This is a genomic window from Streptomyces sp. NPDC058985 (assembly GCF_042740985.1).
Taxonomy (GTDB): Bacteria; Actinomycetota; Actinomycetes; order Streptomycetales; family Streptomycetaceae; genus Streptomyces.
Genome location: NZ_JBHYJX010000005.1, coordinates 57672 through 171855 on the forward strand (window position 1 = coordinate 57672; position 114184 = coordinate 171855).

At 72.0% G+C, this 114184-nt stretch carries 99 protein-coding genes, 4 pseudogenes and 3 riboswitches (1 of these 106 running past the window's edge); of the genes and pseudogenes, 57 read left to right on the forward strand and 46 right to left on the reverse strand.

Annotated features, from left to right (window positions below; translation table 11 throughout):
* Positions 1–102: 102 nt before the first annotated feature.
* The gene (locus tag ACFW01_RS05910) at positions 103–669 is read left to right on the forward strand and encodes a DUF4383 domain-containing protein (RefSeq protein ID WP_234958811.1); all 567 of its coding nucleotides are present in this window, start codon (positions 103–105) and stop codon (positions 667–669) included.
* Positions 670–720: 51 nt separating this feature from the next.
* On the opposite strand, the gene ACFW01_RS05915 is transcribed toward ACFW01_RS05910, so the two are convergent.
* Both ACFW01_RS05915 and ACFW01_RS05920 read right to left on the reverse strand, forming a co-directional pair.
* Positions 721–1956: a hypothetical protein gene (locus ACFW01_RS05915; RefSeq protein WP_234958814.1), complete on the reverse strand. Its 1236-nt coding sequence runs from the start codon at positions 1954–1956 to the stop codon at positions 721–723.
* A complete protein-coding gene (locus tag ACFW01_RS05920) occupies positions 1938–3176 on the reverse strand; it encodes a glycoside hydrolase family 26 protein (RefSeq protein ID WP_234958817.1) in 1239 nt (412 codons plus the stop codon). The genes ACFW01_RS05915 and ACFW01_RS05920 overlap by 19 nt, the downstream gene beginning before the upstream one ends.
* A 259-nt stretch (positions 3177–3435) precedes the next feature.
* Here ACFW01_RS05920 and ACFW01_RS05925 point away from each other — a divergent pair, with 259 nt between their 5' ends.
* The 5 genes from ACFW01_RS05925 (at position 3436) to ACFW01_RS05945 (ending at position 9586) form a co-directional block, all read left to right on the forward strand.
* Entirely contained in the window at positions 3436–4716 is a 1281-nt protein-coding gene (locus tag ACFW01_RS05925; protein WP_234958820.1) for an extracellular solute-binding protein, read from the forward strand.
* An 82-nt stretch (positions 4717–4798) separates the two neighbouring features.
* Positions 4799–5749 carry a carbohydrate ABC transporter permease gene (locus ACFW01_RS05930; RefSeq protein WP_234958827.1) on the forward strand — a complete coding sequence of 317 codons (951 nt, stop codon included), beginning with the start codon at positions 4799–4801 and terminating at the stop codon, positions 5747–5749.
* Between the two features lie 27 nt (positions 5750–5776).
* Positions 5777–6694 carry a carbohydrate ABC transporter permease gene (locus ACFW01_RS05935; protein WP_234958829.1) on the forward strand — a complete coding sequence of 306 codons (918 nt, stop codon included), beginning with the start codon at positions 5777–5779 and terminating at the stop codon, positions 6692–6694.
* Positions 6695–6720: 26 nt separating this feature from the next.
* Positions 6721–8448, forward strand: coding sequence for a glycoside hydrolase family 43 protein (locus tag ACFW01_RS05940; protein WP_234958835.1), 1728 nt, complete (start codon positions 6721–6723; stop codon positions 8446–8448).
* Between the two features lie 97 nt (positions 8449–8545).
* Positions 8546–9586 (forward strand): substrate-binding domain-containing protein, encoded by a 1041-nt coding sequence (locus ACFW01_RS05945; RefSeq protein WP_234959106.1) that lies wholly within the window; start codon positions 8546–8548, stop codon positions 9584–9586.
* 10 nt (positions 9587–9596) lie between these two features.
* Here ACFW01_RS05945 and ACFW01_RS05950 read toward each other — a convergent pair whose 3' ends face one another.
* Positions 9597–11276, reverse strand: coding sequence for an RICIN domain-containing protein (locus ACFW01_RS05950; protein ID WP_234958839.1), 1680 nt, complete (start codon positions 11274–11276; stop codon positions 9597–9599).
* A gap of 210 nt (positions 11277–11486) precedes the next feature.
* Here ACFW01_RS05950 and ACFW01_RS05955 point away from each other — a divergent pair.
* The 7 genes and pseudogenes from ACFW01_RS05955 to sbnA form a co-directional block, all read left to right on the forward strand.
* A pseudogene (locus ACFW01_RS05955) lies at positions 11487–13817 on the forward strand (AbfB domain-containing protein); the annotation flags it as partial.
* 60 nt (positions 13818–13877) lie between these two features.
* A pseudogene (locus ACFW01_RS05960) lies at positions 13878–14315 on the forward strand (AbfB domain-containing protein); the annotation flags it as partial.
* A 141-nt stretch (positions 14316–14456) separates the two neighbouring features.
* The gene (locus ACFW01_RS05965; protein WP_234958843.1) at positions 14457–16982 is read left to right on the forward strand and encodes a Pls/PosA family non-ribosomal peptide synthetase; all 2526 of its coding nucleotides are present in this window, start codon (positions 14457–14459) and stop codon (positions 16980–16982) included.
* On the forward strand, positions 16982–19459 hold the full coding sequence (locus tag ACFW01_RS05970) for a non-ribosomal peptide synthetase (RefSeq protein ID WP_234958848.1): 2478 nt from the start codon (positions 16982–16984) through the stop codon (positions 19457–19459). The genes ACFW01_RS05965 and ACFW01_RS05970 overlap by 1 nt, the downstream gene beginning before the upstream one ends.
* Positions 19460–19484: 25 nt before the next feature.
* Complete coding sequence (locus ACFW01_RS05975; RefSeq protein ID WP_234958850.1) at positions 19485–20516, forward strand: TauD/TfdA family dioxygenase; 1032 nt, start codon at positions 19485–19487, stop codon at positions 20514–20516.
* The gene (gene sbnB / locus ACFW01_RS05980; RefSeq protein ID WP_234958853.1) at positions 20513–21583 is read left to right on the forward strand and encodes a 2,3-diaminopropionate biosynthesis protein SbnB; all 1071 of its coding nucleotides are present in this window, start codon (positions 20513–20515) and stop codon (positions 21581–21583) included. Before ACFW01_RS05975 ends, sbnB begins: the two co-directional genes overlap by 4 nt.
* Positions 21584–21624: 41 nt before the next feature.
* Positions 21625–22635, forward strand: a complete 1011-nt coding sequence (gene sbnA, locus ACFW01_RS05985; RefSeq protein ID WP_234958857.1) for a 2,3-diaminopropionate biosynthesis protein SbnA — start codon at positions 21625–21627, stop codon at positions 22633–22635.
* On the opposite strand, the gene ACFW01_RS05990 is transcribed toward sbnA, so the two are convergent.
* Complete coding sequence (locus tag ACFW01_RS05990) at positions 22616–23392, reverse strand: anti-sigma factor (protein ID WP_234958860.1); 777 nt, start codon at positions 23390–23392, stop codon at positions 22616–22618. The two genes, sbnA and ACFW01_RS05990, sit on opposite strands and share 20 nt — an antisense overlap.
* Positions 23389–23976 carry an ECF RNA polymerase sigma factor SigK gene (gene sigK / locus ACFW01_RS05995; RefSeq protein ID WP_234958868.1) on the reverse strand — a complete coding sequence of 196 codons (588 nt, stop codon included), beginning with the start codon at positions 23974–23976 and terminating at the stop codon, positions 23389–23391. Before sigK ends, ACFW01_RS05990 begins: the two co-directional genes overlap by 4 nt.
* A 314-nt stretch (positions 23977–24290) precedes the next feature.
* On the opposite strand from sigK, the gene ACFW01_RS06000 reads away from it, so the two are divergent.
* Complete coding sequence (locus tag ACFW01_RS06000; RefSeq protein ID WP_234958869.1) at positions 24291–24704, forward strand: DUF4190 domain-containing protein; 414 nt, start codon at positions 24291–24293, stop codon at positions 24702–24704.
* Positions 24705–24734: 30 nt separating this feature from the next.
* Here ACFW01_RS06000 and ACFW01_RS06005 read toward each other — a convergent pair whose 3' ends face one another.
* The 3 genes from ACFW01_RS06005 to ACFW01_RS06015 are packed head-to-tail and all read right to left on the reverse strand — an operon-like array spanning position 24735 to position 27675.
* Positions 24735–25547, reverse strand: coding sequence for an ABC transporter ATP-binding protein (locus ACFW01_RS06005; RefSeq protein ID WP_234958872.1), 813 nt, complete (start codon positions 25545–25547; stop codon positions 24735–24737).
* Positions 25544–26653 (reverse strand): FecCD family ABC transporter permease, encoded by a 1110-nt coding sequence (locus tag ACFW01_RS06010; RefSeq protein WP_384502483.1) that lies wholly within the window; start codon positions 26651–26653, stop codon positions 25544–25546. The genes ACFW01_RS06005 and ACFW01_RS06010 overlap by 4 nt, the downstream gene beginning before the upstream one ends.
* Complete coding sequence (locus ACFW01_RS06015) at positions 26650–27675, reverse strand: ABC transporter substrate-binding protein (protein WP_384502574.1); 1026 nt, start codon at positions 27673–27675, stop codon at positions 26650–26652. The genes ACFW01_RS06010 and ACFW01_RS06015 overlap by 4 nt, the downstream gene beginning before the upstream one ends.
* Positions 27676–27712: 37 nt before the next feature.
* Positions 27713–27893, reverse strand: a riboswitch (cobalamin riboswitch).
* Between the two features lie 124 nt (positions 27894–28017).
* A riboswitch (cobalamin riboswitch) is annotated at positions 28018–28141 on the forward strand.
* 62 nt (positions 28142–28203) lie between these two features.
* Between ACFW01_RS06015 and ACFW01_RS06020 the strand changes: the two genes are divergently transcribed.
* Positions 28204–28599 (forward strand): (2Fe-2S) ferredoxin domain-containing protein, encoded by a 396-nt coding sequence (locus ACFW01_RS06020; protein ID WP_234958879.1) that lies wholly within the window; start codon positions 28204–28206, stop codon positions 28597–28599.
* A 24-nt stretch (positions 28600–28623) separates the two neighbouring features.
* Positions 28624–29313 carry a (2Fe-2S)-binding protein gene (locus tag ACFW01_RS06025; RefSeq protein ID WP_234958882.1) on the forward strand — a complete coding sequence of 230 codons (690 nt, stop codon included), beginning with the start codon at positions 28624–28626 and terminating at the stop codon, positions 29311–29313.
* Between the two features lie 9 nt (positions 29314–29322).
* On the opposite strand, the gene ACFW01_RS06030 is transcribed toward ACFW01_RS06025, so the two are convergent.
* Positions 29323–31971: a SpoIIE family protein phosphatase gene (locus ACFW01_RS06030; RefSeq protein WP_234958887.1), complete on the reverse strand. Its 2649-nt coding sequence runs from the start codon at positions 31969–31971 to the stop codon at positions 29323–29325.
* Between the two features lie 72 nt (positions 31972–32043).
* The gene (locus tag ACFW01_RS06035) at positions 32044–32616 is read right to left on the reverse strand and encodes a GNAT family N-acetyltransferase (protein WP_234958888.1); all 573 of its coding nucleotides are present in this window, start codon (positions 32614–32616) and stop codon (positions 32044–32046) included.
* Between the two features lie 279 nt (positions 32617–32895).
* Here ACFW01_RS06035 and cbiE point away from each other — a divergent pair, with 279 nt between their 5' ends.
* From cbiE to ACFW01_RS06050, 3 genes are read left to right on the forward strand one after another with little or no spacing between them, the layout of a single operon-like run.
* On the forward strand, positions 32896–34155 hold the full coding sequence (gene cbiE, locus ACFW01_RS06040) for a precorrin-6y C5,15-methyltransferase (decarboxylating) subunit CbiE (RefSeq protein WP_234958892.1): 1260 nt from the start codon (positions 32896–32898) through the stop codon (positions 34153–34155).
* Positions 34152–34901: a precorrin-4 C(11)-methyltransferase gene (gene cobM, locus ACFW01_RS06045; protein ID WP_234958898.1), complete on the forward strand. Its 750-nt coding sequence runs from the start codon at positions 34152–34154 to the stop codon at positions 34899–34901. Before cbiE ends, cobM begins: the two co-directional genes overlap by 4 nt.
* Positions 34891–35265 (forward strand): glyoxalase superfamily protein, encoded by a 375-nt coding sequence (locus tag ACFW01_RS06050; RefSeq protein WP_234958899.1) that lies wholly within the window; start codon positions 34891–34893, stop codon positions 35263–35265. Before cobM ends, ACFW01_RS06050 begins: the two co-directional genes overlap by 11 nt.
* Before the next feature lie 24 nt (positions 35266–35289).
* Here the strand turns inward: ACFW01_RS06050 and ACFW01_RS06055 are convergent, their stop codons facing one another.
* Entirely contained in the window at positions 35290–36408 is a 1119-nt protein-coding gene (locus tag ACFW01_RS06055; protein ID WP_384502484.1) for a cobalt-precorrin-5B (C(1))-methyltransferase, read from the reverse strand.
* 59 nt (positions 36409–36467) lie between these two features.
* Here ACFW01_RS06055 and ACFW01_RS06060 point away from each other — a divergent pair, with 59 nt between their 5' ends.
* The gene (locus ACFW01_RS06060) at positions 36468–37250 is read left to right on the forward strand and encodes a cobalt-precorrin-6A reductase (RefSeq protein WP_234958911.1); all 783 of its coding nucleotides are present in this window, start codon (positions 36468–36470) and stop codon (positions 37248–37250) included.
* Here the strand turns inward: ACFW01_RS06060 and ACFW01_RS06065 are convergent.
* The 3 genes from ACFW01_RS06065 to cobG are packed head-to-tail and all read right to left on the reverse strand — an operon-like array spanning position 37235 to position 40703.
* The gene (locus ACFW01_RS06065) at positions 37235–38731 is read right to left on the reverse strand and encodes a precorrin-2 C(20)-methyltransferase (RefSeq protein WP_234958913.1); all 1497 of its coding nucleotides are present in this window, start codon (positions 38729–38731) and stop codon (positions 37235–37237) included. The two genes, ACFW01_RS06060 and ACFW01_RS06065, sit on opposite strands and share 16 nt — an antisense overlap.
* The gene (locus ACFW01_RS06070) at positions 38728–39399 is read right to left on the reverse strand and encodes a precorrin-8X methylmutase (RefSeq protein ID WP_122617922.1); all 672 of its coding nucleotides are present in this window, start codon (positions 39397–39399) and stop codon (positions 38728–38730) included. The genes ACFW01_RS06065 and ACFW01_RS06070 overlap by 4 nt, the downstream gene beginning before the upstream one ends.
* Positions 39396–40703, reverse strand: coding sequence for a precorrin-3B synthase (gene cobG / locus ACFW01_RS06075; protein ID WP_384502485.1), 1308 nt, complete (start codon positions 40701–40703; stop codon positions 39396–39398). The genes ACFW01_RS06070 and cobG overlap by 4 nt, the downstream gene beginning before the upstream one ends.
* Positions 40704–40758: 55 nt before the next feature.
* Positions 40759–40907, forward strand: a riboswitch (cobalamin riboswitch).
* A gap of 29 nt (positions 40908–40936) precedes the next feature.
* On the opposite strand from cobG, the gene cobN reads away from it, so the two are divergent.
* Positions 40937–44572, forward strand: coding sequence for a cobaltochelatase subunit CobN (cobN, locus tag ACFW01_RS06080; protein ID WP_384502486.1), 3636 nt, complete (start codon positions 40937–40939; stop codon positions 44570–44572).
* 121 nt (positions 44573–44693) lie between these two features.
* Positions 44694–45335, forward strand: coding sequence for a superoxide dismutase (locus ACFW01_RS06085; RefSeq protein ID WP_384502487.1), 642 nt, complete (start codon positions 44694–44696; stop codon positions 45333–45335).
* Positions 45336–45367: 32 nt separating this feature from the next.
* On the opposite strand, the gene ACFW01_RS06090 is transcribed toward ACFW01_RS06085, so the two are convergent.
* The gene (locus ACFW01_RS06090) at positions 45368–45988 is read right to left on the reverse strand and encodes a dihydrofolate reductase family protein (protein WP_234959108.1); all 621 of its coding nucleotides are present in this window, start codon (positions 45986–45988) and stop codon (positions 45368–45370) included.
* A 168-nt stretch (positions 45989–46156) separates the two neighbouring features.
* Here ACFW01_RS06090 and ACFW01_RS06095 point away from each other — a divergent pair, with 168 nt between their 5' ends.
* Entirely contained in the window at positions 46157–46768 is a 612-nt protein-coding gene (locus ACFW01_RS06095) for a DUF998 domain-containing protein (RefSeq protein WP_234958931.1), read from the forward strand.
* 18 nt (positions 46769–46786) lie between these two features.
* On the opposite strand, the gene ACFW01_RS06100 is transcribed toward ACFW01_RS06095, so the two are convergent.
* Positions 46787–48250 carry an amidase gene (locus tag ACFW01_RS06100; RefSeq protein ID WP_384502488.1) on the reverse strand — a complete coding sequence of 488 codons (1464 nt, stop codon included), beginning with the start codon at positions 48248–48250 and terminating at the stop codon, positions 46787–46789.
* Between the two features lie 126 nt (positions 48251–48376).
* Here ACFW01_RS06100 and ACFW01_RS06105 point away from each other — a divergent pair, with 126 nt between their 5' ends.
* Entirely contained in the window at positions 48377–48979 is a 603-nt protein-coding gene (locus ACFW01_RS06105) for a TetR/AcrR family transcriptional regulator (protein ID WP_234958944.1), read from the forward strand.
* A gap of 63 nt (positions 48980–49042) precedes the next feature.
* A complete protein-coding gene (locus ACFW01_RS06110; RefSeq protein WP_234958947.1) occupies positions 49043–49576 on the forward strand; it encodes a GNAT family N-acetyltransferase in 534 nt (177 codons plus the stop codon).
* A 21-nt stretch (positions 49577–49597) separates the two neighbouring features.
* Here ACFW01_RS06110 and ACFW01_RS06115 read toward each other — a convergent pair whose 3' ends face one another.
* The gene (locus ACFW01_RS06115; RefSeq protein WP_384502489.1) at positions 49598–50575 is read right to left on the reverse strand and encodes a helix-turn-helix transcriptional regulator; all 978 of its coding nucleotides are present in this window, start codon (positions 50573–50575) and stop codon (positions 49598–49600) included.
* Positions 50576–50709: 134 nt separating this feature from the next.
* Here ACFW01_RS06115 and ACFW01_RS06120 point away from each other — a divergent pair, with 134 nt between their 5' ends.
* Complete coding sequence (locus ACFW01_RS06120; protein ID WP_234959109.1) at positions 50710–51105, forward strand: RidA family protein; 396 nt, start codon at positions 50710–50712, stop codon at positions 51103–51105.
* A 45-nt stretch (positions 51106–51150) separates the two neighbouring features.
* Here the strand turns inward: ACFW01_RS06120 and ACFW01_RS06125 are convergent, their stop codons facing one another.
* Positions 51151–51804, reverse strand: a complete 654-nt coding sequence (locus ACFW01_RS06125) for a TetR/AcrR family transcriptional regulator (RefSeq protein ID WP_384502490.1) — start codon at positions 51802–51804, stop codon at positions 51151–51153.
* Positions 51805–52038: 234 nt separating this feature from the next.
* On the opposite strand from ACFW01_RS06125, the gene ACFW01_RS06130 reads away from it, so the two are divergent.
* Positions 52039–53943, forward strand: coding sequence for an RICIN domain-containing protein (locus tag ACFW01_RS06130; RefSeq protein ID WP_384502491.1), 1905 nt, complete (start codon positions 52039–52041; stop codon positions 53941–53943).
* A gap of 145 nt (positions 53944–54088) precedes the next feature.
* Positions 54089–55453, forward strand: coding sequence for an APC family permease (locus tag ACFW01_RS06135; RefSeq protein WP_384502492.1), 1365 nt, complete (start codon positions 54089–54091; stop codon positions 55451–55453).
* 33 nt (positions 55454–55486) lie between these two features.
* Here ACFW01_RS06135 and ACFW01_RS06140 read toward each other — a convergent pair whose 3' ends face one another.
* From ACFW01_RS06140 to ACFW01_RS06155, 4 genes are all read right to left on the reverse strand, one after another.
* The gene (locus tag ACFW01_RS06140) at positions 55487–57490 is read right to left on the reverse strand and encodes a CocE/NonD family hydrolase (protein WP_384502493.1); all 2004 of its coding nucleotides are present in this window, start codon (positions 57488–57490) and stop codon (positions 55487–55489) included.
* Between the two features lie 28 nt (positions 57491–57518).
* Positions 57519–59024, reverse strand: coding sequence for a peptide MFS transporter (locus ACFW01_RS06145; RefSeq protein WP_234958979.1), 1506 nt, complete (start codon positions 59022–59024; stop codon positions 57519–57521).
* A 147-nt stretch (positions 59025–59171) separates the two neighbouring features.
* Positions 59172–60542, reverse strand: a complete 1371-nt coding sequence (locus tag ACFW01_RS06150; RefSeq protein ID WP_384502494.1) for an MFS transporter — start codon at positions 60540–60542, stop codon at positions 59172–59174.
* On the reverse strand, positions 60508–61365 hold the full coding sequence (locus tag ACFW01_RS06155; RefSeq protein WP_234958981.1) for a MurR/RpiR family transcriptional regulator: 858 nt from the start codon (positions 61363–61365) through the stop codon (positions 60508–60510). The genes ACFW01_RS06150 and ACFW01_RS06155 overlap by 35 nt, the downstream gene beginning before the upstream one ends.
* 52 nt (positions 61366–61417) lie before the next feature.
* Here ACFW01_RS06155 and ACFW01_RS06160 point away from each other — a divergent pair, with 52 nt between their 5' ends.
* Positions 61418–62869, forward strand: a complete 1452-nt coding sequence (locus ACFW01_RS06160; protein ID WP_234958982.1) for an aromatic amino acid ammonia-lyase — start codon at positions 61418–61420, stop codon at positions 62867–62869.
* A gap of 95 nt (positions 62870–62964) precedes the next feature.
* Here the strand turns inward: ACFW01_RS06160 and ACFW01_RS06165 are convergent, their stop codons facing one another.
* From ACFW01_RS06165 to ACFW01_RS06175, 3 genes are all read right to left on the reverse strand, one after another.
* On the reverse strand, positions 62965–63879 hold the full coding sequence (locus tag ACFW01_RS06165; RefSeq protein WP_234958985.1) for a hypothetical protein: 915 nt from the start codon (positions 63877–63879) through the stop codon (positions 62965–62967).
* Between the two features lie 4 nt (positions 63880–63883).
* On the reverse strand, positions 63884–64972 hold the full coding sequence (locus tag ACFW01_RS06170; protein ID WP_234958989.1) for a C40 family peptidase: 1089 nt from the start codon (positions 64970–64972) through the stop codon (positions 63884–63886).
* Between the two features lie 214 nt (positions 64973–65186).
* A complete protein-coding gene (locus ACFW01_RS06175) occupies positions 65187–66104 on the reverse strand; it encodes a phosphotransferase (RefSeq protein ID WP_384502495.1) in 918 nt (305 codons plus the stop codon).
* A gap of 128 nt (positions 66105–66232) precedes the next feature.
* On the opposite strand from ACFW01_RS06175, the gene ACFW01_RS06180 reads away from it, so the two are divergent.
* Positions 66233–67564, forward strand: a complete 1332-nt coding sequence (locus tag ACFW01_RS06180; protein WP_384502496.1) for a diacylglycerol/lipid kinase family protein — start codon at positions 66233–66235, stop codon at positions 67562–67564.
* 25 nt (positions 67565–67589) lie between these two features.
* Here ACFW01_RS06180 and ACFW01_RS06185 read toward each other — a convergent pair whose 3' ends face one another.
* Entirely contained in the window at positions 67590–68177 is a 588-nt protein-coding gene (locus ACFW01_RS06185; RefSeq protein ID WP_234958994.1) for a TetR/AcrR family transcriptional regulator, read from the reverse strand.
* Positions 68178–68299: 122 nt separating this feature from the next.
* Between ACFW01_RS06185 and ACFW01_RS06190 the strand changes: the two genes are divergently transcribed.
* Positions 68300–68863: a hypothetical protein gene (locus ACFW01_RS06190; RefSeq protein WP_384502497.1), complete on the forward strand. Its 564-nt coding sequence runs from the start codon at positions 68300–68302 to the stop codon at positions 68861–68863.
* 3 nt (positions 68864–68866) lie between these two features.
* Here the strand turns inward: ACFW01_RS06190 and ACFW01_RS06195 are convergent, their stop codons facing one another.
* The gene (locus ACFW01_RS06195) at positions 68867–69436 is read right to left on the reverse strand and encodes a TetR/AcrR family transcriptional regulator (RefSeq protein WP_384502498.1); all 570 of its coding nucleotides are present in this window, start codon (positions 69434–69436) and stop codon (positions 68867–68869) included.
* Positions 69437–69506: 70 nt separating this feature from the next.
* Between ACFW01_RS06195 and ACFW01_RS06200 the strand changes: the two genes are divergently transcribed.
* Positions 69507–70400 (forward strand): NADP-dependent oxidoreductase, encoded by an 894-nt coding sequence (locus ACFW01_RS06200; RefSeq protein ID WP_234959001.1) that lies wholly within the window; start codon positions 69507–69509, stop codon positions 70398–70400.
* A gap of 10 nt (positions 70401–70410) precedes the next feature.
* Here the strand turns inward: ACFW01_RS06200 and ACFW01_RS06205 are convergent, their stop codons facing one another.
* The 4 genes from ACFW01_RS06205 to ACFW01_RS06220 all read right to left on the reverse strand — a co-directional run bounded on the left by ACFW01_RS06205 (position 70411) and on the right by ACFW01_RS06220 (position 76053).
* Positions 70411–71286, reverse strand: coding sequence for a geranyl diphosphate 2-C-methyltransferase (locus ACFW01_RS06205; RefSeq protein WP_234959007.1), 876 nt, complete (start codon positions 71284–71286; stop codon positions 70411–70413).
* Between the two features lie 65 nt (positions 71287–71351).
* Entirely contained in the window at positions 71352–72428 is a 1077-nt protein-coding gene (locus ACFW01_RS06210; protein ID WP_384502499.1) for a family 2 encapsulin nanocompartment cargo protein terpene cyclase, read from the reverse strand.
* A gap of 4 nt (positions 72429–72432) precedes the next feature.
* Positions 72433–73875 (reverse strand): family 2B encapsulin nanocompartment shell protein, encoded by a 1443-nt coding sequence (locus tag ACFW01_RS06215; RefSeq protein WP_384502500.1) that lies wholly within the window; start codon positions 73873–73875, stop codon positions 72433–72435.
* A 243-nt stretch (positions 73876–74118) separates the two neighbouring features.
* Positions 74119–76053: an SMI1/KNR4 family protein gene (locus ACFW01_RS06220; protein ID WP_384502501.1), complete on the reverse strand. Its 1935-nt coding sequence runs from the start codon at positions 76051–76053 to the stop codon at positions 74119–74121.
* 128 nt (positions 76054–76181) lie between these two features.
* Between ACFW01_RS06220 and ACFW01_RS06225 the strand changes: the two genes are divergently transcribed.
* The 9 genes and pseudogenes from ACFW01_RS06225 to ACFW01_RS06265 all read left to right on the forward strand — a co-directional run bounded on the left by ACFW01_RS06225 (position 76182) and on the right by ACFW01_RS06265 (position 85866).
* On the forward strand, positions 76182–76784 hold the full coding sequence (locus ACFW01_RS06225) for a GPP34 family phosphoprotein (RefSeq protein WP_234959015.1): 603 nt from the start codon (positions 76182–76184) through the stop codon (positions 76782–76784).
* A gap of 144 nt (positions 76785–76928) precedes the next feature.
* Positions 76929–78023 carry an NAD(+)/NADH kinase gene (locus tag ACFW01_RS06230; RefSeq protein WP_234959016.1) on the forward strand — a complete coding sequence of 365 codons (1095 nt, stop codon included), beginning with the start codon at positions 76929–76931 and terminating at the stop codon, positions 78021–78023.
* A 58-nt stretch (positions 78024–78081) separates the two neighbouring features.
* Positions 78082–78948: an endonuclease/exonuclease/phosphatase family protein gene (locus ACFW01_RS06235; protein WP_384502502.1), complete on the forward strand. Its 867-nt coding sequence runs from the start codon at positions 78082–78084 to the stop codon at positions 78946–78948.
* 96 nt (positions 78949–79044) lie between these two features.
* Positions 79045–79839 carry an SAM-dependent methyltransferase gene (locus ACFW01_RS06240; protein ID WP_384502503.1) on the forward strand — a complete coding sequence of 265 codons (795 nt, stop codon included), beginning with the start codon at positions 79045–79047 and terminating at the stop codon, positions 79837–79839.
* Positions 79840–80020: 181 nt separating this feature from the next.
* A pseudogene (locus ACFW01_RS06245) lies at positions 80021–80639 on the forward strand (PucR family transcriptional regulator); the annotation flags it as partial.
* A 238-nt stretch (positions 80640–80877) separates the two neighbouring features.
* Entirely contained in the window at positions 80878–82635 is a 1758-nt protein-coding gene (locus ACFW01_RS06250) for a lysyl oxidase family protein (protein ID WP_234959019.1), read from the forward strand.
* A gap of 190 nt (positions 82636–82825) precedes the next feature.
* Positions 82826–83521: a HEAT repeat domain-containing protein gene (locus tag ACFW01_RS06255; RefSeq protein ID WP_234959020.1), complete on the forward strand. Its 696-nt coding sequence runs from the start codon at positions 82826–82828 to the stop codon at positions 83519–83521.
* Between the two features lie 6 nt (positions 83522–83527).
* Positions 83528–84526 carry a MerR family transcriptional regulator gene (locus ACFW01_RS06260; protein WP_234959021.1) on the forward strand — a complete coding sequence of 333 codons (999 nt, stop codon included), beginning with the start codon at positions 83528–83530 and terminating at the stop codon, positions 84524–84526.
* A gap of 65 nt (positions 84527–84591) precedes the next feature.
* Complete coding sequence (locus ACFW01_RS06265) at positions 84592–85866, forward strand: SpoIIE family protein phosphatase (protein ID WP_234959022.1); 1275 nt, start codon at positions 84592–84594, stop codon at positions 85864–85866.
* 55 nt (positions 85867–85921) lie between these two features.
* Here ACFW01_RS06265 and ACFW01_RS06270 read toward each other — a convergent pair whose 3' ends face one another.
* The 6 genes from ACFW01_RS06270 to ACFW01_RS06295 all read right to left on the reverse strand — a co-directional run bounded on the left by ACFW01_RS06270 (position 85922) and on the right by ACFW01_RS06295 (position 91196).
* Positions 85922–86497 (reverse strand): hypothetical protein, encoded by a 576-nt coding sequence (locus ACFW01_RS06270; protein WP_384502504.1) that lies wholly within the window; start codon positions 86495–86497, stop codon positions 85922–85924.
* Positions 86494–87834: a DUF58 domain-containing protein gene (locus ACFW01_RS06275; RefSeq protein ID WP_384502505.1), complete on the reverse strand. Its 1341-nt coding sequence runs from the start codon at positions 87832–87834 to the stop codon at positions 86494–86496. Before ACFW01_RS06275 ends, ACFW01_RS06270 begins: the two co-directional genes overlap by 4 nt.
* Positions 87831–88829 (reverse strand): AAA family ATPase, encoded by a 999-nt coding sequence (locus ACFW01_RS06280; protein WP_384502506.1) that lies wholly within the window; start codon positions 88827–88829, stop codon positions 87831–87833. The genes ACFW01_RS06275 and ACFW01_RS06280 overlap by 4 nt, the downstream gene beginning before the upstream one ends.
* On the reverse strand, positions 88826–89401 hold the full coding sequence (locus tag ACFW01_RS06285; protein WP_384502507.1) for a hypothetical protein: 576 nt from the start codon (positions 89399–89401) through the stop codon (positions 88826–88828). Before ACFW01_RS06285 ends, ACFW01_RS06280 begins: the two co-directional genes overlap by 4 nt.
* A complete protein-coding gene (locus ACFW01_RS06290) occupies positions 89398–90327 on the reverse strand; it encodes a DUF4129 domain-containing protein (protein ID WP_384502508.1) in 930 nt (309 codons plus the stop codon). Before ACFW01_RS06290 ends, ACFW01_RS06285 begins: the two co-directional genes overlap by 4 nt.
* Positions 90328–90476: 149 nt before the next feature.
* The gene (locus tag ACFW01_RS06295) at positions 90477–91196 is read right to left on the reverse strand and encodes a DNA alkylation repair protein (protein ID WP_234959028.1); all 720 of its coding nucleotides are present in this window, start codon (positions 91194–91196) and stop codon (positions 90477–90479) included.
* Between the two features lie 389 nt (positions 91197–91585).
* Here ACFW01_RS06295 and ACFW01_RS06300 point away from each other — a divergent pair, with 389 nt between their 5' ends.
* A complete protein-coding gene (locus tag ACFW01_RS06300; protein WP_384502509.1) occupies positions 91586–92278 on the forward strand; it encodes a DUF4232 domain-containing protein in 693 nt (230 codons plus the stop codon).
* A gap of 137 nt (positions 92279–92415) precedes the next feature.
* Positions 92416–93261 carry a phosphotransferase enzyme family protein gene (locus ACFW01_RS06305; RefSeq protein WP_384502510.1) on the forward strand — a complete coding sequence of 282 codons (846 nt, stop codon included), beginning with the start codon at positions 92416–92418 and terminating at the stop codon, positions 93259–93261.
* Between the two features lie 89 nt (positions 93262–93350).
* On the opposite strand, the gene ACFW01_RS06310 is transcribed toward ACFW01_RS06305, so the two are convergent.
* The gene (locus ACFW01_RS06310; RefSeq protein WP_384502511.1) at positions 93351–93947 is read right to left on the reverse strand and encodes a TetR/AcrR family transcriptional regulator; all 597 of its coding nucleotides are present in this window, start codon (positions 93945–93947) and stop codon (positions 93351–93353) included.
* A 338-nt stretch (positions 93948–94285) separates the two neighbouring features.
* Between ACFW01_RS06310 and ACFW01_RS06315 the strand changes: the two genes are divergently transcribed.
* Positions 94286–95224, forward strand: a complete 939-nt coding sequence (locus ACFW01_RS06315) for an alpha/beta fold hydrolase (RefSeq protein WP_384502512.1) — start codon at positions 94286–94288, stop codon at positions 95222–95224.
* A gap of 72 nt (positions 95225–95296) precedes the next feature.
* Here the strand turns inward: ACFW01_RS06315 and ACFW01_RS06320 are convergent.
* The 3 genes and pseudogenes from ACFW01_RS06320 to ACFW01_RS06330 all read right to left on the reverse strand — a co-directional run.
* Positions 95297–95575 (reverse strand): annotated as a pseudogene (locus tag ACFW01_RS06320) (hypothetical protein); the annotation flags it as partial.
* Positions 95557–96063, reverse strand: coding sequence for a DinB family protein (locus tag ACFW01_RS06325; RefSeq protein ID WP_234959033.1), 507 nt, complete (start codon positions 96061–96063; stop codon positions 95557–95559). The gene ACFW01_RS06325 and the pseudogene ACFW01_RS06320, both read right to left, overlap by 19 nt.
* Positions 96060–96461 (reverse strand): VOC family protein, encoded by a 402-nt coding sequence (locus tag ACFW01_RS06330; protein WP_384502513.1) that lies wholly within the window; start codon positions 96459–96461, stop codon positions 96060–96062. Before ACFW01_RS06330 ends, ACFW01_RS06325 begins: the two co-directional genes overlap by 4 nt.
* 207 nt (positions 96462–96668) lie before the next feature.
* Between ACFW01_RS06330 and ACFW01_RS06335 the strand changes: the two genes are divergently transcribed.
* Together ACFW01_RS06335 and ACFW01_RS06340 are read left to right on the forward strand one after the other, a co-directional pair.
* Positions 96669–97442, forward strand: a complete 774-nt coding sequence (locus tag ACFW01_RS06335; RefSeq protein WP_234959035.1) for an MBL fold metallo-hydrolase — start codon at positions 96669–96671, stop codon at positions 97440–97442.
* Positions 97443–97510: 68 nt separating this feature from the next.
* A complete protein-coding gene (locus tag ACFW01_RS06340) occupies positions 97511–98131 on the forward strand; it encodes a hypothetical protein (protein WP_234959036.1) in 621 nt (206 codons plus the stop codon).
* Between the two features lie 321 nt (positions 98132–98452).
* On the opposite strand, the gene ACFW01_RS06345 is transcribed toward ACFW01_RS06340, so the two are convergent.
* From ACFW01_RS06345 to ACFW01_RS06355, 3 genes are all read right to left on the reverse strand, one after another.
* Complete coding sequence (locus ACFW01_RS06345) at positions 98453–99088, reverse strand: DUF3558 family protein (RefSeq protein WP_234959037.1); 636 nt, start codon at positions 99086–99088, stop codon at positions 98453–98455.
* 57 nt (positions 99089–99145) lie between these two features.
* A complete protein-coding gene (locus tag ACFW01_RS06350; RefSeq protein ID WP_384502514.1) occupies positions 99146–99493 on the reverse strand; it encodes a hypothetical protein in 348 nt (115 codons plus the stop codon).
* A gap of 365 nt (positions 99494–99858) precedes the next feature.
* Positions 99859–101406 (reverse strand): MFS transporter, encoded by a 1548-nt coding sequence (locus ACFW01_RS06355; RefSeq protein WP_234959039.1) that lies wholly within the window; start codon positions 101404–101406, stop codon positions 99859–99861.
* Positions 101407–101744: 338 nt separating this feature from the next.
* Here ACFW01_RS06355 and ACFW01_RS06360 point away from each other — a divergent pair, with 338 nt between their 5' ends.
* From ACFW01_RS06360 to ACFW01_RS06380, 5 genes are all read left to right on the forward strand, one after another.
* Positions 101745–102470, forward strand: a complete 726-nt coding sequence (locus ACFW01_RS06360) for a GntR family transcriptional regulator (protein WP_234959040.1) — start codon at positions 101745–101747, stop codon at positions 102468–102470.
* On the forward strand, positions 102467–103300 hold the full coding sequence (locus ACFW01_RS06365) for a sterol desaturase family protein (RefSeq protein WP_384502515.1): 834 nt from the start codon (positions 102467–102469) through the stop codon (positions 103298–103300). Before ACFW01_RS06360 ends, ACFW01_RS06365 begins: the two co-directional genes overlap by 4 nt.
* Before the next feature lie 87 nt (positions 103301–103387).
* A complete protein-coding gene (locus tag ACFW01_RS06370; RefSeq protein WP_384502516.1) occupies positions 103388–104377 on the forward strand; it encodes a GlxA family transcriptional regulator in 990 nt (329 codons plus the stop codon).
* Between the two features lie 125 nt (positions 104378–104502).
* Positions 104503–105141 carry an HD domain-containing protein gene (locus ACFW01_RS06375; RefSeq protein WP_234959042.1) on the forward strand — a complete coding sequence of 213 codons (639 nt, stop codon included), beginning with the start codon at positions 104503–104505 and terminating at the stop codon, positions 105139–105141.
* A 240-nt stretch (positions 105142–105381) separates the two neighbouring features.
* Complete coding sequence (locus ACFW01_RS06380; protein WP_234959043.1) at positions 105382–105669, forward strand: DUF6355 family natural product biosynthesis protein; 288 nt, start codon at positions 105382–105384, stop codon at positions 105667–105669.
* A gap of 100 nt (positions 105670–105769) precedes the next feature.
* Here ACFW01_RS06380 and ACFW01_RS06385 read toward each other — a convergent pair whose 3' ends face one another.
* Positions 105770–106741, reverse strand: coding sequence for a helix-turn-helix domain-containing protein (locus ACFW01_RS06385; protein ID WP_384502517.1), 972 nt, complete (start codon positions 106739–106741; stop codon positions 105770–105772).
* Between the two features lie 499 nt (positions 106742–107240).
* Between ACFW01_RS06385 and ACFW01_RS06390 the strand changes: the two genes are divergently transcribed.
* Positions 107241–107468: a hypothetical protein gene (locus ACFW01_RS06390; RefSeq protein WP_384502518.1), complete on the forward strand. Its 228-nt coding sequence runs from the start codon at positions 107241–107243 to the stop codon at positions 107466–107468.
* 84 nt (positions 107469–107552) lie between these two features.
* On the opposite strand, the gene ACFW01_RS06395 is transcribed toward ACFW01_RS06390, so the two are convergent.
* Positions 107553–107765 (reverse strand): hypothetical protein, encoded by a 213-nt coding sequence (locus tag ACFW01_RS06395; protein ID WP_234959046.1) that lies wholly within the window; start codon positions 107763–107765, stop codon positions 107553–107555.
* A gap of 441 nt (positions 107766–108206) precedes the next feature.
* Here ACFW01_RS06395 and ACFW01_RS06400 point away from each other — a divergent pair, with 441 nt between their 5' ends.
* From ACFW01_RS06400 to ACFW01_RS06420, 5 genes are all read left to right on the forward strand, one after another.
* On the forward strand, positions 108207–109277 hold the full coding sequence (locus ACFW01_RS06400; protein ID WP_384502519.1) for a glycoside hydrolase family 43 protein: 1071 nt from the start codon (positions 108207–108209) through the stop codon (positions 109275–109277).
* Between the two features lie 200 nt (positions 109278–109477).
* Complete coding sequence (locus ACFW01_RS06405) at positions 109478–110497, forward strand: LacI family DNA-binding transcriptional regulator (protein ID WP_234959048.1); 1020 nt, start codon at positions 109478–109480, stop codon at positions 110495–110497.
* A gap of 349 nt (positions 110498–110846) precedes the next feature.
* Positions 110847–111944 carry an ABC transporter substrate-binding protein gene (locus ACFW01_RS06410; RefSeq protein WP_234959049.1) on the forward strand — a complete coding sequence of 366 codons (1098 nt, stop codon included), beginning with the start codon at positions 110847–110849 and terminating at the stop codon, positions 111942–111944.
* 66 nt (positions 111945–112010) lie between these two features.
* Positions 112011–113570, forward strand: a complete 1560-nt coding sequence (locus ACFW01_RS06415) for a sugar ABC transporter ATP-binding protein (protein WP_384502520.1) — start codon at positions 112011–112013, stop codon at positions 113568–113570.
* On the forward strand, positions 113563–114184 hold the 5' portion of the coding sequence (locus ACFW01_RS06420; RefSeq protein ID WP_384502521.1) for an ABC transporter permease. It continues 341 nt past the right edge of the window; only the first 622 of its 963 coding nucleotides appear in the window; it begins with the start codon at positions 113563–113565; its stop codon lies beyond the right edge, outside the window. Before ACFW01_RS06415 ends, ACFW01_RS06420 begins: the two co-directional genes overlap by 8 nt.

Here is a 114184-nt window from a genome sequence, read left to right on the forward strand (position 1 = left end):
ACCGCGCCCGTCGCGAAGGGCGCACGCGGCGAGCCCTCTGCTCCACACGGGTGAACGGCTCACCGGCGCATCCGATCCGGGCGCGGCCGGCGAAACAGGTGCATGAAGCTACGAGACGAACTGCCCGTCGATCACCACCTCGCGAGCGTCTACCGCTACGGTGCCGGATTCTGCGGTCTCGTCCTGCTGGCCTTCGCCGCCCTCGGCTTCGCCGACGCCCTCAGCCCGTTCCGCACGGGGGGCGGCCTGGTCGCCGGAATGACCACGAACGTCGCCCTCAGCGTCATCTCCACCGTGGTGGGACTGGCGCTGCTCGGCGGGGCGGTGATCGGCGGCAATGTCGCCTCCACCCTCAACATCGTGGTGGGTGCGCTCTTCTTCCTGAGCGGCTTCGCGCACATCTTCGTGCTGGACCGCCCCGCCAACATCCTGGGCTTCGGCATGAGCAACGTGATCTTCAGTTTCGTCATGGGACTGTTCATCGCCACGTTCGGCATGTACGGCCGGGTCTCCAGCAAGCTCTCGCACGACAACCCCTACTGGGCGGCGAGACACCCCGAGCAGGCGGCGAGGGAGGAAGCGGCCGCCCGGAGCGCCCTGCCGAGTACGGCGGGCAGCGCCCCGGCGCTGCCCGAGACGGCGAAGGCTCCCCGTCGCGGGAGGCGGTGACCCGGGCGAAGGCGGGCGGACCGCGGCCCGCCCGCCCGCCCGGTCACCCCTTCACCGGCAGCGAGCCGTGAATCCGTTCGCCTCCAGCCCCTGGCAGAACGAGGCCTTGGCCGCGCCGTACCGGGAGAGCCTCCCGTCGACGAACCAGGTGGTGTCCGGCGGGAAGTCGAAGCTCCCGTCGTCGATGCCGTCCCAGCCGTAGCGGAAGTCCAGGTTGATGTAGGCGATCGAGCGGATCACCCCGGTCAGGTCGTGCGTCCCGGGCAGGTTGGGAATCGGGCCCCGGTAGTTCATCAGGGAGAACAGGCGCTTCACCCACAGGTCACCGGTCTGCTGCTCCAGGCCGTCGGTGGACGTGCCGTCGGCCGTGAAGTTCATCAGGCCCGCCTCGGAGACCACGACCGGCCTGCCGTGGTCCTTGGCGAACTTCAGCAGCTTCAGCACGTTGGCGTCGTGGTCGAAGTTCCGCCACACGGCGGCCGGATTGCCGTGCGCGTCGGTGCCGATGTAGGCGTTGCGGCACTGCTGGGCAGCCACGTCGTAGTTCTGCGGCGGAGTGCCGTTGTACAGGGGACCCCGGTCGTAGATGGGCAGGCACAGTTCGTGGGCGAAGACCGAGACGCCCAGCCAGTCGACCGCGGCGTCACCCGGGTACATCGTCTCGAACTCGCCGCGCACCGGGTGGAAGACGTACTCCAGGTTGTGCGCGGTGGACCGGCTGTCGAGGTAGCCCGCGAGGCGGTTGAAGGCGTTCTTGTACGAGGAGCAGCTCGCGTCGGTGCAGTGGTAGAAGCTGCTCACCTCGTAGTCCAGCCGCAGCTTGAAGCGGGCCCGGGGGTGGGCCTCGGTGAAGGCCAGCAGACGGTCGAGGGAGGCCGTGTGGCCGCCGGCGGCCAGCTCGGCGGTGACCGCCCGGGACCGTGCCGCCTTGGCGTTCTCGTCGCCGCCCTCGAAGCCGGGCGGGTTGTCCTTCCAGCTGATGCCGACCTGGACGGTCTTCCCCTGCTCGGCGAGGAGGGTGGCGTACGCGCGGTGGGCGGGGTTCACCCAGTCGCCGCCGCGCAGCTCGTAGTAGACGGAGCCGCCGTCGGCGTTCTGCCCGAAGGTGTGGAAGTCGTCCCAGGCACCCCTGGTGGACTGGCCGAGGAGCAGCTCGGGCGGCGCGGCCGCGGTGGTCGTGGCCTCCGCCGCCTGGGCGGACCCGGTGCCCACGGGCAGGAACAGAAGTCCCGCGAGCGCGGCGGCGGTCAGGGACCGCAGGACGGTTCTCACTCGTTGTGCGTCCATGTCGGCTTCCTGATCTCGTCGAGGAATCGGGCGAGCACGGTGGGGTCGGCCTGCACGCGGGAGTCGCCCCAGTTGCCGTTGGCACAGCCGGGACCGCCGGCCTGCGCGCCGTTCGCGCACTGCCACTGGGTCTGCGCGTCCCAGTCGGTGTTGATGTAGGCCGCGGCGCGGATGACGTCCCTGTTGCGCTCCACCCAGTCGAAGTACCCGGCGTGCCAGCCGTCCCAGATCGCCTGGCCACTGGACGGCGCCGGATTGTTGCGGAAGATGCAGCTCGTGGTCCCGGCGCCGGTGCGGGCGCCCTGCGGCGCGGCCTCCGACACCATCGCGGGCTTGCCGTGCGCGCGGGCGAAGTCGAGGAGCCGGTCCTGGAGGCCGACCGGATCGGTGTCGTACGTCCCGCAGCCCCACTGGGTGCGCACCGAACGGGAGTTGTAGAACGAGGACAGCCCGACCCAGTCGACGTACTGGTCACCGGGATACCAGTCGTCCAGGTGGCCGGGGTCGGTCACGACGTAGTTCCACTCGGGATGGTCCGGGTGGGTGTTCACCGGCCATGCGGCGCTCTGCCACACGGTGGCGACCCGGGTGGCGCCGAGGGCGTCGACGCGTCCCTTGATGTAGCGGAAGGCGTCTTTGTAGAACTCGGAGTTGTAGCAGTTCCAGGGGCCGTCGAACTCGTAGCCGATGCGCAGCAGGATGTCCCGGTCGTAGCTCTTGAACCGGTTGATCATCTCGTCGACCTTGGCGCGGTACCGCGTGACGAGGTTCGGGTTCCCGGCGGTGACGTCCGCGTCGTCACGGCCGATGATGGCGCGCAGCGGCTGATTGGTGCAGCCGGAGGTGGCGTCGGAGAGGTACAGGCCGACGGCGACGGTCGCGTTCGGGTACTCGCGCATCGTCCGGGCGAAGTCGACCGTACCGGCGCCCCAGTCGGCCGGTCCGGTCATCCCGGCCAGGGCTTCGGGGGAGCCGCCCAGGACCAGGTTGGTGTACAGCGTCACGCCACCGGGATCCGGTGCCCCGAGCGCAGGGTCGTCCAGCACGTCCGCGCGGTAGTCGCTGAGCGTGTCGCTGTCCTGGCCCATCACCAGCATGACCTTGCCGTCGGCGGGGGCCGACGGGGCCGGATCCGCCGCGGCGGCCGAGGGCAGCCCGGTCAGGGCGAGCAGGACGGCGGCGGCGACTCCCGCGCCGAACGCCCGTCTCGTGTGTGTCATGTGTGTCTCCGCTTCGTAGGGTCACGGCGCTCGCATGGTGCGGTGGGCGGAGGGCCGGGTCAACCAGCTGCGAAATTTTCGTAGAACCGGGCAGCTCGCGAGCCTGACGCTACGAAACTTTGCAGAACACCGCGCCCGTTGGGGTGAATACGCAGGTAGACCACCCCGCTACTAAAATTTTCGCGAAACTCTTGACTTTGTTTTCGGGGGCGGCGACCTTGTTGCCACTCATCCACGCCCCCTGCTCCGGAGGACCACCATGGGCCGTACGCGTGCCCGCAGAACCGCCGCCGCGCTCTGTGCCGCCACCGCTCTCCTCTCCCTGTCCGCCTGCGGCTCGGGCTCCGACACGGCCGACGGCAGACTCACCCTGACCGTCGCCACGTTCAGCGACTTCGGCTACAAGCCCCTCATCGAGGAGTACGAGCGCACCCACCCCGACGTCGACGTCAAGGAACGCATCTCCCAGTTCGACCAGCACCACAACCAGCTCTCGACCCAGATCTCCTCCGGCAGCGGTGCCGCCGACGTGGTCGCGATCGAGGAGGGCTACCTGCCCAAGTTCCGTTCGGTGAAGGACAAGTTCACCAACCTCGCCGACTTCGGTGCCCTGGACCGCGAGGACGAGTACCTGGACTGGAAGTGGGAGCAGGGCACGCTCGGCACGCCCGGCTTCGTCATGGGATACGGCACGGACGTCGGCAGCCTCGCCATCTGCTACCGCAAGGACCTGTTCGAGAAGGCCGGACTGCCCACGGACCGCACGGAGGTCGGGAAGCTCTGGCCCACCTGGGACGCCTACTTCGCCACCGGGGAGAAGTTCCAGGACCGCGTGAAGGACAAGGCCTGGTTCGACAGTTCGGGCAACATCTTCACGGCGATGATGAACCAGACCGAGTTCGGTTTCTTCGACGCCCGGGACCAGTACGTGGGGGAGACGAACCCCAAGGTCCGTGAGTTCTTCATGGCGAGCGCCGAGGCGACGGCGGACGAGCAGTCGGCCAACCTGCAGCCCTTCAGCCAGCAGTGGAACGCCGGCATCAAGCAGGGCCGGATGGCCACCATGACCTGCCCCGCCTGGATGACCGGACAGATCGCGACCGCCGCCGGCGAGGCGGGCGCCGGAAAGTGGGACATCGCCGCGGTGCCGGGCGGCGGCGGCAACTGGGGAGGCTCCTTCCTGACCGTGCCCAAGCAGAGCAAGCACGCCGAGGAGGCCGCCGAACTGGCCGGCTTCCTCACCTCGGCCGCCGCACAGAAGAAGATCTTCACCGGCCCGGTCGGCGCGCTGCCCTCACTCGTCCCCGTCCTGGAGGACCCCGAGGTGCGGGGCACGAAGTCCGAGTACTTCAACGACGCCCCGACGGGGGAACTCTTCGCCTCCTCCGCCAAGAGCCTCAAGCCCAACTACCGCGGCACCAAGGACCAGCAGGCCCGCATCCCCTTCGGCAACGCACTGCAGCTCGTCGAACAGGGCAAGGCGGACCCGGAGGAGGCGTGGGACAAGGCGCTCGACGAAGCCGCCAAGAACCTGCGCTGACGTCGGACGGGCGGCGCCGCCCCCGGCGCGCCGCCACCCCCCCTCCCCAGCCCTCCAGCCCCTCCCCGTTTCGGAGACCAGCATGGCGCTCCAGGCCGCCGCCACCACAGACCCGCCCGCCAGGGCGAAGCCCTCTCGTCGCTTCCGCGGGGAGCGCCATCTGCTCCCCTACCTGTTCATCGCCCCCTTCTTCGTCGTCTTCGGTGTCTTCGGGCTCTATCCGCTGCTCCAGACGTTCTGGGTGTCCCTGCACGACTGGGACCGCCTCGCCGGTGCGGGGGAGTGGGTCGGTCTCGCGAACTTCAGCAGGCTGCTGGAGGACTCGGACTTCTACACCGCCACCTTCAACACCCTCAGCATCTTCGTGCTCTCCACGGCGCCGCAGCTGCTCGCGGCGCTGGGCGTCGCCTGGCTCCTCGACCGCCACCTGCGCGCACAGAGTGTGTGGCGGGCCCTGGTCCTGGTGCCCCAGTACGTCTCCGTGGTAGCCGTCGCCCTGGTGTTCTCGCAGCTCTTCGGGCGGGACTTCGGCATCGTCAACTGGGTCCTCGAGGGCACGGGACTGATCAGCGACCCGATCGACTGGACCGCGGACACGTGGAGTTCGCACCTCGCCATCAGCTTCATGGTCATGTGGCGCTGGACGGGCTACAACGCGCTGATCTACCTCGCGGCCATGCAGGCCGTACCGCGCGACCTGTACGAGTCCGCGCAGATCGACGGCGCCGGCCGCCTGCTCACCTTCCGGAAGGTCACCCTGCCGGCCATCCGGCCGACCATCGTCTTCACCGTCGTCATCTCCACCATCGGCGGTCTGCAGCTCTTCGCCGAGCCCTTCCTGTTCGACCAGCAGGGCAATGCGGAGGGCGGCGCCGAGCACCAGTTCCAGACGCTCACGCTGATGCTGTACAAGTACGGCTTCATCAACAACGACGCCGGGTACGCCTCGGCCGTCTCCTGGGTGCTCTTCCTCGTCATCGCGGTCGTCGCCGCCGTGAACTTCCTGCTGGCACGCCGCTCCGAGCGCGGCTGACCGCCGCCCCGGCAACCTGGAGACCCCATGGCCGTCACCACACCACCCCGCGTCCCGGCACCCGGTTCCGGTGCCACCGCCCGCCGCCGCGCCCCAAGGACCGTCCCGAAGCGCGGACCGGGCAGGCTCGACAAGGCCGGACCCCTCGCCTACGCCCTCCTGGCGGCCCTCACCGCCGCCTCCGTCTTCCCCCTCTACTGGAGCGTCGTCGTCGCCTCGCACGACGACAACTCCGTCCTCGCCGGCTCCACACCGCCGCTGGTGCCCGGCGGTCACCTGATCGAGAACATCCAGCGCGTCTTCGAGCTGTCCGCCTTCTGGCAGGCCCTCGGCAACTCCTTCGTCGTCGCCGGCACAACCGCCGTCAGTAACGTCCTGCTCTCCTCCCTGGCCGGCTTCGCCTTCGCCAAGCTCCGCTTCCGGGGCCGCAACCCGTTGCTGGTGTGCGTGGTGATCACCGTCATGGTCCCGACCCAGCTCGGCATCATCCCGCTGTACATGCTCGTCACCGACATGGGCCTGTACGGCAAGCTGTCCGCGCTGATCGTGCCCGCGCTGGTCTCCGCCGTGGGCGTCTTCTGGATGCGCCAGGCGGTCGAGGAGAACATCCCCGACGAACTGATCGAGGCCGCCCGCATGGACGGTGCCGGACTCCTGCGCACCTACTGGCACGTGGTGGTGCCCGGGGTGCGGACGACGGCGACGGTCCTCGCCATGTTCACCTTCATGTTCGCCTGGAACGACTACTTCTGGCCGCTGATCGCGCTGCCGCCGGAGAACGGCACCGTGCAGATCGCCCTCAACCAGCTGGCCGCCGGCTACTACACCGACTACACCCTGATGCTCGCCGGCGTCGTCGTCTCCGTCCTGCCCGTCCTCGCGGCCTTCACCCTGCTCGCCCGGCGCATCGTCTCCGGTGTGATGGCCGGCGCCATCAAGGGCTGACGTACCCCTCACCCCCGGAGAGACACATGACTGCCGTGCCCACCGCACCCGGCCAGGACCGGTCCGAGAGCCGAAAGCCCGACGGGCGGCGAGGCCCCGACATCGTCAACCCCGTCCTGCCCGGATTCCACCCCGACCCGTCGATCCTGCGCGTCGGCGACGACTACTACATCGCCACCTCCACCTTCGAATGGCTCCCCGGCGTCGCCGTCCACCACTCCCGCGACCTCGTCAACTGGCGCTCGCTCGGCGGCATCCTGCGCGAGGAACGCCTCATCGACCTGACCGGCCGGCCCGACTCCGGCGGCGTCTGGGCACCCTGCCTGTCCCACAGCGACGGACTCTTCCATCTCGTCTACAGCGACGTCACCAACCTCTCCGGCGCCTTCAAGGACGTACGCAACCACGTCATCACCGCCCCCGCCCTCGACGGACCCTGGTCCGACCCGGCCCCCTTCCCCTCGCACGGCTTCGACCCGTCCCTCTTCCACGACGACGGCCCGGACGGCGACGGACGCAGCTGGGCGCTGTGGATGGAATGGGACCACCGCCCCGGCCGCCACCCCTTCGCGGGCATCCTCCTCCAGGAGTGGGACCGCGGGGAGCGCCGGGTCACCGGCCCGCTGCACCGGATCTTCGGCGGCACCCGGCTCGCCCACACCGAGGGTCCGCACGTCTACCGACGGGACGGCTGGTACTACCTGATGACCGCGGAGGGCGGCACCTCCTGGTCCCACGCCGTGACCGTCGCCCGTGCCAGGAACCTGACCGGCCCCTACGAGGCCGACCCGGCCGGTCCCCTCCTCACCTCCGCCGGACACGACCGGCTGCCGCTCCAGAAGGCCGGACACGGCAGCCTCGTCACGACCCCGGACGGCGAGTGGTACCTCGCCCACCTGCTGGCCAGGCCGCTCGGCCCGCTCGGCCCGTGCGTGCTCGGCCGGGAGACGGCCATCCAGCGTGTCGTGTGGACGGCCGACGGCTGGCCGCGCCTGGACGGCGAACCGCCCGCCGGCGACCGGGGCGGCCCGCTGCCGCGCACCGTCGTGCCCGGACCCGCCCTGCCCCCGGCCCCCGTTCCCCGCCCGCCCGTCCGTGACGACTTCGACCGGCCGCGTCTCGCCGTCCCCTGGGCGACCCTGCGCCGCCATCCGGACCCCTCCTGGCTGAACCTGACCGAACGCCCGGGCCACCTGCGGCTGCGCGGCGGCCAGTCACTCGGCTCCACCCACGGCCAGAGCCTGGTGGCGCGGCGGCAGCAGGCCAAGGAGTTCGACTTCTCGGCCCGCCTCGACGCCGCACCGCGCTCACCGCTCCAGATGGCGGGCATCGTCCACTACTACAACTCGACCCTCTGGCACTATCTGCACCTGACCTGGGACGAGAACCTCGGCCGGGTGCTGCGGGTCGGACTGTGCGCCCACGGCCGGTACTTCGAGCCCGCGCCCCCGGTGGCGGTACCACCGGGCGCCGTGGACCTGCGGCTGACGGTCCGCGGGGCGCAGGGCGCCTTCGCCTGGCGCGGCAGCCGGGCGACGGGCTGGCGGCGGATCGGTCCCGACCTCGACGTCACCCGGCTCTCCGACGAGAGCGCGACCCTCGGCGACCCGTCGACCGGACACTTCACGGCATGGGGGTTCACCGGCGCCTTCGCCGGGCTGTGCGCCCAGGACCTCACCGGTGCCCGGACGACCGCCGACTTCGCCTGGGCGGAGTACCGGCACACGCCGCCCGGCGCCGACGAGGCGAGGTGAGCCCGGCGGACGGACCATGGCAGACTCCTGCGTGGCGGCACCCGGAGCGGCGGAGTACGCACCACCCAGCGGAACGGACACCTCGAATGACACGCGCATGACGGCGGAGAAGCCCGACGCCCGGGCCCGGGTCACCCTGAGCATGATCGCGTCCGAGGCGGGGGTGTCCGTGTCCACCGTCTCCAAGGTCCTGCACGGGCGCTCCGACATCTCCACGGACACCAAGGACCGCGTCGAGGCGGTCATGGAGCACCTCGGATACCAGCGCCGTCCCACCCGCCGCCGGGGTGCCGTCATCGACCTCGTCCTCAACGAACTCGACAGCCTCTGGTCGGTGGAGATCATCCGCGGGGTCGACGAGGTGCTCCACGAGGCCGGGGCGAGCATGGTCCTGTCCGCGGTGCACGGACGCAGCTCCGACACCCGGGAGTGGATCGACCAGCTCGCCGCCCGCCGCAGCAACGGGGCGATCCTCGTCGTCTCCGACCTCACCCCGCAGCAGCGCAAACGGCTGGCCGCGCTGGAGGTTCCCTTCGTCCTGCTCGACCCCGTCGGCAGCGTGGACGCGCTGGTCCCCACCGTCGGCGCCACCAACTGGGCGGGCGCGGTGAGCGCCACCCGGCACCTCATCGAACTCGGCCACACCCGGATCGCCCACCTGGCCGGCCCCCGGCACGTGCTGTGCAGCAGAGCCCGGGCCGACGGCTTCCGCGCGACCATGGAGTCGGCCGAACTCCCCGTACCGGCGGGCTGGGTGCCGCACGGGGAGTTCAACGACACCTCGGGCCGGGCCGAGACGGCCCGCCTGCTGGACGCGGCCGAGGCCGCCGGGGAGCCGCCGCCCACCGCCCTCTTCGCCGCCAGCGACCTCCAGGCCCTCGGCGCCTTCGAGGCGCTGCGCGAACGCGGTCACGCCATCCCGGACGACGTCAGTCTGGTCGGCTTCGACGACCTTCCCGTCGCCCGCTGGACCCATCCGCCGCTGACCACGGTCCGCCAGCCCTTGCAGGACATGGCCTCGATGGCGGCCAACACGCTGCTGCGCATCATCGACGGCGAGCCCGCCGACCAGCTCCGGCTCGAACTCCCCACGCACTTGGTGGTGCGGGGCAGCACCGCCCGGCGGGACGCGCCGTGATCGGTGCCGGTCAGACCCGCTGCAGCCGCCAGAGCTGCGGCTGCAGGCCGTTGCAGGTCCACTGCCGGACGTTGCCGCCCGGTGCCCGGGAGCCCTCGGCCACGTCCAGGCACTGGCCACTGGAGCGGGCGACCAGCCGGTAGTAGCCCCGGCCCGCGTTGTCCAGCCGCCAGTCCTGGGCGGACGCCCCGTTGCAGGTCCACTGCCGGACGTTCGCGCCCGGCGTGGCGGAGCCGTTCTCCACGTCCAGGCAGTGGCCGCTGTTGCGGCCGGTCAGCGTGTAGTGGCCGCCGCCGCGGGCGCGCACGGTCCAGTCCTGCGGACCGAGCCCGTTGCACGTCCACTGCTGGACGTCGCCCCCGGGCTCCCGCGAGTCGGCCGCGACGTCGAGGCAGTGCCCGCTGTTCGCGTTGACCAGCCGGTGGAGCGCGCCGTCCACGACGCCCGCCGCGTCACCGGTGCCGGTGAGGCTCCCGGTGGCGAAGTACGGCTTGCACACCGAGCCGTCCCAGTCGGTGGCGATCTCCAGCACCCGCCGGCCGTCCGCCGACGGCAGCAGCGGCGAGCTGTAGTTCTGGCAGTAGTTGACCTCCGGCGCCTCCACCGCGACCGGCGCCTCGATCTCGTACCAGGGCCCGCTGCCGTTCTCCGTGTTGGCGAGGATGGTGCGGCCGCTGTCCGCCGCGGGCGTGCCGTCCTTGTTGAGCAGCCGCTGTCCGATCAGCAGCAGCCGTCCGTTCGGAGCGCCGTCCGGGGAGGGTGCCCAGGCGACGGTGGGCGCGGCGCGGAGGTACTTGCCGTCCACCGTCTCCGGCCGGTACCCGAGGAAGGCGGGGTCGCCCCAGTTCCAGCCGTCCGCCGAGGTCCGGAAGTGGACCACGCACTGGTACTGGCCGCCGGGGTTGCAGATCTCGAAGCTCATGAAGTAGCTGCCGTCGGGCAGTTGCCGCACCATCGGCATGCCCGGCCGGTCCTCGGACCAGGTGCTCGCCACGGTGTCATGGTGGCCCTGCCAGTGGACGCCGTCGTAGCTGCGCGCGGCGACCAGCTTCTGACTGTGCCCGGGGTCCGTCTCGTCCGAGTAGTGGCAGACCAGCGCGCCGTCCGCGGCCACCGAGAACTCCGGTTCCCACAGGCCGCCGGTGCCACCGGCGACGGCACAGGAGGAGAGGTAGGACCAGGTGCGTCCCACGTCGTCGCTCCGCCAGATCCTGAGCGCCATCCGGCGGTTCTGCTCGTCCTGGCCGGCCGACGAGGCCCACAGCAGCGTGCCGGCCCGCAACCCGCCCACCTGCCGGGGCAGTTCGAACAGCGTGGCACAGCACAGGCCCTGGCCCGCCGCGGAGTCCGGGTCGGCGACCCGGCCGACCTCGCGGAAGCTCGCACCCTGGTCGGTGCTCTCGTGGATGGCGCCGACGCCGTTGTTGCCGTCGAACGTGACGACGCTCGCGAGGACGCGCCCGTTGGCCGCGCCGTTGTGCGCGAGCCGGACGGCGCGCGGGTAGAGGCCGGAGCCGTCACGCAACGGAGTTCCCGTGGCGGTGGGGGAGACGGCCGGGGACCGGCCGGACACCTGCGGTGGGACGGCGGTGGCGGGAACGGCCAAGGACAGGCCGAGGACGCCGGTCAGCAGACAGAGCGCGGCCCGGGCACGGGCGCGCCGAAGGAGGTGGTACAGGCGGAGGATCACGACGGTCTTCCTTCCTGCGAGGACGAAATCCGCGCCAGGGTAGATCCGCGTGTACATCGATGTAAACAGAAGAGACGCGCTGGCTCTCGCTGAAGGAAAATGTTTGTTTCTAGCTCTTACTGAGGGACTTCGTTGAAGTCTGTTTCCGTGCTACGTTCCCCGCGTCTCAGTCGCTCACCCACGTGTGCCCCTGCGCTCAGGAGGAGTTCGATGCGACGCTTCATCGCCTGTCTGGCGGCTCTGCTGATGTTGACCGGAGGTGCCGTACTCCTCGGCGGCACCGCTTCCGCTGTTGTCATGCCCAGGACACCTCCGCTCTCGACCCCGTGGACCGGCCAGGTGTCCACCACCAACCCCCTGCCCGAGTACCCGAGACCCCAGATGACGCGGCCCGAATGGCAGTCGCTCAACGGGGAGTGGGAGTTCCTCAACCCGCCGGCCGACGGCTCGGGCAACGTCGACCGCAACGCCGCACCGCCGACCGGCCAGACCCTGCCGGAACGCATCCTGGTCCCGTACCCGGTGGAGTCGGCCCTGTCCGGCATCATGCGCAACGACAACCGGGACCTGATGTTCTACAAGCGGTCCTTCACCGTCCCGCAGAGCTGGAACGGGAGACGGGTGCAACTCCACTTCGGCGCCGTCGACCACGAGGCCACGGTCTGGGTGAACGGCACCCGCGTCACCTCCCACAAGGGCGGCTACGACCGCTTCGAGGTCGACATCACCCCCCAGCTCAGGAGCGGCGCCAACGAACTGATCGTGCGCGTCTACGACCCGACCGACGGGCGCGGCGAGAAGCAGACCGTCGGCAAGCAGGTGAACAACCCCGGCGGCATCTTCTACACGCCCACCTCCGGGATCTGGCAGACCGTCTGGATGGAGCCCACACCCGTGTCGTCGGTCTACTCCGTCGACATCCGGCCCAGCCTGTCGGACAACACCGCCCGGGTCCGCGTCTTCACCCGGGGCAACGTCGACGGCCACACCGTGCTGGCCGAGGCGATGAACGGCACGGCCGTCGTGGGCCGCGCCACCGGCGGCTTCACCGAGTTCTCCGTCCCCGTCCCCGACGCCCGCCGCTGGTCACCCGACGACCCCTTCCTGTACGACCTGCGGGTCACCCTGCGCAACGCCTCGGGCGCCGCCGTGGACACCGTCACCAGCTACTTCGGCATGCGTGAGATCGGCACCAAGAAGATCGACGGGGTCCTGCGCCCCACGCTCAACGGTGAGTTCGTCTTCCAGATCGGCACCCTCGACCAGGGCTACTGGCCCGACGGCCTCTACACCGCGCCCACCGACGACGCCCTAGCCTTCGACCTGCGCAAGCACAAGGAACTCGGCTTCAACATGGTGCGCAAGCACATCAAGGTCGAGCCGGCCCGCTGGTACTACCACGCCGACCGGCTCGGGCTGCTGGTGTGGCAGGACATCCCGTCCACACCCGCGTTCGACCACGCCCGGACCCCGGCGCAGACCGCGCAGTTCGAGACCGAGGCCCGCGAGATCATCGACGAACACCGCTTCTCACCGGCCGTCGTCACCTACGTGCCGTTCAACGAGGGCTGGGGCGAGTGGGACCTCACCGCCACCCGGCGCGTCACCACCGCGCTGGAGAACCAGGACCCGTCCCGGCTGATGAACCCGCACAGCGGCTACAACTGCTGCGACTCCAGGGGCGACCCGGGCACCGGCGACATCATCGACTGGCACGTCTATACCGGCCCCGACGCACCGCGCCCCTCCGACACCCGCGTCTCCGTGCTCGGCGAGTTCGGCGGCGTCGGACTCCGCACGCCCGGCCACGAGTACAGCCCCAACGGCCAGTTCTTCGCCTACGAGCAGGTCACCAGCCGCGAGCAGCTGAACGACCGCTACACCGGCATGGTGCGCGACGTCCGGCAGCTCATGACCACCAAGGGGCTCTCCGCCTACGTCTACACCGAGATCACCGACGTGGAGGGCGAGTACAACGGCCTGCTCACCTACGACCGGCGCGTGCAGAAGGTCGACACCGAACAGGTACGCCAGGCCCACACGGCGCTCCTCGACGCCTCCCGCAACCTCAACGCCCCGGCCGGTCTCACCCTCGGACACGTCCGCTCGTTCAGGGTGACCACACCCGGCCACACCGACCGCTACCTGCGGCACGCCGACTCGGTGGCCCGCACCGACGTACTGAGCACCGGCTCCGCGGACGGCGCGCGCCAGGACGCCTCCTTCCGCACCGTCGCCGGACTGGCCGACCCGCGCTGCTTCTCCTTCGAGTCGGTCAACCAGCCGGGCCGCTATCTGCGGCACGCCGACAGCAGGGTCCGCATCGACTCCGACACCGGCGGCCCGTTCGCCGCCGACGCCACCTGGTGCTCCCGGCCGGGCCTGGCCGCGGGCGGCGTCTCCTTCGAGGCGTCCAACCAGCCGGGCAGCTACCTGCGCCACTACGCGGACCAGGTGTACCTGGCCCGCGGCGGCGGCCCGAACCCGTGGGACACCAGCACGTCCTTCGCCGCGGACGCCACCTGGAACGCCGGTGAACCGGCACTGTGGCGCAGCTCCGTCCTGCTGCCCACCGACCGGCGCCAGTCCCTGCGGGTGACCACGTGGGGCCACACCAACCGGTACCTCCGGCACGCCGACAGCCTCGCCCACACGGAGATCGTCGACGCGAACAGCGCCGGCCTGCTCAAGCAGGACGCCACCTGGACCCTGCGGCGCGGGCTCGCGGACTCGTCGTGCTACTCCTTCGAGTCGGTGAACTACCCGGGCCGGTTCCTGCGCCACGCCGACAGCCGGGTCCGCACGGCGACCGACGACGGCTCGGCCCTCTTCCGGCAGGACGCCACCTTCTGCGCCCGCCCCGGAATCGGCGGTCCGGGCGTCACCTTCGAATCGATCAACATCCCGGGCTCCTATCTACGGCACTTCGAGTCCGCGGTGTACATCGCCTCCGGAAACGGCACCCAAGGCACCTACAACCGCCCGCAGACCCTCACGGCCGACGCGACGTGGAGCATCGCGGTGCCCTGGGCACCCTGACCGGACGCGCACCGAGCGACCGCGGACTCTCCGGGCAAGAAAACCCGCGCTCCCCTCATACCTCTCCCTCCCGGCGACGAATACCTGGCAGACGGCAAGACGTCCGACAGGCAGGACGCGACAGCGGCCCAGGGAGCCCTCATGACGGGACAGCGGCTAGAGGTGCGGGGGACAGCCCCCGACCACCTTCCCGGAGAGTCCGCGGATTCCTCGGCCGACCACACGCAGGAGACGTTCGCCAGGCTGCTCGCCGACGTGGTCCACGTGGAGCAGGTGCACCCCGACAGTCACTTCTTCAACGACCTCGGCGCCGACTCCCTGGTGATGGCACACTTCTGCGCCCGGGTCAGGAAGCGGCCGGACCTGCCGTCCGTGTCGATGCGCGACATCTACCGGCATCCGAGCGTCGGCGCCCTGGCCGCGGCGCTCGCGCACCCGCCGACGCCGGCTCCCGAGCCGGCGGGGACCGTGTGCGAGGCGCCGGTGGCACAGCAGCCGCCACCGGCCGGCCGGCCCCACCGCGTGCTCTGCGGCGTACTCCAAGTCCTGAGCTACTTCGGCTACGCGGGGCTCCTCGCGGTCGTCACCGCCCTGGGCTACGACTGGATCTCCGCCGGAAGCGGCCTGCTCGACACCTACCTGAGGTCCGTCGCGTTCGGCGCCGTGCTCCTCGTCGTCCTGTCCGCCCTCCCGGTGCTCGCGAAGTGGCTGCTCGTCGGCCGGTGGACGCCTACCCGGTTCCGGGTCTGGAGCCTCGTCTACGTCCGCTTCTGGCTGGTCAAGACGCTGATCAGGGCGAGCCCTCTCGCCCTGTTCGCCGGCACCCCGCTGTACCCCCTGTACCTGAGGGCGCTGGGCGCGCGTGTCGGCCGGGGAGTGACGTTCCTGTCGCGCGGCCTGCCCGTGTGCACCGATCTGCTGACGATCGGCGCCGGCACGGTCGTCCGCAAGGACTCGCTGCTCAGCTGCTACCGCGCCACCGACGGAGTGATCGAGACGGGTCCCGTCGCCCTCGGCCCCGACGCGGTCGTCGGTGAGGCGACCGTGCTGGACATCGGCACCTCACTCGGGCGCGGCTCCCAGCTGGGCCACGCCTCCTCGCTCCACACCGGCCAGGCCGTCCCGGACGGCGAGCGCTGGTACGGGTCGCCCGCGCAGCCCGGCGGACCGGACTTCCGCCGGGTGGAGCCCGCCCGCTGCGGCACGGCACGGCGGGCCGGCTACGGAACCGTCCTCCTCCTGACGGCGCTGCTGGTCTACCTGCCGGTCGCGGTGGGGCTGGTCGACGTACTGGGCTCCCGCGTCCTGGAGGGTGCCTCGGTGCCGGGCCAGGGACCGGTGACACCGGTCAACTGGGTGTTCTACGCCGACCTGCTGGTGGTCACGTCCGCGGCCTTCTTCGGTGCCGTGCTCCTCGCGATCCTGGTCGTGGGGACCGTCCCGCGTCTGGTGAGCCGATGGGTCGTCCCCGGCCGGACGTACCCGCTCTACGGCCTGCACCACGGCCTGCACCGGGCGACGGCCCTGATCAGCAACCGGAAGTCACTCACCCGGCTCTTCGGCGACAGCACGAGCATCGTGCACTACCTGCGCTGGACCGGGTACGACCTGTGCCGGATCGAGCAGACCGGCTCGAACTTCGGCACCCAGGTCAAGCACGAGAGCCCCTTCGTCAGCGTGGTCGGCACCGGCACCATGGTCGCCGACGGCCTCTCGCTGATGAACGCCGAGTACTCCGGGTCCTCGTTCCGGCTGAGGCGGACCGCCGTCGGCGCGCACAACTTCCTCGGCAACCGGATCGCCTACCCGCCGGACGGCAGGACCGGTGACAACTGCCTCCTGGCGACCAAGGTGAACATCCCCCTCGACGGGCCGCTGCGGCACGACGTCGGCCTGCTCGGCTCCCCCTCCTTCGAGATCCCGCGTTCGGTGCCGCGGGACGCCACCTTCGACGAGCTGAAGGAGGGCGACGGGCTGCGGCGCCGTCTGGCGGCCAAGAACCGCCACAACGCGGCGACGATGGCCTGTCACCTGTTCACGGGCTGGCTGTTCTTCTTCTGCGTCAGCCTGCTCTACGCCTCGGCGGCGAGCCTGTACCCGCAGTGGGGCACGGTGGTCATCGCGCTGGCCAACGCCGTCCTGCTGCCCTTCGCCCTCCTGTACTTCGTCCTGGTGGAACGGGCCGTCATCGCCCTGCACCCCCCTGGACCGCTGTTCTGCTCGATCTACGACCCCCGGTTCTGGCTGCGGGAACGCTACTGGAAGATCCCCTCGGAGACGTACTTCCGGATCCTCAACGGCACACCGTTCAAGAGCGTCCTGTGGCGGATGCTCGGCGTCCGGGTCGGCGCCCGGGTCTTCGACGACGGCTGCAGCCTGACCGAGCGCCAGATGGTCACCATCGGCGACGACTGCACCCTCAACGCCGGCAGCGTCGTGCAGTGCCACTCGCAGGAGGACGGCACCTTCAAGTCGGACCGCAGCGCGATCGGCTCCGGCTGCACCCTCGGCGTCGGCGCCTTCGTGCACTACGGCGTGACGGTCGGCGACGGGGCGGAACTGGCGGCGGACGTGTTCCTGATGAAGGGCGAGACCGTGCCCGCCCGCGCCCACTGGACGGGCAATCCGGCCCGCCCCGTGTCCCACGGCGACGGAGGCGCATCGTGATGACGACCGCGACGACCGCGACGACCGAACGGCACACCCCCTTCCCCGAGGCACCGGCCGACACCGGTGGAACGGCCCTGCCGCGCTGGACGCGCACGCCCGTGCCCGGCACGGCCGAGCACACCGTCCCCCTCCCCGGCGCCCTGACGGCGGCCCTGCACCGGCGGGCCGGTGAACTCGGCGTACCGCTCACCGCGATCGTGCTGGCCGCGCATGCCAAGGTGCTGTCGCTGCTCTCCGGCGACCGCACCGTCCGTGGCGGACACCGGACGTCCGGCTCCGGACCGCTGCCCTGGGCACTGACGATCCGCCCCGGCACCTGGGGCGACCTCGTCCACGCGGCCCGGCGGGCGACGCCGACGCCCACCACCCGCCCGACGCCCTCGCCCGGCTTCGAGGCCGTTCTCGACCCGGCCGGCGACGCGTCCACGGACCTCCCCGACGGCACCGTCCTCACCGTCACGGCGGGGGAGCGGGACGGCGGGCGCGTGCTGCGCCTGCGGTACCGCACCGACGCGCTGGACGCGGAGTGCGCCGCCCGGATCGGCGGCTACCATCTGGCCGCCCTCGAACAGATCGCCGCCGACCCCGGCACCCCGCACGACCGGCGGACCCTGCTCTCCCCGGACGAGATCCGCCGCCAGCTCGACGGACTCGCCGGACCGCGCAGGGAGCTGCCCGACCGCCGCGTCCACGAACTGTTCGAGGAGCGCGTCCGGATCCACCCCGAGGCCGTCGCCGTCGTACACCGGGACCGGCACTGGACGTACCGGGAGCTGGACACCCGCGCCAACCGGCTGGCACGCGCCCTGCTCGCGGAGGGGGTGCGCCCCGAGGACGTGGTCGCGGTGGCGACCGAGCGCGACCTGAACTGGGCCGCCGCCGTCCTCGCCGTCCTCAAGGCCGGCGCCGCCTACCTGCCCGTCGACCCCCACTACCCGCCCGACCGCGTCACCACCCTGCTCGGCCGCGCCGGCTGCCACCTCGTCCTCACCGAACCGGACAGCACGGCCAACCTGGACCGGGCCCTCACCGCCCTGCCCCGAACCCGCGCCCTGCTCGTCCCGGACGTCATCGAACGGCCCGCCGACGGGACCGCCCCCGGCCTGCGCGTGCCGGCCGACGGGCTCGCCTACGTCTTCTTCACGTCGGGCTCCACCGGGGAACCCAAGGGCGCGATGTGCGAGCACGCGGGCCTGCTCAACCATCTCCAGGCCAAGATCCACGACCTCGGCATCGGCGAGGGCACGGTGGTGGCGCAGACGGCGTCGCAGTGCTTCGACATCTCCCTGTGGCAACTGCTGGCCGGTCTGCTGACCGGCGGACGCACCCTGCTGATCGGCCAGGACGCGATCCTGGACGCCGACCGCTTCCTCGACACGGTCACCGAGGGCCGGGTCGGCGTCCTCCAGCTCGTCCCCTCCTACCTCGACGTCGTCCTGAGCGCGCTGGAACACCACCCCCGCGACCTGCCCGACCTTCGGTGCGTGTCGGTCACCGGCGAGGAGCTGAAGGGCGGACTCGTCCGGCGGTGGTTCGACTCCGGGCCCGGTGTCCGCCTGGTCAACGCCTACGGACTGACCGAGACGTCGGACGACACCAACCACGAGGTGATGGACGAGCCGCCCGCCACCGGCCGGACCCCGCTGGGCCGCCCCGTCCAGAACGTGCGCGTCTACGTCGTCGACGACCACCTCGACCCCGTCCCGCTCGGAGCCCCGGGCACCATCGCCTTCTCCGGCGTGTGCGTCGGCCGCGGCTACGTCAACGACCCGGAGCGCACCCGCGCCGCCTACCTGCCCGATCCGCACCGGCGGGGTGAACGCCTCTACCTGGGCGGCGACATCGGCCGCTGGCGGCCCGACGGCAAGCTGGAGTTCCTCGGCCGTACGGACGCGCAGGTGAAGATCCGCGGATTCCGCGTCGAACCCGGCGAGGTGGAGAACGCGCTGCTGGGGGTCGCCGGGGTCCGGGACTGCGCCGTCGTCGTGACCGGCGCCGAGGGGCACGGCCGGCAACTGGCCGCCTTCTGCACGGGCGACCGGCGCGTGTCCGTGGGCGAACTGCGCGAGCGGCTCGCGAGCCTGCTGCCCGCGTACCTGGTCCCGGCCTCCTTCCACCTGATGGAGAGCCTGCCGCTCACCCCCAACGGCAAGACCGACCGCAAGGCGCTGGCCGCACTCGCCGGGGAACCCGGCGCCCCCGGCCACGACGACCGGACCCCGCGCACACCCACCGAGGAACGGCTGGCGTCGGCCTGGGCGAACGTGCTCGGCCTGCCACCCGACCGGATCGGCCGGGGCGACGACTTCTTCGCGCTCGGCGGCACCTCCCTGTCCGCGGTGCGGCTCGCCGTCGCCCTCGACCGGGCGATCTCCCTGCGCGACCTCACCAGCCACCCGGCACTCGCCGATCTGGCCCGCCTGCTCGACACCCGGACCGGCGCGGGATCCGCCGCGCCGGCGGCCGGGACCTGAAGAGACACCTCCGAAGGAGGAACCCATGCTGTCCGCACTGTTCCGCAAGCACCCGGCCGCCCCGGCGCAGGCCCCGCCCACCGGGATCACCCCGGTGCCGGACAGCGACGCACCGCCGGTCCTGGAGGCCCCGGGCTCCGCCGACCCCGCGGCCTGGGTGGCCGAGCACCGGGACACCCTGCGCGGCCTCGTCGCCGAGCACGGCGCGCTCACCGTCCGCGGTCTCGGCCTGCGCGACCCGGCCGGTGCCGGGGCGGTCCTCGACGGGCTGGCAGCCCGTCCGATGACCGAACGGGAGGGCTTCGCCGCCCGCGACCGCCACGCGGAGGGCGTCTACTCGTCGTCCGCATGGCCGCAGAACCAGCCGATGTGCATGCACCACGAGATGAGCTACGCGATCCGCTGCCCCGGACTCCTGCTGTTCGCCTGCCTCCGGCCGCCCACCGCGGGCGGCGCCACCGCCGTGGCCGACTCGGCCGCCGTACTGCGGTCGCTGCCCGCCGAGGTGGCCGACCGGTTCGAGCGCGAGGGCTGGATACTCACCCGGGCCTACCACGACGAGATCGGCACCTCGCCCGAGCAGTCCTTCGGCACCGACGACCGCGCCGGGGTCGAGGCGTACTGCCGCGCCCACGCCATCGACTGGTCCTGGCAGCCGGACGGTTCGCTGCGCACCCGGCAGCACCGCGGCGCCGTGGTCCGCCACCCGGTCTCCGGTCTGCGCTGCTGGTTCAACCAGATCGCGTTCCTCAACGAGTGGACCATGGCCCCCGAGGTCCGGGAGTTCCTCGTGGAGGAGTACGGGTCCGGCGGACTCCCCTTCAACACCCTGTACGGCAACGGCGACCCGGTGTCCCCGGACGTCGTGGAGCAGATCAACAAGACCTACGAGGCGCACACGGTACGCCGGCCCTGGCAGGCCGGGGACCTGATGATCGTGGACAACATCCGCACCGCGCACAGCCGGGAGGCGTACGAGGGACCGCGCGAGGTGCTGGTCGCGATGGGCGACCCCGTACCGCCGCACGCTCAAGGATCCGAAGGGACAGCGACATGACCACCGTACGACCCGGCACAGCCGCGACCGCGCTCGCGGACACACCGTCCGTGCCGCCCTTCGCCGTCATCCCCGGAAGCCAGGTCCAGGAGGCCCTGCGGGGACAGGAGAAGGCCGTGGTGGACGTCGTGGAGGAGACCTACCGCCTGCACGGCGCCGGCCGCACCGTCAACCCGCCGTCCTCCTTCCTCCGTTTCACCGACCGGCCCACCGCACGGATCATCGCACTGCCCGCCTCCCTGGGCGGCGACCACGGCGTCGACGGCATCAAGTGGATTTCGAGCTTCCCCACCAACGTCCCCTCCGGTTTCCCCCGGGCGTCGGCCGTCCTCGTGCTCAACGACCACGACACCGGTTACCCCTTGGCCTGCCTGGAGAGCTCCATCATCAGCGCCTCCCGGACCGCCGCGTCCGCCGCGTCCGCCGCCGACCGGCTGAGCCGGGGGCGAGTCCGCCCCGCCCGGGTGGGCTATGTCGGAGCGGGCCTGATCGCCCGGTACATCCACACGTACCTCGCGGCCACCGGCTGGTCGTTCGACGCCGTCGGCGTGCACGACGTGTCGGCCGAGAGCGCCGCCGGCTTCCGGACCTACCTGGAGCAGTCCGGCGCCGCCGGCCGGGTCACGGTCCACCGCGGCGCCGAGGAACTGGTCCGCAACAGCGACCTGATCGTCTTCGCCACCGTCGCCGACCGGCCGCACATCGACGAGCCGTCCTGGTTCCGCCACAACCCGGTGGTGCTCCACGTGTCCCTGCGCGACCTGGCCCCCCAGGTGCTCCTGTCCGCCACCAACGTCGTCGACGACATCGACCACTGCCTCCGGGCCTCGACCTCGCCCCACCTGACCGAACGTCTCACCGGCAGCCGCGCCTTCCTGCACGGCACGCTCGACGACGTGCTGGCCGGCCGGGTCACCGTGCCGGCCGACCGGCCGGTGGTCTTCTCGCCGTTCGGCCTCGGCGTGCTCGACCTGGCCGTAGGCAAGTTCGTCTACGACGAGGTGGCGCGGGCCGGGCGGCTGCGGATCATCGACGACTTCTTCCACGAACTGAGGCGGCACGGCTGAGGCCGTCCCGCCGACCACCGGACACATCCGAGGAGAGCATCGTGCCAGTCATCACCACCCCCCAGTCCTTCAACGAGGAAGACCTCTACGTCGACCTCGCCCCGATGCTCGGGCACCGGCTCTTCCTCAAGTGCGAAGGCTTCAATTTCGCCGGCTCCATCAAGCTGAAGGCGGCCAGCGAGATGGTGGAGTCCGCCGAACGCAGCGGAACACTCTCCCCGGACTCCGTCCTGGTGGAGTCCTCCTCCGGCAATCTCGGCGTGGCGCTGAGCATGATCGCGGCGAGCAAGGGATACCGGTTCGTCTGCGTGACGGACTCCCGATGCAACCTGACCACCCGGCTGATGATGGAAGCCCTGGGCAGCCAGGTGCACGTCGTCTCCGACGAGCACGCCACCGGGGGCCTGCTGGGCGCCCGGCTGGCCCATGTGCGCGCCCTGTGCGCCTCGGACGCACACTATGTCTGGCTGAGTCAGTACACCAACGCCGACAACTGGCGGGCCCACTACTTCCGGACCGCCCCCGCCATCGCCCGCCGGTTCCCGCGTCTGGACGTGCTCTTCATCGGCGTCGGGACCACCGGCACCCTCATGGGATGCGCCCGCTGGTTCCGCTCCTGGCACCGGCCGGTGCGGATCGTCGCCGTGGACAGCGTCGGCTCCGCCATCTTCGGGGACCCGCCGGGCCGCCGGATGATCCCGGGCCTGGGCATGAGCACCCGGCCGCCGCTCCTCGACGAGGCGTACGTGGACGAGGCGGTGCGCGTCGACGAGGTCGACACCATACGCACCTGCCGGAGTCTGGCGCGGCGCGGTTTCCTCTTCGGCGGTTCCACCGGCACCGTGGTCAGCGGCGCGGCGAGCTGGCTCGCCCGGCACGGGACGCCCGGCATGACCCCCGTGGCCATCGCACCGGACCTCGGTGAGCGCTATCTCGACACCGTCTACCAGAGCAACTGGGTACAGGCCCTCTACGGCGGCGACGCCCTCGACCCGGAACAGACGTCCTCGCGCGTCACGCAGGTCACGCGGGTCACGCGGGGAGGGCGATGACGCCGAGAGGCTTGGTGGTGGGCTGCGGTGAGCCGCCGGCGGGTTCCACCGTGATACCGACCGCGGTCGCCTTGCTGAGCGGCCCCTCCATCACGTGCGCCACGTCCCCGCCCGTGCCGGGCAGCAGACCGGCGGGCCAGTGCTCGTCCCCCCGTCCGTACCAGAGTTCGTAGACCTGGTCGCCGCTGAGCGGCGGGAGACCGGCCGCGATGAACGCGGCCTCGCCCTCGCTGCGCGAGGTCACCACGCTCGCTGTCGCGCCGTCCGACAGTGTCGTGGTGCTGATCGTGGCGTCGGAAGCGGCCAGCACACCGGCGAGCGCCTCGGCGCCGGCCTCGGCCTCGCGGATCTGCTCCCGGGCCGTGTCCGCTTCCGAATGCTGCCACCAGGCGATCCCGCCGAGGGCCGCGGCCGCCGCGACGGACGCCGCGAGGGCGAACGCCAGCGCACGTTGCCCCCTGCGTCGGCGGCGCGCCGCCAGAGCCGCGGCCTGTTCCAGGTCACGGTCGGGGGCGACGTCGCGCTCCTGAGGTACGGTCCCGATCTGCGCGAGCACCCGCCGCCGCACCTCCGGGGAGGGCGCGCGGAGCTGCCCCGCGGCCAGCAGTGCCGCCGTCGCCGCCAGGGCGTCGGCCTCCTCCCGGCAGGCCGCACAGCTCGCCAGGTGGTGCTCGAAGGCGGCCTCCTCGTCGGGAGGCAGGGCGTGCAGCGTGTAGGCACCGACGTCGAGATGCGGGTCGCCGCTGCCCACGGTCATGATCCCGTCTCCACACACTCGCGCAGGCGCCGCAGCCCCTCACGCATCCGTGACTTGATGGTGCCCGCGGGGGCGGCGAGGGAATCGGCCACCTCCGCGTAGGTCAGCCCCTCGTAGTAGGCCAGCACCAGGGGCAGCCGCAGCTTCCGGGACAGCTCCGCCAGACAGCGGAAGACCGTGCGGTGCTCCTCCCGCTCCTCGACCTCCTCGGCGACGGCGTCGAAGGGCCGGTCGAGTTCCGCGGAGCCGGTGCGCAGCTCGCGGGCCCGGCCCGCGACCACGGACCGCACCCGGTCCACGGCCCGCCGGTGCGCGAGGGTCAGCACCCAGTTCCGGGCGGCCCCCCGTTCCGGGCGGAACCGGCCGGCGGTACGCCACACCTCCACCATCACGTCCTGGGTCACCTCCTCCGCCTGCGCCTCGTCTCTCAGCACCCGGAAGACCAGTCCCATCACCGACGGCGCCAGGGCGTCATAGACCCCGGCGAACGCCTGTTCGTCGCCGGTGGCGGCACGGGTGAGCAACTCGTCCACCCGGTTCTCACCGGATGACCTTCCCGCGCCCGTTTCGGCTCCGTCGTCCATTCCCGCTCCTCCGTGCTCTGCTCGACACTGGGGCATCCCAGCGGGGAGCGCACGCGGTCGGGAGCCGTCCGCCTGACGCGTTCACCTCCTTGCGGGACGACGGGAGACGTGAAGGGCGCACAACCCTCACTCATGGTTCGTAGCCGCCGCCCCCTTGGATGCCGATCGACCAAGGCGGCCGGAGCCCGGCCGCCGCTCCGTGCATCCGGGGCGCCGGCGCCGGATCCGGCCGCCCGAGGCATCCGACGTCGACATCGGGGCATCCGGCACGTACGGCAACTCAACCGGTCGGAAACAGAGATGAGAGTGACGACGTGTCGTTTCCCGAACACCCCGCATCCTCCGGCGACGCCCACCAGACGCACCACGACGCCGGCATGAGACGCTCCAACGGCATGGCGGTCGCCGCCCTCGTCCTCGGCATCCTGGCCGTCCTGCTCTTCTGGACCGTCATCGGCGGTGCCCTGCTCGGCCTGCTGGCCCTGATCTTCGGCATCATCGGCGCGCGCCGGGCACGCGGCGGACGGGCGCCGCGCCGTGGGATGTCCATCGTCGGCGCCGTACTCGGCGCGCTCGGTCTGATCGCCTCCGTGGTGATCATCGCGATCGGCGCGTCCATCCTCAACTCGGACGAGTTCAAGGACTTCGACGACTGCGTCCAGCACGCCGATTCACAGAGCGAACGGGACGCCTGCGCCGACGACTTCGAGCGCGACGTGAACAACTGACGCGGCCCGCTCGCGACGAGGCCGGCCGCGTCAGCGCGGCCGCGGTGCCAGGAGGTCGCCCGGACGCTCGCCGGGCACGAACGTCACCTGGGGGGCGCCCGTACGCGGATGCACGCTCACCTCTCCCACGACCCCGTACACGTCGGCCAGCAGCGACGGCGTGAGCACCTCGGCCGGCGGGCCCGAGGCCACGACCTCCCCCTCGCGCAGGACGTGGAGGCGGTCGCAGTAGTACGCGGCCAGGTTGAGGTCGTGCAGGGCGACCAGCACGGTCGCCGGCAGCCGCCGCAGCACGCCGAGGACGTCCAGCTGATGGCGGATGTCGAGGTGGTTGGTCGGCTCGTCGAGGACCAGCAGGGCGGGCCGCTGGGCGAGAGCGCGGGCGATGAGGACCCGCTGGCGTTCGCCGCCGGAGAGCCGGTCGAAGGGGCGGTCGGCCAGCCGGCCGGCGTCCACCGCGGCGAGGGCGTCGTCGATGATGGCGGCGTCCTCCGCCGTGTCGCCGGCCAGCATCCGCTTGTGCGGCGTGCGGCCCATGGCCACGACCTCGCGGACGGCGAGGTCGAAGTCCGCGGCCGAGTCCTGCACCACGGCCGCCACCGTGCGCGCGAGTCGCCGCGCGGGCATCGACCAGGTGTCGGCGCCGTCGACGCGGACCGTGCCGGTGTCCGGGCGCAGGACGCGGTAGACGGCCCTCAGCAGGCTGGACTTGCCGCTGCCGTTGGGACCGACCAGGCCGATCACCTCGCCGGCCGAAGCGGTCAGCGAGACGTCGCGCACCAGGTGGTGTGCTCCGGCGGTGAGGGTGACGCCCTCGACGGACAGGTCGGTCGCGGCGCTCATGCTCCTCCTCGGTCGGTGCCGCGCCGGGCGTCCCGGCGCATCAGCCACAGGAAGAACGGCCCGCCGCACAGCGCGGTGAGCACGCCGACCGGAATCTCCATGGGCGCGGCGACGGTGCGTGCGGCGATGTCGGCCCAGATCAGGAAGACCGCTCCGGCGAGCGCGGCCGTGGGCAGCACCCTGCGGTGGTCGCCGCCGACGAACAGCCGTACCACGTGCGGGAGGATCAGGCCGACGAAGCCGATCGGGCCGGACGCCGCGACGAGTACGCCGGTGACCAGGGACAGCAGCACGAACATGCGGGCCCGGAAGCGGGCGACGTCCAGGCCCATCGTGGTCGCCGCCTCCTCGCCGGCCAGCAGCAGGTTGAGGTTGCGGGCCTGCACCAGGAGCACGCCGATGCCCAGCAGCACGGCCAGTCCCGGCAGCCACAGGGTCTCCCAGTTGACGCCGCCGAGACCGCCCAGGGTCCAGGCGAGCACCGCCCGGGCCTCGTTGCCGCGGTCGGTGGTGAGCAGCAGCAGGTCGAGGACAGCCGTGAGCACCGCCGCGATCGCCACCCCCGACAGGACCAGGCGCGTCGAGGTGATGCGCCCGCCGGTGCGGGCGGTGGCGTACACGATCGCCAGGGCGCCGAGGGCACCGGCGAACGCGGCGGCGGACAGCGACAGGGGACCGAGGAAGCCGACGCCGAAGACGATGACCGAGACCGCGCCGAGGGAGGCGCCGGAGGAGACGCCGAGCAGGTACGGCTCGGCGAGCGGGTTGCGGACCAGCGCCTGAAGGGCGGTGCCCACCACCGCGAGACCCGCACCGGTCACCGCTCCCAGCAGGACGCGCGGCGCCCGTACGTCGAGGACGATGGTCTCCCGCGCGCGGGACCAGTCCGGTTGGGTGAAGTCGGCGCCCAGGGCGTGCGTCACGATGCCCCAGACCTGGCCGGGCGGCACCTGGACCGAGCCGATGGCCAGGCCCGCCGTCGCGGAGGCCACCAGCAGGGCCGCCAGCGCGAGTGACGTCCCCGCCATCGTCGCACGCCCCGCCCGGCGCGACCGGGCGGCCGACGGGTCCGGTTCGGCTACCGCCTTGGTGGCGGTGCCGGTCACCGGAAGCTCTCGGGGTGCAGTCCGCGGGCGAGGTCACCGACCGCGTACGCCGACCGGATGCCGACCAGGGTCGCGGTCAGCGGCAGGACGACGAACCGCTTGTTCTTGACGGCGGGGACGTCGGCGAGGGCCGGCTGGGAGAGCAGGAACTTCTTCTTCTGCTCGACGCTGCCGGCTCCGGCGTAGTCGTAGATCGCGATGACCTCGGGCCTGCGCTCGACGACCTGTTCCCAGGAGACGTCGCCGAACACCTCGTCGAGGTCGCCGAAGACGTTCTCGCCGCCGGCCAGCCGGATCAGGTCGGTGCCCAGGCCCTTGCCGCCCGCGGTGAAGGCGCTCTTGTCGCCGCTGTCGTAGACGAAGACCGGCACCTCCGGTTCGCCCTTCACGGCGGCGGACGCCTTGGTGACACGGCTCTGCAGGTCGGCGATCAGCTTGTCGGCCCGGTCGGGGACACCGAAGATGCTCGCCACCGTACGGATCTCGGCGTAGGTGTCCTTCATCGTCACCTGCTTCTCGCCGCAGTACTCGCGGTTGAGGTAGGTGTCGATGCCGGCGTCGGCGAACGCCTTGCGGGAGCGGCCCTCGTTCTCGTCGAAGGCGCTGCCGTAGCCGCCGTAGACGAGGTCGGGCTCGGTGTCGAGGATCTTCTCGAACGACGGTTCCCGCTCGGCGAGTTCCGGTATCGCCTCGTAGTCCTCCTTCAGCTCCGGCAGGACGGCCGAGTCGGGGAAGGCGGTGCCGACCATGCGGTCCTTCAGACCGAGGGCGAGCATCAGCTCCGCGGGGTGCTGATGGATGGTGACCACCCGGGACGGCGGCTCGTCGTACGTCGTCTTCACGCCGCAGTTGTCGATGGTGACGGGGAAGCCCGCGGGGGACGACGCCGATGCCGAACCGTCCTGGCCGGCGTCGTCGGCGCCGCCGGACGAGCCGCACCCGGCGGTCACCAGGGCCGCCGACAGGGCGAGCGCCGCGGCCGTGCCGCGCAGGCTCCGGCGGCGTCGGGCAGGGGAGAACAGGGCTGACACGTAAGCCTCCTGGGGAGTCCGCGCTCCTCGGATCGGGCCCGCGACAGGCCAGTGTCCTGACTCCCGGGGCCGATCGCCCCCGGCTGCCCGCCCGGTGGGCGCGGGGCAGGCCGAGGGCGTGACGCCCGGTCACAGTGGCGGGACCGTGCCGGATTCGCACCGGCTTCCTGTCTCCCGTCGCGGCTATGACCTGGCGATATTACGTTCCTTTGGGCCGGGCGCAAAGCGCGGGTGGTCAGCGGGCACGCGGTGCCCGTACACGGAGCGAGGCCCCGCTGACAGCTGCCGGGACGGGATGCGAGGATGCCCGGAGCAATTGGGCGACGGCGGCCCGAGGAAGCCGGTGCGAATCCGGCGCGGTCCCGCCACTGTGATCGGCGAGCGAGCCCCCACACGACCACTGCCCGACCGGGTGGGAAGGGGTGGGGCGAGCGACGACCCGAGAGCCAGGAGACTCACGCGGTCGCCTCCTCGACGGACCACCGGGGCGGATCTCCCCGGGGAGAGGGACGATGCCGTATGCCCGCCCACACCGGCCCGGCCGAAACGACGCCCGGCGCACCCGCGGACCCGACGCCCGCACGCGTCGTCGTCTGCAGGGACTGCTGCTGCGGCACCCCGAAGATCATCGGCGTCGACCACGCGGCGCAGACGGCGCGGCTGCGGGCCCGGGTGCCCGTGCGGGTGTCGGACTGCCTCGACGTGTGCGAACAGGCCAACGTGATCGTCGTCCAGCCCTCCGCGGCGGGCCGCGCCGCCGGCGCCCGTCCCGTCTGGCTGGGACTGGTCAACGACCCCGACGCCACCGAGGACATCGCCGACTGGGTCAGCGCCGGCGGCCCCGGCGTCGCACCGCGGCCCGACATCCTCGACCTGTACGCCATCACGCCCCCGCGACGGGGCCCGGCCTCCTGACTCAGCGCTCACGAGGAGCAACCGGTGTGCACAAACGATCAGGCGCCGCCCGCCGACGTCACCGCGGCCCTGCACGACGCGGCCGCCCTCGGGGGCTTCTTCGTCCTGCGCGTCGGGGGTGGAGACACGGGCTGGCATCCGGTCGGCCACTCCTACGCGCGGGGTTTCACCGACCTCGCCGAGGCCGTCGCGCACCGCCACCGCGCGCCCGAAGCGCGGATCGGCGTGTCCATCGCCCACCTGGGTCACGCGGCACGACTCTGGTCGCCCGCCCTGGCCTGCGTACTCCTGCACGGCATCGTCCTCGACCTGAGCCGGCTGGAGCGGGCCGACGACGGCCCGGCCCTGCGCCTGCCCTGCCCCGCCGGTCTGCGCGGCGGCGGGGCACGTCCGTCTGCCGCCCTCGCGCTGTACGAGCAGGTGACGGCCCACCTGGAAGCGCTGGCCCAGGGGCTCCGGGTCAAGGTCGCCCCACGGCTGCTGGACGGCAACGCCGCCTCGGCGCTCGTCGAGGCGGCCCGCGCCCTGCTGGCCGCGCACCCCGCACTGCGCGAGCCGCTCACCGCCCTCACCGCCGAACTGCTGAACACCGGACGACTCGCGGGCACCGGAGAGATCACCGGACCGGACCTCACGTTCCGGCGCCGCAGTTGCTGCCTCTACTACCGTGCGCCGAACGGCTCGAAGTGCGGCGACTGCTGTCTGGCGGGGTAGCCGGGGCGCTCACGGCCCGTCGGGGTCCAGCGCGTTCAGGGGCTGTTCCGTCCAGATGACCTTGCCCTGCGCGTGGTACCGGGTGCCCCAGCGCCGGGCGCACTGGGCGACGAGGAACAGGCCGCGGCCTCCCTCGTCGGTGGTGGCGGCCATGCGCAGGTGGGGTGCCGTGCTGCTGCCGTCGGAGACCTCGCAGATCAGGCTGCGGTCGAGCAGCAGCCGGACACGCACCGGTTCGGCCGCGTGCCGGATGGCGTTGGTGACCAGCTCGCTGAGGATCAGCTCGGTGGTGAACGCCGTCTCCTCCAGGCCCCACTCCGTGAGCCGGCGCGTCGCGTCGGCCCGGACGCCGGCGACGGCCGAGGGGTCACGCGGCACGTTCCATTCGGCGACCCGGTCGGCCGGGAAGGCCCGGGTCCGGGCCACCAGGAGGACGATGTCGTCGTCGGGCCGGTCGGGGAGCAGCGCGTCCAGCAGCACGGCACAGGTCTCGTCCGGCGTCCGGTCCGCGCCGGTGAGCCGCCTGCGGAGCAGGTCGAGGCCCGCCTCGATGTCCCGGCCCCGGTCCGTCACCAGTCCGTTGGTGAACAGGACGAGCCGACTGCCCTCGGGAAGCCGGAACTCGGCCGGGGTGAAGGGCAGGCCACCGAGGCCCAGCGGAGGGCCGGGCGGCAGCTCGGGGAAGTCCACGCTGCCGTCCGGGCGGACGACGGCCGGCGGCGGGTGCCCGGCGCGGGCCATGGCGCAGTCACCGGAGACCGGGTCGTACACGGCGTAGAGACAGGTGGCACCGACGATGTCCGAACCGCTGCTCGTCTCGGTGCGGTCCCGGTCGAGGCCGGTCACCAGTTCGTCGAGGTGGCCGAGGAGTTCGTCGGGAGCCATGTCGAGCCCGGCGAAGTTCTGCACGGCGGTCCGCAGCCGGCCCATGGTGGCCGCGGCGTGCAGACCGTGACCTGCCACGTCGCCCACCACGAGGGCGACCCGCGCGCCGGACAGCGGAATCACGTCGAACCAGTCGCCGCCCACGCCCGCCTGCGCCGGCAGGTAGCGGTAGGCGACGTCGAGGGCGTTCTGCACCGGCAGTCCGTGCGGCAGCAGGCTGCGCTGCAGAGCCACCGCGACGGTGTGCTCGCGGTGGTAGCGCCTCGCGTTGTCGATGGCGACCGCGGCCCGCGACGCCAGTTCCTCGGTGATGGACAGGTCCTCCCGGGTGAACGGCTCCGAGCCCGCACCGCGCCAGAAGTTGGCCACGCCGAGCGCGACGCCCCGGGCGCGCAGGGGAACGGAGACCAGCGAGTGGATGCCGTAGGCGAGGACCCGGGGCGCGCGGTCGGGATCCTGCAGCTGCCAGCCGGCCTCCGCGCCCAGGTCCGCGACCAGAACGGCGTGTCCGGAGGCGAGGCCCGTCGTCGCGGGAGTACCGGGCCGAATGGTCATCGCCTCGCCGACCGGGATCAGCGGTGCGTCGTCGCGGACACCGTGCAGGACCACGCGGTGCATGACCAGGTCGCCCGGGGCGGCCTCCTCGCCGCGCATCACCGCCTCCAGCAGTTCGACGGTGACGAAGTCGGCACACTGGGGCGTCGACGCCTCCGCCAGTTCCTCGGCGGTGCGCACCACGTCGAGTGTGGTGCCGATCCGGGCACTGGCGTCGTAGAGGAGTTCCAGCCGCTTGCCGGCGCGCTCCGCCCTGCTCCGCTCCCGGTGCACCTCGGTGGTGTCCCGCAGGGTGGCCACCGCGCCCCTGGTCGTGTCGTCCCGGTCCAGCCGGCGCAGACTGACCGCCAGGAGCCGGTCCCCGGCGGTGTGCATCTCGTCCGTGCGGGTGTCGCCCGAGGAGAGCAGCTCGACGATGCCCGGGTCCAGCCCGAGGCGGTCGACGGGGAGCCCGTCGCACCGCTCGGGCAGGGCGAGGAGGCGCCGCGCCTCGTCGTTGGCGAGCACCAGGCGATCGCCGTCGACGATCAGCACACCTTCCCGGATGGTGTGCAGCACCGCGTCGTGGTGCTCGTACATGCGGGTGATCTCGACCGGCCCGAGACCGTGCGTCTGCCGCCGCAGCCGCCGGCTCACCAGGGCGGCGGCGCCCAGGGCCAGCGCGAGCGAGGCGGCGCCCGCGACCAGTAGGGCGGGCAGTTGGCGCTGGGCCGACTCGTTGACGTTGGTGATCGTGATGCCGACGGCCACACCGCCGACCACGCGGCCGTCGGCGGCCCGCACGGGGGCGTCGGCGTTCACCGTCGGGCCCACGCTCGTGTCGAACGTCCGGGTGACCGACCGGCCGCCGAGAACCTCCTCCAGCAGTCCGTTCGGGCTGATGACGCGTTTCCCGATCAGTGCCGGGTCGGGGTGTGTCAAGCGGATCCCCGCGTCGTCGAACACCACGACGTAGTCGACGTCGGAGGCCCTGCCGACGGCTTCGGCCCGGGGCTGGAGCACCGCGGTCGGGTCGGCTCCCGTGACCGCCGCAGCCGTGCCCGGAGCCATGGCGAAGGACTCCGCGACACCCAGGGCCGTGCGGCGGGCGTCGCCGGTGCTGTCGCGCTGCGCCTGGAACAGCAGGAGCACCACCGCGGTGACGATGAGCAGCACCGCTGTGCCGACCTGCAGCAGAAAGACCTGGCCGGCGATGCTCCGCCGTGGCAAGCGGTCCATAGCGTCAGTTTTCATCACTCACGCGGGTGCGACCAGTCAGGCCGCGCCGGGACCGACGCGTGACCAGGTCGCTCAGAGGGGAAGCGGCGCCGAGGAACGGGCCGGATGGTGCGGGCCGAGGAGCACGACGATGCCCCGGCCGTCGGGGGAGGGGTGGGTCACCTGGGTCCAGCCCCGGCGACGGTAGAAGGCCAGGGCCCCTCCGCCGCGGACCGACGTCAGCAGCCAGGCGCGTCCCCCGGGCGCGTCCTCGGTCACGGCGTCGAGCAGGCCGCCCGCGAGACCGGAGCCGCGGTCCGCTCGGCGGACGGCCAGTTCGTCGATCTCCCGGGCGCCGCACAGCCAGTCGGCGGTGCGGCCGGCGCCCAGGGCCGCGGCGGCCTGCGGGTGGCAGCGGTCGGTGGGGAAGGGGGCCGGGGTCGTCCACGCGGTGGCGAAGCCGGCGACCTCCCCGTCCCGCACGGCGGTCGCCGCGGTGAACCCGGGCCGGCGCACGTCCACCCGCAGCCGCGCCGCGAACTCCCTCGCCCTCTCCTCGTCCTCGTTCCAGGGCGGCGCGCAGAACGCGTCCGCGTACACCGAACGGAGCGCCTCGGTGTGCGCGAGCAGCCCGGTTCCGCGGTGGACGCGGATGCCGGAGGTCATCGTGCGGTCACCGGCGGTGGAGGGGAGAGGAGGGCGGCGCGAGGATCCCCCGCTCGCGCCGCCCGGTCGATGGCCGGCACCCGGCCGGCACGCATGGGCACCAGCACAGCACCCACCCCTTCCTGCACTGAACAAGCTGTTGCGAACAGTGTGCAATAAGAACACACCGATGTGCACGGGTGATGTGCACCCGAGCGGCTCCGCGCAGGTGGGCGCCCCGTAGAGTGCGTCTTCGGCAGAGCGCGTCTGCCGCCTTCCCGGACCCCGAGGTACCCAGCAGTGACCACCGCCCAGACCCCCGCACCGGCCGTCGTCGGGATCGGCGCCGACGGCTGGGAAGGGCTCGCGGACGCCGCGCGAGGGACCCTGCTCGACGCGGACGTCGTGATCGGCGGCGCACGCCAGCTCGATCTGCTGCCCCCGGAGTGCACCGGGGAACGGGTCGCCTGGCCCTCCCCGCTGCGGCCCGCGGTCCCCGGCCTCCTCGCCGCGCACGCCGGCCGCCGCATCGCCGTCCTGGCCAGCGGCGACCCCATGTTCTACGGCATCGGCCGCGCCCTCACCGAAGAACTCGGGCCCGGCGCCGTGCGCGTCCTGCCGCACCCCTCGTCCGTCTCCCACGCCTGCGCCCGCCTCGGCTGGCCCCTGGAGGACGTCGAGGTCGTCACGCTCGTGGGACGGCCCGCGGCCCGCCTCGCCGCCGCCCTGCACGAGGGCCGGCGTCTCCTCGTGCTCAGCGCGGACGCCACCACCCCCGACGAGGTCGCCGCCCTGCTCAGGGACCGCGGCTTCGGCCCGAGCCGGATGCGGGTGCTGGAACAGCTCGGCGGCGTGCGGGAGCGCACGACGACGCCGGCCACCGCCGAGGACTGGCCGCCGCCGCACCCGCCTGGCGACCCCCTCAACATCGTCGCCGTCGAGTGCCACCGTGCCCCGGACGCCCTGCGCCTGGGAGCGGTGCCGGGCCTGCCGGACGCGGCCTACGAGCACGACGGGCAGCTCACCAAGCGGCACATCCGGGCCGCCACGCTCGGCGCGCTGGCCCCCGCCCCCGGCGAACTCCTGTGGGACGTCGGCGGCGGCTCCGGCTCGATCGCCGTCGAGTGGATGCGTACGCACCCCGCCTGCCGGGCGATCACCGTCGAACGCGACCCGGCCCGCGCCGAACGCATCACCCGCAACGCCGAACGGCTCGGCGTCCCGGGCCTGCGGGTGGTGACCGGCGCCGCCCCCGAGGCGCTGGCCGGGCTGCCCCGGCCGGACGCGGTGTTCGTCGGCGGCGGCCTCACCGCGCCCGGACTGCTGGCCGCCTGCTGGGACGCCCTGCCGGACGGCGGCCGCATGGTGGCCAACACCGTGACGCTGGAATCCGAGGCGCTGCTGGCCGACGCCCACCGCCGCCACGGCGGCGAACTGGTCCGCCTGGCCGTGGCGCACGCCGTCCCCGTGGGCGGCTTCACCGGGTGGCGGCAGGCGATGCCGGTCACCCAGTGGGCCGTGGAGAAGACCGTCGAACCATCCGCAGGAGCAGACACATGACCGTGTACTTCATCGGTGCCGGCCCCGGCGCCGCCGACCTGATCACGGTGCGCGGCGCCCGGACGCTCGCCGCCTGCCGGGTCTGCCTGTACGCGGGCAGCCTGGTGCCGCGCGAACTGCTCGCGGAGTGCCCCACGGACGCGAGGCTGGTGGACACCGCGCGGCTCACCCTGGACGAGATCACGGCCGAACTGGTCCGCGCGCACGAGGAGGGCCACGACGTCGCCCGGCTGCACTCCGGGGACCCCTCGGTTTTCAGCGCGGTCGCGGAGCAGATGCGGCGGCTTGACGCGGCCGGGGTGCCGTACGAGGTGGTCCCGGGCGTTCCCGCCTTCGCCGCGGCGGCGGCCGCCCTGAAGCGGGAGCTGACCGTGCCGACGGTCGGGCAGACGGTCATTCTGACCCGCGTCGCCCAGCAGGCCACCCCCATGCCCGAGGGCGAGGACCTCGCCACCCTGGGCCGCAGCGGCGCGCTGATCGTGCTGCACCTCGCCGCCCGGTACGTGGACCGCGTGGTGGACGAGCTGCTGCCGCACTACGGCGCCGACTGCCCCGCCGCCGTCGTCGCCTACGCCTCCCGCCCCGACGAGCTGGTCCTGCGCGGCACGCTCGACGAGATCGCCGGGAAGGTGAAGGACGCTGGGGTGCTGCGCACGGCCGTCATCATGGTCGGGCGGACGCTCGGCGCGGAGCAGTTCCGCGACAGCCACCTGTACTCGGCGGAGAGGGACCGGCATGTCTGCTGAGTCCGCGGCACCGGCCGAGGAGGTCATCCCGGTCCTGCGGGTGCGCGACGCCGCGGCGGCGGTGCGCTGGTACGCCCGGCTGGGCTTCGCCCAGCAGTGGGAGCACCGCTTCGAGGCGGGATTCCCCGTGTACACGGAGGTCGCCCGCGGGCGGGTTCGGCTCCATCTGTCGGAGCACGAGGGCGACGCGCGCCCGGACACCCTGGTGTATCTGCGGGTCGCCGACCTCGACGCGGTCGCCGCCGAGTTCGGCGTCGTGCCCGAGGAGCAGCCCTGGGGACGGGAGCTCGCCCTCCGGGACCCGGACGGCAACCGCCTGCGGGTGGGCCCGGTGCGGGACGAGACCGGCCACGCGGACGGGTAGTCCCCTGTCCCGCGTGTCCCGCGCTCAGGCCACCCCGCTGCGGCCCACCACCGTCCCCGCGCGGTCGACGCAGATCACGTCGACCGCGACCGGCGCCCCGCGCAGCACGGCCAGCGCCTGGTCGCGGGCCGCCCCCGCCACCAGGTCGCCCAGCGGAACGCCGGCCGCCCGGCACAGCTGCAGGGCGGCGAGCCCGGTGTTGGCCCCCGCCACCTCGGCGGCCAGGGCCTCGTCGGCGCCGCCGCGCCGGGCGAGCCCGGCGAGGAAGCCCTTGTCGACCTGGGAGCGCCCGGAGTGCAGATCGAGGTGGCCGGCGGCGAGCTTGGAGAGCTTCGCGAAACCGCCGCACACCGTCAGGCGGTCCACGGGATGACGGCGGACGTACTTCAGTACCGCGCCCGCGAAGTCGCCCATGTCCAGCAGCGCGTCCTCGGGCAGCCCGTACTCCTCGACAACCGTCCGCTCCGAGGTGGAGCCGGTGCACCCCGCGACATGCGTACGCCCCGCCGCGCGGGCCACGTCCACCCCGCGCCGGATCGAGTCGATCCACGCCGAGCACGAGTACGGCACGACGATCCCGGTGGTGCCCAGGACGGAGAGGCCGCCGAGGATGCCGAGCCGGGGGTTCCACGTGGACCGGGCGATCTCCTCGCCGTCGTCGACGGAGACGGTGACCTCGACGTCGCCGCTGCCGCCGTACCGCTCGGCGACGCGTGCGACGTGGTCGCGCATCAACTGCCGGGGCACGGGGTTGACGGCCGGTTCGCCGACCGGCAGCGGCAGGCCGGGCCGGGTGACCGTGCCCACGCCCGGTCCGGCGCGGAAGACGACCCCGGACCCGGCGGGCAGCCGCCGCACCGTCGCCCGCACCAGCGCCCCGTGCGTGACGTCCGGATCGTCGCCCGCGTCCTTCACCACCCCCGCCATCGCGTGGCCGTCCGTCAGCTCCTCGGCCGCGAGCACGAAGGACGGCGTCTGGCCCCTGGGCAGGGTGATCGTCACCGGGTCGGGGAACTCACCCGCCAGCAGCGCCGTGTACGCGGCGGTCGTCGCCGCCGTCGCGCAGGCACCCGTGGTCCAGCCGGGACGCAGACCGGTGTGCTTGAGTTGGGCGCCGCGACCGCCCCTGGCCTCGCCGCTCACGTCCCGCCCACTCGTGTCCCACCAGAGGGACGAGACCGCAGAAAGGGAATGACCCAGCCGTGCACGTACTGATCCTCGGCGGCACCACGGAGGCCCGCCGGCTCGCCGAACTCCTGGCGGCCGAACACCTGCCGGGGCTCCGCGTGACGAACTCCCTGGCCGGACGGGTGGCCTCGCCCCGGACGCCGCCCGGCGAGGTGCGGATCGGAGGCTTCGGCGGAGCCGAAGGGCTCGCCGTGTGGCTCGGCGAGCACACCGTCGACCTGCTCGTCGACGCCACCCACCCGTTCGCCGGCACCATCAGTTTCAACGCCGCGCGGGCCGCCGCCACCGCCGGGGTTCCCCTGCTCGCCCTGCGCCGCCCCGGCTGGGCGCCGGTGGCCGGTGACGACTGGCACGAGGCCGGTTCCCTCGCGGAGGCCGCCGCGCTGCTCCCCGCGCTCGGCGGGCGGGTCTTCCTCACCACCGGCCGCATGGGTCTTGCCGCCTTCGCCGGTCTGCACGACCTGTGGTTCCTCGTGCGGTCGGTCGACGCGCCCGACGGACCGCGTCCGCCCCGCACGGAGGTACTGCTCGACCGCGGCCCGTTCACCCTCGACGGGGAACGCGAGCTGCTGCGCCGGCACTGGATCGACGTCCTGGTCACCAAGGACAGCGGGGGAGAGGCCACCGCGCCGAAGCTGGCGGCCGCCCGTGAGGCCGGGGTGCCGGTGGTCGTGGTGCGCAGGCCGCCGGTGCCCGAGGGCGTGCCGGTCGTGAGCGGCCCCGGAGAGGCGGCGCGACGGGTCCGGGAGGCACACGCGAGGCGCCGGCCGCCGGGCGCCCCTCACGTCTCCGGGTAGCGGCGGGGCGTCCACACGACCTCTTCGCCGTCGCCGCGCCGCACCACCCGCGTCTGGGACGAGCCGACCAGCAGGATCGTGCGCATGTCGACCTCGGCCGGATCCAGGTCCGCCAGCCGCACGATGCGCACCCGCTCGCCGGAGCCGCCCACGTCCCGGGCGACCACGACGGGTGTGTCCGGCGCCCGGTGTTCGAGGAGCAGCTCGCGGGCCTTGCCGACCTGCCAGGTCCGGCTGCCGGACCCCGGGTTGTACAGCGCCAGCACCAGATCGGCGCCGGCCGCGGCCCGCAGCCGCTCGGCGATGACCTCCCACGGCTTGAGCCGGTCGGACAGCGAGAGAGCGGCGTAGTCGTGCCCGAGCGGCGCCCCCGCACGGGCGGCGGCGGCGTTGGCGGCGGTCACCCCCGGCAGCACCCGCACCGGAACGTCCGCGTGCTCCTCGGCCGAGGCGGCCTCCAGCACGGCCGTGGCCATGGCGAAGACCCCGGGGTCACCGCCGGACACGACGGCGACCCGGCGCCCCCGCCGGGCCAGCCCCAGCGCGAACTCCGCGCGCTCGGCCTCCACCTTGTTGTCCGATCCGTGGCGCCGCTGACCTGCCCGGACCGGGACACGGTCCAGGTAGGTGGTGTAGCCGACCAGATCGTCGGCGGCGGCGAGCGCGCCCCGCGTCTCGGGCGTCAGCCACAACGGCCCGGCCGGCCCGGTCCCCACGACGACGACCTCTCCCACGGCATCCGGCTCCGGCACCGGCGGCTCGGCGTCCACCTGGCTCGGCAGCACCGCCACCGAGAAGTAGGGCACCGACTCGGCCTCCACGTCGGCCAGCTCCGCCAGGCGCTCGCCCGCCATCGTGGCCCGCTCGACATACCGCGCCTGGTCGAGCCGACCCGACCCCTCCAGCGCGCGGCGCACCTTGGCGAAGGTACGGCCGAGCTTCATCACCACGGCCGAATCCGTCGAGGCGAGCCGGGCCGTCAGCTCCTCCTCGGGCAACGTGCCCGGCAGGATGGTCAGCACCTCCTCACCCTCGACGAGCGGCGTGCCCAGCCGGGCCGCGGCGGCGGACACGGACGTCACACCGGGGATCACCTCGGTGTCGTACCGGTCGGCGAGCCGCTTGTGCATGTGCATGTAGGAGCCGTAGAAGAGCGGGTCGCCCTCCGCGAGGACGGCGACCGTGCGGCCCGCGTCGAGGTGGGCGGCGAGCCGCGCCGAGGCCTCGGCGTAGAAGTCGTCCATGGCGCCCTGGTAGCCGCCCGGGTGGTCGGTGGTCTCGACGGTGAGCGGGTAGACCAGCCGTTCCTCGACGTGGTCGGCGCGCAGGTGCCGCTCCGCGATGGAGCGGGCGATGGACCGTCCGTGCCGGGCGCTGTGATACGCGATCACGTCCGCCTCGGCGATGGCCTCGACCGCGCGCACGGTCATCAGGGACGGGTCGCCGGGACCGAGCCCGACCCCGTACAGCTTGCCGCTCATTCTTCCTCGCTCGCGATCGCGTTGAGTGCGGCGGCGGCGATGGCGCTGCCTCCGCGACGGCCCCGGACGACCAGGTGCTCCAGGCCCGAGGGGTGGGCGGCCAGGGCGTCCTTGGACTCGGCGGCGCCGATGAAGCCGACGGGCACGCCGATGACGGCCGCGGGCCTCGGCGCCCCCTCCTCGATCATCTCCAAGAGCCGGAAGAGGGCGGTGGGCGCGTTGCCTACGGCGACCACGGAGCCCTCCAGGCGGTCGCGCCACAGCTCCAGCGCGGCGGCGCTGCGCGTGGTGCCCAGCTCCGCCGCCAGCCCCGGGACGGCCGGGTCGGAGAGGGTGCACAGCACCTCGTTGTCCGCGGGCAGCCGCTTGCGGGTCACACCGCTGGCCACCATCTGCACGTCGCAGAGGATCGGCGCACCGGCGAGCAGGGCCTCGCGGGCGCGGGCCACCACCGTGGGCGTGTGGCCGATGTCGCGCACGAGGTCGACCATGCCGCAGGCGTGGATCATCCGGACGGCGACCCGGCTGACGTCGGCGGGCAGGCCCGTGAGGTCCGCCTCCGCCCGGATCGTGGCGAAGGACTGGCGGTAGATGGCCGCTCCGTCCTTCTCGTATGCGTGCGTCGTCACGGTGCTCTTTCCGCTGCTCTCGGTCGTCGTACGGCTCATGGGGTGATCGCCGCCAGTGCGGTGGCGAGATCGGAGGGGTCCGTCAGGACCGTGGTGCGGGCCGGTCCGCCGGGCGCGCCGACGCTGAGGCGGTAGCCGCCCTCGGGGACGGCGACCAGGTCGATCCGCTCGCCCCGCGGGTGTCCGCAACGGCGTTCGCAGCCGGACCAGTACAGGGGGAGCGGGGACCGGCCGGCGGCGGACAGACTGCCGGCCGCGTCTGCCCGCACGTCGGCGTGGGACTTCCCACACCCCGGGCGGCCGATGCAGGCACCGACGCGCGGCCAGGGGGAGGCGGCGTCGGTGACGAGGCCGGCGGCGGAGAGACGGTCGAGGGCGTCGGCGGTCTCCGTCGTGTCCAGCCCCCCGACGGGTACGACGACGCCGCGCCACGGCGTCAACCGCAGTTCGGCGTCCCGCGTCAGGGCGGCGACGTGCGTCAACTCCCTCCACTGCGGGCCGGTGAGACGGCCCAGCGGGACGTGTACGCACAGGGCGTCCCCGACGAGCCCGGGAGGCGGCCCGTCCGCACGGGGCGTGTCCGTCCGCTCCTTCACGTGGGCGACTCCCGCCTCGGACAGACGGCGGTCCACCGCCCGCGTCAGGACACGGGCGGGTACGGCGAGTTCGTCCACCCGCCACGCCCGCTCCCCGGACTCGCGCCCGACGCCGAGGAAGGCCTCGGCCGCCAGCAGCGCCGCCCGGGCCGCCTCGCCCGCGGCCACCCGCCAGGCGTCGTCCGTCGAGCCCAGCGCGACCAGCGCGTCGTCGTCGCCGGCCGCCCGTACGGTGACGTCGGCGCCGAGCCCGGTCACGTCCCCACGCCCGTCGTCGAGCGCGAACAGGAACCGGCCCGACAGCTCCCGCGTCCCGTCGCTCGCGCACAGCGCGGCGTCCAGGGCCGACAGCCAGGGCCGTACGTCCCGCAGACCGCGCCCGTCGAGGCCGGACAGCGGTGAGGCGACGATGTTGCGCACCCGTTCGTGCGCCGGCGAGGGCAGCAGCCCGGCCGCGTCCAGCAGCCCGGCGAGCTCCGCGCCGCAGCCGTCGCGCAGACCCCGCAGCTGCACGTTGCCCCGGGACGTCAGATGGAGGTCCCCGTCGCCCAGCCGCCGGGCCGCATCCGCCAGCGCCTCGGCCTGGACGACGCCCAGGACCCCGCCGGGTATCCGTACCCGGGCGAGGGCACCGTCGTCCGCGGCGTGCAGCCTCAGCGTCCCCGGGCAGGCGTCACCACGGTCCCGTGAGACCGCTGTGGCCTGGGAGGATGCGGAGGAGAGCGCCGAGGACATGGCGGCGAGCATACCGACCATCACACCGGTGGCACCGCCCGCCCTTCACGGTGGGACCCTTACTATGCTCCTGGGTGGATCATCCGGTCCGCCCACCGCCAGACGGCGACAGGGGAGGAAGCCGGTGCGAATCCGGCGCGGTCCCGCCACTGTGAGTCCGGCCACCCCGAGGGGCCGGACGAGTCAGGAACTCCCGCCGTCTCTCACCGCCCGGGGCGCGGACCCCGAGGAAGGGCAGACGCCGCATGCCGCATTCGTCCGGGGAGCGCGCCTCGCACCCCAGCATCCTGCTCCTGTCGACGTCCGACACCGACCTGCTGAGCGCCCGCGCCGCCACCGGTCCGGTCACCTACCGGTTCGCCAACCCCGCCCGCCTCCCGCTCGACGACCTGCCCGCCCTGCTGGACGGCGTCGGACTGGTCGTCGTACGCCTGCTCGGCGGACTGCGTGCCTGGCGCGAGGGTCTCGACCTGCTCCTCGCCGACGGCCGGCCCGTCGTGGTGCTCAGCGGCGAACAGGCCCCGGACGCCCAGCTGATGGAGGCCTCCACCGTCCCCGTCGGCCTCGCCGCGGAGGCGCACGCCTACCTCGCCCACGGCGGCCCTGCCAACCTGGAGCAGCTCGCCCGGTTCCTGTCCGACACCGTGCTCCTCACCGGCCACGGCTTCGACCCGCCGACGCCCGCCCCCACCTGGGGCCCGCTGGAGCGCACGCCTCGCCCCGACGCCGACGGGCCCACCGTGGCCGTGCTCTACTACCGCGCCCACCACATGAGCGGCAACACGGACTTCGTGCACGCCCTGTGCGACGCCGTCGAGAACGCCGGCGGACGGCCGCTGCCCCGCTACGTGGCCTCCCTGCGCGCCCCCGAGCCCGAACTGATCGAGGACCTGCGGGCGGCCGACGTGATCGTCACCACCGTCCTCGCGGCCGGCGGCACCAAGCCCGCCGAGGCGTCCGCCGGCGGTGACGACGAGTCCTGGGACGCCGGTGCGCTCACCACCCTCGACGTCCCCATCCTCCAGGCCCTGTGCCTGACCGGCTCCCGCGCCGACTGGGAGAGCAACGACGAGGGCGTCTCCCCGCTGGACGCCGCCAGCCAGATAGCCGTCCCCGAGTTCGACGGCCGCCTGATCACCGTGCCGTTCTCCTTCAAGGAGATCGACGAGGACGGCCTCCCCGCCTACGTCGCCGACCCCGAGCGCGCCGCCCGCGTCGCCGGCACCGCCGTGCGCCACGCCCGCCTGCGGCACATCCCGGCCGCCGGCAAGCGCCTGGCCCTGGTCCTGTCCGCCTACCCGACCAAGCACTCCCGCATCGGCAACGCCGTCGGCCTGGACACCCCCGCCAGCGCCGTCGCCCTGCTGCGCCGACTGCGCGAGGAGGGCTACGACTTCGGCGCCGACACCGACGCCGAGGTCCCGGGCCTGGCCTCGGGCGACGGCGACGAACTGATCCGCGCGCTCATCGAGGCGGGCGGCCACGACCAGGACTGGCTCACCGAGGAACAGCTCGCCCGCAACCCGGTCCGCATCCCGGCCGCCGACTACAAGCGCTGGTACGCGACCCTGCCCGCGGAACTGCGCACGGCCGTCGAGGAGCACTGGGGCCCGGCCCCGGGCGAGATGTTCGTCGACCGCAGCCGCAACCCGGAGGGCGACATCGTCCTCGCCGCCCTGCGCCGCGGCAACCTGCTGATCCTCATCCAGCCGCCGCGCGGCTTCGGCGAGAACCCCATCGCCATCTACCACGACCCCGACCTGCCTCCCTCCCACCACTACCTCGCCGCCTACCGCTGGATCGCCGCGCGGGCCGAGGACGGCGGCTTCGGCGCCGACGCGATGATCCACCTGGGCAAGCACGGCAACCTGGAGTGGCTGCCCGGCAAGAACGCCGGCCTGTCCGCCGCCTGCGGCCCGGACGCCGCCCTCGGCGACCTGCCGCTGATCTACCCCTTCCTCGTCAACGACCCCGGCGAGGGCACCCAGGCCAAGCGCCGTGTGCACGCCACCCTCGTCGACCACCTCGTGCCGCCGATGGCCCGCGCCGACTCCTACGGTGACATCGCGCGCCTGGAGCAACTCCTCGACGAGTACGCGCAGATCGCGTCCATGGACCCGGCGAAGCTCCCGGCGATCCGAGCCCAGATCTGGACCCTGATCCAGGCCGCCAAGCTCGACCACGACCTCGGCATGCAGGACCGCCCGGACGACGACGGCTTCGACGACTTCCTGCTGCACGTCGACGGCTGGCTCTGCGAGGTCAAGGACGCCCAGATCCGCGACGGCCTGCACGTCCTCGGCAACCCGCCGGCCGGCGCCGACCGCGTCAACCTCGTCCTCGCCATCCTCCGCGCCCGCCAGATCTGGGGCGGCACCACCGCCCTGCCCGGCCTGCGCGAAGCCCTCGGCCTCGACGAGTCGGCCGCCACCCGCACCACGGCCGACGCCGCCGAGGAGCAGGCCCGCGCACTGGTCCAGGCCATGGACGACGCCGGCTGGGACCCCGCCGCCGTACCGTCCGAACACGGCGAACAGGTCGCCGCGGTACTGGAGTTCGCCGCCCGCGAGGTCGTCCCCCGGCTGGCCGCCACCACCGCCGAGATCGACCACGCCGTGCACGCCCTGAACGGCGGCTTCGTCCCCGCGGGACCCTCCGGCTCACCCCTGCGCGGCCTGGTCAACGTCCTGCCGACCGGCCGCAACTTCTACTCCGTCGACCCCAAGGCCGTACCCTCCCGCCTCGCGTGGGAGACCGGCCAGGCCCTCGCCGACAGCCTCCTGGAGCGCTACCGCACCGACAACGGCGAATGGCCCACCTCCGTCGGCCTCTCCCTGTGGGGCACCAGCGCCATGCGCACCGCCGGCGACGACGTCGCCGAGGTCCTCGCGCTGCTCGGCGTGCGCCCCGTCTGGGACGACGCCTCCCGCCGCGTCACCGGCCTCGAAGCCATCCCCCACGAGGAGCTGGGCCGCCCGCGCATCGACGTCACCCTGCGCATCTCCGGCTTCTTCCGCGACGCGTTCCCGCACACCGTGGGCCTCCTCGACGACGCGGTACGCCTTGCCGCCTCCCTGGAGGAACCGGCCGAGGCCAACCACGTCCGCGCCCACGTGCAGGCGGACCTCGCCGAACACGGCGACGAACGCCGCGCCACCACCCGCATCTTCGGCTCCCGCCCCGGCACCTACGGGGCCGGTCTGCTCCAGCTCATCGACTCGCGCGACTGGCGCACCGACGCCGACCTCGCCGAGGTCTACAGCGTCTGGGGCGGCTACGCCTACGGCCGCGAACTCGACGGCCGCCCGGCTCGCGACGAGATGGAGACGGCGTACAAGCGGATCGCGGTGGCCGCCAAGAACACGGACACCCGCGAGCACGACATCGCCGACTCCGACGACTACTTCCAGTACCACGGCGGCATGGTCGCCACCGTCCGCGCCCTGCGCGGCACCGCGCCCGAGGCGTACATCGGCGACTCCACCCGCCCGGAGACGGTCCGCACCCGCACCCTGGTGGAGGAGACCTCCCGCGTCTTCCGCGCCCGCGTGGTCAACCCCAAGTGGATCGAGGCGATGCGCCGCCACGGCTACAAGGGCGCCTTCGAACTCGCCGCCACCGTCGACTACCTCTTCGGCTACGACGCCACCACGGGCGTCGTCGCGGACTGGATGTACGACAAGCTCACCGAGGCGTACGTACTGGACCCCGCCAACCGCGAGTTCCTCCAGCAGGCCAACCCCTGGGCCCTGCACGGCATCGCCGAGCGCCTGCTGGAGGCGGAGTCGCGCGGCATGTGGGAGAAGCCCGACCCGGCCGTCCTGGAAGCCCTGCGGCAGGTGTACCTGGAGACCGAGGGCGATCTGGAGGGGGAGGACTGACGCCCCGTCGGGGGCGGGTGCACGACGCCGGACCTAGGACCAACGGCTGATCAACAATCACCACCGACGCTGTTAGCGTGCAACTGCACATCATTGGCAATAACGTCGGAGGATGTTGGACATGGCGGTGTACTCGCTCCCGGAGCTTCCCTACGACTACTCGGAGCTCGAGCCGGTCATCAATCCGCAGATCATCGAGCTGCACCACGACAAGCACCACGCGGCCTACGTGAAGGGCGCCAACGACACGCTGGAGCAGCTCGCCGAGGCGCGGGACAAGGAGCAGTGGGGGTCGATCAACGGCCTGGAGAAGAACCTCGCCTTCCACCTCTCCGGGCACATCCTGCACTCCATCTACTGGCACAACATGACCGGTTCGGGCGGCGGCGAGCCGCTGGCCGCCGACGGCGTGGGCGACCTCGCCGACGCCATCACCGAGTCGTTCGGTTCCTTCGCCGGTTTCAAGGCGCAGCTCACCAAGGCCGCCGCGACCACGCAGGGCTCCGGCTGGGGCGTGCTGGCATACGAGCCGCTGAGCGGCCGCCTGATCGTCGAGCAGGTCTACGACCACCAGGGCAACGTCGGCCAGGGCTCCACGCCGATCCTGGTCTTCGACGCCTGGGAGCACGCCTTCTACCTCCAGTACAAGAACCAGAAGGTCGACTTCATCGACGCCATGTGGGCCGTCGTCAACTGGCAGGACGTGGCCAAGCGCTACGCCGCCGCCAAGGAGCGCGGCGACAGCCTCCTGCTCACTCCGTGACCGCACCGCTCCTGACGCGGAGGCCCTCCGCGTCAGGAGCGCACGCGGTAGGTCACGTGCGTGACCTGGGTAGCCGCGCGTGATGCCACCTGTTCCAGCCCGAGCGGCGGGACGCCCTCGAAGAGCCGGGTGCCGGCGCCCAGCGTGAGCGGCACGACGTGCAGCCTCAGCTCCTCGACCAGGCCGGCCGCGAGGTACTGGTTGACCGTGGTGGCCCCGCCCTGGACCTGCACGTCGCCGCCGCCTGCCGCCGCCCGCGCCTGTGCCAGCGCCGACTCGATCCCGTCGGTGACGAAGTGGTACGTCGTGCCCCCGGCCATCGCCTGCGGCTCGCGCGCGTGGTGGGTGAGGACGAACACCGGCGCGTGGAACGGCGGATCGTCGCCCCACCAGCCGTTCCACGGCCGGTCCCACTCGCCCCGCACGGGCCCGAACATGTTGCGTCCCATGATGAACGCCTTGGCGGCGGCCATCCGGTCCAGTTCGGCCCTGTTCTCGTCGGGCGTGTCGAACATCCAGGCGTGCAGCTTCGCGCCCGTGCCGTCCCCGCCGTCGTCGCCGAACGGGCGTTCCTCACTCTGGCCGTGCCCGGCCGAGTACCCGTCGGCCGTGACCGTGATGTCGCAGATCACCTTGCCCGTGTGTGTGGTGATGGCTCTCTCCTCGTCGTGAGGGTCGCTACGTCCGTACCGACCGGACCTCCGCACCGCCGCCGCGCCATTCGATCAGGTCCGAGGTCTCCACGTCGACGTCCTCCCTGCCTTGGCCCGCCACCGCGGGACGCGTGGCCACGCCTCCAGGTTCCGCTTTAACCTGGTTCGATGCGAGTTGTTCCCAGATGGGTCCTGCTCACCTCAGGGTGCGCGCCCGTCCTGCTGATCGGAGGCTGGACGGGCGCGGCGCTGTTCGAGGGGCCCGGCTACGATCCCGTCTCCCAGACGATCAGCGTGCTGGGAGCCTACGGAGCCCCGGGATTCTGGGTGATGTCGGCGGCGTTCCTCGCCCTGGGCGCCTGCCATCTGCTGACCGCCTGGGGGCTGCGGGCCGCCGCCACCGCAGGCCGGGTGGCGCTGGCCGGCGGCGGTCTCGCCGCTCTGGGCGTGGTGGCGCTTCCCGCGCCGAGCAGCGGGGGGTCCCTGCACCACGGCGCGGTGGCGGTCGTCGGATTCACCCTGCTGGCGGTGTGGCCGGTCCTCGCCGCCAACGGTGGTCCGGCGGCCCCGTGGGCGCTGCGGCTGATGCCCTCGATCACGGTGACGGCCCTGATGGCGGTCGGTGGGGCGTGGTTCCTGATCGAGATGCACCGGCAGGGCGACGTCGGCATCGCGGAGCGGGTCGTGACCGGCGTCCAGTCGCTGTGGCCGTTGGTCGTGGCCGCCTCCTGCCTCCGCCACGCCGGGAACCGGGTGCGGCGGGCCTCGGGCCGCCCGTAGCCCGCGCGGCGGTCCGGGTCACAGGGCGGTGCCGGGGCCGGGACGGCTCCCGGCCCGGACCGCGGGGGTGCGGTCCGTCCAGGGCTGGGCCCGTTCGAGTTGCCCCGCGAGGCGGAAGAGCAGGTCCTCGCGTCCGTGATCGGCGGCGAACTGCATGCCGACCGGCAGCCCCGTCACGGGGTCGGCGGTCAGCGGCACGGACATGGCCGGGTTGCCGGCCACGTTGAACGCCAGGGTGAACGGCGAACGGTCGTTGAGCCGGCCGATCCAGCCGGCTCCGTCCAGCGCCGACGCATCGTCGGTGTAGGTGCCCAGCGGCATCGGAAGTTCCGGGAGGGTGGGGGTGAGGAGGACGTCGTGGGCGGCGAAGTACTGCCCAAGGCTCCGCGCGACCGCGTTCCGTATCGCCAGGGCGGCGACGAACCCGGGGCCGCTGACGCGCTGTCCGTAGTGATAGCTGGTCAGGGTGGCCGGCTCGAGGGTGGAGGCGTCGGCCGGGCGTCCGAAGGCGGTGGCCACGGCGTCGACCGTGGCGGCGAGGTTGGCCGTGAACAGCCGGGCGGTGGCCGACACGAACTCCTCCCAGTCCGCTCCGAGACCGACCGTGGCCTCCCCCACCTGGTGGCCGAGGGATTCGAGCAGCCGCACGGTGCGGTTGAGGGCGTCGGTCACCGGCGGGGCGGTGCGGCGGCCGCCCCAGGCCTGGGTGAGGACGCCGATCCGCAGCGCGCCCGGCGCGCGGGTGACCTCCTCCAGGTAGGGGCGGGAAGGCTGCCGGGCGGCGTAGGGATCGCCGGGTTCCGGTCCGAGGATGCGGTCGAGCAGCGCCGCGCTGTCACGGACGGTCCGGCTCAGGCCGCCCTGCACGGCGAGGCCGTTGAAGGTCTCGTCGGCGTCGGGGCCCAGGGAGACGCGGCCGCGGGTGGGCTTCAGGCCGAAGAGCCCGTTGCAGGCGGCGGGAATCCGCAGTGAGCCGGCGGCGTCGGTGGCGTGGGCGAGCGGAACGACTCCGGCGGCGACGGCCGCGCCCGCGCCCCCGCTGGAGCCGCCCGCGCTGCGCTCCGGGTCCCACGGATTGCGGGTCGGACCGTACAGCACGGGCTCCGTGGTGATGCTGTAGGCCAGTTCCGGCGTCGCGGTACGGCCGAACGTCACGAGCCCGGCGCGGCGGAAGCGCCGCATCAGGAAGGAGTCGGCGGGGGCGACGTTCCCGGCCGCGAGGCGGCTGCCCAGCTCCGAGCGCCTCCCGGCCATGGTGACTCCGATGTCCTTGATGAGGAAGGGCACCCCGGCCAGCGGTGTACCGCCCGGAACCGGCTCGTCGTCGGTGGGCCAGGTCTCCACGACGGCGTTGACCCGCCCGTTGACCTCGAGCGTGGCCTCGCGTGCGGCCGCTGCTAGTTCGGCGGGGGTCACCTCGCCGCGGGCCGCCAGCCGCGCGAGGCCGACCGCGTCGAGACGCACGTACTCGTTCACTTTCATGGTCACTCCACAGGAGAGATCGGTACCGGACAGTCTCGGGTGATACCCAACGGTATCGTCCGGGACGGACTGGTACCGTAGCAGGAGGTGAGAGGGTCCCAGCCGAACGGACGCCGCGGAGGAGTCATGACATCGACCGTCAGAAGGCCGAGCAGGGTGGCGAAGCTGCCCCCTCGCGAGCGCATCCTCGACGCGGCCGAAGAACTCTTCCAGAGCGAGGGGATCCGGCGCGTGAGCGTCCAGGCCATCGCCGACAAGGCCGAGACCACCAAGATGGCGGTCTACCGGCACTTCGCGACCAAGGACGCCCTGGTGGCGGAGTGGCTGCGGATCGTCGCCGCCGACTACCAGGCCGCCTTCGACCGCGTCGAGGCCGACCATCCCGGCCGGCCGAAGGAGCAGATCATGGGCCTGGCCCGCTTCATCGCCGAGGGACTCCCGGCGATCTCGCACCGGGGCTGTCCCTTCATCAACTCCCTCGCCGAACTCCCCGACCGCGCCCACCCCGCACGGCAGGTGATCGAGGAACACAAGGCCCGCCAGACACGCAGGCTGACCGCCATGTGCGTCGAGGCCGGGATGACGGACCCCGAACAGACCGCGGCCCAGATCACCTTCCTCCTCGAAGGCGCCCAGGTCAGCACACAGAACGGAAGCATCGACCGGGCGGCGGACCGGCTGCTGAGGATCGTCGAGGGGATCCTGGACCCGCACGCCACCCTCGGCTGAGGGGACTCAGCCCGGCAGGGAAATCGGATTGCCTTGCGAGGCACCGCTGGCTTGGCTGAGCGCATGACCGAACTGCGTACCGATCGCCTCGTCCTCCGCCGCTGGCGCGACTCCGACCTCGCACCGTGGGCGGCGATGAACGCCGATCCCGAGGTGCGGGAGCACCTGGGCGACCCGCTCACCCGTGAACAGAGTGACGCCTCCGTCGCGCGCTTCCAGGCCGATTTCGACCGGCGGGGTTACGGGTGGTGGGCCGTCGAGGTCCGGGCCACGGGCGAGTTCATCGGTTTCGCGGGGCTGGACGAGGTGGAGGACGGGCTGCCGTTCACCGGTGTGGAGATCGGCTGGCGGCTCGCCCGGTCGGCCTGGGGCCGGGGTTACGCCGGCGAGGCCGCGCGGGCCGTGCTGGCCCACGGCTTCGAGGTCCTGGACCTGCCCGAGATCCTCGCCGTGACGACCGCCACCAACGTCCGTTCCCAGGCGGTGATGCGCAGGATCGGCATGACCCGGGACGCGTCCGGCGACTTCGACGACCCGGATGCGCCCGAGGGCCCCCTGCGTCCGAACGTGCTGTTCCGCATCACCCGCGACGGCTGAGGAACGCCCTGGTCTTCCGGCTCACGTGTCCGTGTCCTCGTAGCGGGCGACGATCGCGGCGGCGCGGTCGCGCAGTGCGGTCCGCAAGGACCACGGGGCCAGGGCTTCCGCGTCCGTACCGAGCTGCCACAGCGCCCACTCGGCGTGCCGGGTGTCCTGGAACGTCACCTCCAGCCGCAGCCGGCCGTCCGCGTCGGGTTCCTCCGCGCGGACGGCCAGCGCGGTGTCCAGCAGCTCCTCGCGCCGCGCCGGGCTCACCCGTACCAGCACGGTGACGTGGTCGCCGCCGGAGAGGAACCGCGCGGAGCGTTCCCGCCAGATCCGGTCCAGATCGACCCGGTCCGGCCGCTCCGCGGCTTCGGGGAGTTCCTCGGCGGCCTGCATCCGGGACAGCCGGTAGGTGCGGTCCGCGCCCGATCTCGTGGCCAGCAGGTAGCTCTGGCCGCGCACGGTGACCAGGCCGATCGGGTCCACCGTGCGCCACTTCGGGCTCTGGTCCACCGCCGCGTAGTGGATGCGCAGCTTGTGTCCGGCGAGCACCGCGCGCCGGACCTCGATCATCGTGGTGCCGGACACCTGCTCGGCCGGCAGCCGACGGGAGAGCAGGTCGGTCTCCGGGTCGACCAGAAACCTCTGTGCCGCGTCGCTCGCGGTGGTCCGGTGGTTGGCGGGCAGCGAGTCGACCACCTTGCGCAGGGCCGAAGCGAGCGCCGGGCCGAGGCCGAACAGCGGCTCGCCGCGGCTCGATCCGGTGGTCAGCAGGGCGAGGGTCTCCTCGTGGTTGAGGCCGGTGAGCTCGGTCCGGAAACCGGGTGCCAGCGCGAAACCGCCGTGCCGGCCGCGTTCGGCGTAGACAGGGGCGCCGGCCGTGGACAGCGCCTCGATGTCGCGGAGCACGGTGCGGGTGGACACCTCCAGCTCGCGAGCGAGCGTGTCCGCGGTCAACCGACCGCGCTGACGCAGCAGAAGCACCAGTGAGACCAACCGGTCGGCGCGCACACCGGAACTCTATCCGAATACATGACCATCGGTGTCGTGATTCGTTGGCACGCTGGTCGGCACGCCGTCGAAGCCGGTGACCACCCGGCCGGCGGTCTCCGTACCCCGACGAACCGAATGGAGCTGACGTGGCAGTGGAACGCACCGCGGTCAACCCGGTGACCTGGTCGAAGGAACTGGGATTCAACCAGGGAGAGGTCGTCTCCGGTCACACCCGGACCCTGTACATCTCGGGCCAGACCGCGATGAACGGCGACGGCAAGCCCCAGCACGACGGCGACATGGCCGCGCAGTTGGCACTGAGCGTCGAGAACCTGGAGGCGGTGCTCGGCGAGGCCGGCATGTCCCTCGCGAACCTGGTCCGGCTCAACGTCTACACGACCGACGTCGATCTCCTGCTCCCGCACTACGGCGTGCTGGCGGCGCGGTTGGGCGCCGCGGGGGTGTCGCCCACCTCCACGATGCTGGGGGTCTCCCGGTTGGCGATCCCCGGCCAGCTGGTCGAGCTGGAGGGAACCGCCGTCGCGTGACGTGATCTCGCCGCACGCCCCTGCTGGTCGTGCCGGACGCCGGACTCAGGTGGAGAAGCGCTCCGGAGCCAGCGTGGTCAGCAGGGAGCGGATCACCAGGTCCGTCGAGGCGGCCATCTCGACCGAGTCGGGGTCGAGCAGCCACTGGATCTGGAGTCCGTCCATGACGGCGATGATCGCGTTCGCCGCGTCGTGCGCGCGGGCCGCGTCCGGCTCGGCCAGGCCGCAGGCCTCGGTCAGCGCGTCGGTGACGAAGGCGCGCAGTCCGGTGTAGCGGTCGCGGAAGTAGGCCTGCGCGGGGTGCTGTTCGGTGACGGACTCCGCGGAGAGGACCGCGTAGAGCCGGACGAGACCCTCCCGTTCGGCGTTGCGCAGCGCGGTGTCGACGAGGTGGCGCAGAAAGGCGATGCCGCGCGGGCGCTCGGGGCCCAGTTGCCCGATGTCTCCCTGGTCGCGCAGTTCGAGGACGCTGGTGAGCAGCAGCGCCTTGGAGCGGAAGTAGTGCAGGACGCCGGCCTGGGTCAGTCCGGCGCGGTCCGCGATCTCCGCCAGTGAGGCGTTGTTGTAGCCACGGGCGGCGAAGGTGTCGGTGGCGATCTCCAGGATGTCCTGCTGGCGCCGCCGGGCCTCGGGGCTGCGTGGTGTGCGGGGCCCGCTCTTGGGTCTGCGCGTGGGCCTGCCCACTGATTGGTCGCTCACGTGCGACAGCCTACGTTCCGTCAGGCGGCCCCATCGGTGGTCTTCGAACGGGTTGCCGCTAGTGTGACGCACACCACTTACTAAGTACTTAGTAGGTATGCTTTCATGGCGCCGTCATTCAGCTGAGGCTCCGTTCTCCGCGCCGGGGTCCGACCGGCTGGGCCGCTTCTCCGCACCGCCGTTCCCGGTCGCCGGTACGCCCCGCTCCCCACCGAAGCGAAGGAGATCCGCACCGTGTCGACCAGTACGAGAAACCGCCTTCCGAGATCCCGGTCCCGATTCCGTGCCTTACCCGCCCTCGCCCTGGCCCTCGCCGGTCTCGGGGCGGGCCTCACCGGGTCCGGAACCGCGCAGGCGGCCGACCCCGTCGCCCAGGTGTGGGTCACCACACCGGACGGCGCCAAGAGGCTCGCGGCCGAGGGGAACGTCCCCTTCACCGGCACGCCCCAGTCCGTCGACATCCGCGTCGACGCGGGCAGCAGGGGCCAGCGGTTCACGGGCGCGGGCGCGTCCGTGACGGGCGCCTCCGCCCGCCTGATCCAGAGCCTCCCGCAGGACAGGCGCGGTGAGTTGATGCGGTCGCTGTTCTCCACGGCCGGTGACGGCATCGGACTGAACTACCTGCGCCAGCCGCTGGGCAGCACCGACTTCGACGCGACGAACAGCCCCTACTCCTACGAGGACACCCCCGGCAGCTTCTCCATCGACCGGGACCGGGCCGAGATCATCCCCGTTCTCAGGCAGGCCACGGCCGTGAACCCGCAGATCCGCTTCATGGGTTCGCCCTGGTCCCCGCCCGCGTGGATGAAGAGCGGCAACTCCCTGAACGGCGGCAGCCTCAAGCCGGAGAACTATTCGGCGTACGCCGACTACCTGGTCAAGGCGATCAGGGCGTACCAGCAGGAGGGCATCGCGCTCACCGACCTCACGGTGCAGAACGAGCCCGAGTTCGCGACCAGTTACCCCTCGATGTCGATGACGTCGGCACAGCAGGCCGACTTCCTCAAGGTCCTCGACCCGAAGCTCACGGCGGCGGAGCTGCCGACCAACGTCCTCGCCTACGACCACAACTGGGACCATCCGAACTATCCGCTGGACGTGTTCTCCCGCACGGCGGGCATCGACCGCGTCATCGGCGCCGCCTTCCACTGCTACGGCGGACAGGTCTCCGCGCAGCAGCAGGTCGTCGACGCCGGCAAGCGCGTCTTCTTCACCGAGTGCTCCGGCACCGACAGCGCCGACACGAGCAGGACGTTCGCCGACACCCTGCGCTGGCACGCCGAGAACCTCGTCGTCCAGAACTTCCGCCACGGCGGCGAGACCGTGCTCACCTGGAACCTCGCCCTGGACCGGAACGGCGGCCCCCACCAGGGCCACTGCACCAACCGGTGCAACGGCGTGGTCGAGATCGCGGGCGGCGACGTGACCCGCAACGCCGAGTACTACGTGCTCGGGCACGTGAGCAAGTTCGTCAAGCCCGGCGCCACCCGCATCGGCTCCAGCAGCCAGGGCGCGGGCGGCGTGCAGAACGTCGCCTTCCAGAACCCCGACGGCTCCCGCGTCGCCTACGTGGTGAACACGGCCTCGGCGTCCCAGCGCTTCTCCCTCACCGACGGCGGCAGATCGCTGGCCTACACCCTGCCGGCCGGAGCCGTCGCCACCTTCGTGTGGAGCGACGCCGGCGGCGAGCCGACCGGTCCGATCGACCCCGCCTCCTGGTACCGGGTCGCGAACACCGGAAGCGGCGCGTGCCTCGACGCCGCCGACTGGGGGACCGCCAACGGCACCGCCCTCCAGCAGTGGGCCTGCGGCACCGGTGCCAACCAGTCCTGGCAGTTCCGCCCCACCGGCGACGGGTACTACCAGGCCGTCAACCGCCACAACGGCAAGGCATGGGACGTGGACGGCGGCTCCGGCGCCACCGCGGACGGCACCCGCGTCCACCTGTGGGACTACGTGGGCGGCACCAACCAGCAGTGGCGCCCCGAACCCACCGGCACCGCGAACCGGTACCGCTTCGTCGCCCGCCACAGCGCCAAGTGCCTGACCGTCGACAACGCCTCCACCACCAACGGAGCCCGCCTCGCCCAGCAGCCCTGCTCCCAGTCGACCGCCCAGACCTTCACGCTGACCGGCTGACCTGCGCGACCGCGCGGCCGGCGGACAGGCCGGGGTATCCCGGTCTGCCGCCGGCTGCTTCCGCTTGGAGTACGCGGGGGCATGACTCGGTGATCGGCAGGGCAGTCGACACCTTGTCCGTGTCAGCCGCCCCAGGGGGAACCTCGTGACGACAGCCGGAAGCGACACCGCCGCCTCGCCGGGAGGAGCGGACGGCACCCCCCTGAAGCGGGCCATCGGCCCCAAGCTGCTGATCCTCTTCGTCATCGGCGACATCCTCGGTACCGGCATCTACGCCACCACCGGCCAGGTCGCGGGGAAGGTCGGCGGCGCACTGTGGCTGCCGTTCGTCATCGGCTTCGTCGTCGCCATCCTGACGGCCGCCTCATATGTCGAACTGGTCGGCAAGTATCCGAAGGCCGCCGGCGCCGCGCTGTACACGCAGAAGGCGTTCCAGGTCCCGTTCCTCACCTTCATCGTCGCCTTCATGGTGATGTGCTCGGGCCTGTCGTCGGCGAGCGCGGCGGCGCGCGCCTTCAGTGGCGACTACCTCTCCGAGTTCACGGACTTCTTCCCGCCCACGCTCATCGCGATCCTGTTCATCCTCGCCCTCGCCGCCCTCAACCTGCGCGGCGTCTCCGAGTCGGTGAAGACCAACGTGGTGCTCACCCTGGTCGAACTGACGGGCCTCTTCGTCATCCTCGCCGTCGGCGCCTGGGCGGTCCTCACCGGTGACGGCGAACCCTCCCGGCTCGGCGAGTTCCAGGCCGGCGGCTCCGGCTACGCGCTGGTCACCAGCGTGCTCGGCGCGACGGCGCTGGGCTTCTTCGCCTTCGTCGGCTTCGAGGACTCCGTCAACATGGCCGAGGAGACCAAGGACCCGGCACGCACCTTCCCGCGCGCCATCTTCATCGGCGTCACCGTCACCGGCACCATCTACGTCCTGGTCGCCCTGATCTCCTCGCTCCTCGTCGACTACCGCGTGCTGGAGGACTCCAGCGGACCGCTGCTGGAGGTCGTCAAGGCCGGCGGACTCGACTTCCCGCCGAAGCTGTTCGCGCTGATCGCCCTGTTCGCGGTCACCAACTCGGCGCTGATCAACATCATGATGGCGTCCCGCCTCTGCTACGGCATGGCGAACGAACGCATCCTGCCCCGCGCCCTCGGCCGCGTCCTGCCCCGGCGGCGCACACCGGTCGTCGGCATCGTCTTCGTGTCGCTGCTCGCCATCGGCCTGGTCTCCACCGGGGAGATCGCGGGCCTCGGCGACACCACGGCCTTCCTGCTGCTGTGCGTCTTCGCGGTCGTCAACGTCGCCGTCCTGGTCCTGCGCCGCGACCCGGTGGAGCACAAGCACTTCCGCACGCCCACGGTCCTGCCGGTGCTGGGTGCGATCACTGCCCTGGCCCTGGCCAGCCCGCTCGCCGACCGGCCCGCGGACGTGTACATCCGGGCGGGCGTGCTCGTCGCCATCGGCATCGGACTGTGGGCGCTGAACAAGACGGTGATGAAGGCCCGGGGCGACGAGTGAGCCACCGCCCCGGACCCTCCGGCGGCCGGGAGGTCAGCGGGCGACGCGGGGGATGCGCCGCTCCCAGGTGCGGTGGAAGACGACGTCCTCGCCGTCCCGGCACACCACCTCGTTCGACGTGACGAAGTCCTCGGCGTCGCAGGTGATCTCCGACCGGGTCTCGACCCGCGCGTCCCAGCCCCGCTCCGGCCGGTGCAGCCGCACGGTCCACTGGGACAGGGCCCGCGCCGACAGCGGGTCGTCCTCGCGGACGGTGTAGGTCTCCAGCGCGTCCTCGGCGAACTCGAGACCGTCCGGGTACACGCGCGTGCCGCCGTAGCGGGGGTCGACCTCCAGCCGCCACTCGCCCTTGGCCACGTCCCGCACCACCAGCCGCTCCGGGCGTTCCTCCTCCAGCGTCGCCGGTGACACCACCTGCAAGGGCTCGGACTGCTCGGGGGCCTCGAAGCGGATGCCGGTGTCCTCGGGGTGCTCCCCGGCGTCCCGCACGGGGAGTTCGAGCGCCGAGCCGGCCGGCTCCAGGACGAAGCCGTCGGAGCCGGCCTGCGGCCAGATCCACGGCCAGTACGCCGAGGAGACGGCGAGCCGGATGCGGTGTCCGGCGGGGAAGGTGTGACCGATGCCGTTGAGGGGGAACGTCACCGTCTCCGTGGCGCCCGGCGTCCACGGCACGTTGCGGTCCCGGCCCTCGCGCGCCGCGAGGTTGAGGGCGCCGCGGGTCACCAGGGTCGACGACCCGTCCGGCGCGACGTCGCAGAGCCGCGCGACGGCCTGCCCGTACGGCACGTCCATCCGCAGGCGCAGGGTGACCTCGGGGCGTCCCAGGATCTCGACGGGGGCGTCGGTGACGGGGAACTCGAAGCACACCGAGCGGCCGTCCTCCTCCCGCTGGTCGGGCGGCAGGTCGGCATCGTTGCCGAACGGGAAGAACCGCCCGGCGTCCACGCCGGTGTGCTGGGGGGACCGTACGACGACCGGGCCGCCGCCGAGAACATGGGTGGTGGGGGTGACGTACGGGGAAGGCCAGGCGGGGTCGCCGACCCAGCGGCCCGGCAGTTCGGGGTAGACGGTGGCCGGCCGGTGCGACTCGCTGATCCAGGAGCGCAGCCGGGGCTCGTCCATGACGCCGGTGTCCTCGCCCTTCAGGTGCTGGTCCCACCAGCGCAGCGTCTCCTGGAGGAAGCCGATCGGCGGGCCCGGCGGCAGGCCGCGGTCCGGGTACTGGTGCGACCACGGGCCGATCAGCCCCCGCACCCGGTCGTCGGGCAGCTGCTCCACGAGCCGCAGTACCGTGTCCCGGTACGGGTCGTGCCAGCCGCCGACGGCGAGGACGGCGGCGTCGATCGCGGAGTAGTCCTCGCAGACGCTGCCGTGCTTCCAGTAGTCGTCGCGGAGCTGGTGGGCCAGCCAGGTGTGGATGAAGGGATCGACGGCCTCCAGCCGCCGCAGCCACATCTCCCGCCACTCCTCGCCGGCGTACTCCGGGTCCGGCGGGCGGCAGACGAACGCGAGCATCGTGGCGGCCCAGGCGTGCATGTCGACGCCGAGGACGGAGCCGCCCATGTAGTGCACGTCGTTGTCGTACCGGTCGTCCGCCGAGCAGACGGTGACGACGGCCTTCAGCGGCTCGGGGGCGAGCGCGGCGATCTGGAGCGAGTTGAAGCCGCCCCAGGAGATCCCGAACATGCCCACCTTGCCGCTGCACCAGGGCTGCGCGGCCAGCCACTCGACGACCGCCACGCCGTCGGCCAGCTCGGTGGCGTCGTACTCGTCGCCGGGCAGGCCCTCGCTGTTGCCGTGCCCGCGCACGTCGACGCGCACGGAGGCGTAGCCGTGGCCGGCGTACCAGGGGTGACGCTGGCTGTCGCGGGGCGCCGTCCAGTCGCTGAGGCGGTACGGCAGGTACTCCAGCAGGGCCGGGACCGGCTCCTCGGTGACCGGCCGCCAGATCCGCGCGTAGAGCCGGGTGCCGTCCGGCAGCGGGATGCGGATGTCTTCGTGGGTGGTCTCGTACGGGAAGTCCGTGCGGATGCGCATGGGGCGGTACCTTCCGGCGTGCCGGTGCTCAGTGGACGGGGTGCATGGTGCGCCGCAGCCACGGCGCGAGGGAGACGACGACCAGGCCGAGAACGACCGCGATGCCGCCGTTGACGCCGAAGTACACGGGGTGGGACACGTCGTCGTAGATCTTCACGACCTGGGCCTGGATCCCGTTGGCGAGGGCCAGCGACAGGAACCACAGGGCCATGGTCTGGCTGGAGAACGCCTTCGGCGCCAGCTTGCTGCTGGCCGAGAGGCCCGAGGTCTCCAGGAGGACGTCGCCGAGGCCGAGGAGCAGGTAGGAGCCGACGATCCACCAGGCGGCCATCCGGTAGTCGGTGCCCTCGTGGCCCGAGGTGGGAACCACCATGAGCAGGAACGACAGGCCGCCGAGGATCACCCCGAGCGCGATCTTGTTCGAGGCGTGCGGCTGGCGGCGGCCCATCCGCACCCAGACGGCGGCCACCACGGGCGCCAGCGCCACCTCGAAGGCACCCAGCGCGGAGGCGTACCAGCTGGACGGGAAGTCGAAGCCGAGGATGTTGGTGTTCGCGTTCGTCGACGCGAGCAGCATCATCGTCGAGTACGCCTGGAAGAGGATGAAGTTGAAGACCACCGAGGCCAGGAAGAGCACGATGTAGGGCCGCAGCCGGCCGCGCTCCTCAGTGGTGACCCGGGGGCTGGTGAACATGATCCAGAAGTAGACGGCCGGCGCGACCACCGAGGCGAGGGTGAGCACGTCGACGAAGCGGTCCATGGTCAGCCAGCCGACGCCCGCGAGCAGCCCGCACAGCGCGGCGAAGGCCAGGGTCCCGCCCACCATCAGCCACACGGCCCGTCGCATGGCCGCCGGCGCCAGCGCGAACTCGGCGGCGTGCTTGCGCCCGGCGAGGTGCCGCCGCCCGACGACGTACTGGATCAGCCCCAGGGTCATCCCGAAGGCGGCGGCCGAGAAGCCCCAGTGCCAGCCCTGGTGCTCGCCGAGCCAGCCGGTGATCAGCGGACCGGCGAAGGCACCGATGTTGATGCCCATGTAGTAGAGGGCGAAGCCGGCGTCACGGCGGTCGTCGTCCGTGCGGTAGAGCTTGCCGACCATGGCGGCCACGTTGGGTTTCAGCAGGCCGGTGCCGGCGCTGATCAGGCCCAGGCCGACCCAGGTCATGGTGGCGGTGGGCACGGCCATGGAGTAGTGGCCGAGGGCGATGAGGACGCCGCCCCACAGCACCGCCCGGTAGGAGCCGAGGATGCGGTCGGCGAGCCAGCCGCCGCCGACGGAGACCAGGTAGACGAGGGTGCCGTAGGCGGCCGACACCGACGCGGCGGTGCCCGCGTCCATGCCCAGGCCCTCGTTCGCCACCGAGTCGGCGAAGTACAGGACGAGGATCGCCTGCATGCCCAGGAACGAGAAGCGCTCCCAGACCTCCAGGCCCGACAGGGTGAGCAGCCCCTTCGGCTGTCCGAAGAAGGCACGGTCGTCCCCCGTGGGCGGCTGCTCGCCGTCGGCCGTCACGGAGTGGTCACGGTCTGTCATGGGTCCTGTCGCCGGTCGGGGATGGGGCTGGGACCGCCGCACAGCGAACCGGCCGGCAGTCCCACGTCGCTGGTCAGGAGATCAGGGATCACCCCCGGTTCGCAACTGCATACGCCCAGGCCGGGGGCGTGCGGAGGGGTGCGGAGACTAGTGGAGCGCCATGTTCTTGGTCTCCGGGGCCCAGACGACCGACGCCGCCAGCCCCGCGGCCAGGACCAGGGTCAGCACCAGCATGGTGGGGGAGAAGCCGAGGTGGTCCAGGCTCAGCGGGAGCAGGAACGTACCGATGGCCGAACCCACCCGGCTGAGCCCGTTGAGCAGGCCCACGCCGGAGCTGCGCAGGTCGGTGGGGAACAGCTCGGCCGGGTAGACCTGGTCCAGGTTGACCGCGGCCGACATGGTGAAGGTGAAGACCAGGAACAGCGGGAAGAGCACCGCGGTGGGGGCGTCCGGCCAGACCGCCATCGGCGCGAGCGAGGCGATGAGGACGACGAAGGACCATATGGTCAGGCCGCGACGGGAGGCCTTGGCCACGAACCAGAGCCCCGCGACGCTCCCCGCCAGCAGGAAGACGTTCAGCCAGCCGTCGCTGGTGGTGTCCTCCTCGCCGACCCCCATCTTCAGCAGGACCAGCGGCAGGAACGTGTAGATCGCGAAGTACGGCACCACCTGGGCGTTGTAGAAGACCACGCCGAAGGCGGTGTGCCGCCAGTGGTCACGGCCGAACAGGTCCCGGTAGCGGGCCTTCGCCGCACCGCCCGCGGCCTGGGTGGTCCGCACCAGCGAGGCGAACGCCTCCGTGTCACCGCCGAGCCGGTGGACGACCGCGCGGGCCTGCTCGACCCGGCCCTGCGCCAGCAGCCATCGCGGCGACTCGGGCACGCCGATGCGGAGCAGCACCACGGCCACCGCCGGCACACAGCTGGAGGCGAGCAGCCAGCGCCAGGCGTCGTCGCCCAGCGAGACCATGTAGTTGCCCAGGAAGAAGGCGATGACGTACCCCACCGTCCACAGGACGGTCAGCGAGGCGAGCAGTCCGCCGCGGTACCTGCGGGGCACGAACTCGGCGACGAGCGTCGGCCCCAGCGCGTAGTCCGCGCCGATCCCGATGCCGATGAGCAGCCTCAGCACGAACAGCTGAGCCGGTCCGGTCACGAAGAACTCGGCCGCGGACGCCATGGCTATCAGGACGAAGTTCCACGTGTACAGCCGCTGGCGGCCGATCCGGTCCGCGGCCCAGCCGACGATCACACTGCCGAGGAAGATACCGATCAGGGCCGACGCGCCCAGCAGACCCTCCCAGACCGCTCCGAAGCCCAGCTGCGAGGCGATCAGCGGCAGGGCGATGCTGATGATGCCCAGCTCGTAGCCGTCGGAGGCGTTGGCGCAGAACGTCAGGGACGTGATGCGCAGGTGGAACCGGTTGAGGGGGGCGTCGTCGAACGCGGTGGCCGCCGCCTCGCCTCCGACGGGGACGGCCGAGTCACTCCCGGAGGAAGAGGTCGTGCTCTGCGGCATAGTCTTCGAAACCTTCCAGTCGTTGCCGGGCGAGGGCGCCGGCCGCGTCGGCCATCGCCTCCACCAGTGCCACGGAGAGCGAGACCACCGCGGCGTGGGAGTCGAACACGAACTCGGAGGCGACGCCCGCGCTCAGCACGTCGTCGGCGAGGGGGGTGAGCGCCGAGACGAGCCGGTCCGTGATCAGAAGGGTGTGCAGGCCCAGCTCCCGGGCCTGGTCGAGAGCGGCCGCGCTCTCCCGCGGGTAGCGGGGGAGCGCGACCAGGACGAGGGTGCGGGCACCGCTCCGGTGGGCGTGCCGCAGTTGGTCCCCGAACACGCTGCCGGAGTCGGTCAGCAGCCGGACGTCCGGGTGGATCTTGGTGGCCAGGTAGGCGAAGGACGCCGCCTGCGCCGCCGACACGCGGTATCCCGCGACGACGAGCGGGGACGACTCCATCAGCCGCGCGGCGAGCGCGCGCAGCCGGGTGTCGTCCGACAGCTCCGCGCGCAGGGCGGCGATGTTGCGCAGGTCCGCGTCGATGGCGGCCTGGAACTTGTTGCCCCCGCGCCGCACCTCGGGCACGGCCGTCGCCGTACGGAGATAGCGGCGGAAGTCCCCGTACCCGTCGAAGCCCAGCAGCGCCACGAACCGGGTGACGGACGGCTGGCTGACCTGGGCGCGCTCGGCGAGTTCGGCGCTGGTGAGCGCGGCGGCGTCGACCGGGTGCTCGGCGAGGTAACTGGCGATGCGCCGCTGCGCCGGTGTGAGCCGGTGGGCAGTGAGCAACTCGTGCAGCGACCGGGGCACCGGGATCTCCTTCTTGCCAGTCCGACGAATCAAGAGTTACATGCTATTCGCAGGAATGAATGAAGACTTGTCAAGAGGAGGGGTGATGATCGATACCAGCCGGATCGAGATCAGCGGCGCCGGGCTCCGCTGCACCGACGTGGTCCGCGCGGCCCGGCGCAGTGCGTGGACGGAGCTGACCCCCGATGCCCTGACCAGGGCCGAGCAGAGTTACGAGCTGGCGGTCGAGCTGGGCGCCAAGGGAGCCGTCTACGGCAGGACCACCGGGGTCGGCGCCAACCGCCACATCGTCGTCGACCCGGGAGCGGCGGACCTGCACGGGCTGCGCCTGCTGCGCAGCCACGCCGGGGGTTCCGGTGAGCCCCTGTCCGACGACGCGGTGCGGGCCGTGATGGTGATCCGCCTCAACCAGCTGGCCGCCGCCGGCAGCGGCGTGCACCCCCGCCTGCTGCGGGCGCTGGAGCAGGCCCTGCGGGTCGGCGCGCTGCCCCTCGTGCACACCCGTGGCGCCATCGGCACCGGCGACCTGACGGCCCTGGCGGAGATCGCGCTGACGCTCGCCGGGGAACTGCCCTGGGCGTCCGGTGGCATCGAACCGGTGCCGATCAGCCCGGGGGACGCGCTGGCGTTCATCTCCAGCAACGCCGCCACCCTCGGCGAGGCCGTCCTGGCCTGGCACGACCTGAACCGCCTGCTGGCCGCGAGCCACGTCGTGACGGCGCTGACCTTCCGCGCCCTGGACGGCTCGGCCGAGGCCTACGACGAACGCGTCCACGCGGCCCGGCCCCACCCCGGTTCGGTGCGCTGCGCCGCGGATCTGCGCCGCCTGCTGACCGGCTCGGGCGACCCGCTCCCCGGGCGTCGGCTGCAGGACCCCTTCGGCCTGCGGGCCTTCCCGCAGGTGCAGGGGGCGGCACTCGACGCGGCCGCCCGGGTGGGGGAGGTGCTGGAGGTCGACGTCAACGCAGCCGCGGAGAACCCGCTGATCGACGCGGAGACCCACCAGGCCTACCACCACGGCCAGTTCTCCACGGCCCAGGTGGCGCTCGCCTTCGACTACCTCCGAGCCGCGCTGCACCACATCGCCGAGCTGTCCGCCGCCCGGCTGAGCGACCTGGTGGAACCGGACCTGAGCGGACTGCCGCCGTTCCTCGCGGACGGCCCCGCCGGCAGCTCGGGCATCATGATCCTGGAGTACGTCTCCCACGACGCGCTCGGCACCCTGCGGCACGCCGCCTCACCGGTGACGCTGGGCACCGCGGTGATCTCCCGGGGCCTGGAGGACCACGCCAGCTTCTCGACCCACGCGGTACGCAGCACGGTCACCGCGACGGCCGCGTACCGCACCGTCCTGGCCTGTGAACTGCTCGGCGCGGTACGCGCGTTGCGGATGGCGGACACCGAACTGCCCGACACCCCGCTGCGCGAGGCGTACCGGCTGGCCACGTCCGCGCTGCCGCACATCGCCGAGGACCACCCCCTCAGCTCGGAGATCCAGCAGGCGGAACGGCTCCTGGACCGCTTCGCGGCCCTGTGAGGTCCGCGCCCACCGTCACGTGATGCGGTGGGCCTCCCAGAAGGGGCCGAGGTCCTGGTCCGTCCTGGGCGTCGGTTCCTCCCGCGGGCGGCGGCTCAGCCGCCTGACCGGCCGGGCCGTCGGGTGAAGCGGCGCAGCCCCCGGCGGGTGGGCTTGAGGGGCCGGTCCTCGGGGGCGGCCGGTTCCGGCGCCGCGGCAAGGGCAGCGGCCGCCGGGGCGGGGGCCGGGCCCTCCACGTACCGGCTGCCCCGTTCGAGCCGGGTCCGGACGGCCTCGGCCATCGCGTGGTGGGACGGCTCGTGCAACAGGCCCTCCGCGGACAACCGCTCCCACATGCGCAGCAGTTCCTGGCCCCGGGTCGCGACCTGGCCCTCGTCCCACAGCCGCTGCCACGCCGCGGTGGCCCGGGCGACCTCGGGCGCGGCCCGGTTGAGGTCGGTGCGGCAGCGGATCCGCGCGACGGTCAGCGCGAGCACGGTCGAGATCATGTACTCGCCCCGCAGGTAGGCGATGTACGCCTCGATCGCCCGAGCCTCCAGGGAGAGTTCGTCCTCCGCGCCCCTGCGCAGGGTGAGGTGCTCCCGCAGCGCGCTGGCGAGAACGAACGCGGCGTGCAGCTCCTCGCGCTGCGCGTGCTGGATGATCCGCTCGACGCGGGCGAGCGGAGGAAACGCCTCCTCCTCGGCGGCGGTGCGCTCGCGCCCGGGCGGCAGGTCCTCCTCCTCGGCGATGGTCCGGCTGGAGCCGTCGGGGAACACCCGAAGGCGTGCCACCTGCTGTGCGGGGCGGTCGATGACGGTCGCCGCCACCGGGGCCCCCAGGGTGCGGGCGAACATGGCGATGGCGTCGAGGATCGCCTCGTTGGCCGGGCGCATGCCGCCCATCTCCAGCAGATGGCCGTTGACCACCGTCGACCCGTCCTCGGCCACGTACGCGTCGAGACGGATCAGCGGCGGTGCGCTGAGCACGGGCAGGTTCCCCTGGTCACGGGGGGTCAGCGAGTGGGGCATACGCTCAGACTCCGGGTCGGACCACACCGAGGATGGGCATGGAGGCGGCCGGCGCGGTCGTGATCGAGCGTCCGGGCCGTGGGGCGTGGACCATCTGTCCGCCTCCGATGTACATGCCCACGTGCGTGGCGTCGTTGTAGTAGATGATCAGGTCGCCCGGGCGCGCGGACGACAGGCCGACCCGGGTCAGTCCCTGCCACTGCGCCTGCGAGGTGCGGGGGATGGGATGTCCGGCGGCCGCCCACGCGGCGGAGGTGAGTCCCGAGCAGTCGTAGGACGAGGGGCCCACGGCTCCCCACACGTACGGTTTGCCGATCTGGGCCATCGCGAAGCCGACGGCCTTCCCGGCCGCCCCGCTCACGGTGGTACCGCCACCCGAGCCGCCGCCGGCCGAGGAGCCGCCCCCGTCCGAACCGGAGCCCCGCCACTTGGACTTGGCCTCCTCCGTCCGCTGCCTCTCCAACGCGGCCAGCCTGCGGGCCTCTTCCTCCTCGAGACCGGCTTCGATGCTCTCGGCCTCGGCGATCTTCTTCTCGATCTTCTCCTTCGCCCCGGCCTTGTCCGCGCGCGTCTTCTTCAGCTCGCGCAGTTCCTCCGCGGCGGCCTCGGTCTGCCCGTCCAGCTCGGCGCGGACGGTCTGCTGGGTCTCGGAGACGTTGACCAGACCCCGCATGGCCTGACGGGCCTGCGACGCCTCGTCCAGAGCCTGGTCGGGGTGGTCGCCGAGGAGTAACTGGATGCCGGTGGAGGCCAGATGGCCCCCGCGGTACTGCGTCCGGGCGGCCGCGCCGGCGAGGTCGTGCAGGTCGTCCACCCGGTCCTCGGTGCGGGCGAGGTCCTTGCGCAGCGAAGCCAGCCGCTTCTCCTGCTTCTTGGCCTTCTCGTCGGCCGCGTTGTACGCCTCGGTGGCCACCTCCGCCTCGCGGTAGAGGCCGTCGAGTTCCGCGCGGATTCCCTCGATGGAGGTGTCGTCCCGCGGGTCGGGATCGCCGGGGGCCGCGTAACTCGGGCCGGGTATCAGGGTGATCGCGCAGACGAGTGCTGCTACGGTGGCCCGGCCCCGTAGCCGTCCGCCGCCGGTGGACACGTTCATCGGCTCCACTCTCAGAGGTCGTGTGCGGGCAGCTCGGACGGGCGGCCTCCGGCCGGCGCGGCCGCCACCACGGGTCACACGGAGATCCGTTCGACCTGTGAACACATTACCCTCACCTGAATGGCCCACCCGGGTATCCCCGCGCGTGTCAACGTCCCCGTAGGCAACTCGCCCACCGCGGTTGGCCGGTTCTTGTCCGTGCCGACGCCTGACCTCAGTTGTGCCTCGTCCCGGTGAGCCGTCGCAGCGCTTCCCGCGCGGGGGGACCCCAGGTGGGCTTGCCACCGGGGAGGCCGCGCTCACCGGCGTCCGCGATGAGCAGGCCGCCGAGCGCGTTCGCCGCCGCGTTGCCGCGGGCCCGGCGGAGGGTGGCGCTGTCCGGGGACGGCCGGTACGCGTCGTGGAAGGGGTCAATGGCTCCGTCCGGCAGGAGGACCCAGGCGGCGGCGAGGTCGCTCGCCGGATCGCCCGCGCAGAGGTCGCCGAAGTCGATCACACCGCAGAACGTGCCGTCCGCGGTGAGGATGTTGGCCGGATGCAGATCGGCGTGGACCCACAGGGGCGGGCCGTCCCACGGGGGAGCGTCGAGTGCGTCCTCCCACACCGCGCGGACGGCGTCCGGATCGGGGAGCAGACCCAGGTCGGCGGCCTTGGCGAGCTGGCCGGCGAACCCTTCCGCGCGGTCGGCCAGGGCCCCCGCACGCCCGCGGCCGACCGGGGCCCCGGCGGGTGCGGGCCGGTGAAGTGCCGTCAGGAAGGCGGCCAGTGCACCGGCCGCGTCGGCCCCGCGCGTGACGGGAGCACGGTCGGCCGGCGTCCCCGGCACCCAGGTGGTGACGATCCACGGCCGCGGGAACCGCTCGGAGGGCTCGCCCAGGCGCTGCGGCACGGGGACGGGCAGCGGCAGCCGCGGGGCGAGCGCGGGCAGCCAGGAGTGCTCCTTCAGCAGCAGCGCGTCCGCGCTCCTGGTCGCCCACGGGAGCCGGACGGCGAGATCCTCCCCGAGCCGCCACAACTGGTTGTCCCAGCCGCGCGCGCCCAGCCCCAAAGGCCGGTCCGCCAGGTCCGGGTGCTGTTCCTTCAGGAGTTCGCGGATCAGCTCCGCGGTGATCTCGGCCTCGGTGTGGGACATGGGGAGCAACAGTAGCCGGACGGCGCCCCCGGAGGCGCGGGACCGAATACCGCCTGCGGCCCGTCCGGAGGCCGTAGGCTGCCCGGCGGCTCCCGGTCGACGGAGCCTCGGTGAATGGGGGCGCGCAGGTGAGCAAGGTCGATCCGTCGGTCAGGGCCCGGTCGTTGGCCCGTTACGCGTTGCTCGCCGCCGCGGCGGCCGTCCTCGTCGTCCTGCTGTCGCTCCTCGACGCGGGCCCCCTGATCATCCTGGGCGGACTCGCGGGACTGGCGGTGTGCGCGGTCGGCGCCTGGTGGTTCCTGGCCCATCGAGGTGCCGTGCGGGTGCTGGGCGCGGGGCTCGCCGTGGGCGCGTTGGCGGCCGTGCTGGCGTTGTTCCTGAACGGCGGGCTCTGGTTCACGGCCCCGGTCGGGGTGGTGCTCTGGGCCGGTGCCCTGGGCTGCGCCCGCGGTGCCCTGCGGGCGGACCGGCGGCCGGACCCGGCCGCCGCCGTACCGCCGAGCCTGCTGCCCCGGCACGCGGTCCTCATCATGAACCCGGCCTCGGGCGGAGGGAAGGTGGCCCGGTTCGGGCTCGTCGCACGGGCCGAGGCGCTCGGCGCCCGGGTGATCCTGCTGCGGCCGGGCATTCACACGGACGTCGAGGAACTCGCCCGCAAGGCCGTCGCCGAGGGTGCCGACCTGCTTGGCGTCGCGGGCGGGGACGGCACCCAGGCCCTGGTCGCCGCGGTGGCGGCCGAGCACGACCTGCCGTTCCTGGTCATCTCCGCCGGCACCCGCAACCACCTCGCCATGGACCTGGGCCTGGACCGCACCGACCCGTCCCGGTGCCTGGACGCCCTCACCGACGGAGTGGAACTCAGGGTGGATCTGGGCGACGTGGCGGGCCGGGCGTTCGTCAACACCGTGTCGTTCGGGGTGTACGCGGCGATCGTGCAGCGCCCCGAGTACCGCGACGCCAAGGCGGGCACGGCCCTCGACGCGCTGCCGGACCTGCTGGCCGGCGGTGCCGGTGAGCGCCTCGACGCCCTCGCCGACGACCAAGCGGTCGACGGTCAGCAGGCGCTGCTGGTCAGCAACAACCCCTACTCCTCGGCCGACCCGCTCGACGTCGGACGCCGCCCCCGGCTGGACGGGGGCGAACTCGGCGTGCTCGGCATCCGCGTGGACGGTGCCGCGCAGGCGGCCGACCTCGCCGTGCGGGGCTCGATGTCTCCGGCGCTGACCATGCTGACGTCACGGCGGGTGGAGGTCCGCGCCGGTGCCGCGAGCATCCCGGTGGCCGTCGACGGCGAGGCGCTGACGCTGCCCACCCCGGTGGTGTGCACCCTGCGACCGCGTGCCCTGCGCGTCCTGGTCCCGCGCGACCGTCCGGGGGCGGTGGACCAGGTCCCCGAACTGGACTGGCGGCGGATCGCCACGCTGGCCCTCGACCGCCCCGCCTCCGGCGCACGTCGCTGAGCGGCGCTGTCGGGCGTCCGGCGCCTCAAGCACCGGTGCGCGCCCGCAGGATCCCCTCGACGCCCCGGAGGAAGGTCTCCGAGACCAGTTCGGGGTCGAAGAGACACCCCGCCGCCATGGCGCCGTCCCGGAGCATGACGAGGTGCCGCCCGTCCGCCTCGGCCGGTGCGTCGCCGGTCCGTGCGAGCAGCTCCGTGACGGTGTCCAGGAACCACGCCCGGTGGGCCAGGACGGCCCGGTGGATCGGGTGGGCGGGGTCCGGGTACTCGGCCACCGCGTTGAGGAAGGCGCAGCCGCGGAAGCCGGGGGAGCGGATGCCCTCCGTGATGGACCTGGCGACGGCCCGGACCTCGTCGGCCGGGGACCGGGCGCCCGCGCGGGCTTCGGCGACCTGCCCCCTGATGCCCCGGTCGGCCAGGTCGAGGTACGCGAGGACGAGGTCCTCCTTGCCCGAGAAGTGCCGGTACAACGTCGCCCGGGTCACCTTCGCCTCGGCGGTGATCCGGTCGATGCCGACGGAGTGGATCCCCTCCGCGTAGAAGATCCGGGTCGCGGTACCGAGCAGCCGCTCCCGCGCTTCCGACGTGCTGCCGCCTTCTGGGCTCCTACTCATGCGGCCAAGATACCAAATCGATGAGGTAGAACGTTCGGTCTTGACAAAGGTCGCGCCGACCCTCTTGTATCTCAAGGAAGAACGAACGTTCTCCCTCATGATCGCAAGCGAAAGGTACCTCCGTGGACACCCTTGTCAGCACCACGTCCGCCGCCCCCGCCCCCGTGGCCCTGCGCAAGCTGTACTTCCTGCGCTTCGCGTTCGCCGCGGTGTGGGCCGCGCTGCTCCTCGCGGCCGGCGGCACGCTCGGACCGGCCGCCGTGACCCTCCTGCTCGTCTATCCCCTGTTCGACGTGGCGGCCGCGATCGTCGACATCCGGTCCGCCCGGGCCGACGGCGGTGGCTCGCCCGCGCTCCACGTGAACATCGCGATCAGCTCACTGGCCGTCGTCGGGCTGGCCCTGGCGGCCACGTCGGGCATCCCGGCCGTGCTGCGCGTCTGGGGTGCCTGGGCGATCACCTCGGGCATCGTCCAGCTCGTCGCGGGCGCCACCCGCCGGAAGCTGGGCGGCCAGTGGGCCATGATCATCAGTGGCGGCATCTCCACGCTCGCCGGCGCCTCGTTCTTCGCGCAGGCGGGCGGCGACGACGCCTCGCTGACGACTCTCGCCGGGTACGCCTTCCTCGGCGGCGTGTTCTTCCTCGTCTCCGCGCTCCGGCTGAACCGCGCCCGCGACAAGGCGTGAACGTCAGGCGACCGCCCAGGCCGCCTCGATCATCCGGAAGATCTCGTCCACGGCGGCCTCCGGATCGGCCGCCTCGCGGGCCAGCGCATAGGCGTCGATCACGAACCGCGCGATCGTCCGGCAGGCCGTCGTGGTCCGGGACAGCGAGGGGTCGGCGGCGATGGCGGCCGCCAGCGACTCCGCGTGGCGCAGCCGCACCGACTCCTCGTACTTCCGCAGGGCCGGCGATCCGTCGATCATGCGCCAGACCGGTGCGGCGTCGTCCGCCGTGCAGTGGCGCACCAGGGTCAGGATCTCGTCCCGCAGGGCCGGTATCAGCGGCTCGTCCGGCGCCCGGCCGCCGACCGCGCGCGTGAGCCGTGCCTCGAAGTCCTCGTCCTGCTCGAAGACCAGAGCCTCCTTCGAGGCGAAGTGCGAGAAGAGCGTCGTGACCGCGACGTCGGCCTCGGCGGCCACGTCGCGGATGCCGACGTTGTCGTACCCGCGTTCCAGGAAGAGCCCCATGGCGGTGTCGGCGATCTTCTGGCGGGTCGCGGCCTTCTTGCGCTCGCGGCGTCCGGTCGGTTGCGGCATGCGCTCACGCTACCAGCTGCAAAGGTGTAACCGTTGTTTAATGCTAACCGTTAGTGATACGGTCCCCGGCATGAAGAAAGTGAGCTTCGCCGAGTTCGGCGGCCCGGAAGTACTGCGCCTCATAGACGCCGAGGAACCCCACGCGGGCCCCGGTCAGGTCCGCATCGCGGTGCGGGCGGCGGGTGTGAACCCCGTCGACTGGAGGATCCGCGAAGGCCAGATCCTGGGGGCCCATCCGATCGAGTTGCCCTCCGGGGTGGGGCTGGACGCCTCCGGGGTGGTGGACGAGGTCGGCGAGGACGTCGAAGGGGTCGCGGTCGGAGACCACGTCTTCGGTGAAGGGGCGAGCACCTACGCCGAGTTCGCCGTGCTGTCCGCCTGGGCCCGGATGCCCGAGGGCCTGACCTTCGAGGAGGCGGCCGGCTATCCCTCCGTGGTGGAGACCGCGCTGCGCCTCATCCGCGAGATCGGTCTGCGCGCCGGGCAGACGCTGCTGGTCAGCGGCGCCTCCGGCGGGGTCGGTTCGGCGGTGCTGCAGATCGCCCGCGAACGGGGCATCCAGGTGATCGGCACGGCGGGTGCCGCGAACCAGGAGTATCTGCGTGGCCTGGGCGCCCTCGCCACGACGTACGGTGAGGGCTGGGCAGAGCGGGTGCGGCGGCTCGGGCAGGTCGACGGGGCGCTCGACCTGGCCGGCTCGGGCGTGATCCGTGAGCTGGTCGAGCTGACCGGTGACCCGCGCAAGGTGATCTCCATCGCCGACCTGGACGCGCCCGGACTCGGCGTCCGGTTCTCCGGCGTCGCCGGGAGTGTGCCGGACGCGCTGGCCGAGGCCGCCGACCTCATCTCACGCGGGAGGCTCCACATCCCGGTCGAGAAGTCCTACACGCTCGCCGAGGCCGCGGCGGCGCACACCGACAGCCGCGCGGGTCACACGCGCGGCCGTCGGGTCGTGGTCGTCTGAGCGGAGCGGGTCAGACCCGGTCGGCCGCGATCAGCAGGTACTGGAAGCTGCCGTTGCGGTAGGCGTTGAGGAAGGTGTCCTCGATGCCCGTGACGAGGTGGTCGGCCTCGCGGCGCAGCTCCCAGTAGGGGATCGTGGCCGCGGTCAGGTCCTGGACGTGGACGGGGACCAGCCGGTTGCGGGCCATCGCCCGGAAGTACGCCGAGCGCGGGTGGATGTCGCAGATGTAGTGGGCGTTGATGAGGGACACCTCACGGGAGGCCTGTCCGTAGGTGTCGTTGTAGCAGCCGGTGATCACCACGTACCGGCCGCCGCGGCGCAGCAGGCGGGCGTGTTCGGCGAAGAGCAGGTCCAGCTCGACGTACATCGTGGACTCGTTGTTCCAGGAGGCCGCGTAGGCGCCGGTGGCGAGGCCGGTGTCGAGCATGTTGCGGTGGTGGTAGCGCACCTTGCCGTCGATGCCGCGCTTGCGTGCCTGCTCGTTGGCGAAGTCCGCCTGCTTGGCCGAGATGGTGACCCCGTCGGTGTGGCACCCGTGCCGCAGATGGGCCACCACGCTGCCGCCACCGCGTCCGCATCCGGCGTCGAAGACCCGGTCGGTGGGGGAGAGGTCGCCGAGGTGGGACGCGAGGAACTCGGCCTGGGCGTGCTCCAGCCGGTGCAGTTCGTGCGTGATCCGCTCCCGGCGCCGGTCCGCGTCCGGCTCGTTCAGCACCGAGGTGTCGGCGTCCCCGATGCCGTAGTGGTGGTGGTAAAGGTCGTCGACTCGGCCGAGTTCGAGGTTGACCGGGTTCTCTTCGGCGTTCCAGTACTCCGCGACACGGTTCTGGTACGTGGACTGGGTGGGTACCGGCGCGGCCTTGGCGCGGGTCTGGGCGGTGGTCAACTATGGCTCCCTGGTGCTGTGGTGCGTGTTCCGTCGTGCCGTGTGCTCGTGGTGCCGGGCATCGGTCACCAGTAGTCGGGCAGGCTGTAGCGGTCGCTGTTGCTCGCGTGCCACTCGTGGTTGCCCGACACCCAGTCGGCCAGGCCGCGGGCGTATCGTTCGACGAGGGGCGAGGTGGTGGACAGCAGGGCGGACTCCGTTTCGAACGCTTCCATGATCTGGTTGTGGATGTCGACGCTGCGGAGATAGGCGGCCTTCAGACCGCACCGGTCGTTGGCGGCGACCACCTGGGGCAGATTCAGGTGCTCCGGGTCGCTCGCCAGTTCCTTGGTGAACGAGTACAGGTCGTTGACGATGGTGGTGGCGTTGCAGGCGAGGGCCGTGATCCGCTGCACCTCGGGGCGGGCGTAGACGGCCTCGGGCAGTTCGTAGCCGTCCACCGCGTCCACGATGGACAGACAGGGCCGGAAGTTGTTGAACTGCCGCATCACCAGGTACTCCCAGATCGGCGGCCGGTGCCGCGTCTCCGACCAGGAGGCCTCCGCCAGGTACCCGAGGTGCAGCCGGGCGAGGTCGTGCACGAGCCTGGTCGTCTGACTGGGCGTGGCGAGCGCCGCGTAGTCCTTGAGAGCCCAGTGGTACGACCGCAGCGGGCCGTCCGCCTGCACGCCGTGGCGCCACTCCTCCTCGGCCTCGGGGGTCGAGTGCAAGGGGTCGAGTGCCGACTGGGCGATGATCAGCCGGCCGCCGAGGCCGCGCCGCGCGCCGCCCCGGCCCTCGTCCTCCTCGCAGTAGCAGCTGTCGACGATGTTCTCCGCCAGCAGCAGCTTGCCGGCGGCGGTGAGCCGTTCCATGTCGGCCGCCTCGGGGTGCTGCAGCGCCACGGCCCGGCCGAACTGGAACTGTGAGAAGTCCCCGCTCCACTCCGGCGGGAACAGGTCGAGCGCGCGCGCCCAGGCCTCCAGTCTCTCGTCGATCTCGGCGGCCTTGTCCGGGTCGGCGGGTGCGACGGGCCGGTGCTTCAGGCCGGGGATGGTCTTCTCCCGCCGGGCCCGCATGGACCGGGCGGGGTTCGGCGGGCCGGGCAGTGTGAACGCGGCCGTGCCGTTCGCGGAGGAGGTGCTCATGGTCGTGTGCTCCAACTGGTCAGTCGGCAACCCGGCCGAGTTGGACGTTCTCCAGGAGTCCGGCCGCGTCGGGTACGAGGATGGCCAGCGAGTAGTAGGCGGTCACGAGGTAGTTGGTGACGGCGCTCCGGGTGACGCCCATGTACCGGACGTTCAGCCCGGGTTCGTACTCCTCGGGGATGCCGGTCTGGTAGAGGCCGACGACGCCCTGGTCGGCCTCGCCGGTGCGCAGCGCGAGGATGCTCGTGGTGTGGGAACGGGAGACGGGGATCTTGCCGCACGGGAAGATCGGAATGCCCCGCCAGGCGGGGACGTGGTGCCCGTTCACCGTCGCGGAGCCCGGGACAAGACCGCGCCGGTTGCACTGCCGGAAGAACGCGGCGATCGCCTTCGGATGGGCGAGGAACAGTCCCGTCCCGCGGCGCATGGAGAGGAGTTCGTCCATGTCGTCGGGGGTGGGCGGTCCCGAGTACGTGCCGATGCGCTGTCCGTGGTCGACGTTGTGCAGCAGCCCGAAGTCCCGGTTGTTCACCAGCTCCCACTCCTGGCGCTCGCGGATCTCCTGGATGGTCAGCCGCAGTTGCTGCCGTGTCTGGTCCATGGGGTCGCTGAAGAGGTCGGCGACCCGCGTGTGCACACGGAGCACCGTCTGGGTGAGGGAGAGCTCGTACTCGCGCGGCGCGAGGTCGTAGTCGACGAAGCCCCCGGACAGCGTGGGCTCACCGCTGTGACCCGCCTGGACCGGCATGTCCGCCTCGCCCTCGCGGTTCGTCGGCAGCCGCTGCCGCTCCGCGTACGCCGCCAGGTGTGCGGCCAGGGAGGGTGCCCGGTCGGTGAACTCTTCCAGCGCGTCCCGCGGCAGCGCCAGCACCACGGCCGCCGTCTGGGCACGCACCGACGCCGGCCACAGTGGGTCGGGCCGGCCGATCGCCTCGTCCCCCACCGGCTCGCCGTCGCCGACGACACCGACCACCGCCTCCCCGCCGTACTTCCCCACGGCGAGCCGGGTGAAGCGGCCGTGGACGACCAGGTAGATCTCGGTGACCGGCCGACGGGCCTCGCACAGCACTTCACCCGCCCGCACCTCGCGGACCGAGAAGCGGCCGGCCAGCTCCGTCAGGACCTCCTGGTCCGCGTAGCCCCGCAGCACGGGCAGCTCGGTGAGGGTCCGCGGAATCACCCGGACGTCGTCGGCGCCGTTCTGCTCGAACTGGACCCGCCCCCGCCCGACCCGCAACTGCAGGCGGCGGTTGACCCGGTAGGCCCCACCCCTGACGTCCACCCACGGCAGTTTCCTGATCAGCCACCGGGAGGAGATGCCCCGCATCTGGGGCTCGGACTTGGTGGTGGTCGCCAGCTGACGCGCGGCACGGGTGCCGAGGCTGGTGGGCGGGTTCTCGGCGGACGCCGCGGGACCGTGATCCGGGGCGACCAGACCTGTGGCGCTGTCCTGAGCGGACAATTTCCCTCCAGGAAGGGCGGGCGGCAGTGAGCGGAACGACCCGTGATGCACAAGTGGACCGTGCGCTTCAGCAAGACAACCAGCGCCGGGCGGCCTGCCGGTAGGCGCGAAGGGGGGCGGTCTTCACGCCACGAGGCACAAACACCCCTGATGAAGCGCAGAGCGCGCGAAGCACCCACCCGCACGCCCCACTTCTGCTCCGTCACCCCGGACAATTCACGGTTCGCGAGAGCGGCGACGTCCTCACCGTCCGGGGTCTGCCTCCTGTCCCAGTGCTTCGCGGCCCATGCAGACCTCGACGACCAGGTACGTCTCTCCGTCCCGGGGCGCTCGCGTCCAGGAGCGCGTGGTGAACGTGTGCAGCCGTCCTTCGTCGATGGCCCGGCGCGGCAGACGCGCGCCGAACTCCTGCTCCACCGCTTCCAGCAGCAGCCGTTCCGCCTCGGGGCGGGGTTCCAGGTCGTCCAGGAACCCGCTCGGGTCCAGCGCACGCGGTAGCTCCCCGTCGGACCGGACCTGCCCCTCTGCGTACGTCACCGAGTACTGCTCGGTACCGTCCCGGGCCACCGACACGTGGAAGAACGATTCACCGTGCCGGCCCCGCAGGCCGCACCACACCGCGACGGCGCGCGTGCCCGCACTGGCAGCCGTGGCGGGGGAGACGAACCACTGCGGCGAGAACGGCGCGGGGTCGTGGTCGAACGCGAAACTCCAACCGTCCCCGGCCCGTCCGACCGCCATCACCGCCCTGTCCTCGTACGACGGGAACTTCCCGCCCTCCCCTCGTGACCTGCCGCGCGCCTCCCGCAAGGGCAAGGGTTCGCCCAGCACGGCGCCGCGCTCGTCCGAGAGACGTCCGGGCAACTCCGCCGGCTCCACACCCTCCACCAGGACGAACCGGTAGGAGGTTCGCCCTCCTCCCGGACTCGACCCCGCCAGCCACGCCAGGCCGGCCGGGTCCAGATCGGCCGTCGGCCGCGGTGCGTCACCGGCCTGCCCGCCCCGCGGCGTGGACAGCAGTTCCCGGCCCCGCTCCGGTGTCAGCAGCGGCCCGAGCAACGGGTCGGCGATCCACCCCAGTGGCGCCAGATGATCCGGCCCCAGCGGCTCCCACAGGGGCAGCGCGCTCCTCAGCGTCCGCCACGCCCCGTCGGTGTCGCCCCACCGCGCCAGTTCCCGGGCCCGCTCGACCGCCTCCCCGAAGGGTCCGCCGGGCGCGTACCGGTACGTGCGGTCCCTCACTCGTGCCAGAGTCGCGTGCGCCCGCGACACCAGCTCGTCGTCGGCGCCCCGCAGATGGAACCTCAGCGTGGAGTCGTCCCGGTACGAGTGGATCGCGAACTCGGCGATCAACGGCGGCAGCAGGTCGGGCGCGTACCGGGAGTCCGTCACCAGGTCCTCGAAGTACACCATCGAGGTGTCTCCCAGGAGGCGCCGTATCTGGTCGCCCAGCCCGCCCGCCCGCGGTCTGCCGTATGCCTTGGCCTCCTCCAGTGCCCGCCCGGCCCCCTCCCAGTCGCCGCGCAGTGCCGCCGACCGGGCCTCCTCCACCTGGGCGTCCAGACTGCGTGTCGTGTCGTTGACGAACGCCGGGGCCCCGTCCCTCGGGAGAGCGCGCAGGCTGTGGAACTCGCGGTGCATGTCCCGCATGAAATCGAGGAAGTTGGCGTGCCGCACGGGTGGCGCCGCCCGCCAGCCCGCCCAGGTGTACACCGCCCACTCACCCTCCTCGTCCACGTCCTCGGGATCCATGAGGACGTACATGGCGTCGGACTCCACGTCGAGCTGAAGCCCGCGCCGCCACAGGCCGGCCTCGCGCCACTCCTCGTCCTCCGAGTCCGCGTCCAGGTACTCCTCGAACATGGCCGCGAGTCCGGATTCGTCGTCGTGCCAGCGCACGTCCGCGGTCCCCGCCAGTCGCCACACGAATCCGCCGGCGTGCCGCCATCCGTCGCTGACCTTGAGGAACTCCCGGTACGACGGGGGCATCCGCCGGCCGAGGCGTCGCTCGACGGCCGTGACGCGCTCCTCGGACGCGGGCGGGGACCCCAGCCAGCGCGCCCGCCGGGCCTCCTGGTCATCCTCTCCACGCCCCTCGCCGTCCGGCAGGCCGTCCGCCCACTCCGCACTCCACATGAGGAGGAAACGCCGCCAGTCGAAGTCCTTCGTGTCCGTCATGAGCCCGATGCTGCCACCAGCCACTGACAGGGCTCGGCGAGCGCCGGAACCCGGCCCGTGCCCGTGGGTAGGCTGAACCGATCACCGCCGCGTATCCCGGCACTCGTGACAGATGTGGAGCCCACGCCATGACCACAGCGCACGACCTGACGATCGTCTCCCTGGAGGCGCGTACCGAGTATCCCGTCGAGCGCGGCGACCTCTCGCTGGCCCTCGCCGGAGCCGAACTGGCCGACCTGCTGGAAGCCGGCGCGGTGTCCCTGGACGGGTCCGTTCTCCGCCCGGTGGAGCGGCCGGGGTCCGGTGACCCCCTGCTGGACGCGGCGGCGTCCCAGGTCGGGAAGGAACCGGACGAGTCGGTGGAGGACTGGCTGTGGCGCCGGGGGCGGGGACTGGCGGCCGAGTACCTCGCCGCCGAAGGGGTGGAGGACAGCCGCCGCAAGCGCCCGCGCTGGATGGGGCGGCGCGACACCGACCGGCCGGCGCCGGCCGATCCGGAGACACGCCGGCGGGCCACCGACCGCTGGGCCTCCGGCGACCCCGTCCTGGTGGGCCTCGCGGCCGCGGTCGGAATCCACCACGAGTCGGCCGACCGGGTCGAGGACCCCGAGGACGACGGGCTCGCCGCCGTGCTCGCCGCGGTGAACGACGCCGTGGTGGAACTCGCCGCCATCAGGCAACGCCGCAGCATCGAGGACGCCGCCTTCGACAACATCTGGCGCGGGCTGTGACGGTCGGCCGCGGCGCCGGAAGCCACCCGGCGTGCGCGGCCTTCCCGCCCGTCGGCATGTCGCGGCCCGGCCCGCCCTGACCGTCGGCGAGGATTCGGCAGGGCACGCCTTGGCGAACCCGGACGAACGCGCAGGGAGGCAGCGGTGACGGTCGAGCGGGTAGGACTCGTGGTGCACGGCGGCCGCGAGGGCGCGGCGGCGGCGGCGCGCGATGTCCGGCAGTGGTGCCACGAGAACGAGGTCGGATGCGCCGACATCGACGTGTGGGGCGGCGAAGGCCGGCACAGCGCCCGGGAGGAGGTCGAGGCGGCCGGCGACCCGGACCTCGTCGTCACCCTGGGCGGCGACGGCACCTTCCTGCGCGGTGCCCGGCTGGCGGCCGAGAACGACGCGCTGATCCTGGGGGTGGACCTGGGCCGGGTCGGGTTCCTGACCGAGGTCCCCGCACCGGCGGTACGCGCCGCCCTCGACGCCGTCCGGGACGGTCAGGTGGACCCGGAGAACCGCATGCTGCTCACCCTCAGGGCCTCCCGCCCGCTGGAGATCCCGTCGGAGATGGAGGCCCTGCTGCGGTACGGGCGGGGCCCGTTGCTACCGCCGCCGCGCGTGCGCACGGACTGCGAGAGAGGTGGTGAGTGGGGCATCGCGCTGCACGTCACCGCCCTCAACGACGTCGTACTGGAGAAGCTGTCCCGGGACCGGCAGATCTCCGTCGGCGTCTACGTCTCCGGCCGCCTCCTGGCCTCGTACTCCGCCGACGCCCTGCTGGTCGCCACCCCGACGGGCTCCACCGCCTACAGCTTCGCGGCGGGCGGCCCGGTGGTCTCCCCCCGGGCCGAGGCGCTCGTCTTCACCGCGGTGGCCCCGCACATGACCTTCGACCGCTCGGTGGTCACCGCGCCCGACGAACCCGTGGGGCTGCGCATCCTCGAACGGTCCGGACAGGCCGCCGTGAGCATCGACGGACAACTGCGCGGCGTCCTCGACCCGGGGGACTGGCTCGGCGTCTACGCCGCGCCCCGCCGGCTTCGGGCCGTGCGGCTCGGGCCCATGGACTTCTACGGACGACTGCGCGAGCGCATGCGGCTGACCGACGCCCCCGCCGCGGTCGCCGACGGCACCCCCGCGCCCCTGTGGCCGGTGAGCACGCCCCCGCCCAGGGACCTCGCCCACCTGGCGATGCCCCTGCCGGTGGCCGGCGGGACCACGGCCGAGGATGTCTCGCCGGGCGGCGCGTGACATAACCTCTCCCAGGGAGACGTCAGTTGTGGCGTGAGTCCACGGGTAGGAGGCGCTGGTGCTCAGGAAGGGCGGCTCGCGATTGCTCGCATGCGTCGTGGCCGGCGCGTGTCTGCTGCTCCTGGGCCCGAGTGCGCCCGACGGTGGGGCTCCCTTCACCAGGGCACTGCCCGTCGACGCCGTCACGGACGTCGTGCCGAACCGGGTCATGACGTGGAACCTCTGCAACCCCTGTGACGCGAGCAACGTCGACCGCGCGGCGGAGATCGCGACGTACGCCCCCCAGGTCGTCGGCATGCAGGAAGCGTGCGCACGCGACGTCGAGAAGATCCGGGACTACCTGGAGGTCTTCTACGGCCTGCGCTACCACGTCGCGTACGGCTCGGTCCTGCAGAACTGGAGCCGCTGCGGGGGAGCGCCGTGGAACCCGGGCGGGTTCGGCCAGGCGCTCCTGTCGGCGGCACCGATGACGGACCGCGTCGAGGTGGAGTATCCCGAGGGCGGATCCGAGGACCGCGGGTACATGGCGGTCACCACCACCGTCGGCGGCCAGTCCGTCCGGGTCTTCAACACCCACCTCGCCCAGCGCCGCCAGGAGGAGTTCCGCGACGGCCAGACCCGGGTACTGGCGAAAGCCGTCGCCCGGCACGACCGCGCCATCGTCCTCGGTGACTTCAACGCCGTACCGGACGCGCCCGAACTCAGCCGAATATGGGCCCTGGCCACGGACACGGACCCCGCGTGCCGTCCGGCACCGGACGTGGGCTGCGCCCCCACCACCGAATGGCAGAGCAAGTTCGACTACGTCTTCCTGCGCGGCCTCGCACCGCTGCGGCACCGGGTACAGCGGAGCGAGTACTCGGACCACTACCTGCTCCACACCGACGTGGACCCGACGCGGCGGGTGGACGAGCCGGAGGCTTGAGCCCTGCGCGACATGGGGTGACGGGGGCGGTCGCACCGCCCGGGTGCTGGAGCAAAGTGGTGGCCGACGGGCGCTGTTGGGGAGAGGATGGGGGCCATGACCGGAGTGATTTCCTCCATCGACAGCACCCGGCCCAGTATCGCCCGCGTCTACGACTACCTGCTCGGCGGCAAGGACAACTACGCCGTGGACCGGGAGATCGGCGACGTGTTCAAGCGTGACCTTCCCGGTTCTGTGGCGATCGCTTTCGCCAACCGGGCCGCCCTGATCCGGGCGGTGGGGGAGATCGTCGCGACCACGGAGGTGCGGCAGTTCATCGACCTGGGCAGCGGCCTCCCCACCGCGGACAACGTCCATCAGGTCGCCCAGCGACAGGACCCGCGGGCCCGGGTGGTGTATGTGGACACCGACCCCCAGGTGCTGGTCCACGGACGTGCGTTGCTGGAGGAGAACGACCTGACCCGGGTCGTCCCGGTCGACGTGCGCGACCCCGAAGCGGTACGGAGCCATCCGGACATCGTGGAGCTGATCGACTTCGACCGCCCCGTCGCTGTCATGTTCAGCGCCATCCTCCACCACGTCAACGACGAGGAGGACCCCGCAGGCATTGTCCGCTACTGGCACGGCCAAGTGCCCACGGGGAGCCACTTCTTCGTCAGCCACTTCCGATCCGGGAACAACCCGGAGACGGTGGAGGCCGAGAAGGTCCTCCAGGGGACGTTCGGCCGCGGCCGGTGGCGGACCGACGACGAGATCGAGTCCCTGCTGGACGGCTTGGAGATCCTCGAACCCGGGATCGTCCCGGCGTCCCTGTGGCGCTCCGGGGCGGCCGAGCGGGAACTCACCGTGTGGGAGCGCCTCATCGCCGCCGGGATGGCCCGCAAGCGGTGAAGATGCCCGCATGCGGTGAAGGGGACGGGCCGGTGGGCCGGCGGCCGTCGGAGTGGCGTCACCGTGTGGATCACGACGAACGACCCGCTCACGGGCTGGGCACTGGCGCAGGCCCCGCCCCCGAGTGCTCGAACTCGGCGCCGGGACCGGCAAGCCGACCGCCCCGCTCGTCGCCCTCGGTGCCGAGGGCGTCGCGCTCCAGCCCGACCCGGCGATGCTCGGCGAGCTGCGCCGCTCGCTTCCCGACGTGCGTGCCCTACGGGGGAGCGCCGAGGCGATCCCCCTGCCGGACGCCCTGTTCAGCCACTTCGAAAGCCGTCGTCTCCTGCTCACCACCAAGGACGGCCGGTTGGTCCGCATCGCCCCTGGCGACCAGGGGGACGTGCTGACCCGCTGCGCCAAACAGGCCCACGCCGCGACCGAAGGCGGCCAGGTGGCCCTCGGCCGCCCCTGCTCCGGCGTGGTGGGGATCGGGCACAGCTACCAGGAGGCGCTCAACGCCTTGGACGTCGCCCACCGGATGGGCTTCGACAACCCGCTCCTGCGCGCCGCCGACCTGCTGGTCTTCCCGGTCCTCGCCCGCGACCGGCCCGCTCTGACCGACCTCGTGCGCGGACGCTCAGCCCGCCGGAGCAGGCCCGCGGCGGCGCGCGGCCACTGCTCGACACGCTCAACGAGTACTTCGACGCCGGCTGCGTCGCCTGACGGGCGTCGATCCCACGGAGCCCGAACAGCGCTACATGCTGCAGACCGCGGTCATCGGCGCCCGCCTGACCGACTGGCCGGCCAGGGTGCTGTGACCGCGGTCGCGGGCAGCCGCTCCGGGACTCAGAGACCGGCGCAGATACATCGTCCCCGTATCAGAGACCTCGTCACCGAGTGGGCAATACCCATGACTTCAGCCTGATTTCCCGTGAAACGCAGCGATCCGGCCAACCTGCCACCGCATTCCCCGACCCGGACAACCGGGCATCGGGTCCTCACCTCTCACAGCGCGGGCACAGCGAGTGCCCCCAACACCCGGAGGACGAGGGATCGATGACCAGAACGCGCACCACCCGGCTGCGGCGTCCGCTGCTCGCCGGCACCACGGCCGTCGCCGCCATGGCCGTGACGGCGGGCCTCGTGGCCGCCACGTCCGAACCAGCGAAGGCTGCGACAGGGCCCAAGCTGAGCCTCATCGCCGCGACCGACTCGATCACGCTCACCTCCTGGAAGGAGGAGCCGGGCGTCTACCTCGACCTCGGCACCTACCTCACCGCCGAGGGAGCCCCGTTCGAGCTGAAGGTGACCCGGAAGTCCTACAAGGACCCCGTGGCCGTCACGCAGACCGTGTACGAGGGCGGCAAGGCCAAGTCCAAGGTCCTGCCCAAGGGCACGGTGAAGGACTTCGCCGGGCTCCCCGGCTTCGCGGAGATCACGGTCACCGACAAGGCCGGCAAGAAGGTCCTCGGCAGGACCGAGGACTTCTGCCCGAACAACGCCAGCGGCCGGGTGCGGCCCGACGCGCCCGCCACCTCCAAGTATCCGGAGAGCTGTCCCACCAACCCGTTCACCCTCGGATCGGTGTGGGGAGTCGAGAAGGGCTGGGCGGCCAACACCTACGCGGGCTCCTACAGTGACTCGGTCGAGCTGCCGGCCGGCATCTACACCGCCAAGGTCGCCGTCGCCAAGAAGTACCGCGACCTCTTCGGTATCGCCAACAAGCCGGCCACCGTGAAGGTGACCGTGCAGGAGCGGAGTTACGAGGACGAGGGGGGCGCCGCCCAGCCCGCCTCCCGGGCCGGGTCGGCCGGCAAGCACGCCGGGCACGGTGCCGCCCACCAGGCACCTGCCGCGCACGCGGGCCACGGGCCGGGTCACGCCCCGACCCCCGCCCAGGCCGGCGCTCCGGTCACCAGCGGCGCGACCCCCTCGTACAACGTTGGCCACGGACCGCTGAAGGCCGCTCCGCCGGCCCTGCCGTGGGCGCTGAAGAAGAAGGAGCAGGCCGCGCGCTCGATGCGGGTCGGCGACACGGGTGGCCAGACCGACGGCTCGCGCAAGGCGCCCGCCCTCCAGCCGCTCGCGAAGCGGCCCGCCGGCAAGCCCACCGTGCCGGACGTCCCCAAGCCCGATCTGCGCTCGCTGCCGGCCTACGGCATCGTCATCAGCGACGGCGAGAAGGACGTCCCCGGCAAGGATTACCTGGCGTTCAGCGCCAACGTGTGGAACGCCGGCCCGGCACAGCTGGTGGTGGACGGCTTCCGCTCACCCGGCAAGGCCAAGATGGACGCCTACCAGTACTTCTACGACGCCAAGGGCAAGCAGGTCGGCTACACCCCGACCGGCACCATGGAATGGGATCCGCGCCCGGGCCACATGCACTGGCACTTCACCGACTTCGCCAGCTACCGGCTGCTGAAGGCGGACAAGAAGGAGGCCGTGCGCAGCGGCAAGGAGGCCTTCTGTCTCGCCAACACCGACGCGATCGACTACACGGTGAAGAACGCCAACTGGCACCCGTTCAACACCGACCTGTCGACCGCCTGCGGTGAGGAGAACTCGATCTCCGTCCGCGAGGTGCTGGACGTCGGCTCCGGCGACACGTACTCGCAGGACCTGCCGGGCCAGTCCTTCGACATCACCGACCTGCCCAACGGCACGTACTACATCCAGGTGCTGGCCAACCCTGAGAAGCGGCTCAAGGAGACCAGCGTCGACAACAACAGCGCCCTGCGCAAGATCGTGCTGGGCGGCAAGCCGGGCAAGCGGACGGTGACCGTGCCGCCGCACGACCTGGTGGACGCGAACTGACCGCACCCCGCAAGAACGGCTGACCGGCAACACGATCGCCGACGGCCACCCACCCACGGTGGCCGTCGGTCTCGTGCGGAAGGGGGCGAGCCGGGAGCACATCTGGCGGACTTCCTGGACGGGGACCACTGCCCGACTTGACCTTGACACCGTGGCAGGGTCTTCACTTCCCGTCAGGGAGGTGGTCTCGATGACGGCCACGACACAGGAAGACGCCGACGCCCTCCGGGTGCTGCGGACTCTGGAGGACCACCGTTCGTCGGTGCGGCTGCGGGCCGCGCTGACGGTGGGCACGACGCCCGACCCGCGCTTCGTCGACAAGCTCGTCGAGCGAAGCGGGGTCGAGCCCGACTTCTTCGTCCGCGACATGCTGACCTGGGCGCTCACCCGGCACCCGGTCTCCGTGACAGTGCCCGCGCTGGTCCGGGAGGTCCGCTCGGAGCGCGCCCGGGCGAGGAGTCAGGCATTGCACACACTGTCCAAGATCGGGGACCGGCGGGCGTGGCCGGCCATCACGCCCGCGTTGCTGTCCGACGCCGACGACGAGGTGGCGCGGAGCGCCTGGCGGGCTGCGGTGGTGGTGGTGCCGGAGGGCGAGGAGCCCGCGCTGGCCGCGCTGCTGGTGACGCAGCTGGGCCGCGGTGGGCGGGAGACGCAGCTGAGTCTCAGCCGGGCGCTGGTCGCACTGGGCGAGGCGGTCGTGCCCGCTCTGCGCGCGGTCGCCACGGCCGCCGACCCGCCGGTGCGGGCGCACGCCCTCGCCACCGAGCGGCTGCTGCGGGACCCGGACACCGGCTTCGGGTACGCGATCGAGGAGGCGAAGCGCGTGGTGGCCCTCGGCGGAGCCCCCGACGACGAGGGACGAGGCATGCGGGATGAGGGATGATGGGACGTGTTGATCGGTGAGGTGGCGCGACGGTCCGGGGTCAGTGCCCGCATGCTCCGGCACTACGAGTCGCTCGGTCTGGTGAGACCCTCCGGCCGCACCGGTTCCGGATACCGGGAGTACTCCGGGCAGGACATCCGGCGGATCTTCCACATCGAGAGCCTGCGGTCGCTGGGACTGTCGCTGCGTGAGATCGGGCGCGCGCTCGACGACCCCGGCTTCACGCCCTCGGAACTCGTCGGCGACCTCATCGCCCGGACACGCGAACGCGTCGCGGCCGAGACCGAGCTGCTCACGCGGCTGTCCCGGATCGATGCCGCGGATCCCGCCGGCTGGGAGGACGTTCTCCAGGTCGTCGCGCTCCTGCAGGCGCTGGGATCGAAGAGTCCCGGCGCCCGCCAACGCGCGGCCCTCTCCTCCGGCGAAGAGGTCCCGGTGCCGGTGGAGGCCCTGGTCGAGGCGGTTCTGAGCGAGCCGGACCCGATCGTCGCCGGCGCCCTGCGGTGGGCGCTGGCGCGGTCGGGCGACCAGGGCCCGGCGCTCCTCGCGGAAGCCCTCGGCTCAGCGGCCGCCGCGGTGCGGGAACGTGCCGTGCAGAGCCTCGCCGAGCTGCCGGGCGACGAGGTCACCGGGCACCTGCGGCACGCCCTCGACGGCCCCGACGCCGCGGTGCGCGGGTGTGCGGCGCTGGCTCTCGGGACACGAGGCGTGGCAGAGGCGGTGCCGGAACTGGTCGACATGATCGTGGAGGGGCGGAACGACACCGACGCCGCGGACGCGCTGAGCGTGCTGGCCGCCGACCCCGCGATGGCGGACCGGATCGCCGAACGGCTCGTCGGCCGCCTCGCCCGCGCCACCACCGGAGCACCGGCACGCGGGCGGCTGACCCAGGCCCTGGCGGGCATCCCGGGAACGAGGGCGTCACATGCCCTGGAGGAACTGTCCCAGGACGAGGACCGTGCCGTCGCGCTGACCGCGGTGTACCTCCGCCGCCTGCGCCCCTGACCAACGCCCCTGCTCCGCGGCGGCGTGCGGGGCCGGGACCCCGTACGTACATTGGAGAGGTGGGTGTGACTGCTGAGCCACCATGGGCGGGCCAGGTCGACTACGCGGCGCTGTTCGCCGCGACGCCCAGCCCGTACCTGGTCGTCGACCGGGACCTGGTGATCGTGAGCGTCAACGCCGCCTACTGCCGCGTGACGGGGCGGGCGGCGGGTGACCTGCTCGGCCGGTACCTCTTCGACGCCGTCCCCGAGAACCCTGCCGATCCCGAGTCCGACGGAGCGCGGAAGGTGTCGGCCTCCCTGCGCCGGGTGCTGGCCACGGGGCAGGCGGAGAGCATGGCCGTGCAGCGCTACGACATCCCCAGCGCCGAACACCCCGGTGGCTTCGAGGAACGCTGGTGGTCACCGGTGAACACACCCGTGTTCGGCCCCGACGGCAAGGTCGCGTGGATCATCCACCGGGTCGAGGACGTGACCGCGTTCATCCGCGACCGCCGGCACTGGCTCCGCTCTCCCGTCGACTCCCCGGGCCCGCCGGAAGCCGGGATGGAGGCCGGCATCGAGGCCGAGCTGTACGCCCGGGCCAAGGCACTGGAGCGGCTGAACGAGGAACTGCGGCAGGCACACGCCCGGGAGCGGCAGGTGGCGATCACCCTCCAGGAGGCCATGCTGCGCTCACCCGACCTCGCACGCCACTCCGACGTGGCGGTGCGCTACCTGCCTGCCATCGGTTCGCTGAACGTGTGCGGGGACTGGTACGACGCCGTGGACCTGACCGACGGCCGCTTCTTCGTCGCCGTGGGCGACGTGGTGGGCCACGGGCTGGAGGCGGCCACCGTCATGGGAATGCTGCGCAGCGCACTGTCGGCGGCCAGCCGCACTGTCCCCGGCCCCGCCCAGGCGCTGGAGGTGCTGGGCCTGTACGCGCGTTCCGTGGAGGGCGCCCTGGCCGCGACCGCCGTCACCGCACTCGTCGACACCCGCTCACAGCTGATCATCTACTCCAGTGCCGGGCACCCGCCGCCCGTCCTGATGCGCGGTGACGGCACCTGCCACCTCCTCGACCAGGCCACCGATCCGCCACTCGGCGCGCGGCTCACCCACGTGCCGCGCCCCCAGGCCGGCATCGGCTACCAGCCCGGCGACATCCTGGTCCTCTACACGGACGGTCTGGTCGAACGCCGGGAGGAGGACATCGACATCAGCCTGCGGCGCCTGACCGACACCCTGCGCCAGTGCCTCGGCCTGGACCCCGAGCGCCTCGCCGACGTCCTCCTGGAGAGCCTGGGCGTCAGCCACGGCGCCCGCGACGACATCGCCCTGGTCGTGGTGGGACTCTGAGACGGCGGCCGTTCAGTGCTCTCGTCAACGACAGAACTCGGTGACCGCGCTCTTCTTACCGCCCGCCGCCACCCCACCGCCGGACCCCCATCATTCCGCCACCGACCACCAGTCCCACAACGACCCCTGCCGCCACCACCCGTCCCGCACCGGACTCCGTCCCGGTCACCGGAACCACCGAGGCCGCCGCGACCACGCCGGCGCCCGCGCACGCCGCCACCGCCTCTCCCCACACGCGCGCGGCCCCGCGCCCCCGTCTCCACGGCCGGCTCTCGCTCGTCACCAGGTACGCGACCAGCAGCACGACCACCACGGCGCCCTCCCACCACGCCGGGTCGCCGAACGCGGCCACGACCACAACACCCGTCGCCAACACGGTCGTCCGGTGCCGCACCAGGAGGTGGGACCAGCGGACCGACTCCAGCGTCGGCCGCCGGTCCAGCGCCGGTGCCGCCCACACCGCGAAGACGACCGCGCATCCGAACAGCAGGGCGTCCCGCGCCCCACCCAGGGTCGCCCACGGCCGCCACGCCCCCACGACGGCAGCCGACCCGATCACCCGCACGGGCAGGGTGCCGACCCAGTAACCCGCCCACTCCCGCAGGCTCACCCGCGTGTCGGGCACCGTCATCGCCCCCTCCCGCCGACCCGCCCGGACAACAGCGGTGCCAGCGCCAGATCCAACGGCTCACCCACGACGTGCCGCAGCACCGGCACCCCGCTGTCCCGCAGGGCGAACCTCATGGCGTCCCGGTCCGCGTGCCACAGCCTCAGCCCCAACTCGCCCGACACGTCGCCGGGTTCGACCGGTGGGTCCCCGCTGGGGATCTCCACGACCACGGGGCGGCGTCCCCGCCCCTGAAGATCCCGCAGCACCTTGAGTATCCGGGCGTCGCTCAACGGCGTGAACACGTAGACGAGCGCGCCCTCCGGCAGCGCGGGCGGCGGCACCCGCTCGAGTCCGGGCCCGTCGAAGCGCCGGTCCCTGCGGACGTCGAGGACGCTCTCGACGATGCGGTAGAACGCCGCGTCCCCGGTGCCCGGCGCCAGCCAGCGCGTGGTGCCCCCGGTCGAGACGACCCCCACCCGGTCGTGGGTGGCCAGATAGGCGCGGGCCAGCCCGGCGGCCGCCCGCACCGTCTCGTCCAGGGACGACACCCCGGTCACCGGGTCGACCACGTCCCCGAACGCGTCGAGCAGCATCACCGTGTCGGCGGCCCGCTCGGCCGCGAACCGGTGCAACTGCACCGAGCCGCGCCGGGTCGTCGACGGCCAGTGGATGCGCCGCTGCCGTTCCCCCGGCACCCACGCCCCCACCCCGACGACCTCGACGCCCTCTCCGGCCTGTACGGAGGCGTGTTCGCCGAGCCGCTGCGGCAACCGCGCCGGAATCGGCGTGAACCGCGCCTGCGTGGGGCGGGGGAACACCGACACCTCGGCCGCCTCGACCCGCACGGTACGGCGCACGGTGCCCCCGGCGTCGTACACGTCGAGGTCCACGGGCCCGAGCGACCAGCGTCCCCAGAGCAGCGCCGTATGGCGCAACGTCACCGTGGACGTGCCGACCACGACCGCGTCGAGCCGCAGGCCCGGGCCGAGGGTGACCCCGGGATCGAGCCGGACGGCGCCACCGTCGTGGGCCACCGAGATCCGGAGGGTGACGGTGTCGCCCTCGAAGCAGCGCCTCGGCTCCACGGCGGCCGACGTCTCGACACGCCGGGCGTACGCGCGCGGCAGCGCGAGCGCCAGCAGCACCAGCGGCGCGGCCGCGAGCGCGAGCAGCCACGCCCGGCCGGTGAGCAGGGCGGCGGACAGCGCGACGACGGCGGCCGTCAGCAGGCGCAGCGCCCGCTCACCCGGGCGCGGCCCGCCGGGCGGCGGGGGCGGCGGCTGCGCGGGGGAGGTGCGCCCCTCCAGGGCACGGACCACCGCGGCGCCCGGCCGGGGGGCCGGCGCGGGCGCGGTCACGACGACACGGCGGCCGTACGCCGCGTGGACGGCGTGCCGACGCTGTCGACTATCTCCCGCAGCACGTCGTCCGTGGCCACCTCGCGCACCCACAACTCCGGCCGCAGCGAGACCCGGTGGGCCAGTGCGGGCACCGCGAGGGCCTTGACGTCCTCCGGGACGACGTAGTCGCGGCCGTTCAGTACGGCCCGGGCCCGCGCGAGCTGGACCAGAGCGAGCCCGCCCCGCGGCGAGGCGCCGATGCTGATCTGGGGGTGCTCGCGGGTCGCGCCGATGAGCGCGACGGCGTACTCCAGCAGGTCGTCGTCGATCTCCACGCCCTCCACCACGCGCCGCCAGGCCACGACGTCCGCCGGCCCCGCCAGCGGCTTGAGCACCGCCTCGGGCGCGGCCCGGTCGATCCGGGCCCGCAGCATCGCCAGCTCCTCCCGCGCGCTGAGATAGCCCATCCGCACCCGCAGCTGGAACCGGTCGAGCTGGGCCTCGGGCAGCGAGTACGTGCCCTCGTACTCCACCGGGTTGGCGGTCGCGACCACCATGAACGGGTCGGCGAGCGGCCTCGTCTCGCCGTCCACGGTCACCTGCGACTCGGCCATCGCCTCCAGCAGCGCGGCCTGCGTCTTGGGCGGCGTCCGGTTGATCTCGTCGGCGAGCAGCAGGTGCGTGAAGACCGGCCCGGGACGGAACACCATCTCGCCGGTGCGCTGGTCGTACAACGGCGCCCCCGTGACGTCCGAGGGCAGCAGGTCGGGTGTGAACTGGATCCGGCGGAAGTCCAGGCCGAGCGTGGTGGCGAAGGACCGTGCCAGGAGCGTCTTGCCGAGCCCCGGCAGATCCTCGACCAGGACGTGCCCGCCGGCCAGCACGCCCAGCATCACCAGTTCGAGGGCGTCCGGCTTGCCGACGACAGCACGTCTGATCTCGCGCAGCACGGCGCCGGCCTGCTCGCCGACCTGCTCGGGGATACGGGGCTGAGGAGTGGTGGGACTCGTCACGTCGCTTCTTCCTTGTGAGTGCCGGGGGCACGGGTGCGGGGTGAGCCGAGCTGTTCGAGCCGGTCGACGAGGCGGCCGAGTACGTCGACGGGGATGCCGCCGTCGGGCCCGGTGCGGGGCGTCTCGGACCCGAGCCAGGGCCACAGGTCGGCTCCGATCAGATCGGCGGCGCGCCGGGGCTGTTGGTCGAGTGAGACATGGTGGTGCTCGGTGAGTGCCGCGGCGTACAGGCGGCGCAGCTCGGGCCGCAGCACCGCCCGGTAGTAGAGGGCGCCGTCGGGACCGGTGGCGGTGCGTACGTTCCGTCGCCATTCGCCCATGCCCGGCGTCCGGGTCCGCAGCAGCCGTACGTCCTCCCGCCGTCCGGAGTCGAGGGCGCCCGCCCCGGCGACGAACCGGGCCACGATCAGCGTCGCGACGGCGAGCAGGGTCACGATGGCGCCGGCCGCCCGCGCGCCGTCGAGGAGCAGGACGAGCAGGACGCCGGAGGCGGCGACCGCCGCGCCCAGCAGACCGAGCCCGCGCAGGGTGAACGTGTCCTGCCCCGCGGGCCGTTCCGTGCGCCCGTTCACCGCTGTGCCTCCCGGTGCTGGAGCAGCGACGCGATCTCTTCCAGGGCGCCGGCCGCGGCCTGCCGGTGCGAGGGCTCCATCGGATGCGAGGAGTAGCGGGCCTCGCGGAACAGCGTGGTGAGCCGTGGCGCGGCCGGGCCGGGGGCGAGGCCCGCGTCGGCGGCGCGGGTGAGCAGGTCGGCAGGGCTGTCGGAGGCGTGCCGCCGTACGCCGGACGCGACCAGGGCGTCCTCCATCGCCGCGTAGCAGGCGATGACGGCCGTACGGGCGTCACCGGTGTCGGCGAGGGCGCGGCGGCCCGAGTGCACGGCGGACAGCAGCAGGCGCGCGTCCTCGTCCTCCGCCGGTGCGCCCGCGCGTTCGGGGAGCGCCGGCACGGTCAGACCTCGTCGGCGCAGCCGCCGTACGGCGAGCACCGTGACGACCACGACGACCACCGCGGCCAGCAGGCCGAGCAGAACGTACAGCGGCAGGGAGAAGCCGTGCCCGGAACCCCCCTCGGGATCGGCCCTGCCGGGAACCGGCGGCGGTGAGACCGGCGGCGGCAGCTCCACCGGCGGAGTGGGTGATGTGCTCCGCTGGTTGAACCGGTGCATGACCAGGGCCAGTACGCCGATGACACCCGGCCCGGCCACGAGCAGCGGCACGGCCGCCCGCCGCAGCCGTTCCTCGCCCGGTGTCAGCGGGTCGCGCTCGGCCGCGATCCTGGGGCGCAGCCGCTCGACGACGAGCATGACCCCTACCGCCCAGGCGACGGACGACCCGATCGCGACGATGTTCCAGTGGCCGAACGGCCCCTGACCGGAGTGCAGCAGGCCCTCGGCGGGACGCAGTACGAGCGCGGCGGCCGCCAACGCCCCGACCACCCCGGCGGCGACCACCGCCCCGGGCACCGCCCGGCGTCTCCCGCGCTCCCCGTGTTCCATGCCGCCCCCCCCGGCTGAACCCTTCCCCCAAGGCCAGTTCACCGCATCCTGACACACGAAGAGCCCTGCCGGACGGGCCACCCACCCATGGCACGGCACGGCACAGCTCACCGCCCGGGGGACGGGCCCGGTCCCCCGGGACGTGCCGTCTACCGTCGACGCACGAACCTCGCCCGGTCCTCCGGCTCCAGACGCTCGGTGGCGTGGCGCACGGTGATCCGCGGCAGTTCGAGGGCGTGCAGGTCGAGGAAGTGGACCAACGCCCGCGCGTCATGGCGGCCGATCTCCCGGAGCATCCACCCCAGCGCCTTGTGGATGAGCGGCTCCGGATCCTGGCGGAGCGCGATGACCAGGGAGAACGTCGGCTCGTAGCGGTCCGCGCGAATCAGTGTCAGCGTGGCCACGACGGCGATCCGCCGCTCCCACAGGGAGGCCGACCCGGCCAGCCGGTCCAGCACCTCCTCCAGGACGTCCTGTGACTCCTCCAGAAGCCACTTGCCCAGCACGACGGGCGCGGATCCGTCCACCAGATCCCAGTTGTCCACGCAGTCGGTGTGCGCCAGGTAGAAGTCCACCAGCGCCCCGCGCTCCACGCGGCCACGGGCGAAACGCATCTGCTCGGCCAGCACCAGGAGCCCGGCGAACCGTTCGTCATGGACGCGGCCCCGCAGCAGGGCGTTCACCTCCTCCGGCCGCAACCCGCGGTAGCGCCGCGCGAGCTTGCGCAGCACCGGGACCCTTACGCCGAGCAGCTCGTCGTCGTCCGCGGGGCTGAGTACCCGTAAGAGCTGGGCGCGTACCTGCGGTTCGGCCAGCTCCCGCAGCTCGGACCGCAGCCGCTCCAGCGGCGCGCTTGAGGAAGACGTCATGTGTCGGGACGCTAGCGCGTCTCGCGACGGGCCCGTCCGGGGGCGAGCCGGCCGACGCCCGGATGCTGGAGAGTTTTCGTGCAGCCATGTCACCGGCCCGGTCAAGATCCGCCTCGTTACAGCACTGTCCCAGGGGGTGGCGGCCCTGAACGGGCGAGGGACGGCGGCTGGAAGTGCCTGTCTGGCCGACCGAGGGCGTGCCCTGCCGGGCGTGCGCCGGCGGAGGTGCGTGGTGGGCGCGCCTTGCTGTGCGTGTAACAGGAATGTATGCAAGGGCGGTTGTGCGGAACGGACTGCCGGGCGGGGTTGCTCTTCGTGTGCACAAGCGCCGGTACAGCAGCGACGGGTACCGACGGCCGGCACGCCCAACCGATTCTGAGGAAGTGACGATGCGCGTTCACAAGCTCACCTTCGCGGCTCTCGCCGTTGCCGCGAGCCTTTCGCTCACGGCCTGCCAGAACGACGACGACGCCACCGGGCAGAGCGACCTGTCGGCGGCGTCCAGCGAGGCTTCCTCGGGCGGCGGTTCGGGCTCGGGCGATTCGCAGCAGGGCGCCGGGGACGAGTCCGGCGGGGAGGGCACCGGTGGGGAGGGGACGGCAGCGGGGTCCGGGTCCGGCTCCGGCTCCGGTTCTGGCTCCGGGTCCGGGGAGAACGACAAGGTCGGCAAGTGCCGCACCGGGGAGCTGAAGTTCAAGGCGATGGACGCCACCATTGACGGCGACGCCGAGGGCACCGTCGCGGTGGAGCTGACCAACGGCGGCGGCCGGGCGTGCGCGATCTCGGGATACGCCGGCGTCGACCTGAAGACCAACTCGGGCACGCTGTCCGCGAAGCGCAGTGGCGAGCCGGTCGTCCCGGGCACCCTCAAGGACGGGGAGACCGTGGCCTTCGGCATCCACTACCCGATCAACGACTCGGGCGGCTCCGGCGTCCGTATCACCGGGCTCGTCGTCACCCCGCCCGACGAGACGAAGTCCGTCACCCTCGACTGGCCGGGCGCCGCCACGCTGCCCGTCACGGACGGCACCGGCTCCCCGGTGAAGGTGGGCCCGATCGGCAGCGCCGGCCAGGGCGGCTGACCGCGCTCAGCCGCCGCTGCCGTGTGCGGCCCCGGACCCGCTCGATGGCGATCGCGACCTGAAGTACCGTCAGAGAGCGCCGCGGAGCCGCGGTGTGCTGCAGCAGGCGGCGTTGGTGGAGAGGAGCAGAGCGACACATGCAGGAGCCGGAGTTCCGCCGTGCGGTGACCGCGGCCACGTCGATTGCCTCATCACTCGGCCTGGCCACCGAAGACGTGACCGTCCTCCATGACTCGAACAAGCTCACCCTGCGTCTGCTGCCCTGCGACGTCCTGGCCAGGGTGGCACCCGTGGCGCAGCAGGTCGCGGAGTTCGAGGTCGAGCTGGCACAGCGGCTCGCCGCATCCGGGTGCCCGGTGGCCGCCCTCGAACCTCGTGTGGAGCCACGCGTCCAGGAGCGTGACGGCTTCGCGGTCACGCTCTGGACCTACTACGAGCCCATGGCACCCGCCGAGGTGTCACCGGTCGACTACGCCGACGCGCTGAAGCGTCTGCATGCCGGCATGAGCCGGATCGACGTCCCGACGCCGCACTTCACGGACCGGGTCGAGCAGGCGCAACAACTCATCGCCAACCGGGACCGCACCCCGGATCTCGCCGAAGCGGACCGGCAACTGCTGCGCAACACGCTGCACAGCCTGAGGCGAGCGATTTGCGAGCGCGGCGAGACCGACCAACTGCTGCACGGCGAGCCGCACCCGGGCAACGTCCTCACGACACAGCACGGACTGCTCTTCATCGACCTGGAGACGTGCTGCCGCGGCCCCGTCGAATTCGACCTCGCCCATGCCCCCGAGGAGGTCGGCACGCACTACCCGGGCGTCAACCAGGACCTGCTGCGCGAGTGCCGCCTCCTCGTACTGGCGATGATCACAACGTGGCGCTGGGACCGGGACGACCAGTTCCCCGACGGACGACGCATGGGAACGGAGTGGCTCGGCCGGATCCGAGCAGAACTCGGCGAGGGCGGGCACCGGAGCTGATCGCGGAGCAGCGACGCCTGAACCGCGTACCGGCTTTTCAATTCAGGGCTTGCCCAGAAGTGGCCTGTGTGGCTCGGACCCCCGGCCTCCTAGGCTTGCCCGGCCGCGCGCAACGTTTGCGAAAGCGCGTCAACGGTCACGCCCACGATGGCCAAGAGCTGCGCGTGGCTCGCCCCGGCTCTGCTCATGACGGCGAGAGACTGGTTCACGGCCGCCACGTGTTCAGCGAAGGCGTCGGCGTCCTCGTCAGTCAAGCGCCCCGCCTTCAGTGCGGTGCGCAGGCGCACACGCTGGAGGCCGAGCGCCTCCTTGGCGTGCGCCGCGACGGCGGGGCTCAGCACCGGGATCGCCATGGCCGACTGGGCGATCAGACATCCATCGGGGAGTTCGGGATCGGCGATGCGCTCAAGGGTGACGTCGAAGAAGGCACGAACAGCCGCGAGGGGTTCCGAGGCTGCACACGACAGGGCGGCGTCGTACTTCTCGCCGTAGCGCGCGGCGTAGCGATCCAGGCAGCGCCGGAAGAGCGTGTCCTTGGCGCCGAGCGAGGAGTAGATGGAGCTGCGGTTCAGGCCGGTTGCCCGTGACAGGTCGTCCACAGAGGTGTCGGCGTAGCCGGCGCGCCAGAACTGGATCATCGCGGCGTCGAGTGCCGTGTCCATGTCGAACTGCTTCTTGCCTGCCACGTGGCACTTCCTTGCCGGTGTCTTGATGTCTCTGGGCCGTACTGCACACCATTCTATCTTGAACTAACCAGTTCAATATGTGCTACGTTGGAGACATGAGCACGACCGCAGGCCCTTCCTCCGTCCGAGGCGGCTCTGACCGTTCCGCGCTACGACCTTGGTCTGGCGGTACTCGGCGACATGGCTGCGGATCTCATCACCGCCACGCCGACGTAGCCGACGGCGGGACCGTGCCCGGGCCCGCTCGTCAGCCGCCAGGGGCGTGCTTGCGCCCTGGGCCTCGGGCGTGACTTCGACGCCGGCACGACCAGCACGTCCCACACCAATGAAGGTCTCCCATGGCTGACTCAGCGATCACCTCTCAGCATGACTCCGAAGCCAACCCCGTCCGCGACCTGCCCCTGCACAACCTGGACGGGTTCACCCACCGCTGGGTCGACGCGGACGGCATCCGTCTTCATGCCGTCGAAGGGGGCCAGTCGACCGGCCCCGCCGTCGTCCTGCTCGCCGGGTTCCCGCAGACCTGGCAGGCCTGGCGCAAGGTCATGCCCCGTCTCGCCGGCCGGTTCCGCGTCATCGCGATCGACCTGCCGGGCCAGGGCCACTCCGAGCGCCCGGAGCGAAGCTACGACACCCACACGGTCGCCGCCCACGTCCACGCCGCCGCAACGGCACTCGGAGTGCCGTCCTACTGGCTGGCCGCCCACGACGTCGGCGCCTGGGTCGCCTTCTCCCTCGCCCTCAACTACGAGAGCCACCTGCGTGGGGTCGCCCTGCTCGACGCCGGAATCCCCGGCATCACCCTCCCGGATTCGATTCCAACCGACCCGGCCCGGGCGTGGAAGACCTGGCATTTCGCGTTCCACCTTGTGCCCGACCTGCCCGAGACCCTGCTCGCCGGCCGCGAACGGGACTATGCCGGCTGGTTCCTGAAGACGAAGGCCTTCTCTCCCGACGCGTTCGACGACTCCGACCTCGACCACTACGCAGCGGCCCTCGCCGCCGACGGCGGCCTCCGCGCCTCCCTCGCCTACTACCGAGACGCCGCCGAGTCGGCGCGCAAGAACCACCAGGCGCTGAGCCGTCGGCACCTGTCCGTGCCCATCCTCGGAATCTCCAGCAGCCACGGATCCATCCCGGACATGGCCGCCTCCATCAGCCCATGGGCCGGCAACACCACGGGAGTCGTGGTGCCCGACGCCGGGCACTTCATCCCCGATGAGCAGCCCGAAGCAGTCGCTGCCGCTATAGCCGACTTCATCACCGGCGACGACTGACGTCCAACGGGGCAGTGTTTCCTGGGCAAGGTCGGCGAGAGTGACCTTCGAGCGGGAGGCGAGCCGGTGGCCCGGCGGCAGGATCGCTACAGGTCCTTCGACCGCCAGGGTTTCGTGATCCAGACCGGTCATGTCGTCGAACGGCGCGTACAGCAGGGCGACATCGGCGCGGCCGTCGCGGAGGTAGTCGGCGCGGTCGGTGGCTCCGCCGAAGAGGATGTCCACCTGGCGGGCGTCGGGCCGGCCATGCCCAAAGACTAAGGGCTGACCCGCAAGGCTCTTTCGGCCCTCAACGATCTCCGCCTGGCCCTGGCGCCATGCCTGTGGGCACGTCAGGTCAGGACCATCCACCGTCGGCCGTCGAGGAGTTCACGCGCCGCATCGAGGTGGCCGGCATGGCAGGCAGTCTCGGTGATGACATGCAGCAGGACGTCTCGAAGGGTGTGCAGGTGCGGTTCGCCGAAGAGGTGGTGCGGCCACCAAGCCAGGGGAGTGTCCACAGCGGTGGCACGGATGATGGTGTCCGCCAGGCCGGTCTCCGTGCGGTATCGGTCGAGGATCTCGGCAGCCGGAACCTCTCGCCCCACCTGCCATGCGTCGCCGTCGTCGTCCACGGACTTGATGACGTCTTCGGCACCCGCTACCACCGCGCGGAACCAGAACCGCTCAACATCGAGGGCGAGATGCTGGACGAGGCCGAGACAGTTCCAGCCTGATGGCAGCACGGGTTGGCGAAGGGCATCCGTGTCGAGGCCGTCGAGTATGCCGAGCACGTGGCGGCGCTGTCCGTGCAGGAACGACAGGAGGGTCCGGATCTCAGGGTCCGGCGACGCAGTCACTTGGCGATTTCCCAGATGTGGCCGCCGGGATCACGGAAACTGGCGGTCCTTATGCCCCAAGGCCGGTCCATGGGGCCGTTGAGCAGGGTGACACCGCGGGCGGCCAGTTCCTTGCACATCGCGTCAACATCGTCCACCGGCAGGGTGAGTTGGAGACGGGAGCCGGCGCCAGCCTGGGCGACGCGAGCGGGAGCGATGAGCTCGGGTGCCGCGGTGGTCCTGAGCAGGTTGATGATGGTGTTGCCGAATTCGAAGACAGCTGAGTTGTCATTCTCGAAGGCCACCGGCAGCCCGAAGACCTCCCGGTAGAACCGCTTCGTGGCGTCCAGATCCTCCACGAAGAGGGTGATGGCGCTGATGCCTGTGGGCCATGAGTGGGTGCTAGCCGTGTCTGTCACAGCTACAAAGGATCTACGACCGGGCTAGCCACGTACAGAGGTCGGATCGAGCGATGTTCTCGCGACAGGCATGGCGCCATCCGGCGAGCGCGAGGTGGTGCGCATGCTTCCAGGCGGGTGGTTCCTCGCCCTTTCGACGACGGTGAGGCACACGACCGGCCCGGTGCCCAGTCAAGACCTGTGGATCGCGTGTTCTAGGATCCCGGGATGAGCGACGAGCTGCTTCACCTCACGGTTCTGGGCTCCGCGACGCCCTACCCGAGCGTGGACAATCCGTGCTCCGGCTATCTCGTGTCGAGCGGGGACACGCGTATCTGGGTGGACGCGGGCAGCGGGACGCTCGGCCCGCTCCAGCGGCATGTGCGGCTGGATGAGCTCGACGCGATCTGGATCTCGCATCTGCATGCCGATCACAGCGCGGACCTGCTCACCGCGTACTACGGCGCTTTGTACGCGGACATTCACCTGGTTTCGCCGATCCCTCTCTACGGTCCGCCTGGAATCGCCGACCGGCTGGCCAACTTCCTCACCAACACTCCGGCCCGCAGCCCGATCGAATCGGCCTTCACCGTCACCGAGTTGCACGACGGGCACGAGGCGGCCATCGGCTCGCTCCGACTGACCAGCCGGGCGGTGTCGCACGGCATCCCCGCCTTCGCCGTCCGCATCGAGGCGGCCGGCAAGTCGCTGGTGTACTCCGGGGACACGGCACCGTGCCCTGGCCTCACCGAGCTGGCCGAGGGATGCGACGTGCTGTTGTGCGAAGCCGAGAGCGCTCAGGCGCCGGTCGAGGGCGACCAAGTGCACCACACGCCCGAGGACACCGGCGACACAGCCGACACGGCCGGGGCGGGCCGACTGATCGTCACGCACGTCGGCCGCTTCCTCACGCCGCAGCAGGCGGTGGCGCGTGCCGCGGCGCGCTTCGAAGGTCCCGTCGACTACGCCCTGCCCGGTGCGACCTTCTCGATCGGCCAGTAGTGCTTTTCGCGCCGGTCGTCGATCCGACAGAGGCGAAAGCATTTGACGGCGTCAGGAGAATGCCTGGTATGGGTACAGACATAAGCGGCTTCATCGAGTATCGGGCGCCGCAGGACGATCAGGAGCCGACCTGGTACAGCGCACATGGCCTCAGCTCCCTCAATGATGTCCGTAACTACGACGCGTTCGGTTGTCTCTTCGGGGTCCGCAACTATGCGAACTTCCGCCCCTTGGCGGCGGGCAGGGGGTTTCCCGCCGACGCCTCGGCAGCCCTGGATACGCGGTTTGCCCAGCTGACCGAGTGGTACGGCGAAGACGGCTTTCACGGCATGACGTGGATCACGTGGGCCGAGGTGAAGGCCGTCGACTGGGACGAGCCCGCAGAGAAGCCCGACAGCCGGCTTCACCAATACCGCCAGACGCCGACCGGGCTGAGGATGACGGGCAAAGCGTCCTGGAATGGCGACGCATTTGCCGAGGCTGTCGGTCTCAAACCTGGCGAGGTTCGGGAGTGGCCCGAAGCAAGTGAGTGGCTCGTCGGGGACACGCTCTACAGATCAGTCACCATCTGCCGCAGAGACGCCGTCACCGAAACCGGCGAGTGGCAACCCGTCTGGCAGGCCATGAAAGAACTCGCGGAACAGCACGGTGACGACAACGTGCGCCTCGTCGTGTGGTTCGACGACTGAGCAGCGCACTGCCACCGCGCATCGCCGCTGGAGACCTCTTCCTGTTCCTCTCGCGGACCAGATGAAGATGGCGGCGATGCGTGATGGATGCTGGTCTGGTCGAGCCCTTCGCGCGACAGCACCACATCCGCGTCCCGGGCGACGACCACGCCCCAGTGGCCATCGCCATCGCCATCGCCATCCTGCAACTGCGTCTGGCCGATCTCGAAGCCCTCAACGCAAGCGCTCGACCTCATCAAGTGCTGGCAGAGCCGTTACCCGTACAAGGCGATCTGGGTCAACCACGAGCCGCTTGGATGATCCGTCCGTGTCGGTGCCGACTCACCGGAGGTGGGTAAGGGCTGCCGCGGCGACGGACGCCCCGGCGGGGCAGGTGCCGTCCTGGGAGACCCCGCGTTCCGGAATGGTCGTGGTGCCGACCAGGCGGTCGATGTCGTCGACCGCGACGAAGATGAAGCAGATGTTCTGGAACTCCGCCTGAATGGCGTTGTGCTGTCCTACCGGCACCTGCGAGACGCGTCCATTCTTGGTCATGGTCCGGGCGTAGGACAGGGGGAGGTCCACTGCGAGGCTGACGCTCTGGCCCGCCAACTTCCACATGCACGAGGCGCCGTGGTCGCCGACTTCCTGCTTACCCCGGCCCTTGATTCCGAGGGCGGCGAGATCGCGTGCGTCGAGTGCTTGGCACGGCCGTGAAGCCAATTCCTTCTGCGTGTACGTGCGAGGTGCGGCGGCGGAAGCAGAGGTGGTTGCGGCGGGTGAGGGCGAGGGTGTCGGGGAAAGGGAAGGTGACGCGGCGGGGGAGGAGGAGACCGGCGAGGTCGGTGACGCCTTACCTGTCTGCCCGCCCGAGCACCCTGCCCCGAGCAAGCCGACCGCGACAACGAACGCGAGTCCGGCGAGCTTTCGGGAGCCACGGCTCCTGGGATACTGCTGCTCAGAATCAAGTCGCGGCATTCAGCCGCCCCCTTCGGGTCATGATGGCCAGGCTCGGCTTCCCTTTCGAACGCCGGGTCAGAACACGTCGAGGCTGCCCTCCAGGCTCAGCCACGACAGGGACGCTACGGTGCTCAGCGTGGGGCACAGCTCACGCAGCTTGTCCGGACTCGTTCTCGGAGGTTTCGGGCTCATCCCGTAGCAGCCGGCGTTCCGAAGCATGTTCACGGACCGCGCCACCTGACCCGCGGCCTTCTTCGGGCCGGCGTACTCGCTGCCGGGAAAGTGCTTCTCAATGTGCCCGGTCATCGCGTTGGCGACTTCGCCGGCCGCGGTGAGGTCCTTTCCACACCCGGCGTCGTCCCAGGGGACACCGGTGCACGCGGGCGTTCCGACGAGGCCGTAGACGGTCTGGTAGACCGGCATGATCTCCGGTGGTGTCGCGGGAGCGTCCGAGGCTCCGGCACCCGGCGGCGGCTGCGAGGGCGGGAGGGGCGACGCGGGGGAGGCGGTGGCGGAGGACGATGTCCTGGGCGACGTACGGCCGTTGTCCGCCTGCCCGTTCCCGCTTCCGCCTCCGCAGGCGGCCAGTGTCAGGACTGCCGTGAGCGCGGTGGCCAAGGTGGTTGGAGCATGCCGGTGCTTGATCATCGGTTCCCTGTTTGGTTGTGTCGGGGCGAGCGGACGCGGATCGTGCGGCCGCCGGGGTAGTCGCGTCCCAGACTCAACCGACTGTCGAGTTGTTCAGCCACGGGAATCGCGGGACTGAACAACGTTCCTCCCCGTACCGGTCATGGTTCGCCCGTACTGCCGTTGCCCTTCAGACGTTCCAGGTCCGACCCGCGTACCTGGATGACGAACAACGCGATGACAGCGGCGAGCCCCGCCATCACGGCGGCTACGACGAACGCCGCGCTCACGCCCGCGGTAAGCACCTGATCGCCCCAGATTCCCGGCAACTCCCCGGTGCGTCGCGCCTCCGCCTGCTCCTGCGGCGTCGCCTCGGAGAGGAACCTCGGCAGCAACGACTCGGCCTTGTTACGGCTGGCCGTGCCGAACGTGGTCACCAGAATGGAGAGGCCGAGCGAACCGCCGACCTGCTGGGTCGCGTTGAGCACCCCGGACGCCGCCCCCGACTCGCGTTCCGCGACCCCGGAGACCGCCATCAGCGTGAGGGAGACGAACTCCATGCCCATGCCGAGGCCGAACACCAGCATCGGCCCCAGCACACTGCCCGCGTAGGTGCTGTTGATGTCGGTCAGCGTCAGCCACGCCAGGCCCGCCGCCGCGAGCAGTCCGCCGAGCACCATGAACGGCTTGGGGCCCGTTCTCGGCAGCAGCTGCGACGCCAGGCCGGCGCCGACCGCGATCACGGCGCTCACGGGGAGGAAGGCGAGCCCGGCCTCCAGCGGCCCGAACCCCAGCACGTTCTGCACGTACAACGTGAGGAAGAAGAACATGCCGAAGATGGCCGCGGACAGGCTGAGCATCATCGCGTACGTGCCGGCCCGATTGCGGTCGCGGAACATCCGCAACGGCGTGATCGGCTGCCGGGACCGCCGTTCCACCAGCAGAAACGTGGCCAGCAGGACCACGGCGACCGCGAAGGCGAGGAGGGTGACCGCGTCCCGCCAGCCGTCCTCGGACGCCCGGATGAAGCCGTACACCAGTGAGACCATGCCGAGGGTCGAGGTCAGCGCCCCGGTGACGTCGAAACGGCCCGGCCGGCGCTGGGACTCACGGATGTACCGTGGCGTCGCCAGCGCGATGAGGAGGCCTATCGGCACATTCACGAAGAAGATCCAGCGCCAGTCGAGCCATTCGACCAGGATTCCGCCCGCGAGCAGCCCGACCGCGCCGCCGCCCGCCGACACCGCGGCGAACACCCCGAACGCCCGATTGCGTTCGGGCCCCTCGGCGAAGGTCGTCGCGATCAGCGCCAAGGCCGTCGGGGAGGCGATGGCGCCGCCCATGCCCTGGAGGGACCGGGCCACCAGCAACTCCCAGGGGTTCTGTGCCAGCCCGCACAGCAACGATGCTCCGACGAACAGCAGCACTCCGATGACGAACATCCGCCGTCGGCCCAGGATGTCCCCGGACCGGCCGCCGAGCAGCAACAGCCCGCCGAAGGTGAGGGTGTACGCGTTGATCACCCACGACAGACCTTCGGTCGAGAAACCGAGCGAGGTCTGGATGTGGGGGAGGGCGATGTTCACGATGGTGATGTCCAGGACCACCATCAGCTGACACGAGGCGATGACCAGCAGTGCTACGCCTCTGCCACGCTTTCGTCGCGGCTGAGTGATCGAATCGGCCGGGACAGGCTGAGGGTTCGACATGTGCGTTCCCTATGGCGAGGGCCTGAGGGCGGGCTGCAGGAGCCCCACGACGACCGTAAGCCCACACCTCGGACTGCACCAATCGGGTGAGTGTGGACATCGGCGACGAGCTACCGACTCGCGGTCAGCCGCTGCCGGCCACCGCTATACAGCGTGTACGCAATTCGTACAGATGCGGTACGGCGCCGACGCGATGTCCGTTCGATCGAGACCACGGCGCGCGGCCCCGCGACTGGAGTCGGGGGACATGGCTGGCGCACAACGACCCTCAAAACCCGTCCGGTTCACTCTGGTCCAACCAGTTGACCAGATGCCGCGCACGGTTCAGGCTCTGCGCCATGACAGAGCAGCCGATCCGGCGTGAGGCGGTCTCCGACCAGTTGTTCACGCTGCTGAGAGACCGAATCCTGAGCGGCACGCTCGCCGCCGGTGCGCCCATGACCGCCGAACGGGAGCTGGCCGCCGAGTTCGGGGTGAACCGGCACGCCGTACGGGAGGCGGTCAAGCGGCTGCAGCAGGCGCGGCTCGTCGAGGTGAGCCACGGCGGACGCACCCGGGTCCTGGAGTGGCGACGCACCGCCGGACTCGACCTCGCCGTGCAGCTCGCCCGCGCGACCGGGTCCCCCACGCACGACCTGCGGCGGGACGTCCTGGAGATGCGGGCCTCGCTCGGCGCGGACGCCGCCCGGCTGTGCGCGGCCCGCTGCTCGCGCGAGACCGCCGCCGGCATCGTCAGCGGCGCGGCCGGATACATCGGCTGCGGACCCGACCTCGCCGAACTGGGCGCCGCGGACGTCGCGTGGTGGCGGCTGATCGTGGAGGGCTCCGGAAACCTCGCCTACCTCCTCGCCTTCAACACCCTCGTCGACGGCTCCCTCATCGCCGGTGAGGTGCCGATGGAACTGCGCGCGGCCGAACTGCTGGACATCGAGGGCCACGTGCGGCTCGCCGCGCTCATCGGAACGCGCGACGAGCAGGGCGCGGAGGCCGCGGCACGCGCCCTGCTCGCCCGCAGTGTGCCCACCGCACCCGTCGCCCCCGAACGCGAAGGAGGACCGGCGTGATACCCGCAGTCGTCTACGCGATACCCGCCTTCCTGCTGCTGGTCGCCGTGGAGGCGCTGTCGTACCGCTTCCTGCCGGACGACGAGGAACGGGGCTACGAGACCCGCGACACCGTCACCAGCATGTCGATGGGTGCGGGCAGCCAGGTCGTCGGCCTCCCGTGGAAGGCGGTCGCGATCGTCGCCTACGCCGGGCTCTACACCCTCGCGCCCTGGCAACTGTCCCCCGGCTCGGCCTGGACGTGGGTGCTCCTGTTCTTCGCGGACGACCTCGCCTACTACGTCTTCCACCGCGCGCACCACCGCATCCGGGTGCTGTGGGCGAGCCATGTCGTCCACCACTCCAGCGTGCGCTTCAACCTCTCCACCGCGCTGCGGCAGAGCTGGACACCCATGACCACGCTGCCGTTCTGGCTCCCGCTCGCCCTGCTCGGCGTACCCCCGTGGATGATTCTGCTCCAGCAGTCGATCAGTCTCGTCTACCAGTTCTTCCTGCACACCGAACGCGTGGACAAGCTCTGGCGCCCGGTCGAGTTCCTCTTCAACACCCCTTCGCACCACCGCGTCCACCACGGCTCCAACAACGCCTACCTGGACCGCAACTACGGCGGCATCCTGATTGTCTGGGACCGGCTCCTCGGTACGTTCCAGGCCGAGGGGGAGCGGGCTGTCTACGGTCTGACGAAGAACATCGACACCTACAACCCGCTGCGCGTCGCCTTCCACGAGTACGCGGCCACCTGGCGCGACGTGCGCTCCGCCACCCGCTGGCGGGACCGCGCGGGTCACGTCTTCGGACCGCCCGGCTGGACGCCGAAGGCGGACCACTGAGCCGCGGCTGACGCCGGTCTCGCCCCGTCGGCGAGGACAATGGGACCAACGCGTTCCCGCGAGAGAGCCGCGACGAGGGTGAGGACGATGGAGCCGGATGAGCACAGCATCGGCGTACTCGTGTTCGACGGGATGAAGATGCTGGACCTGTCCGGGCCCGCCGAGGTCTTCAGCGAGGCCAACCGGTACGGCGCCCGCTACCGGCTGACCCTCGTGTCGGTCGGCGGGGGAGGGGTCGCCACCTCCATCGGCGTCCGCGTCCCGGTCGACGCCGGGGTCTCCGGAGCCTCCGCCTTCGACACCCTGCTGGTCGTGGGCGGTGACCAGGTGCCGCACGGCACGGTGGCCCCTGACCTCGCCGCCGCCGCACGAGAGCTGGCCTCCCGGTCCGGCCGGGTCGCGTCGATCTGTACCGGTGCGTTCATCCTCGGCTCCGCGGGGCTGCTCGACGGCAGGCGGGCGACGACGCACTGGCAGCACACCGCGCTGCTGGCCCGTCGTTGCCCCGCCGCACGCGTGGAGCCCGACGCGCTCTACGTACGGGACGGCGCGCTCTACACCTCGGCCGGCGTCACCGCGGGCATCGACCTGGCACTGGCCCTGGTGGAGCAGGATCACGGACCTGATCTGGCACGCGGCGTCGCCCGCTCCTTGGTCGTGTACATGCAGCGGGCGGGCGGGCAGTCCCAGTTCTCCGCCTCCCTCCAGGGGCCGCCCCCGCGCACGCCGGTCCTGCGGCAGGTCCAGGACGCCGTACAGGCCGATCCCACGGCCGATCACGGCCTGGGGGCCCTCGCCGCGCGGGTGCGGGTCAGCCCCCGGCACCTGACCCGCATGTTCCGTACGGAGCTGGACACGACGCCCATGAGGTACGTGGAGCTGATCCGCTTCGACATGGCGAAAGCGCTGCTGGACGCGGGGCACAACGCGACGGAGGCGGCCGCCCGGTCGGGATTCCCCAGCTACGAGAGCCTGCGCCGCGCCTTCGCCCGGCATCTGGGCGTCTCACCGACCAGGTACCAGCGCCGCTTCACCACGACCGGGGCGGGTACCCGGGCTTCGCGCGCCTCTCGCTGACACGCCGGGGTGCGTCGCGCGGCCGTGTCCGTCCGCGAGGGGTTGTCGGCCATCCGGAAGCGGACGCGCGGACACCGGCGGACGCAGGGTGGAACCACCGATCACCACTGCCAAGGAGTGCCGTCATGAGTGAGAAGATCGCCGGCGTCGAGATCCCCGACAGCGCCCTCGTCCGTGAAGCCACGGAGCTGATCCGCACCACCACACCACCGCTGATCTTCCACCACTCCCGGCGGGTCTACCTGTTCGGCAGCCTGCAGGCCGCCGCGCTCGGGCTCCGCCCCGACCCCGAGCTGCTGTACGTGGCGGCGCTGTTCCACGACACCGGGCTCGTCCCGCCCTACCGCGGCGACGACCAGCGGTTCGAGATGGACGGCGCCGACCAGGCCCGCGCCTTCCTGCTGGCCCGCGGAGCGTCCGCGTCGGACGCCGAGACGGTCTGGACGGCCGTCGCCCTGCACACCACGCCCGAGGTGCCCTACAAGCTGGCGCCGGAGATCGCGGCCACCACGGCGGGGGTGGAGACGGACGTGCTCGGCCTGAACCTGGGCAACCTCACCCGGGCCCAGATCGACGAGGTCACGGCGGCCCACCCCCGCCCGGACTTCAAGCGGCAGATCCTCCACGCCTTCACGGAGGGCTTCAGGCACCGTCCGGCCACCACGTTCGGGACGGTGAACGCGGACGTCCTCGAACACTTCGTCCCCGGCTTCCGCCGCACCGACTTCGTCGAGGTGATCGAGGGCTCCGACTGGCCCGAGTGAGCGGATCCGCCAAGGATCCGGGGGGAAGTGCGACCCGCGAGCCACCACACGTCGGACGAGCGGCGCAGGAGGAAGCGGCGAAGTCCATTCGGTCGGCGCAGCAGGGAATCGATTCGGCGGGTGAACGGTGCCCGGAGGAGCCGAAACGACTGCTCCGAGCTGTGAGTCTCGGACACCGACAGCGGATCGGCGGACACTTTGCGGAGGAGACGCCGATCCTCCTACCGTTGGGAGCTCTCTTTGCGTCTTCGTCGTATCGCGACCAGTGCCCTCGGCTCCGTCGCTCTCGTCCTCGCGTCCGCCGGCGCGGTCACCCTGACCGCGGGTCCCGCCGCCGCGAACCCCTGCGGCTTCTACGAGACCCACTCCGACGCCTACTACAACCACTGCACCTCGGACGGCTCACGCATCGTCATCGAGATCGACGACTGGGGGCCGAACAGCGAACGGTGCGTGGGCCCGGGTGTGACCTGGATCGGCTCCAGCTCCGGTGTCGACGGCGCCTGGTACACCGGCCGCACGTGCTGACCGGATAGCGCCCGGTCACCTGACGGGACCGTAGCACCGAGCGCCGTGCGGGGAGGCCATCGCGAGATCGCGGCCTCCCCGCACGCCTCGGGAGAACCGCTCAACCGCCCGCCGGACCCGCCCGGTTCTGGTCGCGCCACTCCCGGGGCGACATGCCGTACGTCCCTTTGAAGACCTTGCTGAAGTGCGTGGCGTTCACGAAGCCCCAGCTGCGGCCGACCGCCGCGATGGTCCGCCGACGACCGGCCGGGCCGGCCAGCTCCCGCCGGCATTCGGCGAGGCGGCGGGTACGGATCCAGTCTCCCAGGCTGATGCCCGAGCGGGCCAGAACGGCGTAGAGGTGGCGCACGGAGATGCCGTGCGCGGCGGCGATCCGGGCCGCCGACAGGTCGGGGTCCGCCAGGTGCTCCCGCATGAACTGGGTGATCCGCAGGTCCAGTGTCGCCTCCAACGGGCCGCGGGCCCGTCCGGAGTTGCCGTACTGGGTGGTGAGGACCGCGCGCAGGAGCTCGACACTGGGCTCCACGACGGCGTCGGCGTGCCCGCCCCGGTGCAAGGCGTCGGAGACGGCCAGCTGGGAGAAGTAGCTGAAGGCGAGCGGTGCGACGGGGTTGTCGGCTCCCATCGCCACCGCGCCGGTCTCCCGGAGCAACCGGTCCGGCAACGCGAGCGATGAGCGGGGAAAGCGCAGGAAGTGGTGGTCGACACCGTTGTCGAAGAGCAGCGTGTAGGGAGAGATCGACTCGTAGACGGCCAACTGGCCCGGCTCCAGCACGCACTCGCGGCCGTTCTGCACCACGAGGCTGGTGCCGGCGACCTGGAGGCCGAGGAAGACGGCCGGCTCCTCGTCCTGCCGGGCCAGCCGCTCCGTCCGCCGGACGGTGACCGCGGACGCCCGCGCCGAACAGAACCTCACGGGCCCGACGGCGCCGAGCCCGATGCGGACGGAGATCTCCTCGACCGGCGGCCGGTGGTCGATGTCGACCGCCACCAGGGACTCCCACACGGCATGCCGGACCACCTCCTCCCGGTCCCGCGGCGATACGAACGCCGTGTCAAGAACCGGACTCATGAGGCAGATCTCCCGTTGCGCCGGTCATGGCGCCGCCCCCGCGGCCGCTCGGCCCGTTCCCCCACAAGTCCCCCTCGGCACGGACGGATCCCGGCCTCATTCTGACCCGAAGCTCTGGCGTTGAACAGCGTCTCCGGCATGTCACCGTGGGGCTTCGCCGGCCCCTCACTGGCCGGCGACGGCGCGACGCACACGTTCGCACACGCCTGACACAGCACTCCGCACACACGACAAAAGCCTGCTCCCCGCGACCGCCCTAGGGCCATCCACGGCACGTCCGGAGAGCCGGCGCACAGGCCGCCGATCCTCCGGCCGGGAAAGGTGTCACGTTCGTGAGGAAGCAGCTCCTCGTCGCCGCAGCCGTCGCCGCGGCGGTGTGCTGGGCGGCCGGCTGCCATGCCCCGGCGGAACGGCAGACCGTCTCGCACGCGGAGGTCCGGGACCTCACCGTCCGGGAGGAGATCCGCATCGGAGGCGCCGAGGAGCGGCTCGTGAGGGAGTGCATCTCGGTCCTGAACATGGGCGCTGCTCGGAGGTCAAGTTCTTCGCGAACCCGACCACCTCCTCCGGCTTCAACTCCCACATCTGCCTGACCCGAGCGGAGGGATACGCCTCGAACCTCAGCGACGACTACTTCATGGAGGACCCGGTCTTCGGCAGCGCCCACAACAGCATCAGCGCCCATATCTGCGTCGACCGCACCTCGTGCAGCGCCTACGCGGTGTGACGGCCGTCCGACCCGAGTCCGGACCATCAGAGGATGCGCTGAGAGACGGCGCCTGGTAGGTGGGTGGGGAGCCCGGCGCCGCGGTCATGTGTCCCAGTCGTCGGGCCCCTCGCCCCGCCATTCGATGCCCTTGGACCGGACGACGTCCATGTCGTCGAAATCCTGCAACCCGGCCTCCTGTATGAAGGCGGCGATGTCGGTGGTGGTGTAAGCGATGCCGACGAAGTGACCATGGATGCGGACACGTCTGCCGCTGTCCGCTCCGGCGGGGTAGATGACGATCGGCTGCTCGCTCATGGTCTCAGGGTGGGCCGGACGGCGGCGGCACGCACGCGGAGCGCTCAGGCGCGGAGGTTCTCGCGGAAGGGTGAGCTCCACGTCGAGGGAGGCCGTCGAGGGAGGCCGGCGGCGACCTCCAGAACGGATCTCTCAGCGGCGACGGAGGATACCCGGTCGACAGGTGTCGTCCGAGCCGACACGGCTTCGTGCCGGACTGGTTGACATGCTCAGCACCCCTCGCGATCCTGTGACAGCTGACTTCCATCGATGTAAAGGTCTCGTGCGAGCCGCTCGGCGCACCCCCTCGACGCTCTTTGCCGACCGCACGGACGACCCGCTCTACGGTCACGGGCCGACCCCACAGACTCCGCCGACCCGCTGCTGACCGGATGCCAGGCCCGACCCGTCACGCCACGGCCGGGCCGGCGTCGAACAGGAGACCGATCAGGGAACGGGACCATGAAACCTCTTCGCCTGCTCCACGCCGCCGTCGCCTTCGGCCTCTCCAGCATCCTCGCGGCCGCGCTGTCCCTGGCGTCCGCCGAGCCCGCCACCGCCGACCAGACCGGGCTGCGCGCCGCCGACCCCAGCGTCCTGCGCGTCGGCGGCACCTACGTCTCCGTGCAGTCGGCGGGCGGCGGCCTCGTCGTGCGCCAGGCCCCGTCGACGGCCGCACTGGCGTCGGCGCCCGCCCGCCAGGTCTGGTCGGACACCCGCAACCGCGGGGAGGTGTGGGCCCCCGAGATCGTGCGGGACGGCGGCCGCTACTACATCTACTTCTCGGCCGGCCGCGGCGCCGCCCACCGGATGTACGTCATCAGCTCCGCCTCCCCGGACAGCGGGTACACCGCCGAGACGAAGCTGGCGCTGCCGGACGACAAGTGGGCCATCGACGGCACCCTGTTCACGTTCAACGGGCAGCGGTGGTTCGTGTGGTCCGGCTGGGCGGGCGACACCAACGTCGAGCAGAACCTGTACATCGCGCGGATGAGCAGCCCCACCACGCCCACCGGCGCGCGCCACGTCATCTCGCAGCCCCGGGAGAGCTGGGAACGGGTGGTCGGCAACCCGTACATCAACGAGGGGCCGGAGCCCATCAGGGACCCCAGCGGCCGGCTGCACATCGCGTACTCCGCCAACGGCAGCTGGAGCGACCAGTACTGCCTGGCCGACCTGCGGCTGCGGGCCGGCGGCGATCCTACGTACGTGTGGGACTGGTACAAGTCCAACGGCTGCCTCTTCGGCTCGAACCGCGCCACCATGATGTCCGGCTGGGACCCGACCCTGCACGTCAACGGACCCGGCCACCACACCTTCGTACTGCTCGACGGCGACATCGGCACGAGCCCGCCCGCCGGCCCGCGCTTCCCCCTGATGTTCCACGCGGTGCCGAAGGGCACGCCGTACTCCTGGGAGAACCGGTACTGGTACACCGGCACCTTCGCCTGGTGGGGGAACACCACCTACAGCCGCGCCAACGTCCCCGGCCCGAACAGCGACACCGGCTGGAGCCTCAAGTTCTTCGAGTAGCGCGTCCGTGCGGTCGCCTCCCGGCCGGGTGTGCGACCATCCCGGATAGTCCGGTGCCGGTCGGCCACCATGCTTGTCAGCGCCGGGAGACGAGCTGTATAACGTTGTAAACTCGTGCCCAGGGGCTTGGAGTCCGGCTCACCGTGGGGACACCCGCCCCGCACCGAACACCGAGTGGGGACGTTTCGGAGGGATTCGACGTGCGGGTCAGCCTCAAGGACGTCGCCGCGCACGCGGGGGTCTCCGTCAAGACCGTCTCCAACGTGGTGAACGACTATCCCTACGTCACCGCCGCGATGCGGGAGCGTGTCCAACGCTCCATCGACGAGCTGGGCTACCGGCCGAACCTGACGGCACGCCACCTGCGCAAGGGACGCACCGGCATCATCGCGCTCGCCCTGCCCGAGCTGGGGAACCCCTACTTCGCCGAGCTGGCCGCCGCCGTCATCGACGCGGCCGCCGCGCACGACTACACCGTGCTCCTCGACCACACCGGTGGGCTGCGGGAGCAGGAGATCCTGGTCAGCCAGGGATTCCGGGCCCGGGTGATCGACGGACTCATCCTCAGCCCCATCGAACTGGAGCCGGAGGACCTGCGCGACCGCACGGAGAACGTGCCGCTGGTGCTCCTCGGTGAGCGGGACTACGACCTGCCCTACGACCACATCGCCATCGACAACGTCGCGGCGGCCCGCACCGCGGTGCGCCATCTGATCGGCCTCGGCCGCCGGGAGGTGGCGTTCATCGGCGACCGGCTCGGACGCAGCGAGCCCGCCCAGCTGCGTGTGCGCGGCTGGCGCGAGGAACTGGCCGCCGCCGGGCTCCCGGCCGACGACGGCCTCGTCGCCGCCACCGACGGCTGGGGGCATGCGGACGGCGCGGCCGCCATGGCCCGGATCCTGGAGGCCGGCCGGCGGCCCGACGCGGTCTTCGCCTACAACGACCTCGTGGCCATCGGGGCGATGCGCGTCCTGCACGCGCGAGGGCTGCGGGTGCCCGAGGACATCGCGGTCGTCGGATTCGACGACGTGGTCGAGGGCCGGTTCGGTGCGGTGACGCTCACCTCGGTGTCACCGGACAAGGAGGCCATCGGCCGGCTCGCGGTGGAGTCGGTACTGGCCCGGCTGGGAGGCCAGCCGGCCGAACCCCGCCGCTTCTTGGCCGACCACCGGCTCGTGGAGCGGGAGAGCACGCTGGGCCGCGGCGCCGAAGGCGTCTGAACACACGCACCGACCTGGACCCGGGAGGTGGGCCGTACGGCACAGGCGTCGGTCGAGCTGACATCGTTGTCACGTTTGCCGATGACCCAGTCTCAGCGGAACGGCGGCAACAAGTCAAGAGACCGCCACGTGTTCGCCGGGGTTCGGTGAACGGGGCCGCCTGAAAAGCGAGTTCGGTCCGCACGCTCTGCCCGCAGGTCGCGCACGGGGGGTTTACAGCATCCTTGCAACGATGTAAAACCTCTGTGCGGCGGACCGGACACCGTCCTCCGCTGGGGGAGAAGCAGTAGTCGTCGCACGTAGTCCGGCTCCCCAATTCCCTTTCAGCGCCACCCGGATCGGGGTCACCATGCAGCGCACCACTCACCGTCCACACCTCCTCGGCCGCCCGGTCGTCGTGGCCCTGGCCGCCGCCGTGGCCCTCACCGCGACCGCCTGCGCCAAGTCGGAGGACGACGCGTCGGACAACAAGCAGTCCGGGTCGTCCGCGGCCGGCGCGGAGCAGAAGGCCGTCGAGCAGAAGCCGGGCAGCAAGACCTGCACCATCGACGCCTACGGCGCACAGAAGCTGGACCTGAAGGGTGCGACGGTCGGCTTCTCCCAGTCGGAGAAGGAGGCGAACCCGTTCCGCATCGCCGAGACCCAGTCCATCAAGGACGAGGCGAAGAAGCGGGGCGTCAAGCTGCTCACCGCCAACGCCCAGTCGCAGTTCTCCAAGCAGATCACCGACGTGCAGGACCTGCTCGCCAAGGGTGCCGACCTGCTGGTCATCGCACCGCTGAACTCCGACGGCTGGGACCCGGTGCTCCAGGCCGCCGCAGCGAAGAAGGTGCCGATCGTCACCATCGACCGGAAGATCAACGCCGAGGCCTGCAAGGACTACGTCTCCTTCATCGCCTCGGACTTCGTCGAGCAGGGGCGCCGCGCCGCCGACCAGATGATCGAGGCGACGGGCGGCAAGGGCGAGGTCGCCATCCTCCTCGGCGCGGCCGGCAACAACGTCACCACCGAGCGCACCAAGGGCTTCAAGGAGCGCGTGGCCGAGAAGGCCCCGGACCTGAAGGTGGTCTTCGAGCAGACCGGTGACTTCGCCCGGGAGAAGGGCCAGCAGGTCACCGAGCAGCTCATCCAGTCGAACCCCGGCATCAAGGGCATCTACGCGGAGAACGACGAGATGGGCCTCGGCGCGGTGGCCGCGCTCAAGGGGGCCGGCAAGAAGGCCGGCGACGTCAAGATCATCACCGTCGACGGCACGCGCAACGCCGTCCAGGGCATCGTCGACGGGTGGATCAGCGGGGTCGTCGAGTCCAACCCCCGCTTCGGGCCGCTCGCGTTCCAGACCCTCGACACCTTCACCAAGGGCGAGGCGGTGCCGCAGGACATCGTCATCGAGGACGGCGCGTACAACGCGGACAACGCCAAGCAGGACATCGGCAAGGCCTACTGACCTCCACGGGGCCCGGGACACCCGGGCCCCGTCGTCCTGCCCGCACCACACTTCCTGGAGGCACAGGTGGCACCCCCCGCCGAAGTCCTCGCCGTCCGCGGACTGAGCAAGACCTTCCCCGGCGTCCGCGCGCTGGACGACGTGGACCTGACCGTGCACACCGGCGAGGTCCACGCCCTGATCGGCGAGAACGGCGCCGGAAAGTCGACCCTCATCAAGCTGCTCACCGGCGTCTACCGACCGGACGCCGGCCGCATCACCTTCCAGGACCGGGAAGTCTCCTTCGAGACCCCGCTGGAGGCGCAGAAGGCCGGCATCTCGACCATCTACCAAGAGGTCAACCTCATCCCGCTGCTGAGCGTGGCCCGCAACCTCTTCCTGGGCCGCGAGCCCCGCACCCGCCTCGGCCTGCTCGACTTCGCCCGCATGAACCGCGAGGCCGACGAGATCCTGCGCACCTACGGCGTCCGCGTCGACGTCCGCCAGTCACTGCGCACCCTCGGTGTCGGCGCCCAGCAGATGGTGGCCCTGGCCCGCGCCGTGGCCACCGACGCACGCGTCGTCATCATGGACGAACCGACCTCCTCCCTCGAACCGCGGGAGGTGGAGACCCTGTTCTCGGTCATCCGCCGACTGCGCGACCAGGGCATCGCCGTCATCTACGTCAGCCACCGCCTGGACGAGCTGTACGCCGTGTGCAGCAAGGTCACCGTGCTGCGCGACGGGCGCCGCGTCCACCACGGCGACCTGGCCGACCTAGACCGCATCGACCTGGTGTCGACCATGCTCGGCCGCGAACTGGGGGAGGTACGCGCGGAGGGGCAGACCAAGTTCTCCGGCGGCCACCTGATCGCCGACGACCAACCGGTGCTGTCGGCGCAGGAGTTGTCCGTCCGGCACAAGCTCCACGGTGTCTCCCTCGACATCCGGCCCGGCGAGGTCGTCGGCCTCGGCGGTCTCCTCGGCTCCGGACGCACCGAGACGGCCAAGGCCATCTCCGGTGCCCTGGCGCCGAGTTCGGGAAACCTCACGGTGGCCGGGGCACCGCTGCGCGGCGGCTCGACACCCGCCGCCATCCGGGCGGGCATCAGCCTGCTGCCCGAAGACCGCAAGAGCGAGGGCATCGTCCCCGGCCTCTCGGTGCGGGAGAACATCGCGCTCGCCGTCCTGCCCCGGCTCTCCCGCTTCGGCCTGGTCTCCGAGTCCCGGGTGGACGGCATCGTGGACACCTTCATGAAACGGCTGCGCATCAAGGCCTCCTCACCCCACCAGAAGGTCGGTGAGCTGTCCGGCGGCAACCAGCAGAAGGTGCTCCTGGCCCGCTGGCTGGCGATGAACCCGAAGGTGCTGCTCCTCGACGAACCCACCCGCGGCATCGACGTCGGCGCCAAGGCCGAGGTGCAGAAACTCGTCGACGAACTGGCCGCGGACGGCCTGGGAGTCCTGCTCATCTCCTCCGACCTGGAGGAACTGATCGAAGGGTCCGACCGCGTGGTCGTACTGAAGGACGGTGCGGTCGTCGGCGAACTGACCGGCGACGACGTCACCGAGGACCAGCTGATGCGCGCCATCGCCGGCGAGGCCCCGCCGCGGGACACGGCCGAGGAGGCGGTCACCCATGGCTGAGGCCACCCTCCGCACCGCCCCGCTGGACAAGGCCCGCCTCATGCAGTGGCTGCAGACGTACGGCGTCTACGCCGGCGTGGCACTGCTGCTGATCGTCAACATCGTCATCACCCCGCACTTCCTGTCCGCCGAGAACTTCCGCACCCAGGCCGTCCAGGTCGCCCCGGTCATCATCGTCGCCCTCGGCATGGCCCTGGTCATCGGCACCGAGGGCGTCGACCTGTCCGTCGGCGCCGTGATGGCGCTGGCCGCCTCCGCCACCGCCCTCTACCTCGGATACGGGCTGCTGCCCGCCCTGCTGGTGGTGGCGCTGTTCGCGGCCGGCGTCGGGCTCGCCAACGGCGCCCTGGTCGCCTTCGTCGGCGTCCAGCCGATCGTGGCCACCCTGGCCCTCATGGTCGGCGGCCGGGGCCTCGCCCTGGTGCTGCTTCCCCAGCTGGAGGACCTGCGCAACCCCACGCTGGCCTCCCTGGGCTCGGGCGACGTGCTCGGCTTCCCGTACCTGATCCTGATCGCCGCCGGACTGGCCATGCTGGTGGCCTTCGTGGTCCGCCGCACCACCTTCGGCCGCCAGCTCCTCGCCATCGGCGACAGCCGGCCCGCCGCCGAGCTGG

Excerpts from the sequence above, each read along its gene's own strand:
- ACFW01_RS06170 (WP_234958989.1), bottom strand. The coding sequence starts at position 64,972 with ATGAACGTGTCCACCGGCGGCGGACGGCTACGGGGCCGGGCCACCGTA.
- cobM (WP_234958898.1), top strand. The coding sequence starts at position 34,152 with ATGACCGTGTACTTCATCGGTGCCGGCCCCGGCGCCGCCGACCTGATC.
- ACFW01_RS06095 (WP_234958931.1), top strand. The coding sequence starts at position 46,157 with ATGCGAGTTGTTCCCAGATGGGTCCTGCTCACCTCAGGGTGCGCGCCC.
- ACFW01_RS06185 (WP_234958994.1), bottom strand. The coding sequence starts at position 68,177 with ATGAGTAGGAGCCCAGAAGGCGGCAGCACGTCGGAAGCGCGGGAGCGG.
- ACFW01_RS06360 (WP_234959040.1), top strand. The coding sequence starts at position 101,745 with ATGACAGAGCAGCCGATCCGGCGTGAGGCGGTCTCCGACCAGTTGTTC.
- ACFW01_RS06035 (WP_234958888.1), bottom strand. The coding sequence starts at position 32,616 with ATGACCTCCGGCATCCGCGTCCACCGCGGAACCGGGCTGCTCGCGCAC.
- ACFW01_RS06020 (WP_234958879.1), top strand. The coding sequence starts at position 28,204 with ATGCCCGCCCACACCGGCCCGGCCGAAACGACGCCCGGCGCACCCGCG.
- ACFW01_RS06200 (WP_234959001.1), top strand. The coding sequence starts at position 69,507 with ATGAAGAAAGTGAGCTTCGCCGAGTTCGGCGGCCCGGAAGTACTGCGC.
- ACFW01_RS06065 (WP_234958913.1), bottom strand. The coding sequence starts at position 38,731 with ATGAGCGGCAAGCTGTACGGGGTCGGGCTCGGTCCCGGCGACCCGTCC.
- ACFW01_RS06290 (WP_384502508.1), bottom strand. The coding sequence starts at position 90,327 with ATGGAACACGGGGAGCGCGGGAGACGCCGGGCGGTGCCCGGGGCGGTG.
- ACFW01_RS05920 (WP_234958817.1), bottom strand. The coding sequence starts at position 3,176 with ATGACACACACGAGACGGGCGTTCGGCGCGGGAGTCGCCGCCGCCGTC.
- ACFW01_RS06145 (WP_234958979.1), bottom strand. The coding sequence starts at position 59,024 with ATGACAGACCGTGACCACTCCGTGACGGCCGACGGCGAGCAGCCGCCC.
- ACFW01_RS06110 (WP_234958947.1), top strand. The coding sequence starts at position 49,043 with ATGACCGAACTGCGTACCGATCGCCTCGTCCTCCGCCGCTGGCGCGAC.
- ACFW01_RS06085 (WP_384502487.1), top strand. The coding sequence starts at position 44,694 with ATGGCGGTGTACTCGCTCCCGGAGCTTCCCTACGACTACTCGGAGCTC.
- ACFW01_RS06410 (WP_234959049.1), top strand. The coding sequence starts at position 110,847 with ATGCAGCGCACCACTCACCGTCCACACCTCCTCGGCCGCCCGGTCGTC.
- ACFW01_RS06370 (WP_384502516.1), top strand. The coding sequence starts at position 103,388 with ATGGAGCCGGATGAGCACAGCATCGGCGTACTCGTGTTCGACGGGATG.
- ACFW01_RS06300 (WP_384502509.1), top strand. The coding sequence starts at position 91,586 with ATGCGCGTTCACAAGCTCACCTTCGCGGCTCTCGCCGTTGCCGCGAGC.
- sigK (WP_234958868.1), bottom strand. The coding sequence starts at position 23,976 with ATGGACGACGGAGCCGAAACGGGCGCGGGAAGGTCATCCGGTGAGAAC.
- ACFW01_RS06030 (WP_234958887.1), bottom strand. The coding sequence starts at position 31,971 with ATGGACCGCTTGCCACGGCGGAGCATCGCCGGCCAGGTCTTTCTGCTG.
- ACFW01_RS05930 (WP_234958827.1), top strand. The coding sequence starts at position 4,799 with ATGGCGCTCCAGGCCGCCGCCACCACAGACCCGCCCGCCAGGGCGAAG.
- ACFW01_RS06195 (WP_384502498.1), bottom strand. The coding sequence starts at position 69,436 with ATGCCGCAACCGACCGGACGCCGCGAGCGCAAGAAGGCCGCGACCCGC.
- ACFW01_RS06050 (WP_234958899.1), top strand. The coding sequence starts at position 34,891 with ATGTCTGCTGAGTCCGCGGCACCGGCCGAGGAGGTCATCCCGGTCCTG.
- ACFW01_RS05935 (WP_234958829.1), top strand. The coding sequence starts at position 5,777 with ATGGCCGTCACCACACCACCCCGCGTCCCGGCACCCGGTTCCGGTGCC.
- ACFW01_RS06385 (WP_384502517.1), bottom strand. The coding sequence starts at position 106,741 with ATGAGTCCGGTTCTTGACACGGCGTTCGTATCGCCGCGGGACCGGGAG.
- ACFW01_RS06150 (WP_384502494.1), bottom strand. The coding sequence starts at position 60,542 with ATGCCGCAGAGCACGACCTCTTCCTCCGGGAGTGACTCGGCCGTCCCC.
- ACFW01_RS06070 (WP_122617922.1), bottom strand. The coding sequence starts at position 39,399 with ATGAGCCGTACGACGACCGAGAGCAGCGGAAAGAGCACCGTGACGACG.
- ACFW01_RS06225 (WP_234959015.1), top strand. The coding sequence starts at position 76,182 with ATGACCACAGCGCACGACCTGACGATCGTCTCCCTGGAGGCGCGTACC.
- ACFW01_RS05970 (WP_234958848.1), top strand. The coding sequence starts at position 16,982 with ATGACGACCGCGACGACCGCGACGACCGAACGGCACACCCCCTTCCCC.
- ACFW01_RS05910 (WP_234958811.1), top strand. The coding sequence starts at position 103 with ATGAAGCTACGAGACGAACTGCCCGTCGATCACCACCTCGCGAGCGTC.
- ACFW01_RS06335 (WP_234959035.1), top strand. The coding sequence starts at position 96,669 with ATGAGCGACGAGCTGCTTCACCTCACGGTTCTGGGCTCCGCGACGCCC.
- ACFW01_RS06400 (WP_384502519.1), top strand. The coding sequence starts at position 108,207 with ATGAAACCTCTTCGCCTGCTCCACGCCGCCGTCGCCTTCGGCCTCTCC.
- ACFW01_RS05945 (WP_234959106.1), top strand. The coding sequence starts at position 8,546 with ATGACGGCGGAGAAGCCCGACGCCCGGGCCCGGGTCACCCTGAGCATG.
- sbnB (WP_234958853.1), top strand. The coding sequence starts at position 20,513 with ATGACCACCGTACGACCCGGCACAGCCGCGACCGCGCTCGCGGACACA.
- ACFW01_RS05940 (WP_234958835.1), top strand. The coding sequence starts at position 6,721 with ATGACTGCCGTGCCCACCGCACCCGGCCAGGACCGGTCCGAGAGCCGA.
- ACFW01_RS06270 (WP_384502504.1), bottom strand. The coding sequence starts at position 86,497 with ATGACGGTGCCCGACACGCGGGTGAGCCTGCGGGAGTGGGCGGGTTAC.
- ACFW01_RS06315 (WP_384502512.1), top strand. The coding sequence starts at position 94,286 with ATGGCTGACTCAGCGATCACCTCTCAGCATGACTCCGAAGCCAACCCC.
- ACFW01_RS06375 (WP_234959042.1), top strand. The coding sequence starts at position 104,503 with ATGAGTGAGAAGATCGCCGGCGTCGAGATCCCCGACAGCGCCCTCGTC.
- ACFW01_RS05975 (WP_234958850.1), top strand. The coding sequence starts at position 19,485 with ATGCTGTCCGCACTGTTCCGCAAGCACCCGGCCGCCCCGGCGCAGGCC.
- ACFW01_RS06250 (WP_234959019.1), top strand. The coding sequence starts at position 80,878 with ATGACCAGAACGCGCACCACCCGGCTGCGGCGTCCGCTGCTCGCCGGC.
- ACFW01_RS06100 (WP_384502488.1), bottom strand. The coding sequence starts at position 48,250 with ATGAAAGTGAACGAGTACGTGCGTCTCGACGCGGTCGGCCTCGCGCGG.
- ACFW01_RS06340 (WP_234959036.1), top strand. The coding sequence starts at position 97,511 with ATGGGTACAGACATAAGCGGCTTCATCGAGTATCGGGCGCCGCAGGAC.
- ACFW01_RS06345 (WP_234959037.1), bottom strand. The coding sequence starts at position 99,088 with ATGCCGCGACTTGATTCTGAGCAGCAGTATCCCAGGAGCCGTGGCTCC.
- ACFW01_RS05915 (WP_234958814.1), bottom strand. The coding sequence starts at position 1,956 with ATGGACGCACAACGAGTGAGAACCGTCCTGCGGTCCCTGACCGCCGCC.
- ACFW01_RS06105 (WP_234958944.1), top strand. The coding sequence starts at position 48,377 with ATGACATCGACCGTCAGAAGGCCGAGCAGGGTGGCGAAGCTGCCCCCT.
- ACFW01_RS06220 (WP_384502501.1), bottom strand. The coding sequence starts at position 76,053 with ATGACGGACACGAAGGACTTCGACTGGCGGCGTTTCCTCCTCATGTGG.
- ACFW01_RS06140 (WP_384502493.1), bottom strand. The coding sequence starts at position 57,490 with ATGCGCATCCGCACGGACTTCCCGTACGAGACCACCCACGAAGACATC.
- ACFW01_RS06240 (WP_384502503.1), top strand. The coding sequence starts at position 79,045 with ATGACCGGAGTGATTTCCTCCATCGACAGCACCCGGCCCAGTATCGCC.
- ACFW01_RS06350 (WP_384502514.1), bottom strand. The coding sequence starts at position 99,493 with ATGCCGGTCTACCAGACCGTCTACGGCCTCGTCGGAACGCCCGCGTGC.
- ACFW01_RS06305 (WP_384502510.1), top strand. The coding sequence starts at position 92,416 with ATGCAGGAGCCGGAGTTCCGCCGTGCGGTGACCGCGGCCACGTCGATT.
- ACFW01_RS06175 (WP_384502495.1), bottom strand. The coding sequence starts at position 66,104 with ATGTCCCACACCGAGGCCGAGATCACCGCGGAGCTGATCCGCGAACTC.
- ACFW01_RS06160 (WP_234958982.1), top strand. The coding sequence starts at position 61,418 with ATGATCGATACCAGCCGGATCGAGATCAGCGGCGCCGGGCTCCGCTGC.
- ACFW01_RS05990 (WP_234958860.1), bottom strand. The coding sequence starts at position 23,392 with ATGACCGTGGGCAGCGGCGACCCGCATCTCGACGTCGGTGCCTACACG.
- ACFW01_RS05965 (WP_234958843.1), top strand. The coding sequence starts at position 14,457 with ATGACGGGACAGCGGCTAGAGGTGCGGGGGACAGCCCCCGACCACCTT.
- ACFW01_RS06165 (WP_234958985.1), bottom strand. The coding sequence starts at position 63,879 with ATGCCCCACTCGCTGACCCCCCGTGACCAGGGGAACCTGCCCGTGCTC.
- cobN (WP_384502486.1), top strand. The coding sequence starts at position 40,937 with ATGCCGCATTCGTCCGGGGAGCGCGCCTCGCACCCCAGCATCCTGCTC.
- ACFW01_RS06355 (WP_234959039.1), bottom strand. The coding sequence starts at position 101,406 with ATGTCGAACCCTCAGCCTGTCCCGGCCGATTCGATCACTCAGCCGCGA.
- cobG (WP_384502485.1), bottom strand. The coding sequence starts at position 40,703 with ATGCTCGCCGCCATGTCCTCGGCGCTCTCCTCCGCATCCTCCCAGGCC.
- ACFW01_RS06005 (WP_234958872.1), bottom strand. The coding sequence starts at position 25,547 with ATGAGCGCCGCGACCGACCTGTCCGTCGAGGGCGTCACCCTCACCGCC.
- ACFW01_RS06395 (WP_234959046.1), bottom strand. The coding sequence starts at position 107,765 with ATGAGCGAGCAGCCGATCGTCATCTACCCCGCCGGAGCGGACAGCGGC.
- ACFW01_RS05925 (WP_234958820.1), top strand. The coding sequence starts at position 3,436 with ATGGGCCGTACGCGTGCCCGCAGAACCGCCGCCGCGCTCTGTGCCGCC.
- ACFW01_RS06255 (WP_234959020.1), top strand. The coding sequence starts at position 82,826 with ATGACGGCCACGACACAGGAAGACGCCGACGCCCTCCGGGTGCTGCGG.
- ACFW01_RS06295 (WP_234959028.1), bottom strand. The coding sequence starts at position 91,196 with ATGACGTCTTCCTCAAGCGCGCCGCTGGAGCGGCTGCGGTCCGAGCTG.